Source organism: Vulcanisaeta distributa JCM 11216 (genome assembly GCF_001315985.1).
Lineage (GTDB): Archaea > Thermoproteota > Thermoprotei > Thermoproteales > Thermocladiaceae > Vulcanisaeta > Vulcanisaeta distributa_E.
Window position 1 is genome coordinate 109,310 of sequence record NZ_BBBI01000001.1, and the last position, 111,400, is coordinate 220,709.

Annotated in this window: 134 protein-coding genes, 1 tRNA gene and 29 pseudogenes (2 of these 164 cut by a window edge); 75 read left to right on the forward strand and 89 right to left on the reverse strand. The window is 46.2% G+C overall.

Annotated elements, in window-relative coordinates:
- The 15 genes and pseudogenes from JCM11216_RS14550 to JCM11216_RS00695 all read left to right on the forward strand — a co-directional run.
- Positions 1-107: the end of a hypothetical protein gene (locus JCM11216_RS14550; RefSeq protein ID WP_243674658.1), read on the forward strand. The gene continues 124 nt to the left of window position 1, outside the view; only the last 107 of its 231 coding nucleotides appear in the window; its start codon lies beyond the left edge, outside the window; the stop codon is at positions 105-107.
- Positions 108-235: 128 nt separating this feature from the next.
- A complete protein-coding gene (locus JCM11216_RS00650) occupies positions 236-847 on the forward strand; it encodes a hypothetical protein (RefSeq protein WP_054852982.1) in 612 nt (203 codons plus the stop codon).
- A gap of 117 nt (positions 848-964) precedes the next feature.
- Positions 965-1,744: a hypothetical protein gene (locus JCM11216_RS00655; protein ID WP_054852983.1), complete on the forward strand. Its 780-nt coding sequence runs from the start codon at positions 965-967 to the stop codon at positions 1,742-1,744.
- Between the two features lie 77 nt (positions 1,745-1,821).
- Positions 1,822-2,292 (forward strand): alkaline phosphatase family protein, encoded by a 471-nt coding sequence (locus JCM11216_RS00660; RefSeq protein ID WP_054852984.1) that lies wholly within the window; start codon positions 1,822-1,824, stop codon positions 2,290-2,292.
- A complete protein-coding gene (locus JCM11216_RS00665; protein WP_243674660.1) occupies positions 2,213-3,622 on the forward strand; it encodes an alkaline phosphatase family protein in 1,410 nt (469 codons plus the stop codon). The genes JCM11216_RS00660 and JCM11216_RS00665 overlap by 80 nt, the downstream gene beginning before the upstream one ends.
- Before the next feature lie 290 nt (positions 3,623-3,912).
- Positions 3,913-5,048 (forward strand): annotated as a pseudogene (locus JCM11216_RS00670) (FAD-dependent oxidoreductase).
- A gap of 70 nt (positions 5,049-5,118) precedes the next feature.
- Positions 5,119-5,178, forward strand: a pseudogene (locus JCM11216_RS14555) (hypothetical protein); the annotation flags it as partial.
- Positions 5,179-5,308: 130 nt separating this feature from the next.
- The gene (locus tag JCM11216_RS00675; RefSeq protein ID WP_054852986.1) at positions 5,309-5,713 is read left to right on the forward strand and encodes an NAD(P)/FAD-dependent oxidoreductase; all 405 of its coding nucleotides are present in this window, start codon (positions 5,309-5,311) and stop codon (positions 5,711-5,713) included.
- Positions 5,674-6,168 carry a hypothetical protein gene (locus tag JCM11216_RS00680; RefSeq protein WP_243674662.1) on the forward strand — a complete coding sequence of 165 codons (495 nt, stop codon included), beginning with the start codon at positions 5,674-5,676 and terminating at the stop codon, positions 6,166-6,168. The genes JCM11216_RS00675 and JCM11216_RS00680 overlap by 40 nt, the downstream gene beginning before the upstream one ends.
- 85 nt (positions 6,169-6,253) lie before the next feature.
- Positions 6,254-6,487: a hypothetical protein gene (locus JCM11216_RS14560; RefSeq protein ID WP_243674664.1), complete on the forward strand. Its 234-nt coding sequence runs from the start codon at positions 6,254-6,256 to the stop codon at positions 6,485-6,487.
- A complete protein-coding gene (locus tag JCM11216_RS14565) occupies positions 6,487-6,870 on the forward strand; it encodes an FGGY family carbohydrate kinase (protein WP_243674829.1) in 384 nt (127 codons plus the stop codon). Before JCM11216_RS14560 ends, JCM11216_RS14565 begins: the two co-directional genes overlap by 1 nt.
- Positions 6,871-6,955: 85 nt before the next feature.
- Positions 6,956-7,683: pseudogene (locus tag JCM11216_RS14570) on the forward strand (FGGY-family carbohydrate kinase).
- Entirely contained in the window at positions 7,671-8,636 is a 966-nt protein-coding gene (locus tag JCM11216_RS00690; protein ID WP_243674666.1) for an FAD-binding oxidoreductase, read from the forward strand. Before JCM11216_RS14570 ends, JCM11216_RS00690 begins: the two are co-directional and overlap by 13 nt.
- A gap of 65 nt (positions 8,637-8,701) precedes the next feature.
- Complete coding sequence (locus JCM11216_RS14575; protein ID WP_243674830.1) at positions 8,702-9,076, forward strand: FAD-linked oxidase C-terminal domain-containing protein; 375 nt, start codon at positions 8,702-8,704, stop codon at positions 9,074-9,076.
- A 60-nt stretch (positions 9,077-9,136) separates the two neighbouring features.
- Complete coding sequence (locus JCM11216_RS00695; protein WP_054852988.1) at positions 9,137-9,373, forward strand: AbrB/MazE/SpoVT family DNA-binding domain-containing protein; 237 nt, start codon at positions 9,137-9,139, stop codon at positions 9,371-9,373.
- Positions 9,374-9,495: 122 nt separating this feature from the next.
- Here JCM11216_RS00695 and JCM11216_RS00700 read toward each other — a convergent pair whose 3' ends face one another.
- From JCM11216_RS00700 to mqnC, 5 genes and pseudogenes are all read right to left on the reverse strand, one after another.
- Positions 9,496-9,840, reverse strand: coding sequence for a Rieske (2Fe-2S) protein (locus JCM11216_RS00700; protein ID WP_054852989.1), 345 nt, complete (start codon positions 9,838-9,840; stop codon positions 9,496-9,498).
- A 76-nt stretch (positions 9,841-9,916) separates the two neighbouring features.
- The gene (locus tag JCM11216_RS00705; RefSeq protein WP_054852990.1) at positions 9,917-10,327 is read right to left on the reverse strand and encodes a type II toxin-antitoxin system VapC family toxin; all 411 of its coding nucleotides are present in this window, start codon (positions 10,325-10,327) and stop codon (positions 9,917-9,919) included.
- Positions 10,314-10,550, reverse strand: coding sequence for a hypothetical protein (locus tag JCM11216_RS00710; protein ID WP_054852991.1), 237 nt, complete (start codon positions 10,548-10,550; stop codon positions 10,314-10,316). Before JCM11216_RS00710 ends, JCM11216_RS00705 begins: the two co-directional genes overlap by 14 nt.
- Positions 10,551-10,593: 43 nt before the next feature.
- Positions 10,594-10,950 (reverse strand): aspartyl protease family protein, encoded by a 357-nt coding sequence (locus JCM11216_RS00715; protein WP_054852992.1) that lies wholly within the window; start codon positions 10,948-10,950, stop codon positions 10,594-10,596.
- Between the two features lie 28 nt (positions 10,951-10,978).
- Positions 10,979-12,020, reverse strand: a pseudogene (gene mqnC / locus JCM11216_RS00720) (dehypoxanthine futalosine cyclase).
- A gap of 163 nt (positions 12,021-12,183) precedes the next feature.
- On the opposite strand from mqnC, the pseudogene JCM11216_RS00725 reads away from it, so the two are divergent.
- The 3 genes and pseudogenes from JCM11216_RS00725 to JCM11216_RS00735 all read left to right on the forward strand — a co-directional run bounded on the left by JCM11216_RS00725 (position 12,184) and on the right by JCM11216_RS00735 (position 14,871).
- A pseudogene (locus JCM11216_RS00725) lies at positions 12,184-13,278 on the forward strand (CofH family radical SAM protein).
- Between the two features lie 2 nt (positions 13,279-13,280).
- Entirely contained in the window at positions 13,281-14,027 is a 747-nt protein-coding gene (locus JCM11216_RS00730) for a menaquinone biosynthesis protein (protein ID WP_054852993.1), read from the forward strand.
- Between the two features lie 24 nt (positions 14,028-14,051).
- A pseudogene (locus JCM11216_RS00735) lies at positions 14,052-14,871 on the forward strand (ABC transporter substrate-binding protein).
- Position 14,872: 1 nt separating this feature from the next.
- On the opposite strand, the gene JCM11216_RS14580 reads toward JCM11216_RS00735, so the two are convergent.
- From JCM11216_RS14580 to JCM11216_RS00755, 6 genes and pseudogenes are all read right to left on the reverse strand, one after another.
- On the reverse strand, positions 14,873-15,037 hold the full coding sequence (locus JCM11216_RS14580; RefSeq protein ID WP_243674668.1) for a hypothetical protein: 165 nt from the start codon (positions 15,035-15,037) through the stop codon (positions 14,873-14,875).
- A 53-nt stretch (positions 15,038-15,090) separates the two neighbouring features.
- A pseudogene (locus tag JCM11216_RS00740) lies at positions 15,091-15,943 on the reverse strand (CoA transferase).
- Between the two features lie 101 nt (positions 15,944-16,044).
- Positions 16,045-16,278, reverse strand: a complete 234-nt coding sequence (locus JCM11216_RS14585) for a PaaI family thioesterase (protein ID WP_243674670.1) — start codon at positions 16,276-16,278, stop codon at positions 16,045-16,047.
- Entirely contained in the window at positions 16,254-16,505 is a 252-nt protein-coding gene (locus JCM11216_RS14590) for a hypothetical protein (RefSeq protein WP_243674671.1), read from the reverse strand. Before JCM11216_RS14590 ends, JCM11216_RS14585 begins: the two co-directional genes overlap by 25 nt.
- 117 nt (positions 16,506-16,622) lie before the next feature.
- The gene (locus JCM11216_RS00750; protein ID WP_054852994.1) at positions 16,623-16,820 is read right to left on the reverse strand and encodes a hypothetical protein; all 198 of its coding nucleotides are present in this window, start codon (positions 16,818-16,820) and stop codon (positions 16,623-16,625) included.
- A 367-nt stretch (positions 16,821-17,187) separates the two neighbouring features.
- Positions 17,188-17,786, reverse strand: a pseudogene (locus JCM11216_RS00755) (50S ribosomal protein L5).
- Between the two features lie 137 nt (positions 17,787-17,923).
- Here JCM11216_RS00755 and JCM11216_RS00760 point away from each other — a divergent pair.
- The 3 genes and pseudogenes from JCM11216_RS00760 (at position 17,924) to JCM11216_RS00770 (ending at position 20,169) form a co-directional block, all read left to right on the forward strand.
- Positions 17,924-19,320: pseudogene (locus tag JCM11216_RS00760) on the forward strand (MFS transporter).
- A 149-nt stretch (positions 19,321-19,469) separates the two neighbouring features.
- Positions 19,470-19,772 carry a DUF86 domain-containing protein gene (locus JCM11216_RS00765; RefSeq protein ID WP_243674673.1) on the forward strand — a complete coding sequence of 101 codons (303 nt, stop codon included), beginning with the start codon at positions 19,470-19,472 and terminating at the stop codon, positions 19,770-19,772.
- Positions 19,762-20,169, forward strand: coding sequence for a nucleotidyltransferase domain-containing protein (locus tag JCM11216_RS00770; protein WP_054852996.1), 408 nt, complete (start codon positions 19,762-19,764; stop codon positions 20,167-20,169). Before JCM11216_RS00765 ends, JCM11216_RS00770 begins: the two co-directional genes overlap by 11 nt.
- On the opposite strand, the gene JCM11216_RS00775 is transcribed toward JCM11216_RS00770, so the two are convergent.
- The 9 genes and pseudogenes from JCM11216_RS00775 to JCM11216_RS00815 form a co-directional block, all read right to left on the reverse strand.
- Positions 20,158-20,511, reverse strand: coding sequence for a clan AA aspartic protease (locus JCM11216_RS00775; protein WP_054853131.1), 354 nt, complete (start codon positions 20,509-20,511; stop codon positions 20,158-20,160). The genes JCM11216_RS00770 and JCM11216_RS00775 overlap by 12 nt on opposite strands.
- A gap of 50 nt (positions 20,512-20,561) precedes the next feature.
- The gene (locus JCM11216_RS00780) at positions 20,562-21,122 is read right to left on the reverse strand and encodes a hypothetical protein (RefSeq protein WP_054852997.1); all 561 of its coding nucleotides are present in this window, start codon (positions 21,120-21,122) and stop codon (positions 20,562-20,564) included.
- A gap of 17 nt (positions 21,123-21,139) precedes the next feature.
- A complete protein-coding gene (locus JCM11216_RS00785; RefSeq protein WP_054852998.1) occupies positions 21,140-21,463 on the reverse strand; it encodes a hypothetical protein in 324 nt (107 codons plus the stop codon).
- 181 nt (positions 21,464-21,644) lie between these two features.
- Entirely contained in the window at positions 21,645-22,076 is a 432-nt protein-coding gene (locus JCM11216_RS00790; RefSeq protein WP_054852999.1) for a hypothetical protein, read from the reverse strand.
- Positions 22,043-23,056, reverse strand: coding sequence for a M48 family metalloprotease (locus JCM11216_RS00795; protein WP_243674674.1), 1,014 nt, complete (start codon positions 23,054-23,056; stop codon positions 22,043-22,045). Before JCM11216_RS00795 ends, JCM11216_RS00790 begins: the two co-directional genes overlap by 34 nt.
- 225 nt (positions 23,057-23,281) lie before the next feature.
- Positions 23,282-23,581: a hypothetical protein gene (locus JCM11216_RS00800; RefSeq protein WP_243674675.1), complete on the reverse strand. Its 300-nt coding sequence runs from the start codon at positions 23,579-23,581 to the stop codon at positions 23,282-23,284.
- A gap of 241 nt (positions 23,582-23,822) precedes the next feature.
- Positions 23,823-24,833 carry an ATP-binding protein gene (locus JCM11216_RS00805; protein ID WP_054853002.1) on the reverse strand — a complete coding sequence of 337 codons (1,011 nt, stop codon included), beginning with the start codon at positions 24,831-24,833 and terminating at the stop codon, positions 23,823-23,825.
- Between the two features lie 249 nt (positions 24,834-25,082).
- A complete protein-coding gene (locus tag JCM11216_RS00810) occupies positions 25,083-25,580 on the reverse strand; it encodes a hypothetical protein (RefSeq protein WP_243674676.1) in 498 nt (165 codons plus the stop codon).
- An 81-nt stretch (positions 25,581-25,661) separates the two neighbouring features.
- Positions 25,662-26,388: pseudogene (locus JCM11216_RS00815) on the reverse strand (ABC transporter ATP-binding protein).
- 120 nt (positions 26,389-26,508) lie between these two features.
- On the opposite strand from JCM11216_RS00815, the gene JCM11216_RS14595 reads away from it, so the two are divergent.
- Genes JCM11216_RS14595 through JCM11216_RS00825 form a run of 4 tightly spaced genes read left to right on the forward strand, consistent with a single transcriptional unit; the run spans position 26,509 to position 29,395 of the window.
- Complete coding sequence (locus JCM11216_RS14595) at positions 26,509-27,033, forward strand: hypothetical protein (RefSeq protein WP_243674677.1); 525 nt, start codon at positions 26,509-26,511, stop codon at positions 27,031-27,033.
- Positions 27,034-27,055: 22 nt separating this feature from the next.
- Positions 27,056-27,748 (forward strand): hypothetical protein, encoded by a 693-nt coding sequence (locus tag JCM11216_RS14600; RefSeq protein WP_243674678.1) that lies wholly within the window; start codon positions 27,056-27,058, stop codon positions 27,746-27,748.
- Between the two features lie 40 nt (positions 27,749-27,788).
- The gene (locus JCM11216_RS14605; RefSeq protein ID WP_243674679.1) at positions 27,789-28,157 is read left to right on the forward strand and encodes a hypothetical protein; all 369 of its coding nucleotides are present in this window, start codon (positions 27,789-27,791) and stop codon (positions 28,155-28,157) included.
- Positions 28,154-29,395: an ABC transporter permease gene (locus JCM11216_RS00825; protein ID WP_054853003.1), complete on the forward strand. Its 1,242-nt coding sequence runs from the start codon at positions 28,154-28,156 to the stop codon at positions 29,393-29,395. The genes JCM11216_RS14605 and JCM11216_RS00825 overlap by 4 nt, the downstream gene beginning before the upstream one ends.
- Before the next feature lie 32 nt (positions 29,396-29,427).
- Here the strand turns inward: JCM11216_RS00825 and JCM11216_RS00830 are convergent, their stop codons facing one another.
- Together JCM11216_RS00830 and JCM11216_RS00835 are read right to left on the reverse strand one after the other, a co-directional pair.
- On the reverse strand, positions 29,428-29,625 hold the full coding sequence (locus JCM11216_RS00830) for a hypothetical protein (protein ID WP_054853004.1): 198 nt from the start codon (positions 29,623-29,625) through the stop codon (positions 29,428-29,430).
- 17 nt (positions 29,626-29,642) lie between these two features.
- Positions 29,643-30,122, reverse strand: a complete 480-nt coding sequence (locus JCM11216_RS00835; protein ID WP_054853005.1) for a hypothetical protein — start codon at positions 30,120-30,122, stop codon at positions 29,643-29,645.
- 257 nt (positions 30,123-30,379) lie between these two features.
- Here JCM11216_RS00835 and JCM11216_RS00840 point away from each other — a divergent pair, with 257 nt between their 5' ends.
- Positions 30,380-31,000 (forward strand): hypothetical protein, encoded by a 621-nt coding sequence (locus JCM11216_RS00840; RefSeq protein ID WP_054853006.1) that lies wholly within the window; start codon positions 30,380-30,382, stop codon positions 30,998-31,000.
- Positions 31,001-31,012: 12 nt separating this feature from the next.
- On the opposite strand, the gene JCM11216_RS00845 is transcribed toward JCM11216_RS00840, so the two are convergent.
- Genes JCM11216_RS00845 through JCM11216_RS00855 form a run of 4 tightly spaced genes read right to left on the reverse strand, consistent with a single transcriptional unit; the run spans position 31,013 to position 34,067 of the window.
- Positions 31,013-31,738, reverse strand: coding sequence for an alanyl-tRNA editing protein AlaXM (locus JCM11216_RS00845; RefSeq protein WP_054853007.1), 726 nt, complete (start codon positions 31,736-31,738; stop codon positions 31,013-31,015).
- 38 nt (positions 31,739-31,776) lie between these two features.
- Positions 31,777-32,067 carry a M20/M25/M40 family metallo-hydrolase gene (locus tag JCM11216_RS14610; protein ID WP_243674831.1) on the reverse strand — a complete coding sequence of 97 codons (291 nt, stop codon included), beginning with the start codon at positions 32,065-32,067 and terminating at the stop codon, positions 31,777-31,779.
- Positions 31,962-33,053 carry a M20/M25/M40 family metallo-hydrolase gene (locus JCM11216_RS00850; RefSeq protein WP_243674680.1) on the reverse strand — a complete coding sequence of 364 codons (1,092 nt, stop codon included), beginning with the start codon at positions 33,051-33,053 and terminating at the stop codon, positions 31,962-31,964. Before JCM11216_RS00850 ends, JCM11216_RS14610 begins: the two co-directional genes overlap by 106 nt.
- A 15-nt stretch (positions 33,054-33,068) precedes the next feature.
- Positions 33,069-34,067 (reverse strand): aminotransferase class I/II-fold pyridoxal phosphate-dependent enzyme, encoded by a 999-nt coding sequence (locus JCM11216_RS00855; protein ID WP_243674681.1) that lies wholly within the window; start codon positions 34,065-34,067, stop codon positions 33,069-33,071.
- 100 nt (positions 34,068-34,167) lie between these two features.
- Between JCM11216_RS00855 and JCM11216_RS00860 the strand changes: the two are divergent.
- Positions 34,168-34,608, forward strand: a pseudogene (locus tag JCM11216_RS00860) (PadR family transcriptional regulator).
- Here JCM11216_RS00860 and JCM11216_RS14615 read toward each other — a convergent pair.
- Together JCM11216_RS14615 and JCM11216_RS14620 are read right to left on the reverse strand one after the other, a co-directional pair.
- Entirely contained in the window at positions 34,605-35,267 is a 663-nt protein-coding gene (locus JCM11216_RS14615) for a hypothetical protein (RefSeq protein ID WP_243674682.1), read from the reverse strand. The pseudogene JCM11216_RS00860 and the gene JCM11216_RS14615 overlap by 4 nt on opposite strands.
- A 70-nt stretch (positions 35,268-35,337) precedes the next feature.
- Positions 35,338-35,652: an ATP-binding cassette domain-containing protein gene (locus tag JCM11216_RS14620; protein WP_243674683.1), complete on the reverse strand. Its 315-nt coding sequence runs from the start codon at positions 35,650-35,652 to the stop codon at positions 35,338-35,340.
- Between the two features lie 140 nt (positions 35,653-35,792).
- On the opposite strand from JCM11216_RS14620, the gene JCM11216_RS00870 reads away from it, so the two are divergent.
- The gene (locus tag JCM11216_RS00870) at positions 35,793-36,992 is read left to right on the forward strand and encodes an alanine--glyoxylate aminotransferase family protein (protein ID WP_054853008.1); all 1,200 of its coding nucleotides are present in this window, start codon (positions 35,793-35,795) and stop codon (positions 36,990-36,992) included.
- Here the strand turns inward: JCM11216_RS00870 and JCM11216_RS00875 are convergent.
- The 3 genes and pseudogenes from JCM11216_RS00875 to JCM11216_RS00885 form a co-directional block, all read right to left on the reverse strand.
- Positions 36,975-37,331 carry a hypothetical protein gene (locus JCM11216_RS00875; RefSeq protein WP_243674684.1) on the reverse strand — a complete coding sequence of 119 codons (357 nt, stop codon included), beginning with the start codon at positions 37,329-37,331 and terminating at the stop codon, positions 36,975-36,977. The two genes, JCM11216_RS00870 and JCM11216_RS00875, sit on opposite strands and share 18 nt — an antisense overlap.
- 5 nt (positions 37,332-37,336) lie before the next feature.
- Positions 37,337-37,810, reverse strand: coding sequence for a succinate dehydrogenase (locus tag JCM11216_RS00880; RefSeq protein WP_243674685.1), 474 nt, complete (start codon positions 37,808-37,810; stop codon positions 37,337-37,339).
- 5 nt (positions 37,811-37,815) lie between these two features.
- Positions 37,816-38,576: pseudogene (locus JCM11216_RS00885) on the reverse strand (succinate dehydrogenase iron-sulfur subunit).
- A gap of 194 nt (positions 38,577-38,770) precedes the next feature.
- Between JCM11216_RS00885 and JCM11216_RS00890 the strand changes: the two are divergent.
- A pseudogene (locus JCM11216_RS00890) lies at positions 38,771-39,522 on the forward strand (helix-turn-helix domain-containing protein).
- Here the strand turns inward: JCM11216_RS00890 and JCM11216_RS00895 are convergent.
- From JCM11216_RS00895 to JCM11216_RS00945, 17 genes and pseudogenes are all read right to left on the reverse strand, one after another.
- Positions 39,515-39,904 (reverse strand): hypothetical protein, encoded by a 390-nt coding sequence (locus JCM11216_RS00895; protein WP_054853011.1) that lies wholly within the window; start codon positions 39,902-39,904, stop codon positions 39,515-39,517. The pseudogene JCM11216_RS00890 and the gene JCM11216_RS00895 overlap by 8 nt on opposite strands.
- 8 nt (positions 39,905-39,912) lie before the next feature.
- On the reverse strand, positions 39,913-40,053 hold the full coding sequence (locus tag JCM11216_RS14625) for an AAA family ATPase (RefSeq protein WP_243674686.1): 141 nt from the start codon (positions 40,051-40,053) through the stop codon (positions 39,913-39,915).
- Between the two features lie 38 nt (positions 40,054-40,091).
- Positions 40,092-40,877, reverse strand: a complete 786-nt coding sequence (locus tag JCM11216_RS00900; RefSeq protein WP_243674687.1) for a hypothetical protein — start codon at positions 40,875-40,877, stop codon at positions 40,092-40,094.
- Entirely contained in the window at positions 40,874-41,263 is a 390-nt protein-coding gene (locus JCM11216_RS14630; protein WP_243674688.1) for a hypothetical protein, read from the reverse strand. The genes JCM11216_RS00900 and JCM11216_RS14630 overlap by 4 nt, the downstream gene beginning before the upstream one ends.
- A 12-nt stretch (positions 41,264-41,275) precedes the next feature.
- Positions 41,276-41,767, reverse strand: a complete 492-nt coding sequence (locus JCM11216_RS14635) for a helix-turn-helix domain-containing protein (RefSeq protein ID WP_243674689.1) — start codon at positions 41,765-41,767, stop codon at positions 41,276-41,278.
- The gene (locus tag JCM11216_RS14640) at positions 41,764-42,126 is read right to left on the reverse strand and encodes a hypothetical protein (RefSeq protein ID WP_243674690.1); all 363 of its coding nucleotides are present in this window, start codon (positions 42,124-42,126) and stop codon (positions 41,764-41,766) included. Before JCM11216_RS14640 ends, JCM11216_RS14635 begins: the two co-directional genes overlap by 4 nt.
- Before the next feature lie 60 nt (positions 42,127-42,186).
- Positions 42,187-42,908: pseudogene (locus JCM11216_RS00910) on the reverse strand (fibrillarin-like rRNA/tRNA 2'-O-methyltransferase).
- Positions 42,909-42,952: 44 nt separating this feature from the next.
- Positions 42,953-44,221 carry a C/D box methylation guide ribonucleoprotein complex aNOP56 subunit gene (locus JCM11216_RS00915; protein ID WP_054853012.1) on the reverse strand — a complete coding sequence of 423 codons (1,269 nt, stop codon included), beginning with the start codon at positions 44,219-44,221 and terminating at the stop codon, positions 42,953-42,955.
- A 38-nt stretch (positions 44,222-44,259) separates the two neighbouring features.
- Positions 44,260-44,496 (reverse strand): hypothetical protein, encoded by a 237-nt coding sequence (locus JCM11216_RS00920; RefSeq protein ID WP_054853013.1) that lies wholly within the window; start codon positions 44,494-44,496, stop codon positions 44,260-44,262.
- A 2-nt stretch (positions 44,497-44,498) separates the two neighbouring features.
- A complete protein-coding gene (locus tag JCM11216_RS00925) occupies positions 44,499-44,762 on the reverse strand; it encodes a hypothetical protein (protein WP_243674691.1) in 264 nt (87 codons plus the stop codon).
- 138 nt (positions 44,763-44,900) lie between these two features.
- Entirely contained in the window at positions 44,901-45,149 is a 249-nt protein-coding gene (locus tag JCM11216_RS00930; protein ID WP_243674692.1) for a hypothetical protein, read from the reverse strand.
- Positions 45,150-45,243: 94 nt separating this feature from the next.
- Positions 45,244-46,092: a sulfite exporter TauE/SafE family protein gene (locus JCM11216_RS00935; protein ID WP_054853015.1), complete on the reverse strand. Its 849-nt coding sequence runs from the start codon at positions 46,090-46,092 to the stop codon at positions 45,244-45,246.
- 222 nt (positions 46,093-46,314) lie between these two features.
- Positions 46,315-46,961, reverse strand: a pseudogene (locus JCM11216_RS14645) (hypothetical protein).
- A 26-nt stretch (positions 46,962-46,987) separates the two neighbouring features.
- Positions 46,988-47,359, reverse strand: coding sequence for a putative PEP-binding protein (locus JCM11216_RS14650; protein ID WP_243674693.1), 372 nt, complete (start codon positions 47,357-47,359; stop codon positions 46,988-46,990).
- Positions 47,349-47,828, reverse strand: a complete 480-nt coding sequence (locus JCM11216_RS14655; protein WP_243674832.1) for a PEP-utilizing enzyme — start codon at positions 47,826-47,828, stop codon at positions 47,349-47,351. Before JCM11216_RS14655 ends, JCM11216_RS14650 begins: the two co-directional genes overlap by 11 nt.
- Positions 47,829-47,945: 117 nt before the next feature.
- Positions 47,946-48,873 (reverse strand): annotated as a pseudogene (locus tag JCM11216_RS14660) (pyruvate, phosphate dikinase); the annotation flags it as partial.
- A gap of 321 nt (positions 48,874-49,194) precedes the next feature.
- A pseudogene (locus JCM11216_RS00945) lies at positions 49,195-51,344 on the reverse strand (sodium-translocating pyrophosphatase).
- 243 nt (positions 51,345-51,587) lie between these two features.
- Here JCM11216_RS00945 and JCM11216_RS00950 point away from each other — a divergent pair.
- From JCM11216_RS00950 to JCM11216_RS00965, 4 genes and pseudogenes are all read left to right on the forward strand, one after another.
- Entirely contained in the window at positions 51,588-52,208 is a 621-nt protein-coding gene (locus tag JCM11216_RS00950) for a hypothetical protein (RefSeq protein WP_243674694.1), read from the forward strand.
- A 190-nt stretch (positions 52,209-52,398) separates the two neighbouring features.
- Positions 52,399-53,366: pseudogene (locus tag JCM11216_RS00955) on the forward strand (Xaa-Pro peptidase family protein).
- 173 nt (positions 53,367-53,539) lie between these two features.
- Positions 53,540-54,054, forward strand: a pseudogene (locus JCM11216_RS00960) (histidine phosphatase family protein).
- 124 nt (positions 54,055-54,178) lie between these two features.
- A complete protein-coding gene (locus tag JCM11216_RS00965) occupies positions 54,179-54,619 on the forward strand; it encodes a hypothetical protein (RefSeq protein WP_054853016.1) in 441 nt (146 codons plus the stop codon).
- Here the strand turns inward: JCM11216_RS00965 and JCM11216_RS00970 are convergent.
- Positions 54,606-55,731 (reverse strand): annotated as a pseudogene (locus JCM11216_RS00970) (TIGR04053 family radical SAM/SPASM domain-containing protein). The gene JCM11216_RS00965 and the pseudogene JCM11216_RS00970 sit on opposite strands and share 14 nt — an antisense overlap.
- A 150-nt stretch (positions 55,732-55,881) precedes the next feature.
- Here JCM11216_RS00970 and JCM11216_RS00975 point away from each other — a divergent pair.
- The 6 genes and pseudogenes from JCM11216_RS00975 (at position 55,882) to JCM11216_RS01000 (ending at position 61,967) form a co-directional block, all read left to right on the forward strand.
- On the forward strand, positions 55,882-57,099 hold the full coding sequence (locus tag JCM11216_RS00975; RefSeq protein ID WP_054853017.1) for a radical SAM protein: 1,218 nt from the start codon (positions 55,882-55,884) through the stop codon (positions 57,097-57,099).
- 65 nt (positions 57,100-57,164) lie between these two features.
- On the forward strand, positions 57,165-58,469 hold the full coding sequence (locus JCM11216_RS00980) for an MBL fold metallo-hydrolase (protein WP_054853018.1): 1,305 nt from the start codon (positions 57,165-57,167) through the stop codon (positions 58,467-58,469).
- Between the two features lie 81 nt (positions 58,470-58,550).
- Positions 58,551-59,907, forward strand: a pseudogene (locus JCM11216_RS00985) (RuvB-like helicase).
- Positions 59,908-59,975: 68 nt separating this feature from the next.
- Positions 59,976-60,422 (forward strand): hypothetical protein, encoded by a 447-nt coding sequence (locus JCM11216_RS00990; RefSeq protein ID WP_054853019.1) that lies wholly within the window; start codon positions 59,976-59,978, stop codon positions 60,420-60,422.
- An 83-nt stretch (positions 60,423-60,505) separates the two neighbouring features.
- The gene (locus tag JCM11216_RS00995; RefSeq protein WP_243674695.1) at positions 60,506-61,249 is read left to right on the forward strand and encodes a DUF47 family protein; all 744 of its coding nucleotides are present in this window, start codon (positions 60,506-60,508) and stop codon (positions 61,247-61,249) included.
- On the forward strand, positions 61,239-61,967 hold the full coding sequence (locus JCM11216_RS01000; RefSeq protein WP_054853020.1) for an HAD-IA family hydrolase: 729 nt from the start codon (positions 61,239-61,241) through the stop codon (positions 61,965-61,967). Before JCM11216_RS00995 ends, JCM11216_RS01000 begins: the two co-directional genes overlap by 11 nt.
- 276 nt (positions 61,968-62,243) lie before the next feature.
- Here the strand turns inward: JCM11216_RS01000 and JCM11216_RS01005 are convergent, their stop codons facing one another.
- Positions 62,244-62,468 carry a roadblock/LC7 domain-containing protein gene (locus JCM11216_RS01005; RefSeq protein WP_243666106.1) on the reverse strand — a complete coding sequence of 75 codons (225 nt, stop codon included), beginning with the start codon at positions 62,466-62,468 and terminating at the stop codon, positions 62,244-62,246.
- A 96-nt stretch (positions 62,469-62,564) separates the two neighbouring features.
- Between JCM11216_RS01005 and JCM11216_RS14665 the strand changes: the two genes are divergently transcribed.
- Genes JCM11216_RS14665 through JCM11216_RS14675 form a run of 3 tightly spaced genes read left to right on the forward strand, consistent with a single transcriptional unit; the run spans position 62,565 to position 64,678 of the window.
- Positions 62,565-63,686 (forward strand): molybdopterin-dependent oxidoreductase, encoded by a 1,122-nt coding sequence (locus JCM11216_RS14665; RefSeq protein ID WP_243674696.1) that lies wholly within the window; start codon positions 62,565-62,567, stop codon positions 63,684-63,686.
- Positions 63,658-63,873 carry a hypothetical protein gene (locus tag JCM11216_RS14670; RefSeq protein WP_243674697.1) on the forward strand — a complete coding sequence of 72 codons (216 nt, stop codon included), beginning with the start codon at positions 63,658-63,660 and terminating at the stop codon, positions 63,871-63,873. Before JCM11216_RS14665 ends, JCM11216_RS14670 begins: the two co-directional genes overlap by 29 nt.
- Entirely contained in the window at positions 63,863-64,678 is an 816-nt protein-coding gene (locus JCM11216_RS14675) for a molybdopterin-dependent oxidoreductase (protein WP_243674698.1), read from the forward strand. Before JCM11216_RS14670 ends, JCM11216_RS14675 begins: the two co-directional genes overlap by 11 nt.
- An 18-nt stretch (positions 64,679-64,696) precedes the next feature.
- Here the strand turns inward: JCM11216_RS14675 and JCM11216_RS01015 are convergent, their stop codons facing one another.
- The 6 genes from JCM11216_RS01015 to JCM11216_RS01045 form a co-directional block, all read right to left on the reverse strand.
- Positions 64,697-65,197 (reverse strand): hypothetical protein, encoded by a 501-nt coding sequence (locus tag JCM11216_RS01015; protein WP_054853022.1) that lies wholly within the window; start codon positions 65,195-65,197, stop codon positions 64,697-64,699.
- A 121-nt stretch (positions 65,198-65,318) separates the two neighbouring features.
- On the reverse strand, positions 65,319-65,861 hold the full coding sequence (locus JCM11216_RS01020) for a hypothetical protein (protein WP_054853023.1): 543 nt from the start codon (positions 65,859-65,861) through the stop codon (positions 65,319-65,321).
- Between the two features lie 108 nt (positions 65,862-65,969).
- Positions 65,970-66,362 carry a hypothetical protein gene (locus JCM11216_RS01025; protein WP_243674699.1) on the reverse strand — a complete coding sequence of 131 codons (393 nt, stop codon included), beginning with the start codon at positions 66,360-66,362 and terminating at the stop codon, positions 65,970-65,972.
- Between the two features lie 421 nt (positions 66,363-66,783).
- Positions 66,784-67,749: an MMPL family transporter gene (locus JCM11216_RS01035; RefSeq protein WP_054853026.1), complete on the reverse strand. Its 966-nt coding sequence runs from the start codon at positions 67,747-67,749 to the stop codon at positions 66,784-66,786.
- Positions 67,713-67,952: an MMPL family transporter gene (locus tag JCM11216_RS01040; protein WP_054853027.1), complete on the reverse strand. Its 240-nt coding sequence runs from the start codon at positions 67,950-67,952 to the stop codon at positions 67,713-67,715. Before JCM11216_RS01040 ends, JCM11216_RS01035 begins: the two co-directional genes overlap by 37 nt.
- On the reverse strand, positions 67,949-69,463 hold the full coding sequence (locus JCM11216_RS01045) for an MMPL family transporter (RefSeq protein ID WP_243674700.1): 1,515 nt from the start codon (positions 69,461-69,463) through the stop codon (positions 67,949-67,951). Before JCM11216_RS01045 ends, JCM11216_RS01040 begins: the two co-directional genes overlap by 4 nt.
- A 209-nt stretch (positions 69,464-69,672) precedes the next feature.
- On the opposite strand from JCM11216_RS01045, the pseudogene JCM11216_RS14680 reads away from it, so the two are divergent.
- The 6 genes and pseudogenes from JCM11216_RS14680 to JCM11216_RS01065 all read left to right on the forward strand — a co-directional run.
- Positions 69,673-70,013 (forward strand): annotated as a pseudogene (locus JCM11216_RS14680) (ATP-binding cassette domain-containing protein); the annotation flags it as partial.
- Positions 70,014-70,415, forward strand: coding sequence for a hypothetical protein (locus JCM11216_RS14685; protein WP_243674840.1), 402 nt, complete (start codon positions 70,014-70,016; stop codon positions 70,413-70,415). It abuts the pseudogene before it with no gap.
- A gap of 39 nt (positions 70,416-70,454) precedes the next feature.
- Positions 70,455-71,123: a hypothetical protein gene (locus JCM11216_RS14690; RefSeq protein ID WP_243674701.1), complete on the forward strand. Its 669-nt coding sequence runs from the start codon at positions 70,455-70,457 to the stop codon at positions 71,121-71,123.
- Positions 71,092-72,384 carry a hypothetical protein gene (locus tag JCM11216_RS14695; protein WP_243674702.1) on the forward strand — a complete coding sequence of 431 codons (1,293 nt, stop codon included), beginning with the start codon at positions 71,092-71,094 and terminating at the stop codon, positions 72,382-72,384. Before JCM11216_RS14690 ends, JCM11216_RS14695 begins: the two co-directional genes overlap by 32 nt.
- A gap of 85 nt (positions 72,385-72,469) precedes the next feature.
- Positions 72,470-73,048, forward strand: a complete 579-nt coding sequence (gene folE, locus JCM11216_RS01060) for a GTP cyclohydrolase I FolE (protein WP_054853133.1) — start codon at positions 72,470-72,472, stop codon at positions 73,046-73,048.
- Positions 73,049-73,073: 25 nt separating this feature from the next.
- Complete coding sequence (locus JCM11216_RS01065; RefSeq protein ID WP_243674703.1) at positions 73,074-73,532, forward strand: RNA-binding domain-containing protein; 459 nt, start codon at positions 73,074-73,076, stop codon at positions 73,530-73,532.
- Here the strand turns inward: JCM11216_RS01065 and ilvD are convergent.
- Positions 73,529-75,231 (reverse strand): annotated as a pseudogene (gene ilvD / locus JCM11216_RS01070) (dihydroxy-acid dehydratase). The gene JCM11216_RS01065 and the pseudogene ilvD overlap by 4 nt on opposite strands.
- 110 nt (positions 75,232-75,341) lie before the next feature.
- Here ilvD and JCM11216_RS01075 point away from each other — a divergent pair.
- Entirely contained in the window at positions 75,342-75,818 is a 477-nt protein-coding gene (locus JCM11216_RS01075; RefSeq protein WP_054853029.1) for a YbhB/YbcL family Raf kinase inhibitor-like protein, read from the forward strand.
- A 26-nt stretch (positions 75,819-75,844) separates the two neighbouring features.
- On the opposite strand, the gene JCM11216_RS01080 is transcribed toward JCM11216_RS01075, so the two are convergent.
- The 4 genes from JCM11216_RS01080 to JCM11216_RS01095 form a co-directional block, all read right to left on the reverse strand.
- Positions 75,845-76,720, reverse strand: a complete 876-nt coding sequence (locus JCM11216_RS01080; protein WP_054853030.1) for an ABC transporter permease — start codon at positions 76,718-76,720, stop codon at positions 75,845-75,847.
- Entirely contained in the window at positions 76,720-77,721 is a 1,002-nt protein-coding gene (locus JCM11216_RS01085; RefSeq protein ID WP_054853031.1) for an ATP-binding cassette domain-containing protein, read from the reverse strand. The genes JCM11216_RS01080 and JCM11216_RS01085 overlap by 1 nt, the downstream gene beginning before the upstream one ends.
- 67 nt (positions 77,722-77,788) lie before the next feature.
- On the reverse strand, positions 77,789-78,481 hold the full coding sequence (locus JCM11216_RS01090) for a YkgJ family cysteine cluster protein (RefSeq protein WP_243674704.1): 693 nt from the start codon (positions 78,479-78,481) through the stop codon (positions 77,789-77,791).
- A gap of 51 nt (positions 78,482-78,532) precedes the next feature.
- A complete protein-coding gene (locus JCM11216_RS01095) occupies positions 78,533-79,303 on the reverse strand; it encodes an HAD hydrolase-like protein (protein ID WP_054853032.1) in 771 nt (256 codons plus the stop codon).
- A gap of 98 nt (positions 79,304-79,401) precedes the next feature.
- On the opposite strand from JCM11216_RS01095, the pseudogene JCM11216_RS01100 reads away from it, so the two are divergent.
- A pseudogene (locus JCM11216_RS01100) lies at positions 79,402-80,113 on the forward strand (GTP cyclohydrolase IIa).
- On the opposite strand, the gene JCM11216_RS14700 reads toward JCM11216_RS01100, so the two are convergent.
- The 4 genes from JCM11216_RS14700 to JCM11216_RS01115 form a co-directional block, all read right to left on the reverse strand.
- Positions 80,110-80,430 (reverse strand): winged helix-turn-helix transcriptional regulator, encoded by a 321-nt coding sequence (locus tag JCM11216_RS14700; RefSeq protein ID WP_243674705.1) that lies wholly within the window; start codon positions 80,428-80,430, stop codon positions 80,110-80,112. The pseudogene JCM11216_RS01100 and the gene JCM11216_RS14700 sit on opposite strands and share 4 nt — an antisense overlap.
- A gap of 85 nt (positions 80,431-80,515) precedes the next feature.
- A complete protein-coding gene (locus tag JCM11216_RS14705; RefSeq protein WP_243674706.1) occupies positions 80,516-80,995 on the reverse strand; it encodes a hypothetical protein in 480 nt (159 codons plus the stop codon).
- A gap of 139 nt (positions 80,996-81,134) precedes the next feature.
- Positions 81,135-81,515: a hypothetical protein gene (locus JCM11216_RS14710; protein ID WP_243674707.1), complete on the reverse strand. Its 381-nt coding sequence runs from the start codon at positions 81,513-81,515 to the stop codon at positions 81,135-81,137.
- Positions 81,515-82,336: a hypothetical protein gene (locus JCM11216_RS01115; protein WP_243674708.1), complete on the reverse strand. Its 822-nt coding sequence runs from the start codon at positions 82,334-82,336 to the stop codon at positions 81,515-81,517. Before JCM11216_RS01115 ends, JCM11216_RS14710 begins: the two co-directional genes overlap by 1 nt.
- A 174-nt stretch (positions 82,337-82,510) precedes the next feature.
- Here JCM11216_RS01115 and JCM11216_RS14715 point away from each other — a divergent pair, with 174 nt between their 5' ends.
- From JCM11216_RS14715 to JCM11216_RS14725, 3 genes are read left to right on the forward strand one after another with little or no spacing between them, the layout of a single operon-like run.
- Positions 82,511-82,786, forward strand: a complete 276-nt coding sequence (locus tag JCM11216_RS14715; RefSeq protein WP_243674709.1) for a hypothetical protein — start codon at positions 82,511-82,513, stop codon at positions 82,784-82,786.
- A 22-nt stretch (positions 82,787-82,808) separates the two neighbouring features.
- Positions 82,809-82,946: a hypothetical protein gene (locus tag JCM11216_RS14720; protein ID WP_243674710.1), complete on the forward strand. Its 138-nt coding sequence runs from the start codon at positions 82,809-82,811 to the stop codon at positions 82,944-82,946.
- Positions 82,936-83,139, forward strand: coding sequence for a hypothetical protein (locus tag JCM11216_RS14725; protein WP_243674711.1), 204 nt, complete (start codon positions 82,936-82,938; stop codon positions 83,137-83,139). Before JCM11216_RS14720 ends, JCM11216_RS14725 begins: the two co-directional genes overlap by 11 nt.
- On the opposite strand, the gene JCM11216_RS01125 is transcribed toward JCM11216_RS14725, so the two are convergent.
- Positions 83,133-83,621: a vitamin K epoxide reductase family protein gene (locus tag JCM11216_RS01125; protein ID WP_054853035.1), complete on the reverse strand. Its 489-nt coding sequence runs from the start codon at positions 83,619-83,621 to the stop codon at positions 83,133-83,135. The genes JCM11216_RS14725 and JCM11216_RS01125 overlap by 7 nt on opposite strands.
- Before the next feature lie 116 nt (positions 83,622-83,737).
- Here JCM11216_RS01125 and JCM11216_RS14730 point away from each other — a divergent pair.
- From JCM11216_RS14730 to JCM11216_RS14740, 3 genes and pseudogenes are all read left to right on the forward strand, one after another.
- A pseudogene (locus JCM11216_RS14730) lies at positions 83,738-84,225 on the forward strand (molybdopterin biosynthesis protein); the annotation flags it as partial.
- Entirely contained in the window at positions 84,214-84,843 is a 630-nt protein-coding gene (locus tag JCM11216_RS14735) for a molybdopterin-binding protein (RefSeq protein ID WP_243674833.1), read from the forward strand. The pseudogene JCM11216_RS14730 and the gene JCM11216_RS14735, both read left to right, overlap by 12 nt.
- Before the next feature lie 20 nt (positions 84,844-84,863).
- A complete protein-coding gene (locus JCM11216_RS14740; RefSeq protein ID WP_243674712.1) occupies positions 84,864-85,736 on the forward strand; it encodes a substrate-binding domain-containing protein in 873 nt (290 codons plus the stop codon).
- 23 nt (positions 85,737-85,759) lie between these two features.
- On the opposite strand, the gene JCM11216_RS14745 is transcribed toward JCM11216_RS14740, so the two are convergent.
- The 3 genes and pseudogenes from JCM11216_RS14745 to JCM11216_RS14755 form a co-directional block, all read right to left on the reverse strand.
- The gene (locus JCM11216_RS14745) at positions 85,760-86,026 is read right to left on the reverse strand and encodes a hypothetical protein (RefSeq protein ID WP_243674713.1); all 267 of its coding nucleotides are present in this window, start codon (positions 86,024-86,026) and stop codon (positions 85,760-85,762) included.
- Positions 86,023-86,404, reverse strand: a pseudogene (locus JCM11216_RS14750) (AMP-binding protein). Before JCM11216_RS14750 ends, JCM11216_RS14745 begins: the two are co-directional and overlap by 4 nt.
- A gap of 58 nt (positions 86,405-86,462) precedes the next feature.
- Positions 86,463-87,089, reverse strand: a complete 627-nt coding sequence (locus tag JCM11216_RS14755) for a class I adenylate-forming enzyme family protein (RefSeq protein WP_243674834.1) — start codon at positions 87,087-87,089, stop codon at positions 86,463-86,465.
- Positions 87,090-87,559: 470 nt separating this feature from the next.
- Here JCM11216_RS14755 and JCM11216_RS14760 point away from each other — a divergent pair, with 470 nt between their 5' ends.
- The 5 genes from JCM11216_RS14760 to JCM11216_RS01145 all read left to right on the forward strand — a co-directional run bounded on the left by JCM11216_RS14760 (position 87,560) and on the right by JCM11216_RS01145 (position 89,881).
- Complete coding sequence (locus tag JCM11216_RS14760) at positions 87,560-87,805, forward strand: hypothetical protein (RefSeq protein ID WP_243674714.1); 246 nt, start codon at positions 87,560-87,562, stop codon at positions 87,803-87,805.
- Positions 87,806-87,882: 77 nt separating this feature from the next.
- Entirely contained in the window at positions 87,883-88,593 is a 711-nt protein-coding gene (locus JCM11216_RS14765) for a glutamate synthase-related protein (protein WP_243674715.1), read from the forward strand.
- Positions 88,584-88,769 carry a hypothetical protein gene (locus tag JCM11216_RS14770; protein ID WP_243674716.1) on the forward strand — a complete coding sequence of 62 codons (186 nt, stop codon included), beginning with the start codon at positions 88,584-88,586 and terminating at the stop codon, positions 88,767-88,769. Before JCM11216_RS14765 ends, JCM11216_RS14770 begins: the two co-directional genes overlap by 10 nt.
- 61 nt (positions 88,770-88,830) lie before the next feature.
- Entirely contained in the window at positions 88,831-88,968 is a 138-nt protein-coding gene (locus JCM11216_RS14775) for a hypothetical protein (RefSeq protein ID WP_243674717.1), read from the forward strand.
- Between the two features lie 31 nt (positions 88,969-88,999).
- Positions 89,000-89,881: a geranylgeranylglycerol-phosphate geranylgeranyltransferase gene (locus JCM11216_RS01145; protein WP_054853036.1), complete on the forward strand. Its 882-nt coding sequence runs from the start codon at positions 89,000-89,002 to the stop codon at positions 89,879-89,881.
- Here JCM11216_RS01145 and JCM11216_RS01150 read toward each other — a convergent pair.
- The 3 genes and pseudogenes from JCM11216_RS01150 to JCM11216_RS01160 all read right to left on the reverse strand — a co-directional run bounded on the left by JCM11216_RS01150 (position 89,878) and on the right by JCM11216_RS01160 (position 91,166).
- A complete protein-coding gene (locus JCM11216_RS01150) occupies positions 89,878-90,177 on the reverse strand; it encodes a V-type ATP synthase subunit F (RefSeq protein ID WP_054853037.1) in 300 nt (99 codons plus the stop codon). The genes JCM11216_RS01145 and JCM11216_RS01150 overlap by 4 nt on opposite strands.
- Before the next feature lie 43 nt (positions 90,178-90,220).
- Positions 90,221-90,764, reverse strand: a pseudogene (locus JCM11216_RS01155) (CDP-2,3-bis-(O-geranylgeranyl)-sn-glycerol synthase).
- A gap of 6 nt (positions 90,765-90,770) precedes the next feature.
- Entirely contained in the window at positions 90,771-91,166 is a 396-nt protein-coding gene (locus JCM11216_RS01160) for a hypothetical protein (RefSeq protein ID WP_054853038.1), read from the reverse strand.
- Between the two features lie 55 nt (positions 91,167-91,221).
- Between JCM11216_RS01160 and JCM11216_RS01165 the strand changes: the two genes are divergently transcribed.
- The 9 genes from JCM11216_RS01165 to JCM11216_RS01205 all read left to right on the forward strand — a co-directional run bounded on the left by JCM11216_RS01165 (position 91,222) and on the right by JCM11216_RS01205 (position 96,569).
- Positions 91,222-91,503 carry a hypothetical protein gene (locus JCM11216_RS01165; RefSeq protein WP_054853039.1) on the forward strand — a complete coding sequence of 94 codons (282 nt, stop codon included), beginning with the start codon at positions 91,222-91,224 and terminating at the stop codon, positions 91,501-91,503.
- Between the two features lie 5 nt (positions 91,504-91,508).
- Positions 91,509-91,766: a hypothetical protein gene (locus JCM11216_RS01170; protein WP_054853040.1), complete on the forward strand. Its 258-nt coding sequence runs from the start codon at positions 91,509-91,511 to the stop codon at positions 91,764-91,766.
- Positions 91,767-91,955: 189 nt separating this feature from the next.
- Positions 91,956-92,414: a Zn-ribbon domain-containing OB-fold protein gene (locus JCM11216_RS01175; RefSeq protein WP_243674718.1), complete on the forward strand. Its 459-nt coding sequence runs from the start codon at positions 91,956-91,958 to the stop codon at positions 92,412-92,414.
- Positions 92,415-92,419: 5 nt separating this feature from the next.
- Complete coding sequence (locus tag JCM11216_RS01180; protein WP_054853136.1) at positions 92,420-92,893, forward strand: Zn-ribbon domain-containing OB-fold protein; 474 nt, start codon at positions 92,420-92,422, stop codon at positions 92,891-92,893.
- 53 nt (positions 92,894-92,946) lie between these two features.
- Entirely contained in the window at positions 92,947-93,639 is a 693-nt protein-coding gene (locus tag JCM11216_RS01185) for a 30S ribosomal protein S3 (RefSeq protein WP_054853042.1), read from the forward strand.
- Between the two features lie 19 nt (positions 93,640-93,658).
- Complete coding sequence (rpmC, locus tag JCM11216_RS01190) at positions 93,659-93,844, forward strand: 50S ribosomal protein L29 (RefSeq protein WP_243666175.1); 186 nt, start codon at positions 93,659-93,661, stop codon at positions 93,842-93,844.
- The gene (locus tag JCM11216_RS01195; protein ID WP_054853043.1) at positions 93,841-94,089 is read left to right on the forward strand and encodes a ribonuclease P protein subunit; all 249 of its coding nucleotides are present in this window, start codon (positions 93,841-93,843) and stop codon (positions 94,087-94,089) included. The genes rpmC and JCM11216_RS01195 overlap by 4 nt, the downstream gene beginning before the upstream one ends.
- 14 nt (positions 94,090-94,103) lie before the next feature.
- Positions 94,104-94,700, forward strand: a complete 597-nt coding sequence (locus JCM11216_RS01200; protein WP_054853044.1) for a V-type ATP synthase subunit E — start codon at positions 94,104-94,106, stop codon at positions 94,698-94,700.
- Positions 94,701-94,733: 33 nt separating this feature from the next.
- Positions 94,734-96,569: a V-type ATP synthase subunit A gene (locus JCM11216_RS01205; RefSeq protein WP_054853045.1), complete on the forward strand. Its 1,836-nt coding sequence runs from the start codon at positions 94,734-94,736 to the stop codon at positions 96,567-96,569.
- A 12-nt stretch (positions 96,570-96,581) separates the two neighbouring features.
- Here the strand turns inward: JCM11216_RS01205 and JCM11216_RS14780 are convergent, their stop codons facing one another.
- Complete coding sequence (locus tag JCM11216_RS14780; RefSeq protein WP_243674719.1) at positions 96,582-96,950, reverse strand: hypothetical protein; 369 nt, start codon at positions 96,948-96,950, stop codon at positions 96,582-96,584.
- Positions 96,951-96,979: 29 nt separating this feature from the next.
- Positions 96,980-97,156, reverse strand: a complete 177-nt coding sequence (locus JCM11216_RS14785) for a hypothetical protein (RefSeq protein ID WP_243674720.1) — start codon at positions 97,154-97,156, stop codon at positions 96,980-96,982.
- 104 nt (positions 97,157-97,260) lie between these two features.
- On the opposite strand from JCM11216_RS14785, the gene cysS reads away from it, so the two are divergent.
- The 3 genes from cysS to JCM11216_RS14790 all read left to right on the forward strand — a co-directional run bounded on the left by cysS (position 97,261) and on the right by JCM11216_RS14790 (position 100,764).
- Complete coding sequence (cysS, locus tag JCM11216_RS01215; RefSeq protein ID WP_054853138.1) at positions 97,261-98,736, forward strand: cysteine--tRNA ligase; 1,476 nt, start codon at positions 97,261-97,263, stop codon at positions 98,734-98,736.
- A 166-nt stretch (positions 98,737-98,902) separates the two neighbouring features.
- Positions 98,903-100,336, forward strand: a complete 1,434-nt coding sequence (locus tag JCM11216_RS01220; RefSeq protein WP_243674721.1) for a glycoside hydrolase family 15 protein — start codon at positions 98,903-98,905, stop codon at positions 100,334-100,336.
- Entirely contained in the window at positions 100,243-100,764 is a 522-nt protein-coding gene (locus JCM11216_RS14790; RefSeq protein ID WP_243674722.1) for a hypothetical protein, read from the forward strand. The genes JCM11216_RS01220 and JCM11216_RS14790 overlap by 94 nt, the downstream gene beginning before the upstream one ends.
- On the opposite strand, the gene JCM11216_RS01225 is transcribed toward JCM11216_RS14790, so the two are convergent.
- The 12 genes and pseudogenes from JCM11216_RS01225 to JCM11216_RS01265 form a co-directional block, all read right to left on the reverse strand.
- Positions 100,761-101,726, reverse strand: a complete 966-nt coding sequence (locus tag JCM11216_RS01225; protein ID WP_243674723.1) for an ATP-dependent 6-phosphofructokinase — start codon at positions 101,724-101,726, stop codon at positions 100,761-100,763. The genes JCM11216_RS14790 and JCM11216_RS01225 overlap by 4 nt on opposite strands.
- Before the next feature lie 49 nt (positions 101,727-101,775).
- On the reverse strand, positions 101,776-102,582 hold the full coding sequence (locus JCM11216_RS01230) for an aldolase (protein ID WP_054853046.1): 807 nt from the start codon (positions 102,580-102,582) through the stop codon (positions 101,776-101,778).
- A gap of 78 nt (positions 102,583-102,660) precedes the next feature.
- A pseudogene (locus JCM11216_RS01235) lies at positions 102,661-103,339 on the reverse strand (creatininase family protein).
- Positions 103,340-103,986: 647 nt separating this feature from the next.
- Positions 103,987-104,065: transfer RNA gene (locus JCM11216_RS01240), tRNA-Gly, on the reverse strand.
- A 25-nt stretch (positions 104,066-104,090) separates the two neighbouring features.
- The gene (locus JCM11216_RS14795) at positions 104,091-104,282 is read right to left on the reverse strand and encodes a hypothetical protein (protein ID WP_243674724.1); all 192 of its coding nucleotides are present in this window, start codon (positions 104,280-104,282) and stop codon (positions 104,091-104,093) included.
- Positions 104,279-104,656, reverse strand: a complete 378-nt coding sequence (locus tag JCM11216_RS01245; protein ID WP_243674725.1) for a DUF309 domain-containing protein — start codon at positions 104,654-104,656, stop codon at positions 104,279-104,281. The genes JCM11216_RS14795 and JCM11216_RS01245 overlap by 4 nt, the downstream gene beginning before the upstream one ends.
- A gap of 3 nt (positions 104,657-104,659) precedes the next feature.
- Positions 104,660-105,784 (reverse strand): glucose ABC transporter ATP-binding protein GlcV, encoded by a 1,125-nt coding sequence (locus JCM11216_RS01250; RefSeq protein ID WP_054853047.1) that lies wholly within the window; start codon positions 105,782-105,784, stop codon positions 104,660-104,662.
- A gap of 96 nt (positions 105,785-105,880) precedes the next feature.
- On the reverse strand, positions 105,881-106,606 hold the full coding sequence (locus JCM11216_RS01255) for a carbohydrate ABC transporter permease (RefSeq protein WP_243674726.1): 726 nt from the start codon (positions 106,604-106,606) through the stop codon (positions 105,881-105,883).
- Between the two features lie 154 nt (positions 106,607-106,760).
- Positions 106,761-107,624 (reverse strand): glucose ABC transporter permease GlcT, encoded by an 864-nt coding sequence (locus tag JCM11216_RS01260; protein ID WP_054853048.1) that lies wholly within the window; start codon positions 107,622-107,624, stop codon positions 106,761-106,763.
- A 25-nt stretch (positions 107,625-107,649) separates the two neighbouring features.
- Positions 107,650-107,937, reverse strand: a complete 288-nt coding sequence (locus tag JCM11216_RS14800) for a hypothetical protein (RefSeq protein WP_243674727.1) — start codon at positions 107,935-107,937, stop codon at positions 107,650-107,652.
- A complete protein-coding gene (locus JCM11216_RS14805; protein WP_243674728.1) occupies positions 107,910-108,176 on the reverse strand; it encodes a hypothetical protein in 267 nt (88 codons plus the stop codon). The genes JCM11216_RS14800 and JCM11216_RS14805 overlap by 28 nt, the downstream gene beginning before the upstream one ends.
- A gap of 45 nt (positions 108,177-108,221) precedes the next feature.
- Positions 108,222-109,235, reverse strand: coding sequence for an ABC transporter substrate-binding protein (locus tag JCM11216_RS01265; protein WP_054853049.1), 1,014 nt, complete (start codon positions 109,233-109,235; stop codon positions 108,222-108,224).
- A gap of 403 nt (positions 109,236-109,638) precedes the next feature.
- Here JCM11216_RS01265 and JCM11216_RS14810 point away from each other — a divergent pair, with 403 nt between their 5' ends.
- Together JCM11216_RS14810 and JCM11216_RS01275 are read left to right on the forward strand one after the other, a co-directional pair.
- Complete coding sequence (locus tag JCM11216_RS14810; protein ID WP_243674729.1) at positions 109,639-109,767, forward strand: SAF domain-containing protein; 129 nt, start codon at positions 109,639-109,641, stop codon at positions 109,765-109,767.
- A 75-nt stretch (positions 109,768-109,842) separates the two neighbouring features.
- Positions 109,843-110,945: pseudogene (locus JCM11216_RS01275) on the forward strand (UxaA family hydrolase).
- Positions 110,946-110,947: 2 nt separating this feature from the next.
- Here JCM11216_RS01275 and JCM11216_RS14815 read toward each other — a convergent pair.
- From JCM11216_RS14815 to JCM11216_RS01285, 3 genes are all read right to left on the reverse strand, one after another.
- Entirely contained in the window at positions 110,948-111,091 is a 144-nt protein-coding gene (locus tag JCM11216_RS14815; RefSeq protein ID WP_243674730.1) for a hypothetical protein, read from the reverse strand.
- Between the two features lie 76 nt (positions 111,092-111,167).
- Positions 111,168-111,305 (reverse strand): hypothetical protein, encoded by a 138-nt coding sequence (locus JCM11216_RS14820; protein ID WP_243674731.1) that lies wholly within the window; start codon positions 111,303-111,305, stop codon positions 111,168-111,170.
- 30 nt (positions 111,306-111,335) lie between these two features.
- Positions 111,336-111,400, reverse strand: the 3' end of a protein-coding gene (locus tag JCM11216_RS01285) for an NAD(P)-dependent oxidoreductase (protein ID WP_054853050.1). It continues 826 nt past the right edge of the window; 65 of the gene's 891 nt are visible here — the last part of the coding sequence; the start codon falls outside the window, past its right edge; the stop codon is at positions 111,336-111,338.

Sequence of the window (111,400 nt, forward strand, 5' to 3'; positions counted from 1 at the left end):
CGACAATAGCCTCGGAATTGCTACCGCTCTATAACGTGCAGATTTACGCATATTACATAAACTCAACGTCCATCTCGTACTCCTCAATTAAGGTATACACCGGATAAATGTAAAATTTTTAACAAAGAATAAATTTTTTATCAGCATTATTTTACAAAGATTAAATTTATAATGAGGAATATATACCATATTTATGAGATACATTTTAAAAATAATCCAAAGCATTCCAAATTGTATGAACTGGAAACTAACAGTAATAGGTCTGGGGTTTGTAATAGCGCTGCTCGTGGCAGCCTCAGTATTTGGTATATCAACTGATGCTGGTATACCTGGTCCTGTAACGATTTACTACCCGACAGCCACATTAAGTGGAATCACGATGTATGGTTGGATTTACTCAACATCAACGGCACCCAATCAATACGCTCCCGTAATAGCCCAGAGCATTAGCTCAATAAATGCACCCCCCCAGGGCCAAACCATTAGTAAGTCAGTAACGGTGTCACTACCTAACCCGCTCATGCCGAATTGCCCAACCTCCACAGTGGCAATAACGGCATCGCTGAGCATGAATTCTGCATCCCTAAATAATATACTTGTGTACGCTGCAGGTATTACAACCAAGTCAGGTACACTTAATAATGTTGTAATAGTATCCTCCGGCTTACCATATGTTGTTAACCAAACAATTGGTAGTGCCACAATGAATGGATTAACTGTTGATGCATACTACGTTAGTGTTGGTAGTATGTCGTACGGTGGTTTAAACGTTACGGTTACCCCCCCAGCCCTTATTACATGTAGCTCCTCTGGTGTATCAACAAGCAATACCGTTTCTGGATCATAAGTAATTTACTTATTTGATATTATTCAAAATATTATTTCTATTTTTCGTATCTAGTATATTTACCTAAAAAGGCTATATATAGATTAAGCTTTTAAGAGAAGTACTGGATTAATTATTGTGGACTTCTTTACAAAGTTTGGCTTTGTCTTAATTAACCTATGGAAACGTAAGGCACTCGTCTTACCAATACTCTTTGGATTAAATTTACTTTCCTGGATATACTTTTGGATTAGGCCGTCGCTGCTTGGTTTCGCGTTGATTATCCTCACCCTAGCCATTTTCCTAACTGTGATCTTTATTGGCGTAATACCTGTGGCTATTATTGAGGAGAATAACTACAGGGTCGATGTTGTCAGGAGCATGGGACTTAACTCCTTTATCTCGCTTATTGTGATTTATGCCCTGTTTATTTATGTTAGTTTAATCCTAATGGCTGTTATTAAGCCACCGCCACTCCTCATAGTAATGATGGCTCTCCTCTTTGCGCTACCCCTGACGCCCTTCGTGGTATTGGCCGTGCTAGTGCCGCCGCTCGTGGGTTATTTCATGAAGGCGAGGTGGCGATCCCTCAGGGGGGGTAGAATACCCTTCTGGGGTATTTACCTGGGTTTGTTGTCGGCTTTGATCCTGTTGCTACTGCCCATAATGTACTTTAGGGTGCTTTTCGTCAGTATGTCGCTGGTGGATTCCTTCATAATGGGTGGCGTGGTAACCATTCTTTCCCTAATACCGCTATTTTATCCCAGGCCCTTTATTTGTAAGGTGCTGGGGCTTGTGATGATTTTCCTGGGTATATTAATGTGGTTAATAGTTGCTGGTGGCCTAACCTGGGGGGGTTCCGTGCTTTCAATAATAAGTGGTGGATACCTGTATGATTGGAAGCCACGGAGTACGTGATTTAAATATAGCACGTGCATTTATGCATAAAATAATTATTACTGGTGTTTAAATAATGGTTAGCGAATAACGATACTGTGCTAGCTAATAAGTATGGTCTACAACTTACTATAATAATAGCAGTGGCTGTTGCACTATCTCTGGTGTTACTTGGCCTATTTATATATGATATATACCAGGAGGGCCTTCTGGCTTCCTCAGTACCGCAGTGCCAAACCCTACCTGCCTATCAATTAAATACCAGAACCCCTATTAAGCACGTGATCATAATATTCCTTGAGAACCATAGTTTCGATAATATCTTTGGCGTATACCCAAACAACGGTACCTTGGTCAATTCATTAGTTAGCCAATTAACAGTTCCCAATAACCTACTCACGATGAGTAAGATACCTAATTACCTACGGCCTGCGCCCATGGGTATATACTACACAAGGGATCCTAATGAGGGGGGGTACATACCGTACCATGCCGATTGGGACTATGGGAAAATGGATGGTTGGGTATGGGGGCTCAGGCCCGCAATCACTTTATTACTACACGGTTGATCAGGTGGCGCCTCTTTGGGACTTAGCTGAGGAGTATGGGCTTGCCGATAATTACTTCACGCCATACCTATCAGAAAGCGCGCCAAACCACCTCTTCCTATACGCAGCCTATGCGCCGGTCATTGATGATTACGGTCCACCGCCCTATATACCGGTTCAGGAGAGCGTATTCGCGGAGTTGTGCCAATACCATGTGAGTTGGGGGGGCTACTACGTAGATCCCAGGGAGTCTCCGAGTTTCCTTGACATTAAGTACTTCTACGGCATTAGTAAGTACTCATCGCACATACAGACGTGGAGTGACTTCATAAGTGAGGTCATGAATGGCTCATTACCGGCGGTCTCCTGGGTTATGCCAGACCCATCAACGGACATGGGGGGGCCTCCAGGCAATATACTGTATGGTGAGGCTTGGCTTCTTTACATAATAAATACGGTTGAGGAAAGCCCAATATGGAACTCGACAGTAATCTTCATAACATGGGATGAGTTCGGTGGTTACTACGACCATGTACCACCACCGATAATAAATGGCAAACCACTGGGTGTTAGGGTTCCCTTGATAGTAATCTCGCCCTATGCCAAGGAGGATTATGTGTCGCATACCCTGCTAACCCACGCATCGCTTATAGCCTTCATTGATTACAATTGGGGGGGATTACCCGCTCTGAACAAGTACGTGTTGGAGAGCAACATACCCCTTGACTTCTTCTACTTCAACATGAGCAGGGAGCCAATAATATTTAGTCAGGAGTTCCCATTAATAGGCAATGTGTATTTATTACCTAACGTATCCAATTACGAGGACTTATCGACCCTATACCCATTAACACCACAGATACCACTCGATGAACTCCCATATCCAAGGTATGGTTATAGCAACATAACGTTGGCCGAACTAGGATCCACTGTTTATGTGAGTGAGGATTTTGCGTATGTACCTGTAATCTACACGCCACTGTTCCTATGGTTAATCATAGCACTAACCATAGACCTGGCATCAGCATCACTATTACCCATAGACAAGGGAAGGCTTAATGCGTTACCCGTTAAGGTGCTTGGTATTGTTAATGGTTCAGTAATCACCGCATCAGTAACTGGCTTAATAACCCTGACAACAGGCTTCCTTAATTACCTGGGCAATACCGGTGAGGCACCACCACTGCTACTGGGGGGGTACCTCATTGGCCTGGTTCTCTTTCCGATGATTGGCATGGCACTTACACGCATCAGGTGGTGCATACATTATTGTTCTTCTTTCAATCATTGTTCCAGTACTTCTTTACCTACTGATCTATGTTCAAGCCATTCAGTCCTTCCTAATGAGTGATGAACCATTGTTGATTTACGGCCTATCATCCACGGCGCCCGCCATGTTAATTACACTATTGTTTCTTAGGAATTACATGAGTAGTGTAGGTGGGTCAAGGGCTTTGTTTATGCGCTTTCGCTGGGGCTGCTTTCATACTTATTAATACTAGTAATTGCCCTTGTATACATAAGGCTGTACCAACCTGGATTATCAACACTGTTACTACCAACGGAACTACTGGGTCTCTCGTTGACTATTGCTTGGTTTGTAACGTTAACGAGAAGCCCTAGTCGGGGGGGTGATTCTTCGTGAGTTATGACATCGCCATAATAGGCTCTGGCGTTATTGGTTTGTTTATTGCCTATGAACTTGCGCATTATAGGGTTAGGGTCCTCGTTATTGATAGGGAGGTTGAACCAGGCTTTGGTGTTTCAAAGGGTCATGCTGGTGTTATCCACGTAGTCCAGCCACCATTTAACTCACTAAGGAGTAAACTGGCCGTTGAGGGTAATAGGATGTATGATGACATTGCCGAGAGACTTCACGTCAGGATTAGAAGGTTAAGCGCATTATTAGTGGCTAGGAACTTAGGTCACCTAATTGCGCTACCCGCCGTGTGGTTAATCCTTAATCGCGTGTATGGCAAACACGGCTTTAGGGTTAGGATAATTGGGCCGCGGGAATTACATAGACGTGAGCCTAATGTTAATGGCCTGGGTGCAGTGGAGGTTGAGGGCTACGGAGTAATAAACTCCTTCGAATTAGTATCGCAGTTATACAACTTCTGTAAATTAAATGGTGTTGACTTCGCCCTAGGCACAGAGGTTAGGGGTGCCAAGGTGTTGGATGATGAGGTTGTCATACTCACAAACAGGGGGGGTGAGTACAGGGCCAAGTACGTAGTTAATGCAGCGGGTCTTTACTCGGCGGATGTTGCTAGGTTGTTTGGTGATGAGTATAGGCTTGAGTTTGGTAAGGGGGGGTTATGCTTGTTTTCTGGGGGGGCGAACAGACAAGGAACATAATTGCACCGCTGCAATTAATACCTAACCCAAAGACCAAGGGCGGTGCGGTAATACCCACCGTATTTGGCACGACAATATGGGGGGGACCAAGCCTGTCAATGGGCGAGAGGGGGGGTGATAGGTCAGTTAATGAGGAGGACATCGATGTCTTAATTAAGAAGTTCGGTAGCTTGTTGAGGAGTGAGGGTTTCACGCCGATAAAGGCCTATGCGGGAGTTAGGCCTATACCCGAGGGCGATGACTTCATAATAACATATAGCAAATTGAGCAGGCACGTAATTCACCTGGTGGGTATTGAATCGCCTGGATTAACGTCGGCGCCGGCAATAGCCAGGAGGGTCGTGGAGATGCTTAGGGAGGCAGGGGGGGCCGTACTCATGCCTAAGGATGAGGTTAAGGGGGGGTTAACCCCATGGTAATGACCAGGGATATAGTGGAGGGGGGGGAGGACCCATTAATGATGAGCAGGGCGTCGTCGTCTGTCCCTGCATGGGGGGGGTTACCAGGGCGGATATTCGTGAAGCTATTAGGCGTGGTGCAAGGACACTGGACGGCGTGGCCTTCAGGACTGGGCTTGGCATGGGTATCTGCCAGGGCATGTGCCTCGCAAGGCCATCAAGGTTATTTCTGAGGAGCTTGGTATTGATCCGAGGGAGTTGACCAAGTCAGGTGGTGATTCATGGTTGGTTACACGGTAATTGGCGCAGGGCTGGCCGGGCTCTCGTTGGCGACGGAGCTGCGTAGACTTGGTGTTGAGGTTGAGGTCATCGAGTATAGAGATTACGTGGGCGGTATCCATGCCATGGTTCCCGAGGTTAGGGGGGGTATAATTAATGGCATGATTAGTGAGGTTGGTGTTCGATTAGAGCAACGGCCATTAGGGCCGGCGGTGCAATATACGTGGTTTGGAGGGGGGGGTGGGTATAGGAAACTCGGTAATAATGTATTAGTGGCTACAGGATTTAGGGTTATGACAATGCCCGAGCTGGGCATCTATGGGGGGGAGAGCCCGCGGGTATTTACCCACATCATGCAGTACTGGACATGCTGTACTACGACTTACTACCTGGTAAAAACGTGGTAATTTATGGGGATAACCAATATGCACTATCATTGGCTAGGGAATTAATGAGGCGTGGTGTTACTGCCAGGGTCGTATCGCCGAGGAAACCAGGTGTTGAGGCTTACTCAGGTCCTGAGGTCATAATTGGCAGGGTTAAGTACGTTAGGGGGGGTATGGGCAGGGTTGAGAAAATCCTAGTGGATAATGAATGGATTGCCGCGGATACCCTGGTAATATCCATGTTTAAGCCATTCAACCCGTTCCCTGAGTTTAAGGCTGTTGGGCAGGCGGCCATTGAAACCTATGACCCAAGTATCGTTATTGAGAGCGGTAGGATAATGGCCAGGGAATTAGTAAGTAAATCCAATGACTTCATAGTAATAGATAGTGAATTATCCATTTACCCAGGTAATAAAGTCAGTAGGGATACACGTAGGGTGATAATCCCCCCCTGCAGGGATGTAGGGTCATGGTAAATGATAGGGAGTACGTGATTAACGGTGATGCCGCCGTTATTGAATTACCAGATACTGATAAGGTTAGTATTAGGAGGGTGGTTTCATGAGTCTTGGGGTTATTGATGTAGGGACTACGAACGTTAAGCTAATAATATATGACGAGGAACTTAACCAGAGGTATTTGGAAACAATAAATGTGCCGATGCTATTCCCCCCCGGCAGTTACTACGTTGAGCAGGACGCAAATGCGCTTAGGTCTGCCTTCGATCGTTTAATAGGCACGGCCAAAGAAAAGGGCGTTAAGTACCTGGCATCTCAACCTATAGGGCATCAATAATTACATGGGATAGGTCAGGCAACCCCCTCACTAACATAATCACGTGGCTCGATAGAAGGGGGGGTCTTGAGATCATTAATAAATTTCCATACTCAATAATGAGACGTTTACCACTGCTGGGCAGTATCCTAATACCCACATCGCCCGTCGCCCAAATACTATGGTTGTTAAGGAATAGGCAGGACCTGGCTCAACGTGTAAGGAGGGGGGGTGAGGCTTTCATTGGTACGTTAAGTTCATACCTGGCATACCTCGTTAGTAATAGGTACATTAACGATGCAAGTAATGAGGCGTTAACGGGTCTTTGGCATCCGGGTAGTTTAAGGAGGATTGACCTGGTTTATGAGTTGTTGGGCATACCCAGAGAGGTGGGGGGGGCCTGAGGTTATTGATAATATTCATGAGCTTGGTGGGGGGGTCGATGGAATGAGGGTTGGGGGGGTTTTAATAGCGGACCAGCAGGCGGCGATGGTTGGTGAGGGTTGCTTAAGTGTTGGTTGTGGTAAGGTTACGAATGGCACGGGCTCCTTCGTAGACGCTGTTGTTGACGAATTTAAACTCGTTGGTGGTGGCTTACTACCACTCCTCATACTTAAGTATGGTGGTAATGTGTTTTATGGAGTCGAGGGTTTCCTGCCCGCGACTGGTTCAGTAATTGATTGGTTAGTTAGGCTTGGGCTATTATCTTCACCGCAGGAGTTGGATGGCTTGGCCCAGGTCAATACCCAGGGTATAGTGGTTATACCAGCACTGGCTGGTGTTAATGTGCCGCCTAGGCCATGTGCAAGGGGGGGCTTGATTGATGGCTTAACACTAAGCACTACTAGGGAGGCCTTTGTGAGGGCCGTCGTTGAAGGCATTGTTCAATTGATAGGCTGATCTTCGATAAGATTAAGATCTATTCGAGGGCCAGTGTTGTTAGGGTTGATGGAGGCCTGTCAAGGAGCACCCTATTCCTTAGGTTATTGGCTACGGCGTTGGGTACCATCGTTGAGAGACAGAGGGATGTGGAGGCTACGGCTAGGGGGGGTGTTGCGGCGTTATTGAAGGTATTTAAGGGTGATTGGTCATTAAATGATGTTATTAAGGGTGTTCATGTTAACGTGGAGTTACGAGTTGAACCTGGCGAGGAGAGACTATCGTTAAATAGGGATATTGTTAAGAGGATTATTGAGGGGATGAGATGCAGGGCGTAATTGTGGAATTGATCAACGCCTTGGGTCACAATAAGGTAATAACAGGTGACGAGGTATTAAGGAGGTATTCCAGGGATTTCTGGCCGTTATTAATAATGCGTGAGCAAGTGCTTAATGAGGAATTGCCAAAGCCTCTTGCGGTTATTGTACCTGAGAGCGTAAATGATATATCACTGGCCCTAAGGGTAATTAATGAGGGCAGTGATGTAGTGCCTGTGGTTATTTATGGCGGTGGTTCAAGCGTCACTGGCGCCTCATACGGCGCTGGGTCAATAATCATCGACATGTCCAAGTTGAATAGGGTCATAGACATTAATACCTATGACTCATTAGTGACCGTCGAGGCCGGCGCCAGGTTGAGAGATGTTGAGACCAGGCTAAATGAGGTGGGGGGGTATAGCCTTAGGCATATTCCGCAATCATTCAATTACGCAACAATAGGAGGCTTGATAGCGACAATGAGCTCAGGCCAGTACAGTACGTTGTACGGCAATATTGAGGACATGGTAATAAACCTTGAGGTTGTCCTACCCAATGGTGAAATAACCTGGTTGAGGAGTAACAACGTTCCGCGCGCGTCCACAGGCCCATCACTTAAGTACCTATTCATTGGTTCGGAGGGAATGCTCGGCATCATCACAAAGGCCGTGCTTAGAATCGTACCATTACCGACACACACCATTTATGGCGCATATAGGTTTAACACCCTTGAGCAGGGTGTTGAGGCCCTCAGGGAATTAATGGTGAAAAGGGTCGTTCCGGCAGTTGCTAGGCTTTATGATGAGCAGGAGGCATCGATTAGGTTTGGTGTTAATAAGCCATTACTAATAATTAGTTTTGAGGGCTACTATGACGACTTAGTTCAAGCGCTGTGGAGGAGGGCTGATGATGTTATTAGGGGGGGTCACGGTGGTGAGTACGCGGGGGGAGTAAGTACTTCGAGGATTGGTTAAGGACTAGGTTCAACGTCGAGGAGGAGATAGAGGCTGTTAAGAAGTATGGGCTTTGGTTCGACACAATAGAGGTCTCAACAACCTGGTCAAGGATTAATCAATTATATAGGGACTTTAGGGATTCCCTGTTAAGGGTTAGTGGCGTTGTGGGTGTAATGGCTCACATATCGCATTTATACATAAACGGCGCATGCATATACTTCACAGTACTATTTAAGCCCGACGAAAATACCTACTGGGAGATATGGGATAGGGCCATGGAGGCTACATTAAGGAATGGTGGATCCATAAGCCATCACCACGGCATTGGCATTGTGCGTTCAAGATGGTTAAGGCACGAGCTCGGTAATGCGCTTGATGTTTTAAGATCAATAAAGGCAGCACTGGATAGTAAGGGGGGGGTATTGAACGTAAGGAAAGGCATGTTTTTCCCTAACTAAATCATATTAGTCTCAATAGTGAGATTTAAATCGATCTAGTAAATTAAATAATAACTTAATGTGGAAAGGGTTAAGGTTATTAGGAATTTTCAGGTTACGATACCCGCGGGCATTAGGGAGAGACTTGGTATTAAGGTTGGCGATGTGTTGATAGTTTATGTTGAGGATGATAAGATAGTATTTAGGAAGTTATCAGATGATAGAAGGAGGCTTACGTTTGGTAGGAAGTTGACGCTTGAGGATATTGAGGCTGGCATTGAAAGGGGGGGCGCATTAGATTGTGGAGGCGATAATTGATACTAACAATGTTATATTTTTCGATTTATTCACTGATTCTGAATTCTATAATGAGGATTCAGGTCTGAGGTATTGCCTCATCACTTAAATGAGCTTTTTATTTATCATTTTAGTGCCGTTTCTTAAACATCAATCTCGAGAAATCCATCCTGGGTAACTCTGACCTTGTAGGTTGGTAATGGTGCTTTTACATCAGCATACTCACACTTCACATCAGGCCTTACCTGTGGTTTCTCTATCATCTCGCCAGTCCTAACGTCGTACTTGGCCTGGTGTGCTGGGCATGTGGCTACGTAACCATTGACATCCGTCAGCAAGGCACACCCCCCCATGTGGGCGCATATGGCGAGCATCCCGTAGTAATTATCGCCGTACTTAACCACGAGTATTGGCTTATTATCGACCCAGGTAATCACGGAATTCCTCTTCTCAAAAACCTTGACCAGTATGGAAACCCTCCTCCACATAACAAGGTCCAGGGCATAGTCACCTGTTAATTAAGTTTATTGCACAGGCACGAGCTAAAATAACTAATGGGAAGCCCTACATGAGTATTACTGATACGCCTAATCTCCTGGCAACGCTAGCCTGCTCTCTATCGCTCGTTAGAAGGGTCCCCCTCTTCAATGCCTGGGCTATGTATAGGGAGTCATACACAGTAATGCCGTTACGTAACGAGATCATAAAGGCATCAGACATGTATTGTTCCTCAGGTTCCAGTACTATAACGCCGGTATCAACTAATTCAATCACTGCATTAAGCAATTCCCGGGCAATATAATCGGAAATTACTTGTCTCTTAACGTACTTCCATAATGCATTGGCTACCTCCTTAATTATGAGGCCAACTGAATAAATCGGTTTATTAACACGTATAAATTCATAAATATCCCTCCACCCCCCCACTTCCTTCAACACGTACTTAGCCAGGGTCGACGCATCAATGACTATCACGATCCTCCCTCACGAGGGACATGATAGAACCAGTAGGCAACTCAGGAAGTTTCTCGATAATACTATTTAGCCTATTCAATGCCTCCTCCTGCCTAATTTCGGTGATTCGCCTAATTATGAAGTTCCTAATTTCCTCACTCCAATTAATTATTCCGGAATACTTGTCCATAATTTCTTTCAATTCCTTTGGCACCCTTACCGTAATTACAACACTACCGCACATCAGTAATACAATAATGTAATACAGATTTAAACCCTTCACTTTATTACTTCATCAACATTCTAGCTGGGCGTAACTCCCTCCTGAATGGGTCCAAGACAAGCCCGAATATCTCAAGCGTGACTGCACCAAGTAGGTTCTCATCCTCCGTCTCACCAAGCACAACAGGCGTGTGCCTCTCACCATAACCCCCCCTCAATTCGATTATAACCTCCGAAACCCATCGTTTAACTACGGTACCGTCAGCAAGGACAAACTCCATCTCCTGCATAGGCCTAAGCCCAAGGTATTCCCAAACATCTCTTCTTAAGACCGTGTATATGGCCCCTGAATCGACAAGTAGCTTAACTGGTACGGACTTGTCCCCATGCTTAACCACGGCATCAACATAGACCAGGCCCATAATGCATCAATAATGTCTATCATAACGCTTAGTTATATATTTTGATAATCCTGTACCAATTATCCCTCTCGGCAGGTATTAAACCTAAACCCCCCCTAATTAAGTTTATGACCGCATCCCCTGTTAATACGGGCATCTTAAGCCCCCCCGTGGCCGGTATAACCCTCTCCTCATAAAGTGTACCGCCAAAGTCATTGGCGCCAAACTTAAGGGCCAGTTGCGCAACCTCAAGCCCATTCGTTAACCAACTTGACTGTATATTGGGCAGTTCGTTCTTAAACACGAGCCGGGCCACGGCAATGACCCTCAGGAGGGTGGCTGATGTCAGTGGGTACGGGACCTCCCTGGTCAACTCACTATTGCCTGGCTCAAAGTTCCAGGCTGTGAATGATAGGAATCCGTGTGTCCTCCTCTGAAGCTCAATTATCCTATACAAGTGCTCCGCCCAGTCGCTCACCGACTCCACGTGGCCGTACATCATGGTCGCATTACTCATTATACCATCCTGTGCGCCGTCTCCATTATGCCTAGCCAGGTCTCAGTATCAATCTTGTGAGGCGCAATGACTTTCCTCACACTATTAACTAGTATCTCACCGCCACCACCAGCCAACGTGTCCATACCGGCGTCCCTAAGCTATCCAGAACCTCCGAATAGCTCATCCTATGCTTCCTAGCCAGGTAATCGATCTCTATTGGGCTTAACCCATGGATTGCGACGTGAGGTAACCTAGCCTTTAATGCCTTGAATAACTCCTCGTAATACTCAATGCCTAGCTCTGGGTTTATACCTCCCTGCACCAGGACCTGCCTAATACCAAACTCCCTGTCAATGGCGACAACCCTCCGCACAGCCTCCTCAACACTCAATGTATAGGCCTCGGGGTGCCCAGGCGGTCTGTAGAAGGCGCAGAACCTGCAGGCTATTACGCATACATTCGTGTAATTAAGTATCATGTTTGGTATGAAGGTAACCACGTTACCGAAGTACCTCCTAGTTAGGTACTCGGCGGCGGACCCAAGCTCCCATAGGTCGGCCCTAAATAATTCCTCAATATCACGTGGGCCCAGTTTCCCCTCATAAATGGCCTTCTCAACAATGGGACTCCAATTATTACCCACGTCATTACGCGTTTATGGCATTATTTAAGTTATTACGTTATGTTTTTAATAATGAAGTAAATAGAATCAAAAGACCAATACTTAAAAGGAATTCAAATACCAACGCGGTGTCATGTGCACAATAGATGATTTACGTAATGCCGTAATCAACGGCATTACTAAGGCTGATGCTGAGGAATTCATGACGGAGTGCGACTTTAAGGATCTGGCCCGTGTCGCGAGTGAGCTTACGAGGAAGATAACTGGGGGGGATACCGCGACCGTGGTTAACAATGTCGTGATCAACTACTCAAACATATGCGTGGCCCAATGCCCAATATGCGCCTTCTACAGGCCTAAGGGCCACCCTGAGGCCTACGTTAGAACCCCCTGAGGAAATAACAAAGGGCGTACTGGAGGCCAAGGCACGCTTTGGCGTGACGGAACTGCACATAAACGGCGGATTCAACCCAGACCTAGGCATTGAGTACTTCGAGAATGTATTTAGATCAGTTAAGAAGGCGGCGCCTGACGTAATTATTAAGGGGCCCACGGCAGCGGAGATAGACTTCTACGCAAGGGTTTGGAGAATGAGCACGAGAGAGGTGCTTGAGAGGTTTAGGGAGGCTGGTCTTGATGCGCTTAGCGGTGGTGGCGCGGAGATACTGAATGAGGAGGTTAGGAGGGTGATAACTCCGTATAAGTTCAATGCCGAGACCTGGCTCAGGATCCAGGAGGAGCCCATAGGGTTGGTCTTATGAGCAATGCAACCATGCTCTACGGCCATATCGAGAAGCCAAGGCACATCGTCGAGCACATCTTTGCAATTAAGGAGGTTCAGGAGAGGACCCATGGAATACTCCTCTTCATACCAATAAAGTTCGTTCCCTGGAACACGAAATTGTATAGGGATGGTCTAGTTAAGGGACCAGCACCAACAGAGTATGATGTAAAGGTCGTAGCCATTTCAAGGCTGATACTTGGTGATTCCATTAAGAGGATAGGTGCGTACTGGATCTCAACGGGTAAAAGATTGGCCTCGACGTTATTGATGGCCGGCGCCAACGACCTCGTTGGCACTATGATTAATGAGCAGGTACTTAAGCAGGCGGGTTCTAGGGAGTCAGTGACACTCGGCGAGTTGGCGCACATAGCCCGTGAGGCTGGGTTAAGGCTGTTCCTGAGAGATACGTTCCATAGAATACTCACTGAGGTAGGCAATGCATAGAGATGGTGATGATGAACATAGTCAGGCTAAAGTATGCTCACTCAGACCCACTCTTCTATTACTCGGGGCTTAACCCAATATGGGCTAGCAATAATGAGTCAATTAGGCTGCTTCTTGAGGGCAAGGCAAGCATCGGCTTTGTACCGCTAACGTACGCTGCACATAACTGTGATGTGTTATATGTCGTCCCTAGGTTCGCTATTTACAGTGACGGGCCAGTTATATCCGCTAGGTTATTCAGGGGGGGCCTGGGCAGTGGGTACGCGGCCGTTAGTGACACAAGCGTTAATGCAATGGCCGTGAGGAGACTATTGGGTATTGACCTTAAGGTCATTGATGATCCATACAGGGCATTGAGGGATTTCGGAGCTGTGCTCGTTATTGGTGATGATGCCTTAAGAATGGTCGATGCTGGTTATCCGTATATACTGGACGTGGGTGAGCTATGGAGGGAGAGGGTAGGCCTGCCTCTGGTGTATGCGGTCATGGCCGTGACTAGGAATTATAATGAGGAGGAGTTAAACGTGGTTATAAATACCATCGAGAAATCTCTCGATCTCTTTGAGGAGGACCCAGAACCTGTTATTCAGTATACCGCGGGCAGGCTTGGCGTATCCAGGGAATTAATTAGGCAGTACTTCAGGGCTATTAGGTATAGGGTCGATGATAGGGTTATTTCAGGGATTAATGAGGAACTGAGGACATTCGGTATAAATAATTGCCTACGTTTCCTAGGCAATAAAACTTAATACCACGGGTAAGGCCTTAGCCTGATGGAGTTATTAATTGGGCATAGTCCTGACCCAGATGACGCATTCATGTTCTACGCACTGAAGAAAGGCTTAATTAAAGCGTCATTCACGGTAAGGGAATTCCTAGTCGATATTGAAACACTGAATAAATTGGCGATACATGGTAGGATTGACGTCACGGCAGTGAGCACGCACGCCATGGCATACATAGGAAGTAAATACTACATACTCAGGGTCGGCGCTTCCATGGGGGGGCTTAGGTACGGCCCCCGTCGTCGTGGGTAATACCGCAAAGCCCGAGTTAGTCGCGGTACCCGGCACGTACACCACAGCAACACTATTAGTTAGGCTCGCAATGCCTAATGTAAAGACCGTAGAGGTACCTTTCGATAAGATCATGGATGCGGTAAAGGCTGGTGTAGTTGATGCAGGTGCATTAATACATGAGGGGGGGCAAATAACTTATGAGAGGTATGGGCTTAGGAAGATCATAGACCTAGGTGAGTGGTGGTATGAGGAGACGAAGCTGCCAACACCCCCCCTTGGCCTGGACGTTGTTAAGGCCTCCCTGGGAATTGACGTGGCCAAGGCCGTTAAGGAGGCACTACTGGAGTCTATTGGGTACGCAATGAGTCACAGGGAGGAGGCCCTGGCGTATGCCATGGAGTTCTCGAGGGGGGGCCTAAACATGGTTGACACTGATAGGTTCGTTAAGATGTACGTGAATGAGTACACCATGGACATGGGGGGGATTGATGGCGAGAGGGCAATTAGGGTGTTACTAGAAATGGGTCATGAAGATGGTTTACTGCCTGAACCCCCCCAATTGTTATTCGTCTAGCTCACTTAATCACCACACCCAGTTCGGTTAGTCTACTTATTTCATCATGCGATAGGCCAAGTTCCATTAAAATCTCCGCGGTGTTTTCGCCCAGTCTCGGTGCCCTGCCCCCCCGCGACCTAGGTCTAGCGTCATTTATTACTAATGGGTTGAGGAATTCATTCACATTAAAACCTCTCGCAACTAATTGAGGGTCTTTCTCAAGGTCCTTTATGGAATTTACGGGGGGGCCGCTGGTACGTCATGGCTCCAAAGGAGTTTGAGAGCCTCGGCAACGGTGTACTTACCGAATTCCCTACTTAGCTCATTAATGACCTCCTTATCGAACTGCCTATTGATTAGGTCTTCACGGTTTAAGGCCCTGCATAACCCTCGCCAGAACTTAGTCTCTATGGCACCAATGGTTATGTAACCATCCCTGCATTTGTAAACGTTATAGAACGGGTACTTACCAGTTAGGCTTGGGTCTGCGCCCTCGTAGGTGATCGCCATGTTCAACGTATTGAAGAGCAACGCGGCCTCCATCATGGAGACCTCAACCCTACCACCAACACCACGTAGTAGTAGGGTTAGGACACCAATCACGCATAGCAGGGCTGAACCGACATCAGCAACCTGCACAGTAAGTGGCCTTGGCACTCCATCACTGAATAGACCTGGGTCTAGTAGGCCCGCAACGCTGACCGTATTAATGTCGTGGTTTGGAAGCCTGAGTACGGTCCACCCTCTCCATAACCATTTATTGAGCAGTAAACAATCCTGTCATTAATTTCCCTGAGTCTCCCATAATCAATGCCAAGCTTCTCAGCAACACCGGTCTAAAGCCCTCGACAATCACGTGACTACTCCTGACCAATTTATAGAATAATTCCCTGCCCTCCTCAGTCTTCAGATTAATTGCTACGCTCCTTTTGCCGGCATTCAACCATTCAAAAAGCTTTGGCGAGATCTCCCTTAGGTAATCACCGGTCTCCGTATCCTCAACCTTAATAACGTCAAAGCCAAGGTCAGCCAGTATTCTCGTCGCAACACCACCAGGAAAAAGCCTAGTTAGGTCTAAAACCCTAAACATTGCGTATGCTGCATACTTTAATTAATAAGTGTTTAACACGTGGTTGATTTAGGGATTGCCATTGTTCCTCTGTCCGTTGTTCTTAACCATGAACCATGTCCCTATCCCAACTGCACACAGTTTCTTGTTTGCATCGTATACATGACCCTCGCAACGGCCAAGTGCTTACCAGCCCTGATCACCCTGCCCTCCACAGTGAATGGCCCATTTATCAACGGCTCAAGGAAGTGAACCTTAAGCTCTGCAGTGTATTGATTAATGCCATCGTTAACGGTCATGACGGCAGTGCCAAGTACGGTATCGATCACGGTCATAACAACGCCACCGTGAACCATACCCCCCCCTGCCTAAGTATCTCACGCTTATATGGAAAAACAGCCTTAACATAGCCATCATTTACCTCCACAAACTCAAGGCCGATGAAGTTGAATAAGGGCTCATTACGCAGGTAATTGTTCATTAAATCAGCAATGTTAAGACCAGTGGATCTAGCCTTAAGAAACAACTCCCTAACACTACTTATTGATCCAGTCATTTTGATCAACTCATCCCATGCTGACACGTAATATAGGTGAGGGAAGGCCTATTTAAACAAAGTTATGCTGATAAGTAAATAGTGATAAGTAACCTATAAAGTTAAAGATGACCTACACAGGGCAAGCGAGTCCAACAGTACTACCTAGTGGTAGCCCCAATGGCTAAGGGCTACACAATTAGTTAGGGGGGGTAGTTCGAAAATAATAACCCAATACCTAAGCCAAATAGAAACACTAATACCAATAACATACGTAACAATGATTGAACTCAATACCTGCCAATCAACAAATGACTTCATTAATGGTAGACTTAGGATAGTCAGTTCCTTAATCCAGTCCACTATATTAATTGGTATATCCAGTGACTAATACGTTGAATGAAATTTACACGATAATACGACTTAGCTTAACAATGTGGCAGTGAATGATTTAATAGTGGCACAGTAACAGTATCATTCATAACAAATAAGGATAAGCGATTATAAATGATACCATGACCCACTAACTACCTAACAGTACAACCCTGACGTCAATGGATTAACACGGACATGGCATTACCATCTACAATACTCAGTGCTATCGGTCAATTATAATATGTGCAGGAACATGAAATATTGATACGTAAGTCATTGAACATAATGATGAAATATTGATCAATGCATCATGGTGAAATAAATCGTTAAGGTTAATTTCAAAATTATTATTCTTTTACTTTATTATTTTTACACCAAGAACCTCCTGGAAAAACTTCATCGCCTCGGCCCTACTAACCCTCTGATCCCTACCAACCTCGCTCCTAGCCCTCCTCCTATACATGACCCTTAACCCCCCCGGCCTCGTGAGTACCGTGACCACATTTAAGCCCCATACGCCAACTGCCGGGTCGTACTTAGTACCTGGTATCATTATGTGTTCCCTTATCCCGAGGCCACGTTACCCCCCCAATCATCGAATGAACCCTCCCTCAGTGTGAAGTCCACTGCAGCTAATGCCCTAAGCAGGAACCAAACGGCCTTATTCCTCCTTAGGGTAACCGCCACACCGATTGGTTCTCCCCTCCTAATATTCCAGTCCTTAATTGACCTCTTGGCAAGTCTATAGCTCGGTTCCTGCTGCGTTAATTCCTCGAGTACCTTGGCAGCCTTCTCAAGTCTTTCACCGCTCTGCCCAACACCTATGTTGGCTACGACCTTCTCAATCCTAATAACCCTCATTGGATGATCAGCGGGCAATACAAACTTCCTCCAGTCCAGTTGGTCCGGTGTTAATGTCTTTAAGTCCACCTGCGTTAGGTCTATTGCAGGCATCGTTTATGCGTGGGGAATAAGCATTAATAAAAATTTGCCTCATGGGCATTGCGTTGATATATAGGCATATTTATTTATAAATATGATAATTACTTTACTAACAAAAGCCCTATTAAGCTTCAGCCACACGAATCATGATGTCGGGTAAAACGCCCTTTGAACCACTTGATTGGTCGAACCCAACACCAGGACACCTAAAGCTACTATTCATATCAGGCGCAGGCTTCTTCGCCGATGCCTATGACCTATTCGCAATATCCATAGCCCTAGTATTCCTAAAGCAGGTCTGGTCGCTAACGGCTTCAGAAATAAGTCTAATATCATCAGCCGCGTTATTCGGCGCGGTAATTGGCCCCTTCATCTTTGGTAGGATTGGCGACATATTCGGCAGGAAGTACATATATGGCGTTGAGGCTGCCCTATTAACGCCGGCGCCATAGTCTCTGCCTTCTCGATAAACCCAACAATGCTCTGGATAACAAGGTTCATACTGGGTCTCGGGGGGGTTGGTGGTGACTACCCAATAAGCGCCACGCTAATGAGTGAGTACGCGCCAGCCAGGAGTAGGGGGGGTTTATTCGTGGCTGGTGTCTTCTCAATGCAGGGTTGGGGGGGCATAGTCACGGCGGCCCTACTCGGCCTGGGACTACTGAATGCTAAGGTTAATCCAGACCTCGCCTGGAGGGTAATACTTGGCTTTGGTGCTGTCATGCCCGCCCTCGTCATTTACTTTAGGCGTAAAGTCCATGAGACACCCAGGTTTGAGTACTTTGTTAAGGGTGATGTTGAGGGTGCCAGGAGGGCCATTAAGGACGTGCTTAGGCAGGACGTGGAGATAAACAACGTGAATAACCGCGATAATGGTTTTCGCACCAACTTCCTGAGGTACCTACCAGTAATACTAGGCACGGCAATACCTTGGTTCGCACTTGACGTGTTCTTCTACGGCATGAACATATTCGGACCCTTCGTAACCTCCGCAATGGGCCTAGCCAAGAACCCACTGGCCGGCGTATACGTTCAGTTATACGTCGTACTGGCCTTCCTAGTCCCTGGCTATTACGTGGCTGCCTTCCTAGTGGATAAGATGGGTAGGAAGTCCATGCAGATAATGGGCTTCTCAATAGTGGCCGCCGCATACCTAATCACGGCGTTCATGCTAAGGAACGGCATAATAACCCCAGCGGCCATAATAGCCCTGTACGGCCTAGCCCAATTCTTCACTAATGTCGGTCCCAACGTGACCACATTCATACTACCAACTGAGGTATTCCCAACCCGGTTCAGGACTACGGGCCACGGTATAGCCGCAGGCAGTGGTAAGCTCGGCGCAACAATAGCCGCGCTGTTAATCCCAATAATCTTCCCAATAACGAGCAGCACGTTGAGCACAACTGCTAAGTACATGGTCATGTCGAACCTACTGCTTGTCCTCGTTGCAATAGCAATAGTGGGTATAGTATTCACGGCACTCTTCATAAATGAACCTAAAGGCAAGCCGTTGGAACTATCCTCAGGAGAATTAGCAGCGTGATTTATTAAAACTAACCCCAATTCAAAGCTATGTGAGTATTTCTAAAGAGTTCATTAGAGACCTAATTAGAGATATCGAGCATGCGGTAAGGGGGGGAGATTAATAGGATCACGAGTAAGCCATATGATGAATTAGACGATGAAGGTAAGATGGCAGTTAGGTATGAGTTAATAGTCATTGCCGAGGCATTAATGGCCTTAGTAATACATATAGTACGTAGGGACTTAAACGAGAGGCCCAGGACACCTATAAATGCATTAATGATATTAAGGAACAGAGGTTTGCTAACGATCAATGAGTATGAAGACTTATCAAAATTGGTAAGGCTTAGGAACCTGCTTGTCCATAGGTACTGGATAATTGATGATTACTTAATATATCAAAATGTTAAGACGAACTTTAAAAGCCTAATAAACTTCATAAATAGACTAAGGAGTCGCTATGGAATTTAATGAGGAATACACCTATTACTCAATGAGCAGTGAGGGGGGGAGGGAATCGTTAATTTCGAGGATTAAAGGTGTTCTTAAGGAGTACGGTGTTTCCCTAGGCATCATATTCGGTAGTTTCGTAGATCTAAATGAGTTTAGGGACGTGGACATTGCAGTTTACGGAAAGGACCTTGGCCTCAATAGGTTATTAAGCCTTGGGGGGGTTAGGCTCGAGGAGGTCCTCGGCATTCCAGTGGATGTGGTTCCATTAATGGATATTAACCCCGAGTTCAGGCTTTCAATACTGGAGCGAGGTTTAATCATTCTAGAGGATGCTGATGGCTTATACGAGGCCTTAATAAGCGAGACCCTTGATGAACTTTACCTGGTTAAGCGTGAGGAAAACCTAGTACAATAAGTATGGCGCCTCCTTGAGCGTGCTCGTTGTTGGATCTATCATTAGGCCCAGGATCTCCAGCGTCGTTATGCCTATGAGGACCTTATCAATGATGTCACTAATGACAACCCTAACCGTGGCCTCCCTACCCATTAACCTAACCTTAACCTCGCCAAACTCAACATTGACTGGCCCACCGGCGGTCATGACAACGCCCCCCCTATCCGTCACCCTCAGCCCAAGCTCCACGGCTAATGCCCTGGGTATGACAGTTAGGGTAGCGCCACTATCCACCAATGCCTTTACCCTAACCTCCCTATCCCCCCCACTTATTAATTCGACATCAACCCAAACATGGCCCATATACTCCACAAATTCCACCATCACGGTACTTATAAAGTTTCTATAAAGACCTACGTCGATGACACCAGGAATGGCGTTAACTCCTCCCTCCACGTGAACACCCAAACACCGTTTTTCCTAGCCTCCTCAATGGCCTCAGGGACATACCTCATGCAATAAAGAACCTTAACAACCCTAGGCCTCAGGTACTGTGGATACCTACTCCTCAACTCATTTATTGCGCCCATCAACTCCTCAACCTTACTGACCCGAAGATCCAGGGTTGCATCACCAACCACGCACAAGTCATCGGTAGCGCCGTAAATATTCAACTCAAGCACCTCCCTACCGCCCTCGGTAATTACCAACCTGCCTAACTTAACATTAACACCGAGCTTCTCCCTTAATTTCCAGGAGACTACGTCAACAGCCTCATCCTCAATGCCATAGGTTAGCTTCTGCATTGTTCTATTCATTTGATTCAGTGTCCTTTTAATGTCCTGAACATCCCTGGTGAGCTCATCAAGCTTGGCTGAGTGACTTTGAAGTATTTCTGAGTGGCTTTGGAGTATTTTACCGTGCTCATCAAGTTTACTACCGTGCTCCTGTAACAACCTTGTATGCTCATTCAAAATCCTACCATGTTCCTCTAATAACCTTCTTTGCTCCTCAAGGCTTTACCATGCTCCTGCAATAACCTTGTATGTTCCTGCAGTATCCTGCTGTGCACCTCAAGGATCCTGCTATGTTCTTGCAATAATCTCGTGTGTTCCTCAAGTATTTGCCCATGTCTCTTCAACTCCTCCTCAATACTCACAATCCTACTTAGCATGGCATTAAAGTCCTGCCTAAGAGCCTTAAGCTCACTAAGTATTGCATCGAGACCCAGGGCACCAGCTACGGCAAGCCTAAATTCCTCATCAGTCCTAATCAACTCCAGGACAATCCTCCTAACCTCATCCCTACTAACCACACTAATCTACACCACAAAACATCACCTAGAATTAATAACCCTTCCCATCATGCTCTGCGGGACTAAAATCGTGGCCTCGTTAATTACTCAAGAGAAATGTTAGATGCTACTGGCGAAATCTTAAGGGTATCATAAATAGCGATATTACCATAGCTACTCTCATGATATGCGAAAATACTCATTAAACTAGGTAATCATACACGAATATCTCAATCACGACCAGTAATAGGTAGTAAGCCGAGGCAAGTAATAAGTTACGTGAAACATTAACCTTAATCCCAGGTAACAATATGAAACCGAGTAATTCAGCAATGCTCAGAATAAACGTAAATCCACCCAACACCAAGCTTATACCGAGTATTGCACTTACTGCAAAGTAACCAACTAGGGCGCCATTTAGGACTAGGATTAACCTATACAGGTGATTCAGGCCTAACCTAATCAGTGCAAATATGATTATGTAAATGAAGTAGTTATGCAAGAATATAAATGCAATATCCTGTAAAGTCAGCGGATGTACAGAAACGCTAAGGCGATGAACGAGGGCAAGCAACGAGCCCACGATATACGATGAGGTAATTAATGATGAATCAAGGGATATAGCCCTATCCATAATGCAATCACCAACGAAGGTAATAGGGCCAACAATACCCAAATTAACAAGGACTTAGCCATGGGTCTCCCTAAAATGAGCGACGCACCAATAATTGCCAGTGCGTTATTCACGGCATAAATCACCAGGTTCTGCACAGGCCATGCGAAATCCAGTGAGGTAAATGTTAAGTAAAATAATAATGACTTCCTAGCCAATGATGGGGGGGAGTAACCCAATGTCGTCAATAGTTTGAGCACTAGAAAACCATACACAATAAAGAATGCGAGGATAGACACGAAGTACGTTAGTACAAATATCACCATTACAATAATATTACCTGTAAGGGACGTATAAAAGAATGCGTATAGAGTTAGGTACTTAAGAATCAATAAGGTGGTTATCAATGACAACGGGTATATCAATGCCCGCACCTGGGCAGCAAGGCCTAGTTTTGATTCATTTATTTTATACCTTAACTCAATCGGATCATGGGTATCGAAGAACCTACTTAACAATGACTTGGGATTACGGATCTTATAAAGTGCCGATTTGAGGGCTTCCCTACCCACGGCCTTTACAGCATGTAAATCAGCCTCCCTCTCCGCAATATTATACTGCTTCTTAATTACGACCAAGAAGAGATATACGTAAATAATGATTAATATGGGTATCGAGATCTCCTCAATTCTTAAGTATTTAATTAGGTATATTGTGATGGGTAAAAAAGTAATGAGCATATATGGTATAAATACTATGTATGCTGATAGATAATCCCTGTTTAGAATATGGGCATACTCATGTTTTACAACAGCCATTAATTCCTCCTTATTTAATAACTCGAGGTACTGTCTCGTAATTATTATTACAGGAAGGCCCGTGGGCACGATGGCATTATATATTACAACGGGTTTATTTAATCGCTTAACACTCGTTTCACCACTGACCACATAGATCTGCTCATTATTTACGTAACTTACTTCGACCTGCTTATTCCTCACTAACAAATTCAGCCATGTTTCAAATATAACTCTCGATAAATAGAACATATAAAATAAGTAAAAGGACTCAACGATTGGAATAACTATAGTACCAATCATGGGTTTAATAATTATGACCAAATATGTTAAAAAGAGTATTAATAAAATAAAGCCTATTTGATATAAATCTAAGGTCACTCGTATCTTTGAAAAATCGTATATACTATGCATTTAAACATCACCGCATCATGTCGTAACGGCTATGGCAATTATAATTCCCCAACCAATTGGTCCCGACGCCATAGCTGTTCCAACAATGACCGCCCACGTAATTGGATTATCATCAGCATAAGCTAACACTGCTCCAAAGAAAGCAGCTAAGCCTGCACTTACACCGCCCGATGCGGCAGCAGGTACATTATTAGTCACGAAATAAACAGAGAGGGCGTTTCCTATTAATAGGGCTGCAGCGACCATTGATAACGCCTGAAACAACATTATTAGGCCCATATACTTAGCCAACACCTTCACTTCCTTCTTACCCAACAAGCTCATTAATACCAATAATACCAATTTAATTTATCTGATATATACATTGCGCCCTTGATTATTTATTTAATTTATTCTTTTGATCTTTAAGAAAGATGAATTTAAAATTTTAGGATTGATAGCCTTATTTCATAACATGGCCGCGTCATTATAGGGCTTAGTAGTTTCCGTGCTTTGGACTTGGAGAGTCGCTGTAGTTATATAATTACGGCGACTCTGCACTTCCAAAGTGCGGAAATTACCTAAGTATCTGCATGATCGTTGTTTTGTAAATGGGTAGTTGCCAGGCGTAGTATTCCCCCCCTATGCCGAGTTCTGGGTCCTTGGGTATTTTTACGTCTCCTATGGATGTGACCCATTTGTAGATTATTAGGTTGTTCCTCATCAGTATTTCGTTGAGCTCCATCAACCTGGTGCTTGGGTCTCTCTGTAATACATCAGGGTCGTTCACCACCTCAATCAACTCCCTCACTAATCCCCCTACCCTGACCTCGTCGATCACGGGCATTAACCTCTCTATCACCGAATACCTATACGCCGTTAGATCCCAATTAAACGTAGTCGCCAATTCCCAAAGGGCCCTTGGGTTACCACCAAGTAGTGCCCAGACATCGTCAAGATAAAGCCCACTGGGTGGTTTGAGGGATTGGTATAACTCCTCAAAGGACTCCTTATTGAGATTCCACATTAACTTAATGACCAGGTAATTATGCCTAATCAACAACCTGAGGCTCTCGCCTTCCGATGTTGTTGCGATAACGTTAACCGCTCTGGGCCCATAATCACTCATGAACCTCTGCATATACTCATAAAGCCACTTAATGTACCACTCAATATTCCCAAGGCCTATTGACCTAGTCACATCATCCACGGCGAGAAGGACGTACTTATCACTAAGCCTAATCTTTAAGGCTCTCTCAATCATTAAAGTGGCGACTCTAGCCAATGCCCTACCAACACCCTCATTAACAAAGCCACTTATTAACTCCTTAACCACGTCCATGACCAACTCAACACCTGGCGAAGTAATCACCGCCTTATTCAGGTCAATACCCTCAGTAGCGTCAATATAAACCGCCACCCCATCATCGCCGAAGTAATCCCTGAACTTCTTCACGAACTCCCTAAGCAGCCTCGTCTTACCACAGCCCTCCGGGCCATAAATGTACAGGGGCACGTACCTAAAGCCTGATGCCCAACCCCTAAGCCAACCAAGCTCTAAAGCCCTATTAACAAAGGGAGGTTCCACAGCCTAATCAGTATTCATGACCTCCTTAAAAATTCATCAATGCTAAACAGCACGCGTAAGTATAACGAAGTACCTTAGTCATAACTTGGACTTGAAGACCCGCCGTAATTATATAATTACGGCGACTCTCCAGACCCAAAGCATGAAAGACTACTGCGGATTAATGAGCGACTTTTGTTGTATCTCGTTTTGGGTTTTAAGTTAGTGTTGATATTGCCCAGAAGATTATTAGGGCTATTAGTGTTGGTATTAATGCTTGGTAATGCTTGTTCCGTAGATCCTGGCAAATATGTAGGCCAGGAATAATGAACCTATTATCGTGAATGCCAGGCCGACTGCCAGTATTGCTGGTTCGCTTAGGACGCTACCATGCGTTATCACTGCGTTAATTGAGTATTCAAATATTGGTGTGGTTACTACGATTGCGGTCTGCACCACACTCACGTAGAAGTAATTCCCACTGAGTAGCCAGGTGTCTGTGAAGCCGGTGTTAATTTTGAAGGCCCTGAGTAGTGCCATGAGTATTGCAGCCTCTATTAACCAGCCTATTACCATGCCCACGATGGTTGTTACGGGCATTATTGTGGCCATGAGTGATGTGAACCCTGAAATATCGCTTTGGTTTACGGCAACACCCTCACTGCTTAGTTGGGACTCAATTTGTTGAGTAAGTATTGGCGTTATGGTTGGTACAAGGATATAGGCCATGTAGAGGTATGTGGCAACAGCAGCCATCATGAAGCCCACGAGGCCGGTAATTCTCAGAAAAGCCTTATTATTCATTGATGAGGACTAGGCGCCATGTTATTTAAATAAATTGCGCTTGGCTTAAATGGTGGTTAGTTCCCTAATTAACTGTTCAATGCCCTCGTGTACCTGTGGTACATCGTAAGTCCTCGTTATCACACCATCACTTATTCTGGAAACCCTGTGGCAATTACCTATTAACTCGAGGTTATGAGTAACCATCACTATCGTCATCCCAAGCTCCTTATTCAACTTCCTAAAGATATCCATTATCACCATGGCCGTCTTACTATCCAGGTTACCCGTGGGCTCATCAGCCAGCAAAAGCCTTGGCCTGGCCACTATCGCCCTTGCAATCGCAACCCTCTGCTGCTCACCACCACTGAGCTCATTGGGTTTCCTCCTGGCCTTGTTTCTGAGACCAACCATTTCAAGAGCCTCAAGGGCCAGCTTTCTCCTTTGACTTGGGTCAACACCCCCCCTGGCTATTAACGGTAACTCAACGTTCTCAAGCACGGACATCCTAGGTATTAAGTAGTATAGTTGGAATACGAAGCCCAGGAACTCATTCCTATACCTATCGAGCTCCGCGTTACTGAGTTTATGCAGTTCATAGGGGGGGCCGACCCTCAGGTAGCCCTTACTAACCCTGTCCAAGCCGCCTATTAGGCTGAGTAGTGTTGTCTTGCCGCTGCCGCTTGGCCCGATGATGCACCTGAACTCACCTTCCTTAATCTCGAGATTCAACACGTAGTGCCGGATAGTCACCATAATATTTCCACACGTCCCTGGCCTCGATAAACGACACGGTGAGTTATTACAACGCCTCTTTAAAATACATACTCACCAAATACCCATATAGTGTAGATAATAATGTGCGCATTTAAAGAGAGTATGGTTTATAAGAACATACATGGCCTTAGGTTCGATGTCGAAAATGATAACTAATAGGTATACGTTAGTAATAATCACGGCGTTAATCACACTACTGACCTTAATACCCCCCCTGGCACAGGCACAGCAGTACTCAAACACTGCACCACCCTTCTCAATAGTCAGTATATCCTCGACACCATCACCAACCATTACTGGCGTTTCCAAGGTCTCAATAACACTAATATACACGGGCGGCTACTACCTATACAACACGGAGTTCTCCCTAACACCCTGCAGCGGCGCCGTGGTTTCCCAAAACCCTGTATTCATTGGTTGGCTGAACCCTGGGCAGGAGGTCACGGTCACATACCTAATAAACTCAACACTACCCATTAACTGCCAATCGACATTAACCATAAGCTGGGGGGGCGCCGAGTACGAGACATCACCCAGGGCCCAGGTAACCACGTACATCGAGGTGGCGGGCTCAGGCTCAATGAACATAAACTTCCCACTGGTTATTTACGGCTCCCCCAATAATCACGGCACAGACCAATACACAGTACCTAGTCAGTAACCTTGCTAATCCGGTGGAGCTCGTGATAAGCAATAATGGTAGTGGCCCCATTTATGATCTACAGGCCAACGTGGGAATCGAGGGCGCCACCTTGGCTGCGGGCTCCAACACATTAATAATTGGGACGCTAAACCCAGGAAGCAACTACACAACGATACTGTACGTACTACCAACGGGTAGTGGCCCAGTAACGATTACCATAAGTTACTCAGGCCTCGACGAAGTTGGCAATACTGTGAGCGGGAGTATTTCAATAAGCATGAGCGTTACTACGGTATCCTCAAGTCAAGTCATTGTTTACCCAGTCAATTCCTCGTTAAGTATTGGCTCTGGCAAATTAGCCATTGGTATTAGAAATGTGAACCCAGTGCCTATTTATAACGTGACCCTGGTCATAGCATCAACCCAGGGATTAAGCCTAACGGGTAATACCACGTATGACATTACAGAGATAATGCCCGGGTCAACAGATTACATTTACGTACCCATTGCCGTCCCAATAACCTCATCCTCAGCATCCATAACATACTCACTAACTTATCAATACACCGGTGGATACCCAGGAGGTACCCAGGGCACGATGACCCTCTCGGTGTTAAATGAACCATCAATACTAATCACCGGTTACCAAGTAGCGCCAACACCATTGACGATTGGCGAGACTGGCTCCGTGTCCCTAACTTCGTTAATACGGGGGGCCGGTACCAGCCTATAACCTAAACATAACCGCAATACCAGGCCCCCCCGGCATTGAGATGATTAGTCAGTCAAGCACCTACATGGGCACGCTGAACTCCCAACAATTAAGTGCTGTGGCCTTCAGTTTCACCATTATGAGAACCATGAATACTACCATAACCTTCCAAATACAGTACACGGACCAATTCGGGCAACAACATACTCAGTATTACACCGTGCCAATAACCGTGATTAAAAACGCAACACTAATTACGCAGTCAGCATTTCCACAGACTGGACCGCAAGGCACCAACTATGGGTATTACTATAGGTATCATAGGGTCAGCCTCTTCACTTACGTAATAATTACGCTGGCCATAATAGCCGTGATAATGATAATCACCGTAGTTCTACTCCTGCGTAGGAGGCACGGTGGCTCCTCATGAGGATTAGTGACTACTTTAAACTGGCGTGGAGTGCGGCGTGGGAGCGTAGGGGGGGCAGGACAATAGGCGCCATTGTAGGCATAGTAATAGCCATAGTGGCCCTTGGCCTCGCCATAGGCATGGGGCAGGGCTATAAGGCGTTGACCACGAGCTTCTTCGAGAGGGTCTTTGGAACGAATACCGTGTTCCTATTCCCAGGACAGAATTCCCAGCTAACGATCACCGACGTTTACGAAGTCATGGACATACCACACGTGACTAACGCCATACCGATCCTCTCCACGGTGGCTAAGGTAAATATTAATGGGCATGAGGTGACGGCCACGGTAATAGGGGGGGCCACGGAACAGGAGATAATGCAGCTCTACGGAGTGACCTCACTGAGCAATGCCATACTGGCCGGCGCACCGGTACTATCACCTGGCCTGGCCCTGGTTGGTTACGACATTGCCTTCACAAGCACCGGCCAGCAGATTGCCTATCCTGGGCAGGTCATGGTGATAACAACGCCAGGTGGTTCTGAGTTGACTTACACGGTAGGCGCCATAATGCAGCAGAGCGGTATTGGTGTCATTGGTTTGAATCCGAATAATGCCATATTCATTGATGAGAACACGTTCCTCTCTCAATTCGACCCGTCCGGCATAGTTGATGGAATAATCGTTTACGTGGACTCACCAAACAACATAAACTACGTCACTAACGAGTTAAAGGCCCTATTCCCAATGGACCAGGTATTAAACCTATCAACACTACTATCGAGCATTAACCAGTTCTTCACGGTGCTCGAGCTCTTCCTAGCCTTCATAGCCGGCATAAGCTTCGTAATAATCGGCATCTGGATGTTCGACACGATGATGATAAACGTGATCCAGAGGACCAGGGAGTTCGGGATAATGAGGGCAGTGGGCTTCAGTGGCAGGTCAATACCACTACTCCTCATTATCGAGGCCGCGATAATAGCCATAATAGGCTCCGTGATAGGCACGGCACTCCTCATGGCCATAGTCAGCGCCTTCCCAAGCCCATCATCAATGATGGGGCCAGCCTTTGGAGGACCGGGCAGGGCCGTGAGGACTACCACCGCCACATCATCAATAATGCTACCCATAGCCCTAACACCACTCGACTACGCCACAATATTCATACTACCCATAGCAATAAACATAATAGCCGCGTTAATACCAGCGATAAGAGCCATGAGAATACCGCCAGCTCAAACTCTCCGTTATGAGTGAGGACCGGGATGCTTATTAGGTCTAAAAACATGTCATAATTTAAGTACAGCCCTCCTAAGTATTGGGTCTGCAATTACGTACTCCTCATCGACCCTCTCAACAATGCCGTGATCCATCAACTCCCTGAGTAGTATGTAGAGTGACTTATCATTGATTGACTTACCCTCCGCAGCCTCAAGGGCCGCCTTCAACTCCCTCCAACCTCTTTTAACGAATAATTCCCTAAGCAATACCCTTTATTAAATAATCACTTCCTTGGCTTCAGTACCGCACCTAGTATTGCCAATACCACACCTATAATGCCAATTACTATACTCATAAGAAGAAATGAACCGACGGATACGAGCCCATGATAAATATAATACGTGATGGTCACGGGCACCGTGTAATTATTTACTAAATACAGAGTACCGGTGCCATTGCCTATTAGTGAACAAGTCACAACATAAAGGCCATAGACGTATCTTTGAAATATGATATATCTTTGAGGTGCGTTAGGAGGTGCCGTAACGTAAAATTCCAGGGATTTATTAATAGAGTCCATATAGGACATGGTAAATACCTTACCTGGACTTACAACGCCTACTGCGATTTCCTCACCAGGGCTTAAAGTCACTGTCATAACGGTGAGCCTTACCTGTCGGGCAAGTATGTACATGCCAAAGACAAAAATCACAATAGCCACCACGATTAAAACCACGCCGGCCATCAACAAGCCCTTCCTCATACAATATCTTGAAAACCACTTAACTAATAAGCACTGCTTTCCAGGACTTGAATGAATTTTGTAAAGTCATAACTTGGACTTGAAGACCCGCCGTGATTATATAATTACGGCGACTCTCCAGACCCAAAGCACGGCATCCTTTATTTAGTGCCTATGTCTCTCATATTTAATTAGTTGATTTGGCATAATTCTTGGTGTTATTTCTATTTTTTATTAGAGTAAAGCTTATAAACCCCCCCTGGTTTATCTTAGTTTTGATGTATGTGGTCCTTGGAATAACGAGTGGGATGTCGTCGATGAGCTTTGAGGGTAGGTATAAAGGTCCCAGTGACATTAAGGATGTCCATGTAAGTGATGTTCCTAGGACTAACCACATACTTCACAGCTTCATCATCACAAATAATGAGGGCGATCTTGTTCTTTGGACCTTTGATATACCTGGTTATGAGACCCACATATACTCAATGATTAAGGAGAGGGCCACATTGCTTCTATGCCCAAGGATTGACAACTCCACATACCTACTACCTGATGCTTCGTTAGTTGGGGAATTGAATTCAATGCTATACAGGGATGCCAGGTCAGCTACGTACTTTGTTAAGCCTATGGATAGGTCCTTCTTATCCAGGGTTCTTAGGGACACGGTTAACGCCGCCAGGGCTTTGATAATGGAGAAGGTCAGTAACCTACTTAGGTCTAGGGGCCTTGCAACGGTTAGATTAATGGATGAGCTTAGTGGCGTTAGTGATGATGTAATCACGTCGGCCAGGTTATGGGCCGGTAAGGGGTTTGCCGAGGAGGTTAGCGGTGTATACTCATTGGTTGACTACGTTAGGTCATCCCTAGAATTAAAGAGGAGTAGGTCGAGGAGGAAATAGCTTTGCTTAAAATCAGGACTTCACCGTGTAATAAACCCTCTTCTTATCCTTACCCCTACTCTCCGACTTCAGGAAGACAATCTCCCCAATCTCCCTGGTATTAGCCACGTGTGGTCCACCATCAGCCTGAATGTCAATTCCCTCGATCTCCACGATCCTCCACTCCTCCCCCCCAGGCGGTGGCTCCCTCTCCGCGAGCTTGACAATGCCCGGTATCTTCATTGCCTCCTCCTTCCTGAGGAAGTAAATCTTCACTGGGATACCCCTCTTAACGACCTCGTTGGCCTCAGCAATTAAGTCCTGGAACGCCTTCCTAAGCGCATCACCACTCAGGGTTAGGTTGTAGTCATCCCTGGCATACTCAGGTGTTATGTCACCGCCAGTCACGAGGGCGTTGTACTTCTTATATGCCAGTGCGGCTATTATGTGCGTGGCCGTGTGAAGCCTCATTAACCTATACCTCCTATCCCAATCGATTATGCCGTGAACAGCATCACCAGCCTTGAATCTGGGCTCTCTATCGAGGATGTGCACCGCATCCTCACCCTCCTTAACCACCTCCTTGACCACGTACTCCTCACCCTGCCAAACAAGCTTGCCCGTGTCATTGGCAACGCCACCACTCCTCGGGTGGAAAAGCGTTTGGTCGAGCCAAACCCTATTGCCGTCTATCCTAACCACAGTCGCATCAAACTCCTTCCTGTACGAGTCCCACCAGTAGAGGAATTTGGTTGGCATGGCTTTTTAAACCAGCGAGTAATTACTTAACAATTGCGCTACTTCTCAAGACCAAAGAATCTCCTCACTGCGTAGGACATTACGTCGTGAGTCTTTAATAGGTCGTCAACCGTGACGTACTCGTTATACGCATGCGCCAGCGCCAACTCACCAGGGCCGTAAACAACCGTTGGAATGCCCCCCCTAGCCCTCAGGTACCTACCGTCAGTGGCGCCAGTCACTATTATGGGCTTTGGCGTGGCACCGAGCACCCTCTCAATACCCTCATGGATAAGCCTAACAATGGTCTCCCCCCCAGGACCCGTGTAGTTCGGCTCGCTTGTGTCCAGAACCTCAACATCGGCCACCCCCCACTCAACCCGTTCCTTAGGTGGTTAATTACCTGGTTCGGTGAGACCCCCCCTGGTGGGACCCTCATGTCTAGCTCAAGCTCTGCGTAGTCAGGGACCATGTTTATCTTTGAACCACCCCCCCTAATAACCCCCCCAGGATTAAAGGACACGGTACCAACAACCCTCTCAAAATCACCAAGCGTTAGGTTAAGGCCAGAGCCCCCCCTTGAGGCCTCCAGGTAAACCTCAGCCGAATTCTTAATAGCCTCCATCAACTCACTGGGCAGCTTAATGTTTCTGTTAAACTCGTTAATTAGTTCCTCAGCCTTGCTAATCGCCCTAATGAGCTTCATGATAGCGTTATCACCAAGTACTGGTAAACTACCGTGGGCAGGCCTACCCCCCCTCGCCACAAGCTTAACCTGGCAAAGACCCTTCTCCCCCCCAATGTAATACCTAAAACCGCCAGACGGCTCAGCAACTATCGCGGCATCACCAACCAACACGCCATCCCTAACCAAGGCCTCAACACCTGGGTGACCACCAGTCTCCTCATCAGCCGTTGCCGAGAATACCAACGTACCAGAGCCCTGCCTCTCAATTAATGGTGCTAACTCCGCGAATACGGTCATTATCACGGCTAAGCCGCCCTTCATGTCCGTGGCGCCCCCCCTACCGTATATCCTACCCTCAACGATCTTCCCCGAAAACGGTGGGTAAACCCACTTGGACTCATCACCGGGAGGGACGACATCCATGTGGCCATTAAGTATGAGCACGGGCTTACCCTTACCAACCCTGGCAATCACGTTAGGCTTATCCTTTGCATACTCCCTAACCTCACTCGTAAAACCCAAACTACTCAACCAATCCCTAATGAAGCCAGCGATGTTAACAGTATAACCGGGAGGATTAACACTGGGCATCTGAATTAACTTAGATACTAGGTTTGGAAGATCATCCCTTAGATCCCTTTCACTCATTATTTGGTGATTGACTCAATACTTAATTTGCATTACCTTCATTAGCACGTTGAGGAAATCGCTATCGACATCCTTACTCTTAATGCTGATTCTGAAGTATCCCTTGGTCAGTGGTGGTATGTTTGATAGGTCACGTATTAGGAATCCGTGCTTGATGAGTTCCTCACCGAGCCATGGTTTATGCCTTATCACGAAGTAGTGAGTCGTTGATTCGTAATAATTAATGCCGAGCTTCCTCAACGAGTTCAAAACCCTCCCTCTCTCCTCCTCGACGTATTTAATCGTTAACTCCCTGAATCCATGGGCATGCCTCATGTACCTTGACACCGCGTACTCGGCTATCGAGTTTACGGGCCACGTGGGCACCAGGTCCTCAATGCTGACCTTAGTGAATACCGCGCCAACCCTGAGCCCTGGTATTGCTAGGAACTTGGTGTATGACTTAACGATAAAGACATAGTCCCGATTCAACGCATCCCTAATTAGTGACTCACTAACCCTCACAAAATCCATGAAGGACTCATCAACGATCAACACACCACCTCGCCTACCCAACTCCTCGGCCAACTCAAGCAATTGCTCACGCTTGATTAAGTAACCCATTGGTGAGTTTGGGTTTGAGAGTACGACGATAGTGCCTGGCACTACGTCATTGATCAGCGAGCTCACTAGGTCTCCACGTCCCCCCCAATACTCAATTAACCTGGTTTCAGCATTTACGAGCTTACTTAGTCGCAAGTAATCGCCGTAGTTTGGTATGGGTATTATCACTCGCCGAGGCCTTAAGTACATGAGTAGTAATTGCAGTGCCTCCGTGGCTCCATTAAATACGTACGTAAACTCAGGCCCAATACCTTCAAAATCCGCCAGCGAATTCCTTAATTCACCGCCAAGCTCCGTTGGGTAGTGCGAGTAATGACCATTATCCACACCCTCCCTAATCAGCTCAATCAATTCCTTTGGAGTACCCAGTGGTTCATGTTTGAGCTCATGTCTATTAACCCATACCTCCACCCATACCCACCATGTCCCCCCCTGGTACTCATGATTCAGTTTAGGATTTTGTGAGATAAGTTAAATAAATCCCCCCCACTACTATTGAATCCGATAATTAATGTATCACGAGCATGGACGCTTCGGTCCACCGCCGCAGTGGTTCATAAAGAGGAGAGGCCTGAAGTACTTGATACTTTACCTACTCAGCAGTAGGGGGTCCAATGACCGGTGCACAGATTATTGATGAGATCGAGAGGTTGTCAATGGGCTTCTGGAGACCAAGTCCAGGCTCTGTCTACCCGGCCCTTGAGGAGCTTGAGGCTGATGGCTTGATTAAGGTGGCTAGGTTGAGGGAACTAAGAAGTATTACGAGGTCACTGATAGTGGTAAGGCCTTTATTGGATTACCAAGCATTGACAAGACCACGGCAGCGGTTAATGACTTCCTATCACTTGCCAAGTACATTATTGATAACTGGGATGTATTGAGCGAGGCCGATAGGGATAAAATCAAGAGCATCCTTAGAGACCTCATTAAGGCAGTCGGTATTCAATGTTAGGCAACGCTATAGAGAACCACATGCGGCATCTTCAGTTCATCAATGAACCACTTATTCCTAACCTCCATTATTAATTGCTTACCATCAATATAATTACTCAATAACTTAGTGATCACGTTACCAAGGCCCTCACCGAGGCAGAAATCAGCATTTTCGATGAGTATTAATGACGGTTTCCTGGCCACCAATAACTGCGTGGTTAATGCCAGGATTGTCTTCATGTGGCATGGTAACTCATCACCAATATGGACGAGGCCCCCCCTCCTATCTATGTAAGAGAGCACCAGATCACCTCCGTACCAACCAGCCCTGAAATTCCTAAAGCCAAGCTCGCTAAAGATCTTCCTCAAAAGCCTCACGTCCTGGTCCCTCCTTGGATCAGTAAATAATTGAGAGAGTACCTCAACGACGTGCTCGCCATGCTCGCCGACGAAGTCCGTGTATGAGACATCAATATTTTTAACACGGCCCCCCCTAAAGTCTATGTACGGGCCCATCCTATAAACACCCACTGAGGATAAGTACTCCCTAAGGACCTTAATGACCGTTAAGGCCGTGTCATAATCCTCAGAGGCACTGCTCACGAGCTGCAGGGCCTGCCCCCCCTTGGGCGTTAACCCATCTGGATTTAATAACACTGATGCATCGGCAACCTCCACATCCAGTGGTACTTAACCCTACTAACGCCATTTCTAAGTTCAACGACCATGACCTCCCTTTCACCAACTCTCACGGTGCTGACATAACCATCATCAAGACCAACACTAATTGATATATTATCCCCCCCGAATAACCAACCTCCTCAAGTTTCCTCTTAACTCTATCATCAAGTGATATTGTAATCTCAACCCTAGCGTCACCAACCCTGGATAAATCCTCAAGAATTACCCTATCCCTGATCCCCCTGAAAACTCTCCACAATAACTCAATGATCATTGACTTGCCAGAACCAGGTGGACCTGTTATCACGGTTAAGGGCCCGGTCTCAATGTTGACATTTACTCCATTAAACCCCCCCTTGATGTTCAGCCTTGTTATTAACACATCATTATGTTAAAGAGCCATTTATTAAAGTTGAGGTTCATGAATTGTGTATATCATGGATCTATGGAATATATTAGAATACAGTGTAGTTTATATATTTAATAAATAAAGCTTAAATAGTAATTCAATAATTACGGTGCGTGAACCTGGACCTAGCGCCGGACCCTCTTCTCGTGGTCCCTGGACCATCACAAATACCACCTAGGGTGATGAGAGCCTTAATGAGGGTTGTTGACCATAGGTCTCCTCACTTCCATAGGCTATATAGGGACGTGGTTGAGGGCTTAAGGTACGTCTTTCGAACAAACGGTGATGTATTCCCAATAACCGCGAGTGGTACCGGCGCCGTTGAGACCATGGTCCTCAACTTCGTCAGGCCCAGGGATACCGTTCTCGTGCCAGTCTTCGGAAGCTTCAGTAGGAGGCTTGTTAATCACCTTAGGAGGGTTGGTGCTGAGGTTATTGAGGTTGATTATGGTTGGGATAGGGCGCCCACGTATGATGACTTAAGGGCTCGTGTTGAGTCAATGGGTATCAAGCAAGTTGATGTATTCGCCACGGTCTATAACGACACAAGCCCAGGCATTGTGTTTAGGGACCTGCCAAAGGTTGCTGGGTGGATTAAGTCCTACGGCGCCTTGGTGCTTGTTGATAATGTGTCCGCCCTAGGCGGTGATTACTTTGAGGTGGATTCCTGGGGGGGGATTGACGTTGCTGTATCTAGCAGCCAAAAATGCCTTGCTGCCCCCCCGCCGGTCATGTCGTTCATTGCTGTAGCCTCGAGCGAGGCCTATCGTAAGGCCGATTCCGTGAATCACGCGAGTATTTACTTCGACATTAAGTTAATGAGGAAGTTTGGAGAGAAGTCTGAGACACCGTTCACGCCCTCCGTTAATTACCTATTCGCCATTAGGGAGGCCCTGGGCATAATTAGGGAGGTTGGCCTTGAGAACTGGATTAGGTGGCACGTAGAGAGGGGTAAGGCGATTGTGAACGCCCTTAATAAGATGGGCCTGGAACCCTTTATAAAGAATGACTACCACAGATCAACAACGGTACTCTCATTTAAGTACCCACAGGGTATCAGCCCTGATGAGTTCAGGAAAACGGTATATAGGCTCGGTGTGTCGATTTCGGATGCCATGGATGATGTGAAGGGTAAGGCCTTCAGGATTGGTAACATGGGTTACCTAACAAGGAGGGATGTGCTTACCCTGGTTTCGTCTATAATGGCCGCATTATCGATCATGAATAACACCGGCAGTATTAATAACATAGATGTTTTTAAGGAGATTTTGAATTACTGGGAACCACAGCAATTCTCAATGGATGAGGGCTAATATTGTGCCTGTTAGGGCTATCGTTCCAATCACGGCCACGGCAACCCCCCCTATCACTATTAATACCGCGTCCACAGTTATCCTGGCGTACTTCCAATGCCATAACTCGAGCAGCAGTGTTCTGAGGCCTATGAGGCCATGCGTTAACGCGGCATAGAGGAGTATGTATAGGACAGCTGCGTATGCAAAGTCCCAGGCCTGTATATGGCTTATTGCGGCTGAGTATGTTATTGATTGCTCATAACTCGGCCACCTGAAGGCCAGGTGTATTCCAACAACCACAATAAGCACTATACCAAGGAGGTATTGCCACTTTCTTAGTGTGGATGCGCTCACCATGCCCATCACCATATGAAGGCCACTAGTGTTGCTAGTATGAGGAATATGATGACGACAATAACGGCTACGTACTTAAGCCATGCCTGCCCAGTCTTCCTAACCGAGGGCACTGCCCTTGGGAATGTGTGCCTCTCGGGCCTTGGAAGGCCAACACCGAAGTACTGCGTTAGTATCAGCCTGAAGCCGTTGGCACCGTGAACAGCCGCCAAAAGCGCTATTAAGTACTCAATTACTGTACCGACATGCACATGCCCATAGATCGCCGGCCCCCCCTCTATGGTGCCTATTATTGTATTCCACGTTAACTGCGACGGATGGCCAAGGCCGAGCGCCGTGGATATTACCAGGGTATGGCCGATTAGGTATAGAATGAGGATTGCGCCACTGACCTTCTGGAAAATCAGTAACCACTCGTCAAGGCCCTTAAACCAAAGGGACCACTTTGGTGGGACCCTCTTTACCTGTTTCTGTTGCGCCATTCCCATCACCTATTACGCTTACCTGTTAATAACCACTTCTTCAAAAGGTTTATTGCCAGGGCTGGATCAACATCCTTGGGGGGGCATACCTTACTGCAGGTGCCGCTGTAGTGGCATGACCAGACGCCGTTCTCGCTATCAACGACCTTAAGCCTAAGCACGGCGCCCTCATCCCTACTATCGGCACTCCACCTATATGCCTGGGCGAGGGCCTGTGGGCCAGGTAGTCCTTGTTCAGAAAAACCATTGGGCAGGCCGAGTAACAAAGACCGCATTTGATGCAGTATGCAAATTCCAAGTAATCACTTAGTTGTTCCTCCGTCTGTGGGTAATAGGTCTCCAGCTTCTCGAATTGCTCCGTCTCATCCTTCCTAATCAACCAAGGCTTAACACTCCTATGCTTCCTGAAGAAGTCCGAGAAGTCAGTTGCTACGTCCTTTATTGGTTCGAAATTACTGAGTGGTTCTATTGTTACGACCTCAGTGCCTAGGTCGTAGGGCTTTGTCTCGCAGGCCAGCCTTGGCGTTCCATTAATTATCATGCCGCAGGAGCCGCAAATGCCCATCCTGCAGCTATACCTGAAGGATAATGTGGCATCTTGGCTCCACTTAATCTTCAGTAGTCCATCAAGCACTGTTTCGTGATTTGTGAGCTCGACCTTGTACTCGCGCCAGTAATACCTCCTCTTTTCTGGATCATACCTCTTAACCCTAAATGTGTATGTACGCTTAATGGGTGAACCAAGTGGTGGTTTGGTTATGGTTATCTTTCCCGTAGCAACAGTCGTCTGTAATGCACTGCCAGTCTGTTGAGAAGACACGCTTAGCTATGAATAATAATGTCTTTATAAGTTCTTCCTTGGAAAAGAATAAAATGGAATAGTTAATTGCCACTTGGCGTTCTCGTGATGTCTACAATCACGGTAAAACGCATAAATACCAGACTTTTGTATATTTCTTAATGGTTGAGTATGAGGGTTTTATAACGGACATTATGATTAGGATAGCCGGCGACATAGTACTCTCAGAAAATCCCGGCAAGGGAATTAGAAAGTGGCGCGAGTTCTTCGAGATGTCCCAGGCTGAGTTGGCGGCTAGGCTCGGCACATCGCCAAGCGTGATCAGTGATTATGAGTCTGGGCGTAGGAAGTCACCTGGTTCTCAATTCATTAGGAGGGTTGTTAAGGCGTTGGTAGATTACGAGCTTGAGAGGGGGGGTGGGCAGAGACTTTACATCCTGAGTAGGCAACTTGGTGGCGAGAGGTTTTGGGAGGCGATTCTTGACATGAGGGACTTCGACGTGCCAATCGAGATTAATGAATTCGTTAAGGCTATAGGGGCCACGATCGCGGTGGGCCTGAGGGTTATGTCGATATTCATGGGTACACGGTGGTCGACAGCCTAAAGCTTGTCCTTGATGTGCCATCCCACGAATACCTAAAGCTTTATGGAAGCACAACGCAGAGGGCTGCCGTGTTCACCAATGTTAAGTATGGTAGGTCCCCCCCATTAATCGCCATAAAGTCTATGATGGCGTTCACGAACTTGAGACCGGCCGTGATTATTATGCATGGTGTTGATAGACCTGACTACTTGGGTATTGAGATTGCCAGGAGGGAACGAATACCATTGGCTATTGTTAATAATACGATTGATGAATTACTAGCGGCCTTAAGGAATCTGGCCGAGCGACAGAGGATGGTCACTAGGTGAAATTACCTACTTGCGTAATTAGTGAGGTTAGGATCTTGCGTGCTTTTTCCCTGAGTTCGTCGATTGATGAGTCATTAACTAGTATATAATCGGCCCTAGCTATTAAGTCGCCAAGTCCATACCTCAACTCCCTAAGGTCCCTCATTAGGAAGTCCTCAAGGGTCTTCGGGTCATCGGGCCTACCCCCCCTCCTTAGCAACCTCTCAAACCTTAACCTCCAGGGTGCAACTACGTAGATTAATACCGCCTTGGTAGATAATACCTCCTCAATGGTTTCAACCTCCCTAATACTCCTAGCCCCCCCATCAATAACAATGGCATTCAATGACTTTGGGATCTTATCAATAGTCTTATAGGCAATTATCCTGGTGCCATTTCTCAACCTAAGGATTACCGATGCATGGATGAGGAGATACCACTCTTCACGGCCTCCTCCCTAATTATATCACCCATGGTTACCACAGGGAGACCCAGCTCCCTCGCCACGTCGGAAACTATTGTTTTCCCAGAGCCGGGTAAGCCGGTTATCACTATCACCAGCACATATGACCAGAGCCACTAGGCTTATTTTATTTACCCACAATAATCTCCCTGATCCTAAGCAGGTCAGCGTTTGTTCTAAATCCCTTAATGTGGAAGTGGGACCTCACGGCTTGGTAACCAAGCCCTCTTATCACATTTATGATATCATTAATGGGCAGTTCACGCCCCCCCAAGTCCTTGCCTACCTCTGTGGTGAGTGCATAGGGTATGTTAGGTCCGAGTGACTCATCGGTAATTAACATGCCAATTTCCTTAGCCCTATTACTGAAGTAATCCCTAATGTTCCTCATGAAGTAATTTACTAGGAATCCAGCATCCCATAAATTACCAATCCATAGTGGGCCCGCCAGTCTATACCTAGTAATACTAGGTATTGGGTATCCAGGTATAAAGCCCCCCCTCTGTAATGTGCCTGACCTGTAGTATGCATAACCAAGGTTCTTTAGTGTTTCCAGGGCGTAGGACCGATCCTTAAGAATCAATGCGCAAACCCTGTAGTAATGGCCGTCGAGAAATGATACCAGTGGTTGTATCCCGTAATCCATTGATAAGGCGTACCGTGCAATCAACGATATTAATATTCTAATGCCTACCTCAAACCTATAGGGGGGGAACTTCTGCGGTAATGCCCCATAACGCCTAACGCACTTAATTGGGTACTTACCCGATAAAACGCCTACGTCAGTCGCCGTCACGCATAGTAGACCCTGATCCTTAATGGCCCTAAGGCTATTCTCTATGAATGGCTGTGGAGACCCGAAGGGGGGGTCAATATCGACTACGTCACAGCCACCCTCACGGGCGGCCCTCAATAATAGGTTATTTGCATCGTCCTGTGTACGTTAATTATATCGTTTAGGCCATTCCTATCTATGTTCAACTTTATTAACTCATAGGCCTTTTCAGAAATATCGTTAGCTATGACCCTAGAGATGCCATTGACCTCCCTAGCGTACCTAACGGCCCTAATCCCAGTCCCTGACAACGGCTCGCAGGCAGTAATGCCCACCTTACCCGTATAGCTTATGTAACCATTAACTACGGCTATGGACAACGACCTATTAACCTCCATCCTGGGGTTGTAAAACACGGGTGCATGGGCTGGCTCGGGCCTATTGCCAACAATGTACTTTGACAAATCAGGTGCGATTATTGAGACCAAGCCCTCCCTAACCTCCATTCTTGGGTAACTACTCATATGTATTCACAATTAACTCCTGGATTCCAGGAACTCAACGTCACGCTTATCAGACTCTATCACAGCTAACCCAACACCAAGTACCTTAGCAACACTAATAACCTCATTGCTTAACCTACTCCTATCCTCAACTAAGTACGACTCACTTGATGAGTGAGCCGCAACCTTTGTGTGGGCCTTCAATAGCGAGTATAGCCTAAATGATGATAGTAATTCCCTGATGCCCTCATCAACCATTTCCTCCCTCTCCCTAACCTCATTAATGACTTCCTCCTCCCTAGGTCTCAGGTCAACATCACTCAATACATCCTCATTGAATATGCTAACAAGCATCCTAGCCGTCCTCTCCGAAGCCTCCATAGACTCCCTCTCATACTCATAGACAGTCCTCCTGGTAACACCAAGCATTTTCGCAAGGTCGCCAAGGCTCATACCCCTATCCTCCCTCAACCTCCTAAGCAATTGACCCTTCACACTAGCCCTCACAATACCCTTATCCTTCACGAACTTAACCCCCCCTCATTATCCAAAATCCTCTTAAATGTCCTAATACCCACCGCGTAGATTCCATGTACCTTATACGCCACTCCATCCGCCATTTCCTCATCACCGTAATTAATACCCACGATTATCGGTGTTGAGTTTGAAACTCTGGATAATACAATGAGGTCTATTATAGATTCTCTACTCATTCTACCCGCGTCCTCCTTAACCTTAATAATGAACTTGCCCTCCTCATGGTCCCTATAATTAGGTACCCTAATTATAGCGTCGTAGGATAGTGATGAATCACCAACAAGCAGCACCTTAGCTCTTCTACTTGCTGCCAAATTCAACATATGCGTTATGAGTTCATTGCTCATTACCTTTATAATCATACGCACTATTTTATTTAAATCCCTTTTTGCCAATATAATGAATAATTACGATGACTTCCTACCTATAACCATGGCGTGGGCCGTGTCGTAAGGCTCCAGGTGAACCATGTCAAGTATTTCATAGCCCCCCCTGTCCTTAAGCACGTCAATCTCCCTCTTAAACGTCTCGCTTGGTTCCTTAGTAACGTCGATGCTCATGGCCTTTATTACCAGCATTACATAGCCGTGGCTCTTCACGTAAACATCGGCATTGTCAGCAAGTATCTTTGCCTGGAACGGCTGTGCAATGTCTATGTAGGCTATGTCAACCGCCTTAACAATGTGCACATACTGCTCCGGATACCTTGCATCAGCTAGTATTGGTATTACGTTCTTCCTGCCCTGGTCAACCAGCTTTTCCATGAACTCCCTGAAAACCCTCGGTGAGAACTCGACGGAGTAAATAATACCGTTATTACCAACTATGTCGCTTATGTGACTTACCGTAGTCCCACTGGCCGCGCTAGGTATAGTATTCGTGACCCCCCCTCTCCTATTGGCATTACCTTAAGCCCATTCATAATGGCCGCGGCGAGTTTGGACCTGTATGGGTTCCAAATCCTGTATTCCCTACCCTCCCACTGGATTAATTGTTCACCATAAACCCTCCTACCTGGCGTTAGATTAATTGTGGCAAGCCTCTCGGTACCATCCTCGAATGACACCCAGTAGACACCCTTGAATTTCTCATGCTCCTTAACACCAACAACCTGTATTAATGAAGACATTGGGAGATGCGTATTTTTAAGGGATTATAAATCTTAATATCTCACTATCTACGGCCTCTCTTTTCGTGAGATCTCTTCTCCTCAGCCCTCTTGACCGGTCCTTTCTTCTCGGGGGCCTTCCTGGCAGCCTTGACCTCAGGCTTCCTTGCTGGTGGCTTGGCATATAGTGTCTTAACCTCCTGGATCCTCTTCATTAAGTCCTCCTTAAGCCTTGGTGCGATGAAGTTGCCCGTGAAGGCGTCAGCCTTAGCCGCTATTGCCAACTTCGCAGCCAATGCCCTGGCTATCTTACCACGCTGCCACCTTGGGGCCCTAAATATCTCTGGGAATTGGAATATGACGCCGTGCTTCGGCGGCTTACCGCCAGTCCTCAAAGCCCTAAACAACGCCTTCTCCGCACCGAGTACCTGGATTGTGGATGCTGGTAATAATGCGAGCCTCATCAAGCCTCCCGCAAGCATTAAAAGCCTGGCGCCAAGTAATGGACCTACCAACTCCCTGATATTCGGTGCAACCTCAACCATGGCCTCATCTATGTATTCAGACAACTTATTCCTCAGGTCTGATAATTGCACATAAATCCTTGCATAGGTCCTTATGGGCTCTAGGTCCCAATCAGCCATCTCGGCACCGACGCTTTTACTCGCCGCCTCTGCAATTCTCTTAGCCCTATCCTGAGAAAGTCCCAGCTTTGTAAGGTTATCTAGCGTGAAATTGCTCCTATGCCCTAGCTCGGTGACCAATGTCATGTATTCCTTATGGTCCTTGACCAAGTCCTCAAGCTCCGGGAAGTGGAGGCCGTACCACTCCCTAACCCTCGAACTTATTAGGTTGAGTATCTTGTCGAGATCGTCGACGGAACTAATGGCCTGGGCTATGAATAGGTCCCTCTTCTCCGCAACCTGCCTTAACTTATGCCTTGTCTGTACCGTCGTTATTTCATAAACCCTTGCCAAGTACTCATCCTCAGTTAGGCCAAAGACCTCCTTGACATACTTACCAATGTTACCTCTATAAATCATACCTGCCTTATTCGGCAACTCGGACCTAATTTCAACCCCCCCAGCAACCATGTTTGCCAGATTCCTAGCCAACTCCCTGTTCTCAACGATGATCTTCGTAATGCCCTTACCCCCCCTAAGTTCATTTATTATCCTAATGACTTCATTAATTGGTTCGCCAGTCTCTAGTTTATTCATCTTGTCGGCTATCTCATCCGTACTACCCTCATAGAGAACCTTGGCTATCACATCACCATTCTCATTCAGAGCCACCACACCGAGGACGTCCAGTACCAAGTATGCCACGCTCATCAGTACTCACACTAATCACGAGATTGATTCACTATCTTTTAAGCTTTTATTTCATTCTTAGGATTTGACCTAACTATATACAGTATGTTAATTGTAACGAACAATACACCGATGATGAATAATACGACGCCTAGATCCATCATTATACTTAGTATCACCGCATTACTTATCATGTATTGAGATATTGAGGTCACCAAAAGTGAAACATTAAGTGGCGTTGAGTTTTCATTAAGTAGCACTAATGAGTAATTACCGTGTTTGAGTAGTGGAAACATTACTAGATAAATACCCCCCCCTCCTGTTTATAGTTCAGTGGGGGGGTTAGTACATGTCCAAATGGGTCAAATACGTAAATGGATAATGGGTATGAATTATTAAGCATGACTACTATGTACGCGGGGCTTTTTATGTAGATTGGCATTAGGTACTTCGAATTAACGTCCATTCTTACCGTGGTATTGTTTACTGTATTAATCATCACGTTATATACCTTGGGCAAGAATGAATTGGATATTAATAGTATTGCTATTCCAATTATCATTAGCGAAATGCCCACTCTTACTAAATTCACAGGTATAAAATGAACGAGGTCCCTTAAAAACTTAATTTAAGTAGTTCTCTGCGCTGCTTCAGGAATACATGTCGACAAATTCAAGCCACGTATCAATTTCATCAATACTCATCCTACGCATTGCATTACCTCTTTCAACCATGCCTCCCTCGGTATTAATTCATCACCAACCCTAGCAAATACAATTCTCACTATGGGTCTAGGCTCATCACTGATTTCCGCCTCAGTTCCAGAAGCCTCCTCTTCACTTGGTGCATGAAATAATAATTCAACGGAATCCCCACTCTCTCTGATCTCGTAAAGTGGATTACCCCCCCTAATGAAGTTAATGAGTTTATAATAGTTAATTGCCTTCATACCACATGTAAATAAAATTATGAGTAATTAAATACTTTGTTCCTCGTAAAAATCCATCAAGACAGTGAGATAGGTATTGGGCGACTTAGGTAATTCATGGTATTATGTGGTATATTTTCATTAGCATATATATACCTACGAGCACTATTATTGCCCCCCCATAAGCAATCCTCAGAGTCCTCTTTGGGACCTTAACAGCCAGGTTAGTGCCTGCGTAACCACCAGCCACACCGCCGGCCACGTATAGTAGGGCTATGAGTACTAGGACGTCGCCGTAATACCAATACTCGGCACCGCTGGCCACACCGAATGTTCCAACACTTATTAGGCTCGTCCCAATGGCCCTCGTTATGCACAGGCCCGCAGAGAACATTAGGCTGGGCACAATTAGGAAGCCACCACCAATACCAAAGTAACCACTGACCAAGCCCACTAGGAAGCCGAAGACTGCCACCTTGAGTATAGTCGACATTGTCAGTCTCGGGCACCTCTGGAAGGCGTTAAGCACGTGATTAACCTCATCGGCAGTACCGGCCTGCGTTGACTCCCTCCTAATTGCCATGTATATACCAAGCACAATCATTGCTATTGCGAAGTAGGTCAGTAAGTCAGTGCCTGGTGTTATGTGGCCCAGGTAAGCCCCTATTAAGGAACCAACGAGGCCTACGCCGGCGAATATGCCTCCGATCCTCGGTGCCACGTTCTTCTTCCTAAGGTGCATGTAGGAGTTTATGTACGCGTTTAAGCCAACGGCCAGTGCGGTAGTCCCAATGGCTATATGGGCTGCGTCAGGTATTGTGTCAAGGCCAACGAAGTATAGGAACAATGGGACAGCCAAGATACTACCACCACCCCCCCCAATAAGACCGAGTGAGAAACCAACCAGTATCCCCCCCGATACTATTGACAACACGTACTGCACCAGTGTTATTACCACAGTCATACACCCTCGTTAAGGAATTAGTCCTTTTTTAAGTTTTTTAGTTCAAAATTATGACATATTCATTAAATTTAGTGACATTTAGTGATAATCAATAGATGAATACAGCATTATTGTCCTTATTTATCTATCGTTAGGTTTCTGTAAAATGGTACCTTTAAATGCTTTTTAATGGTGGTTCGGCGTATTAGTATATGTGTATCTTTGGTGCCTTGCCCAATATCTTCAGGGACTCCTGGGCTGCCACGAGCCTAGCCACTGGTACCCTGTAAGGCGATGCGCTGAAGTAGTTGAGCCCCCCCTGCCCACAACCTTAGCCAGTATCTTTATTGAGTCTGGGTCACCGCCATGCTCGCCACATATGCCAATCTCTATGTCTGGCTTCACGGACCTGGCCGCGTCTATGGCTATCTTCATGAGCTTGGCAACGCCATCCTCATCGATGGTCACGAATGGGTCGTAGGGCAGTACGCCGAGCTCCAGGTACTTGCTCATGAACTTATTCTCCACATCATCCTGCTAAAGCTGAAGACTGCCTGTGTTAGGTCATTTGTTCCAAAGCTCATGAAGTCCACTACCTTGGCGATCTTGTCGGCTGTTAGGCATGACCTGACGGTCTCCATCATGGTGCCGATCTTGAAGTCAATCCTATCGCCATATGCCTTAAATACCTCCTCTGCCGTGGGCTTAACGACATTGTTAATTATTATCTCAAGCTCCCTAACCTCCGCGACCTGCGGAATCATTATCTGCACATCGACGTGCTTACCCTTCCTCTTAAGCTCAAGGGCTGCGGACAGTATTGCCTTAACCTGCGCCGCGTAGATCTCTGGGTACGTAATGCCAACCCTAACGCCCCCCCTGTGCCCCATCATTGGGTTAGCCTCCATCAACGCCTTTACCCTGCGAGCAGCCTCTCCTTCTCAGGATCCGGCTTGCCCAAGGTCCTGGCCCTGGTCACCTCAGTGACTAATTCCTCGAAGTTTGGTAGGAACTCGTGCAGTGGTGGGTCGAATAACCTAACCGTTATTGGGTAACCCTCCATTATCTCGAATATCTCCAGGAAGTCCCTCTTCATCATCTCGGCTAATTGATCAAGAAGCTCCTTCCTCTCGCTTGGGTTGTCCGAGAGTATTACCTTCCTAAATAGGTCCAGCCTACCGGGTGCTCTGAACATCCTCTCGGTCCTCAATAGGCCAATGCCCTTGGCACCAAACCTCCTGGCTATTGCGGCATCGTCAGGCGTATCGGCATTAGCCCTAACCCCCAAAGACAGACACAGAGTCAGCCATGTCCAGGAACTCAAAGAACTCAGGCGGTAACTTAGGCTCTATCGTCGGTACCTTACCGACGTATACATTACCCGTGAACCCATCAATCGTTATCCAATCACCCTCCTTAACAACCACATCACCAACCCTCGCAGTCCTAGTGCTGTAATCAATCTGTAGGGCCTCGGCACCAACTACCGCCGGCCTACCGATCGCCCTGGCAACAACCGCCGCGTGGCTAGTTGCACCACCCCTACTTGTTAGCACACCCACTGATGCGTAGAAGCCGTGAACGTCGTCCGGCTTCGTCTCCTCCCTAACCAGTATAACCTGTTTGCCGGCCTTGGACCACTCCACGGCCCTATCTGGGTCGAACACGGCTTGCCCACTCACTGCGCCCGGCGATGCCGGTATACCCTTGGTCAACGGCTTACCTGCCTTGGACTCGTCAATCCTCGGGTAAAGCATCTGCAGTATGTACTCTGGCTTAACACCCATTATTGCCTCCTCCTTCGTTATCATGCCCTCCTTGTACATGTCGACCCTCGTCTTCAAAACAGCCAATGGATTCATCTTAGCATTCCTTGTCTGCAGGAACCAAAGCTTGCCCTTCTCTATCGTGAACTCCACGTCCTGAACCTCCTTCTTAGTCTTCTCAATGAGCTTAACACCATTATACAACTGCTCATAGACCTCGGGCATCTCCTCCTTAAGCTTCTCAATGGGCTTTGGAGTCCTTATACCCGCAACCACGTCCTCACCCTGGGCGTATGGCAAGTATTCACCGTAAAGCCTATTCTCGCCAGTGGCTGGGTCCCTTGAGAAGACGACGCCAGTGGCCGATCTCCAGTCAGCGTTGCCGAAGACCATGGTCACTATTGCCGTGGCCGTGCAGTCAGCGATGTCGGGTGTTATCTTATTGGCCTCCCTATAGAACCTAGCCCTTGGTGAGTTCCACGACTTGAACACGGCCTCTATCGATAGCCTTAACTGCTCCCATGGGTCATCAAACACCTTACCAAACCTCTTAATGTATACCTGCTTGTAGATCTCAACGAGTTCCTTAAGCCCCTCGAGCGGTATTTCCGGGTCCTCCTTAACGCCGTACTTCCGCTTAATCTCCTCAAGGGGCTTATTAAACTCCTCCTCAGGTATCCCAAGGACTATCCTACCAAACATCGCCAGGAACCTCCTATATGCGTCGTAGGCGCCGTGCTCATTATTGATCCTCTTGGCTAGTCCGTGGACAGTCCTATCATTAAGCCCCCCCACATTTAGTACCGTATCCATCATGCCCGGCATTGAAACCGCAGCCCCAGACCTCACGCTAACGAGTAATGGCTTATCAGGGTCCCCAAGCCTATACCCTGTCTTCTCCTCGAGATACTTAATACCCCCGGGTAACCTCATCCATCAATCCCTCAGGTAACTTCTCGCCCTTGTCATAGTACTCCCTACATGCCTTGGTTGTTATTATGATGCCTGGAGGAACTGGCAAACCAAGTCTAGTCATGAGGACAAGACTGGATGCCTTACCACCTATTAATTTAACATCATCTGGATCGGCTTCTTCAAAGGTTAACACGTACTTGCCGAGAGAGCCCATTATGTATTTATGGATCTCTAGTTTTTATAAATTTTATTATATCGATCATTATTAATACTTTTTCTATTGATTAGCTATTAACAATAATTATAAATACTGAATAAACAAGCTCGAGCAAATACCTGAGTCATTATTCTATTAATAATGATTTATATGTAAATTTAATCTCGAAAAATAATTATGGCAAAATTTATTTTTAGCAATAAAGAACTACTAATAACTACACAATCATATAGCCAGGGCTAGGATTAGGTGCATTAGTAATGGGCCTATCAAGGTGATGGTCATGTGCGCCACTGGGTTGGTTAGGCTCACTGCCGCTATAACTGGCGCGAATACTATCGAGACGGTATTGACGACCTTAATGAGTGGGTTTAACGACGGTCCAGTGGTGTCCTTGAATGGGTCGCCAACCACATCGCCAACCACGGCGTTTTTGTGTGGTTCACTCTTCTTGCCGAATTTCTGGCCATTTACTTCGATGCCCTCGATCTCGATGTACTTCTTGGCGTTGTCCCAGGCGCCGCCTGCGTTGGCCATTAGTAATGCCCTTGGGAATCCTGCGAGTATTACGCCGAATATTGTACCGACCAGGCCAATCCAACCAAGTGCCAATCCAACAATTATTGGTATGATAACGGCCGATAAGCCAGGCACTAGGAAGTTCTTAAGTGCGTGCCTGGTCACTATGTCAATGGCCCTATTATAATCGGGCTTCTCCTGAGGCCAAAGCTCAAGAATTCTCTTAGTCCTGAACTGCCTTCTAATTTCCTCAACGAGCTCGCCGGCCGCCTTACCGACGGATGCCAGGGTCTGGCTTGAGAAGAAGTACACGAGGCTACGCCGATTAGGGCTCCAATTATTATCCTTGGGTCAATCACCGTCAACTCACCCAGGGCCTGTGCTAGTGTAATCCCCCCCATTCTCTCCACAATCTCGTATATGAAGCCTATGAATAATATGAGGGCAGCTAAACCTGCGCTCGCTATTGCGTAGCCCTTCGTGGTGGCCTTGAAGGTGTTACCAATGGCGTCCAGGGAATCCGTTATCTCCCTCACGTCTTCCATACCCGTCATCTCCACGAGACCACCCGCATTATCACTGACCGGTCCGTAGGAGTCCAGCGAGATGACTATGCCGGCTAGGCTTAGTAGGCCTACGGAGGCCACGGCAGTGCCGAAGATCCCGCCCTCTACCGTGTGCACCATGCCATTAACTGGTATGAAGAACCAGCCTAGCATGAATGATATACCGAGTGATGCAATCACCATGAGTATCGTCGGTATGGCGCTTAATAATCCATAGGAGTAACCAGCAACTATGACGTTTGATGCCGATAACACGGCCTGGCGGGCTATGTTCCTGACCGGTGGGAATGTGTAGTGGGTGAAGTACTCCGTGGCGAATAAAACCACGATCGCCGTAATCATGCCGAGTAAGTCCGACACGAAGATTGCCACTGCCTCCATTAATGGGAATGCCAGGAATGAGTATATTGCGACGAGTATGGCAGTGACTATTATTGTGGTGTAGAGCGCAAGGTTGAGCTTACCCATGGCGGCGGCCGCCAGGTTCTTGCCCCCCCTCACCTCACCCCCCCTAACTACCTGTACGCCGATTAAGGTTCCAATAAGCGTTAATGCGGCAAGCATTATTGATAGCATTATTAATTTAGTTGAAAGCCCAAATACGGCAGCCAGCAATAGTGCTCCTGCAAGGACGACTACGAAACTCTCATAAACATCACTAGCCATGCCCGCGCAATCACCCACGTTATCACCCACGTTATCCGCAATCACACCTGGGTTCCTAGGGTCATCCTCCGGTATCCCCGCCTCGACCTTGCCAACTATGTCGGCGCCCCAGTCAGCGGCCTTCGTGTATATACCACCGGCGACCCTAATGAACAGCGATATTAGGCTTGCACCAAACGCCACAGGCGCCAGTGCCTCGGCCCATGATGGATTTGGTAACACTGATGAGTATGCCTTGTATAGTACCGTGACTATTAATAGGGCAATACTGGCTAATGATAACCCCCCCATTACCGTGCCTGCCTTAAACGAGGTGCTTAGGGCGGCCCCCATGCCATTCTTAGCCATCCAAGCAGTTTTAGCCGCGCTTCTTGTGGTTACGTACATCCCCAGGTAACCAGCTACGGCGCTGCCTATGGCGCCTAGGGCGAAGGATAACGCGGCTAACCCAGCCATCAACCCACTATGGAATATTAAGTAATACGTTATCCATATTAATATAGTTAGTACGATGCCTGTGGGTAATATTGTCTTGTATTCCCTCATTAGGAATGTTTTGGCGCCCTCAGCAATGAGCATGTTTATTTCCGTAAGCTCCTTCTTCCCAGGCTTTATCCTAAGCACTGATGATGCGTTGTATCCAGCCAGGCTAGGCCTATAATTGGAACTATTATTGCCAGTAGTAATTCCAGTAGTTCCAGGGACAGCATCGTAAGAGGCGTAATTATGGAATTAATAAACATTATTACTCATTTACTCGAGCTTACCCATTTTAATGGTTGAACTCTAATTTCTGCAATGTCTAGTATTGGACGTATTATGTATTTTTAAGTAAGAAATATTAATACTTTTCCAGAACCAGTAATTGTGTCTCGGAACTTAAGTATTCAACAAGCCGTCAGGATAATTATTGAGGAGAACCCGCTTTACGTAACCTTACTGTCGAGCGGTCTCGTTAATTTATCGGCACTTGCGAGGAACATTAAGCCACTGGTTGACTCAATGATTGGTAAGGACACCAAGGTATTCACAATAGTCAAGGCCTTGGAGAGGATTTCCATGAATTACAAACTTGTTAATGAGTATCCTGACATTGTTAAGGCATTGAGTATGGCGGAGATCATAACATACAGCGGCATGGGCGAGGTTGAGATACCGTTGATTGAGGAGAACATGGAGAAGGTGGCTAAGCTTAGGGATTTGCTTGCGGCCGCTAAGGTTCAGTTCATAATACTCAATGATGGTAATAGAATGCATGTGATTGCACCGTTGATGTACATAGCCAGTGTTTGTGCGCAGGCTAGGATTGAGGAGTACGGCATGGTGAGGATAATGTTTGCTGAGAAGGCGCCAGTCGGTATAGTGACTTTCCTGGTGCAGGTCATGAAGTCTAATCAAATAACAGCTAAGCACGTGCTTAGGTATGACAATGACATATACATAGTGGTGGAGAGGGAAAAGACTCCCCCCTTCTCCTCAATATTATAGAGAAACTAAGGGCCATGGCGTCACTACAGACAGTTCAGTCAAAGGCTATGAAATAATGACTTAAAGCCCTGTGGTTTTATGTCAAAAACATCGGTATCTAATGATGATTCTACGGGATCTGAGCAATGATGTAAGCGGCCTCTGCTGATGTGGGAATAACTTATTATTAGATACTTATGACCAATGCCGCATGCCGGGTATCAGCAGGATTGAGAGATTAATTGATGAATTACGTAGGTCACAGATAGGGTTGGCCGTTATTGTTCCGGGACCTAACTTTAGGTATTTGGTTGGTTCTAATATCGAGACCTTCGAGAGGTTCGGCGCATTGATTGTTTGTTCAGGCAATGGTACATACGCTTTAATATTACCAAGGCTTGATGAGGGAAGGGCCAAGGCCACTGGCTTGCCGTACATTGTTTATGGGGGGGATGAGGAAGGCCCATTAAGCGCCATTAAGACGTTCATTAATGATAACTGCGGCGCTGTTGGTAGGGTTGGTTTCGAGGGCAGGGCCGCACTCAACTACTTGTGGGTTATACGTGGGGGGGCAATTGGCGAATTTAGTGATTATTCTATTGATGGTTTATTAGCATCAATGAGGATAAGTAAGGATGATAATGAGCTAAATAATATTGAGCGGGCGGTCAGGGCTATTGAGGATGGCATTAAGGCGGCGCGTGAATCTATTAGGCCCGGAATGACTGAGCTTGATGTTGCTAAGGTGATTAGTGATGCCATTAGTAATGCAGGTGCTGAGCCTAGGGATGTACTCGTTCAGTCGGGCCCTAACTCGGCCATACCTCATTGGACGCCTTCCCGTAGGAGGATTGAGGTTGGTGATGTGGTTGTCATCGACGTCACCGCAACCTACAATGACTACTATGGCGATTTAACAAGGACATTCGTAATAGGCAACCCACCAGGCGATTTCTGGCACATTTACAACCTAGTTAAGAAAGCCCATGACGAGGCAATAGCCGGAATCAAGGAGGGCGTCACCGGCGCATACGTTGATTCGATAGCCAGGAGAGTCATAACCGAGGGTGGTTATGGGGGGAGTACTTCATTCATAGGACTGGCCATGGTATTGGGCTTGAGGTTCATGAGGAACCATTCATAAGCCAGTCCTACGATAAGGCGTTACCGAGGGGGTAGCGCATTCACTATTGAGCCTGGCATATACCTGCCCAGCAGGTTTGGTGTTAGGCTTGAGAGTAACGTTGTGATTAGACTTGACGGTAGGGTTGAGGTTCTCGATAGGTACTGGCCTGAGGTTATTGTAAGGGTTTAGTAATGCTTTATTACCCGGCATATCCGTAGTCACTAACGTGATATTATACCTTGTTAGGCATGGTGAGGCGCAATTGAATACACTTGGAATACTTCATTCGAGGAATTACGATGATAACCCATTGACGGACAGGGGTAAGCTCGAAGCAGCCGCAGCCGCGTTGTTCCTACATAGGATGGGTGCTGGCGGCCCTGTATTTACCTCGCCATTACTGCGCGCACGCCAGACTGCCAACTGTATTGACCGTAATTACAGGGTTGATGATAGTTGAGGGAGATTGACATGGGTGAGTGGGAACTTAAGAGGATAAGTGAGGTTCCCTTCGATGACTACAGGAGGGACCCTGTTAAGTACCATCCACCTGGTGGTGAGTCTATGGAGTCTGTGGTTAATAGGGTCATGGACTTCCTAAACTTCGTCAAGAGCATTAATGAGAGGTCTGTGATTGCCGTAAGCCATTGGCACCCCCCCATTGCTACAATCGCGGCCCTGATCATGGGATTACCCCCCCTGAGTAATATCTATAGGTTGCGTATTAGTACAGGTCTATAACGGCCATTGACTTGGATAATGATGACGTATTATTCCTAAACCTAAGCCCATTAAGGGTGTTGAGAAGCCTTGGCTTTAGTGACAGTGAGTTAATTAAGGAGTGCGGTGAGTAGGGCTAATTACTATGAATATTACCTGCAGTGAGGTTCATTGGAGACTTGTTGAGTTGAATATGGATCACGCATGCGGATTAGCAAGCATATTGAAGGTTATTGGTGAGAGACTAGGTATTCTTAGTATCCCGGATGTGGTTGATGTCATGGTTTACGGTAACTACGAAACCGCCAAACAAGTACTGGGTAACTCGGTGGTCCTTGAGAGGTCTCTGGTTCCGGGGGGGCTTTTCTCACGCTCAATTCTCATAGGTGGTATTCCCTACGCATCTATTGAGGATTTGGTTGTATCCGTAGTTGTTAATGGGGGGGATGTACCATGGTACGTGGACATAGTCCGGGAATTGATGAGGAATAATAATGTGAGGAATAGCCTGAGGTGGGAGTGGATTAATGAAGTGCTTAGTAGATTCGGCGTTACAAGGATTTTCAACGAAATTATTTCGCAGTAGGTTCATAGATACAGGCCGGGTCTGAGGCTAGGGGGATCTCCCAACTCTGTAAATGCCCTTGCCCTTGAGCCACCGCATACGTTCTTGAACTCGCACATGCCGCATTTGCCGTTGAACCTAGCCTCCCTTATAGTCCTCAATACTGAGTGTTCCTTATACACCCTGACTATGTTATCCTTCCTCACATTACCCAGCGTGAGCGGTAAGAAGCCGCTTGGGTATATCGAGCCGTCACTCGCCACGAATATTATCCCATAACCATCCCTAGTCGGTGTGAAGCTTGGTGGTTTTGCGATGCCTGATGGCTCACCCATTAACTCCCTGAGTTGTTTTGTTAATTCCCAGTATAGTTTACCACCCTCATACTTAATGCCGGAGCTCCTCTGCATAATGACCCTCCTGAAGAAGGGCGCCTCCACAGTCCTTATTGGTAATCCATAGAGTGATGCGTCGTATAGGAATTGAACAACATCCTCGGTCTCCCAGGGGTCCAGGGGCTCGAGTTCCATTCCCCCCCTACCCACGCGTATTAGGAAGAAGACCTCCCATGCATTGGCCCCACTGTCTTTAACTATCTTAAATACCTGGGGGGGTAATTCATGAACGTTAAGCTTCATAACGGCCGTATTGACCTGGAACTCAATACCATAACTCCTCAGTTTATTAAGTACCTCCAGCGTTGTCTTAAAGACGTCAATCCTCTCCAACGCTGTCCTTCTAATGTAATTATGCGTCTCAGGCCTGGCCCCGTCCAGGCTTATTGATACGGAGCTCACACGACCCTTTAACTCCCTGAGTAACTCATCATTAAGTAGTTTTGTTGATACCGCGGGTGACAACGCCACGGGTATCCCAAAAGACCTAGCATGATCTATTAACTCCATTATGTCATCCCTCATTAATGGATCACCACCGGTGAGTATTAGTACAGGGTATGGTCTGCCGAACCCTGTCAAATCCTCTATGAATTTCTTAGCCTCCTTAGTGCTTAACTCAGTGGGTAATGGCTTAAGTAGTGCGTTGGCTCTGCAGTGCCGGCATGCCAATGGGCATGCCTTCGTTGTCTCGTAAAATACCAGCAATGGCTTCTCCTCAAGTGGCCATCTATGCATTGCGTTGGGTTCAAGCCCCCCCTTATTTAATAACTTACTTCTTAGTGTTATTTTACATACATGGGCAAGCAAGATTTTATACTTGGTTAGGTACCTGCCAATTGATTAGATGATTAACATAACGAATTTGGTGGTGGGGGGAGTGGTACCGTGAGCCTTTCTATTAAGGGTCATGACTACGTGAGAAGTGATAGGGAGTTCACGGATATTAGTAGGCCGTTGATATTCTGGAATATCACGTACAGGTGCAACCTAAAGTGCATTCACTGCTACATAAATGCAATCCAAGGCTTATCAAGGGATGAATTAACTACTGAGGAGGTTCTTAGGGTCGTTGATGATGCCCATGAATTGAGGACACCCTTACTCATTATTAGTGGTGGCGAGCCTCTAATTAGGGAAGACATTACTGAGGTCATGAAGAGGGCTAGTGATTATGGTATAAAGGTTTCCCTTAGCACTAATGGTACGTTAATCACTAGGGATTGGGCCTTAAAGCTTAAGGAGTTGAATGTTCAATACGTAGGGATAAGCATTGACTCGCCAGTACCTGAAATCCATGATAAAATAAGGGGGGGCGTCCAGGGAGCCTGGGACCTGGCAATTAGGGGGGGTATTAAGAACGTGATGGAGGTTGGGATACCCGTCGGTATTAGGACAACCGTTACCAAGTTAAATATTGACCATGCGCCTGAGGTCGTTGAGCTGGCGCATAGGTTAGGCATTTCAAGGGTGGCCTTCTATCACTTAGTACCAAGTGGTAGGGGGGGTAGGGGGGGCATCATTAATTTATTACCAAGCCCCGAGCAATTACTGAGGTTTCTGGTGAGATTAATCGATACTGCTAGGAAGTACCCTGATGTCGAGGTATTGACTGTGGATAACCCAGCCGATGGGGGGGTCGTTGCATCGTTACTGGCGAGTAGCGATGAGGGTGAGTTCATGGGTAAGTTAAGGCTTGTGAGTAGGATGGGCGCATGCAGTGCCGGTAGGAAGGTTATGTCCATTTACCCCCCCAATGGCGATGTTTACCCATGCCAATTCTTCAATGATAAGCCAATGGGTAATGTAAGGAGGGAGAGATTAACCGAGATTTGGCTTAGGCCCAGGGTAAACACCGAGCTTGTGATTAGGCTTAGGGAGAGAAATTACGGCGACTCACCGTGCATGAGATGCCCATACCTGAGGTACTGCGGTGGTTGTAGGGTTAGGGCTGAGGTTCTCAATGGCGATGTTTGGTCTATGGACCCACTATGCACCATGAACTCGCTACTGCGTTTATGGAGACTTGGTGAGGTTGATCTAAGGCCCTGGCAGGTAAGGGTCATGAGGGAGTTTGAGGAATCGTTGGGTATTAATGGTAATTAAATAATAATTTAATTTATCGTAATAACAAAGTACATAAACCAGTTATTTATTGACCACTTGAGTAAATGACTGATTTAGTAATCAAGGTTTTAGGTGGTGGAGGTGAGGTCGGTAGAATGGCTATTTTCGTTAAGGATGCCAATTCAGACAAGGGTTTCCTCTTCGATTATGGCGTTAACTTTGATGAAAATGATAGGCCCGTAATGCCTAGTCATGTCAGGCCCAGGGACATAATGGCGGTATTCCTAAGCCACGCCCACTTAGATCATTGTGGTGCACTGCCGAGCCTATACGTCAGCTCGCCACCACCTGTATACGCCACGCCATTAACGCTTGAGCTTGCAGACATCATGTTTAAGGACGCCATTAAACTGAGCGGTTATTACCTGCCCTACGAGGATGAGGAGATCAAGGCCGTGCTTGACCACGCAATACCCGTGACCTATGGCGAGGATGTTGACATATCAAAGGATGTTAGGGTTACGATAATAAACGCCGGCCATGTGCCGGGCAGCATGTTAACCTTACTGGAGATAAATGGTGCCAGGGTACTATTCACGGGTGACTTTAACCTGTCACCATCAAACCTATTGCGTGGTGCCGATATTAATAATGTGCCTAGGGACGTTGACGTGGTCATTATGGAGGGTACGTACGTAGCAAATACACACCCGCCCAGGGAGGAGGTTGAGAAGGAGTTCATTAGGGTGATTAAGGAGACTATCGAGGATGGCGGTTCAGTATTAATTCCCGTACTTACAATCGGTAGGGCTCAGGAAATACTAATAACGCTTTATAAGAATGGTATTGACTACCCAATAATAATTGATGGCTTGGCTAGGGTAGCCAATCAAATAGTGGCTAAGTACCCCCCCCATTACCTGGCGAATCCCGAGCTTTACCTAAAGGCTGTGGAGAATAGTCTTGAGATCACCACGGACTACCAGAGGAAGTCATTAACCAAGGAGCCCGTGATAATAGTCTCGCCAGCCGGTATGCTAAAGGGAGGCGCCGCTGTTTATTACCTAAAGAAGTTGGGTAGGGATAGGAGAAACGCTGTGATACTTCCAAGCTACCAGGCGCCGGATACACCGGGCTTTGAGTTATTAACGAGAGGTAGGGCGTTCATTGATAAGGCTGAGATCGTGCTTGAAGCAAGGCTTTATTGGTTTGACTTTAGTTCACATAGTGGTAGGGCTGAGTTGGAAGCGTTCATTAATCACTTCAGCCCAGATACTAAGGTTCTCCTCGTTCATACGGATGCAATAAAGGCTCTTCAATTCCTTGAGAGGTTGAAGGTTAAGTACGGCATTGATAACGTACATATGCCAATTAATGATGAAGCATTATTAATGCGTGTGGGTAGGTAAATCCTTTCGGTTAATTAATCATTATCGTTAATTCCATGCTGAAAGGTTTAAAGGCTATATATTTTAACTTCGTTAATTGCTATGTCCCAGATAAGGATTGAGGAGGTGAAGCCAACCTTCGAGAGGGTTGGACTACATAGTCACATCAAGGGTTTAGGCGTTAGGGATGGTAAGGTGCAGTTCTCGGCCGATGGCTTCGTTGGGCAGGTCGAGGCTAGGGAGGCGGCTTACTACGTTGTTAAGATGATTAAGGCCGGTAAGTTTGGTGGTAAGGGCGTATTAATCGTTGGTCCACCGGGCACCGGTAAGACTGCGCTCGCCATAGGCATTGCCAGGGAGCTTGGTCCTGACACGCCATTCGTGCAAATAAGCGCAGCCGAGGTCTATAGTATGGAGGTCAAGAAGACGGAATTCCTGACCAGGGCCTTAGGAGCGCCATTGGTGTTAGGATTAGGGAGTGGCGTAGGGTGTATGAGGGTGTTGTCAAGAGCATCGATATTCAATACGGTAAACACCCATACAACCCATACGCCCAAATACCTAGGAGTGCCGCCATAACCCTCGCCACGAAGGACGAGGAGAAGAGACTTAGAGTCCCCCCCGCGGAGATCGCCGAGCAGTTAATCGAGCTTGGTGTCGAGGAGGGTGATGTCATTTGGATTGATGAGGAGACTGGTAGGGTGTTTGTTCAGGGTAAGGGTGAGGGTGGTGAGACTTACGATATTTACGTCAAGAAGAAGATTGAGGTTCCCAAGGGCCCCGTATATAAGGAGAAGGAGATAACGAGGTTCTTCACACTCAATGACCTGGACATATACCAGGCTAGGCAACAGGGATTGCTCAGCGCCATGATATTCGGCTTCGCGGCTGAGGAGCGGGAAATTCCAAATGAGGTTAGGAAGGCCGTTGATGAGTTCGTGATGAAGCTAATAAATGATGGGAAGGGTGAGCTTGTGCCTGGTGTATTGTTTATTGATGATGTTCACATGCTCGATATCGAGACCTGGGCCTACTTGAGCAGGGCTATGGAGAGTGAGTTAAGTCCAATACTAATCCTAGCCACCAATAGGGTATAACGAAGATTAGGGGCACGGACGTCGAGTCGCCTCATGGCGTTCCACTGGACATGCTTGATAGGCTCATCATAATTAGGACAAAGCCTTACACGGCTGATGAGGTTAGGGAGATAATAAAGATTAGGGCTAGGGAGGAGAAGGTCTCATTGGCCAATGACGCGCTTGAGGAGTTGACTAAGGTAGGTACCGAGGAGAGCCTTAGGTATGCAATACAGTTGTTGGCGCCTGCCCAGTTGAGGGCTCAGGAGGTTGGTCACAAGGAAATTACTAAGGAGGATGTTGAGTATGTTAAGAAGTTGTTCCTAAGTGTTAGGGAGAGTGTTCAGTATGTTAAGGAGTACGAGAATTACTTCCTACGTTAGAATTTCTACACTCAAGAAAAGTTAAGGTTAAAAAGGCAATAAGCAAAGCCGATTATGGGGGGGTACTCATGCTTGGCCTTAACGATGTCGTTCAAGCAATATACACGGTGACGAGGGTCGTGACTGTACCCGTTAATATACATGCAATAGTGTACTTAGCCGGTAGGGATTGGGCGATGTTCGAGAGGGATGGCGCATACGTCATTTATAAAACAACGGATACTCAGGGAAACCCAGTAACGATTAGGTTAAGGGTTAGGGAGATGGGGCCGACCGGAAGTCATTACTATGAGGTTTACGGCATGGAAATGCAGTTTAAGTACTTGGGTCAGGATTTCTTGGCAATATACCCAGTAAGTGGCGGTTTTAGTAAGGCCAAGGTTGATGACAAGTATCTACTGGACATAAGTACCAAGATTAGTGGTGAGCCGTGCATAGCGGCCCTAAGGATTGGTCAAGTACCAGCCATATGCAAGCAGATTGGTAAGTTCTACCTGGTCATTGTCAGGGCATGATCAGCAGCGGCGTTCCGGCATCATCGATCTGCTGGGTTCATCCTCATCACACTGAACTAGTAGGGAATTGGTTTATATAACCCTTGGCCATACTTTTTGCCCTAGAGAATGTCAAGGTTCATAAGAGACTTTTGGGGGGGAAGAATATTATCACCACTCTACGTGGGGGGGAGAGGGAGTTCCTGAGTAGATTGGTGACTCATATTGAGCTTAGCCAGAGGGCCATGGCAATACTTGAGGATATGGTGTTGAGCGCCGTTGAGAATAACAGCGTTAGTAAGACCAAGGTTTCCGAGGGAATGAGGGAAATAGCGGCCCTTGAGCGTGAGGGTGATGAAATCGTTAGGCAAATAAACGATTCAGTGCTCAGAGGCGCTGTTCCGATAACTACGGTATCAATTATGGATACAATACTGAATAAATCGGATGATATACTTGATGGGATCCATGTTCTATCGAGGGAGTTAAGACGTATGTATTACCTATGCAATACTGAGCCCGTTAGGAAGTTCCTAGGTGAGGAGTTCCTGGAAATGCTTAGAATAGGTAAGGAGGCCTTAAGGATGCTCCTTGAAATGATAAATAATCTCGATAAAAAGAGCTTTAGTGATATAAGGGTCACGGTTATGGGAATACAGAAGCTTGAGGAGGAGGTTGACGACATAAAGGACTCGGTTCTGGATAAGTTGTATTCCGATGCAAGGGAATTAACCTACGTTGAGTTCATGAGCAGTATGAGCCTAATATTCGGCATCGATGACGTACTCGACTCAATAAAGGATATAGCCTATATGCTATTAACATTAATTAGTACGTATGGCGCCTAACAATGTGATTAGTGTAAATGCCGTATTATTTGACTATGATGATACGTTAATAGACGCCAGGGAAGCAAGGGATAACGCAAGGCGTGCAGTTATTGATTTTTTGTCGTTAGTGAGCGGCCTTGATAAATCGCATGTACTTGATGTATTCATGAATATTGAGAGACAGATGGAGGCTATTGGTCAATTTAATAGGAGGGTTTGGTTTAGGGAAGTAGCCAGTGTATTGGGGGGGATTAGGCTAAGCGATCATGAAGTTAATGAACTTGTGAAAATGTACTGGGACTCATGGCGTTCAGGGAGTAGGTTATTTTCCGACGTCCTACCGACCCTGGCTAAATTAAGGAGGTGTGGCTTAAGGCTTGGGATAATTACAAATACTGATGGCGAGCCTGGGCTTAAGAGAGATAGAATACGCAAGGATGGTGTTTACGAATTATTTGACCTAGTAATAATTGCTGGAGATGATACGAAGCATGTTAAGCCACACCCAGAACCATTTATGAAGGCTTTGCAAGTCCTAGATATGCGGGGTAACGAAGTCATTTATATTGGTGATAATGTGGGCATTGACGTACCTGGAGCAAAGGCAGCAGGTATGCGTGTGGGTATTATCAATAGATATAATACGGTGGATCCTGGGATTACCAATTATAAAGATGTAAGGCCGGATTTCATAATTCAGTCACTAACGGAATTGCTTCAATTAATTGGGTGCTAACGCCCTCCGGCTTATTTTAGCGGGTTGATATAGTGCTCAATAGATGGTGCTATTTATATATAATGCAATTCATTGTAATATTAAGGGTTAATTAGTATTTATTTAAAATAACTTTGCTTACTCAACGAGGATCTTTGTCAGCTTATCCTTCAATTTCTCTATTTCAAGCAATATTAACCCCCAGGTTTGGATCCGGCTTTGCTATTGCAGTTAGGATTAAGTCCTTGCTTATTGGAGCCACTAATAACGTATTCCTGGTATATTGGGATACGCTTATTATTGATTCACCAAGCCTAGCTCTGCGCCTAGCCTATCCATTGTGCTTCTGGCTATTGCGACCATTGCACTAACTACCTTTGCATTAAATTCTCCACCAACCTTAAAGGCCACTGGTAATCCATCACGCCTAACAACCAATGCACCAACAATATCCGGAAATACCCTATTCATGAATTCCTCCAGCGCATCCACAACCTCCTTGCCTACACTGGAACTCATCATTGTACATTTTTTTCAATCCTTAAAAACCTTTCTATCTAATCTATCTAACGAGTGGCCATACTCTTTAAAAGCTCTCGTTATTCTATAGCGTTTAAAATGCCAACGAAGGAGCACCTAGACATTGTAATGGGGGGGAGTTCCCAGTACATAGATGATGTTAAAATGGATGATATGGTTTACCTTCATGTAATTAGGTCACCATATGCACGCGCAAAGGTCTTAAAGATTGATTCACCAAGCAACAAATCTTTACTTTTTCTAACCGCTAAATCCATTGGAAAATTATTAATGCCTGCAATGCCAACATCCAATGCCAGGATTGTCAGAATGCCCGTGTTACCTAACGATACCGTGAACTTCGTCGGTCAACCAGTGGCGGCCGTGGTCACGGACTCCAGGTACTCACTTGAGGATGTGGTTGATGAGATATCTATCGAGTACGAGCCTCTGAAACCCGTGGTTACTATAGATGATGCGCTGAAGAACGAGGAGATAATACACCCGGAAATAGGCACGAATATTTCCCTGGACACCGTGTTAGAGGGCGGTGACCTTAACGTGTTTAAGGACGCGGACGTGGTTATTGAGAGGGAAATCGAGCAGGCCAGGCTGGTTGCCAACCCAATGGAGCCCAAGGGATGCGTTGTTTACTATAATGGCGATAAACTCCTTGTTTACGCATCGACACAATCAACATTTAGGGTCAGGTCGGACCTGGCGGAGGTTCTTGGATTGCCCATTGATAAGATCGTTGTTAAGGCGCCTAAAAATATCGGAGGAGCCTTCGGTAATAAGACGCCGGCTTACCCCGAGTACGTACTTGCTGCAATAGCTTCAATGAAGTTAAGAAGACCTGTTAAGTGGATCGAGACAAGGACCGAGCATCTAAACAATGCGACCCAGGGCAGGGGGGGAGTTAAGTCGAGGATGAGACTCTACGCTAAGAGAGATGGGACAATACTGGGTATTGAGGGTGAGGTCATCGTTAACCTAGGTGCCTATAACTTCACGATAAATGCCTCATCACCAATCTTCATAGCTAACCTATCCACGGGACCCTATAAAATGCTCGCTGCCAGGGTCAGGGCGATTGGCGTCTTCACAAACACACCGCCCTCAGGTCCATACCGAGGCGCGGGTAGGCCTGAGGCCGCGTTAATTCATGAGACCCTAATTGATGACCTAGCCGATGAACTTGGTATGGACTGTCGAGGTTAGGAGGAGGAATATAATCAGGGACGGTGAGACCTACAGGTCACCTCTAGGTCTTATGATTGATCCTGCCAATTATCAATCAATTCTCGAGGATGCGGCGAAGCGTTATTACGAGTTAAGGAGTAGGTATCCAGATAAGGGCGTTTCCATCGTTGTTTTTGCTCTATACGTGAGCACGTTTGGGGGGTGAGGGTGTTAAAGCCGTGATTGGCAATGGTAAGTTGAGACTCATAATAGGATCTCGACCGCAGGGTCATGCCCATGTATCGGCATTTACCAAATACGCCTCCGAGGTCTTTGGGGGGGTTCCTGAGGAACTTATTGAGGTTGTGCCTGGGGACACGGAGACCCTTAATTACGGTGTTGGCACATTCGGTAGTAGGAGCGCTACCGTGGTTGCGGCCGCCATTACTGAATTGGCGGAGAGGGTGGCGTCGAGATTATCATCAATGGGTCTGTCGTTGATTGATGCCATTAAGTCTAGGGACGTTATTATCGAGGAAGAGGTTGATTATAAACCAAGCATTGCCATACTTGCGCCAGGCGCTCACGTAGTGGTTGTCGATTTCGACCCAGAGACCTTGATGGCCAATGTAATTAATTACTACGCTGCCTATAACGTCGGTAAGCCACTTCTTGAGGAGGAGGTCGAGGCGCAGCTTCATGGTGGCATACTCCAGGGAATTGCACAGGTACTTTGGGAAGGCGCAATATATGGTGATGATGGAACACCACTTCACACGACGCTTGCTGATTACGGATTGCCAAGTCCTCCTGACGTGACGTATAAGGTATTGACTAAGGGTTTGAATACGCCGTCAATACTGCCCGGCGGGCTTCGTGGTATTGGTGAGGCTGGTACCACGGGCGCGTTGGCAAGTGTATTCCTGGCCCTTGAGAAGGCGATAAGGGCTAAGACAGGTATTAGGATCAAGCTTAATAGAACGCCGGTGACTCCATCGTACCTGCACAGCCTAATTAATAATCAATTTTAATACCTAGCGTTTTAGGGATTATTTGGTTGTTTCAAGTAATGCCTTAAAGAGTGTTACTGGGAATGCGCGGTCCATGCCAAGATAATCAATGAGTAGTACGTATAATTCATACGGCAGCGCGCCGGCCAATATTGTCCTTGCCACGAAGAACTTCGCATCAGCATCACCACACGTCTTCATCGCCTCCGCAGCCTGAAGCGCTGTGAAGGCGGCGTATATTCCAGGGTTAACGCGGTACACCGCGAATATGGATAGTATGCTGTCCGCGTATTCGCTGATGTCCGTCGTGCCTATGAGCTTCTTAACATTTTCCTGAATCTCGGCAAACTTGCTTATTAATGCGTTAATATCATTTGATAGTTCAGGGAATATCTTGAGCAGGGTGCTTAATGCGTTTTTTGTTATGGTATCGTAATTCTTTAATATACATTCACTTGGTTTTACGTTAAGGTTTGTTATAATTAATTGAACGGTCTTCTTTATCTCCTCCTTCACGTCGGTATTACCTGTGCTCATCATTAGAGGCCGTAGTAAGGGGGGGTATTTAAGTATTAGCAGTAGAAAGAAGAAAAATAAACCACAACATTAAATTAATAGAATTATAGATTAGGGAAAAATTTAACGTATAAAACGAATATAATTAGCCCCTAGTTTCACTATTGTACTTCTCGAGTAGTGCCTTAAGTAGGTTTATTGGGAAATTGTGGTCCAGGCTTAGGTAATCAAGCAGCAGCCTATACAAATTATTTGGGAGTGAGCTGGCCAATAATGTCCTCACCAGGAAAAACTTTGCATCGGAATCACTGCAGATCTTTGCCGCCTCCATTGCCTGCAGCGCCGCAAATACTCCATAGAGTCCTGGGTCAACATTGTACGTAGTGAATATCGTCAATACAGCATCCGCGTACTGCGCTGGGTCCTTAATCCCTACGAGTTTTCTACTGGCCTCCTGAATCTCCTTGAACTTGCTCGCCAATATGTTGAACTCAGTCGATAGTTCTGGGAATAACTTAAGCACTTGGTTCATTGCGTTCAGGGTTATTGTACCGTAATTCTTCAGTAGGCAGTCGCTTGACTTTACTTCCAGGGCCGATGTTATTATGCGGGCAATATAACTGACAATCTCCTTCACATCAGCACTACCTGGTATACCGACTATCGTACTCGGTCCTGATGCGTCCATTATATTTATTAGTAATTGAATAAATATAAATGTTAGGTGATTGAAATAATGCTACTTATGCATTAGACTTAAATAGATACTGTTACAATTATGTCATGCTTACCGTGACTAATTTGAATGATTATTCATGTGTAGAAAGTGAAAAAAAGAGAATCTATCTATAATTGGTATAAGCGCCACTGACGAGATTACAACAATAGGCTTCCAGGGAATTAAAGCCCTAGGCGCCTCCAGTTGTATTCTCATATTCTCAATAACATCACTAATGCACCGGCCCAACGGCTTAATACATATCCTTCTTTCTTTCACAAAATGCCTTAGTGCATCATAAACCTCATAGACGATATTGAACCTAGGACCAATGAGGTGCTGCAGATACTCCCTACTAATTTCGATCTCGGTCTCTATTACCCCATTACTGAAGATCCTCGTATGGATTTCCCACGGCTCATGAATTCTCATTACTAAGCTATACGTCTCGCCTTTATTTACTGACAACATTGTTTTTCTAAACCCTCTGTTGATTAGCCCCCCATTGCTGCATCATATACTCTATAGGGAGGTATCTTGATGATGAATATGGGATTTCGTGAACCCCCCTCATTATTAGATTAAGAGGTATTCTATATCTTGTTCCATCCTCAAGACGTACAAGCCAGGCAGGTAAACAATGTAGGTACTCCCTATAAGTAATAATCAACGTGATCCTTTAAATTCATTTCTACATAATTTAAATGTGATGGGGGGGAGACTCCAATTCTGCTTTTCATGATTAGTTAACTGGTTTTGGCTTAAGGTTCGGAGGTTGGGGGGGAAATGACCCCCCCTATAGACTTATTGTAAAATGGCCACCAATTCCACTTACCAAGCAGAACTATTATAGCCGGCACGAGTAATGGCCTGACTACGAATGAATCAATAATTACTGATGAGCCACTGCGAGGGCTACTTGCTTGAGTATGTAGATGCTTGATAGTGCTAGGGAGGCAAAGGCCATGGCCAGCACTAAGGCCGCGCCCGTTACCACGGGCCCCCCCGTAACCTCAACTGCCCTGACTATAGCGTCCTTATCACTTAATCCATTGTTAATCTCCTCCCTGAATCTGCTGACTATGAATAGGTCGTAGTCAGTACCAACACTCAGCAATAGTGATATTAAAATCACAGGCATTAACCAATAGGTTTGTATCCCCCCCATTAATCCCTGAAATACGAATATTGTTAATGCCAAGGACCAGGTGATGCTCATGAGAACCGTGGCCACGAGCCTCAGTGGTATCATTACGGACCTCATATAAATTGTGAGTATAACAATGTTTATGGCTATCATTACGTAGATTATGAGACCGTAGTACTCACGCTCAAAGCCAAGCACGAAGTAATACTTATCCGCAGGTGACCCTCCAATCAATACCTTAGTCCCATACTCCCTAGCCACCTCATTAGCCACCTCCCTTAGGCTTAGGTATATTGGTATAAGTTTGTCGGATAATGATTGTTGATTAACCGTGGCGGTTATTATATACATGTCTGACCCATTGTATGATAGGGCCGCATTTATTACATAGTCCTGCCCCCCCTTAATGGCATTGAGCAACGCCAACGCGGCTGTCTTATTGCCATAAATAACTAAGTACGCTGTTGAATAATCATAATTCCTGAAATAACCAATTAATAGGCTAAGCCCAACCTTAGCCGGCGTATTAGGCATGACTTGCACGGGGTCTGTGGTTATCCTAATGTTTAGCAATAAGTATGTGAGGGCTAAGGCAGTGATTGCCAGGAATATGGTCACGACTAACCTCGGCCTATCAACGGCGAACTTGGCCATCCTTGAGAGAAAGGCGGTCCTCAACTCAACGGACTTTGCCTCAATCCCATGGGCCATAGAACGCCATCGCCAAGTAACCTCATGAATTCGGGCAGTATTACCGCGGTTGCCATTACCGTGAATGCCACGGCGATTATGAACCCAATGCCAATGTCCTGTATGTAACCGTACCTAGATATTACGAAGCTGCCAAGCCCAAGTCCAACAACCGACGCACTGGCTAGTATTGTTGGTCTAACACGGGATAAAACAATACTCAATGCTTTATTCTTATCATGCCCCCCCTAATCCTCTCCTCTAAATACCTACTAAGCATGAGCATGCTGTAATCGACACCTATACCAAATATTACTGGGGCTATCATGTAAACGGTTAGGTAGTAAAGCTTGAAGTGTATTGCCCAGTTATAGAGTAGCCCGAGGGATGCCAGGTATGTTAGGCCAAGTATTGTCAATGACATGACTGGACCCACCAGGGTACCGAGCATTGCAATCATTGTTACGAACACGAGGGCTGCCGTGGTCTTATCAATGATATTTACATCGTTTGTAACCATCTCCTGAAGTTCGTATAGAATAACATCAGTGCTCACTGGGTATACCCAGTCCTTCTTTGTTAGTAGGTCATAAATTGTGTCCTCGTAATTGCTCGGTAGTGAGATGAAGGCTACGGTGTACGTATCATTTAGAAACTCCTGGGTTAGGTTGTCAGGTAAATCGAGAATGCTTGGCGGCGGATGCTCCTGCATTAATGCGTTGGTTACACTACTTCTTATTTCATTCAATACCGTATTTACTACCGATGTATTATTGTTGCATGCTAATTGGTAGATATATGGCGTCAATATAATGGGTGTGTCGTTTATATACTCTTGCATTAGTAAGAGCCTTAGTAGTTTCATGTCCGTGTTTGGCCCTATTAATACGGCAATCCCAAGGTCTGTGTAATTAACGTCGTTATTAAGCAACACGTCGTAGACATACCCAGTTATATTGCCTATGTTAATTCCTGGATACTCCTGCTGAATTATGTACTCGTAATTCATTAGTAGGATCCCCCCCGTTATATTTTCTGAAATTAATTTATACGGCGATGGCCCATTGCCAATATTACTAACTAATTGAGTAAGTGTTCTATTGGCTAGTTCATCTATGTAATTGTCATAATGCCTGTACTTAATTTCGTAGTCTTTTGTCGTCAAATAAAATAACGTAGTTAATGATGCGTTTGGGTATTTCTCCAGGTAATAGTCCTCAATTTCATAATAAAGGAGCTGCGCATAATCTATTGTTGCATTAAACTTGCCGCTAATATCGTTACTAATGTTATAAACCATGGAATAATACTCCCTATTCAGCCGTATTATTGATGAGCACTCATTATTTAATGACCAATAAAGACTCCATACACTGCCGGTTTCGTTATTAATTATTTCGGCAGTGACGTTATTTATTGTTTCATTATATATCGTGTACGCGTCATTATATACAGTTAATAAATCAGTAATTGTTATGTTTGGTGCATCAACCTCCTTAATAATATTATTTACGTAATTCAAGTGGTCTTTAATGCTCATTGTACTGTTGCTGTTCAACTTGACTACAACAACAAGTGTTGTCTCGTTGGAGGTACCTATGTACTTATTAACTAGGTTGTCGACGATCACCGGCTCTACGTTACCCGGCATTAACTGCGTCTCATCGTATGTTAGTACATTAAATACACGGAATGAGTAATGGGCTAGGTAAATCATAAGAATCAGCCAGGCCATAATTATTAATATTGATAGTCGACTCCTCGATATCATTCTCAATAAGGGATTTTAACCAGTATTAAATACCATTCCCCCCCGTGAGGAGCAATGAGGAGGTCGTTAAGCTCGTTAATGTCAGTAAGAGGTATTACCTGAGTAGTAGTGTTTATGTTGATGCATTAATTAATGTGAACCTAACAATCAGAAGTAGGGAAATAGCAATCATAATGGGACCCAGTGGGTCTGGTAAGACCACGTTGATGAACATAATGGGTACACTTGATAAGCCGACTAGTGGGCAGGTCATTATTGATGGCATCGACGTTACTAACATAGATGAGAAGTATTTATCGAAGTTCAGGCTTGAGAGGCTGGGTTTCGTATTTCAACAGTATAACCTTGTTTCGCAATTAACCGCCCTTGAGAATGTGATGCTACCAATGCTATTAACGGGTAGGTACACGAAGGATGAGGCCAGGGAGAAGGCCAGGTTACTTCTAGATCTAGTTGGGTAGGTGAGTTTGCGAATAATAAGCCTAGTCAATTAAGTGGCGGTCAGCAACAGAGGGTGGCGATCGCCAGGGCATTGGCTAATGATCCATCATTTGTGATTATGGATGAGCCGACAGGGTCCATAGACCTGGCCAGTTCGTACATGATCCTGGATCTAATTAAGTTATTGAACAAGGCCGTAGGTGTCACCTTCGTGATCGCCACGCATAACATGGAGGTTGCGGCAATAGGTCATAGGATCATTTACCTCAGGGGGGGTGGTAGGATAATGAGTGAGAGTGATCTTGCAAGGATTAAGGAGGAGTTCAGTAGGCTAAGGGTTGATCAGGTGGCCGTGATTAAGTCGTATCTTAGGATACTCGATCTTGAGGAGAGGAGGTTGAGGAGGCTGGGTCAGGATTTAAGTGAGATAGAAAGGAAGAGGAACCTAGTAAATAGTTTTATTGGGCCTATATAGGGAATTAGGTTTAATTAATTATGCCCTAGTGTTTTATCGATGAATATTAAGTACAAATTGGTACCAATCTTGGCAATCATGGTTTTGTTAATGATGAGTATTACTACATATGCGAATGATTCATTAAATGCGTATTTCACCATTAATTACGTAACATACCTAAACCCCGATAATCAGGCCACGAATTATTACATCGAGTATTACCTGGTGCTTTATAATAATGAACCCAACCCAGTATCACTTAATGTATCAATGATAGTATTACCGTACTCAAATATAATATATGTATCGCCGCAAGCAACTTCAATAAACGGTAACACCGTTACTTGGGTCATCACAGTACAGCCCTATTCGGAGGAGACTCTTGATTTAAGATTCAAGCCGGTCTACACATTATTGCCAATAGCATCACTGAATTACCAAGTCCTTGTTAATAACTCAGGCATTAATTCAACAATAATTAATGGCGGCGTTGGTACTGAGGTTAATCTCTCATTAAATGTAACCAATCTACTTCCATTCCCTATAATGACCACTGTGACCCTGACTAGGCAATCAGGGTTATTTTATGAATATAATATAACGCCAACTTTATCCCAGAACATACTTGGTTATGAGGTTGATTATTGGATATTCAATACCGAAAACTCCACACCCTTCTCATTAAACATGCTTGTTGAGGATATGGGGGCCATGGCACAGCGTTAGGATTAATCCAATAACCGTTCAGGTAAGTATTGATTTGAATGAGTCAGTAAGTTCCCTAAATGAGGCAATTACTAACCTAAATAGCACACTTAATCAATTAAGGAGTTTCACGGAGTCATTAACAAACTCCTCTGGGCTAGAGGGCAATTACACGGCGCAATTCCTACAGTTAATAAGCCTACTCAATGAGACGTCCCAAGTGCTTGGTGCTTCAGCATATATAATAAACTCAACATTAATGGTGGAAGGGCTCCTTCAGGCTCAATTGATCGAGCTCAAGGTGGCCCTTTCAACGGAGGGGGGGCAGGTACTGGGTACGGAAGCTAACGTGATCTCCCAGATAAGGGGATTATTAAGTCCTATTGTGAGCAATGAACAAAGCTATATCAATGCATTGAATATGCTGAAGCAGGACTTAACCCAGATAGAGAGTTCCACCAACAATGCAACGTTAATTAATGAGATAAATAATGCAATAATGATAATAAATCAACTCGAGAATCTATTAACGGCGCTTAACCAGGTATATAATGGACTCGGTACGGTACAGAACGAGTTAACGTCAACGCAGGTCCAGGTCAACCAGGCAGTGAGTGGTTTGAACTACGCGATATCAGCTGCCAATGAGAGCGAGGTATTGATAATTAGTATATCGAGAGAGCTCTACATGCTCCATAATGAGTTAACAAACCTGACCAATCAATTATTAATCACGTACATAAACCTATCATCATATCAAACAAGGGCATTGTCATACATGACACAGGTAAGCAGATATGAAGGCGAGATTGAGAGCGACATCATGAGCGACGAGGTTAAAAAGGCAGTACTGACGGCTCTAGCTAGGCAATACCTTACGTACCTAAGCATTAATAATACGAATGCTGATATTGACGTGACCGTGGAGGAGACGTTCGTGATAAATATGCCATCGGTTGTAAACACGCAGTATTTATTACAGCTCGTAAACATGACTGCGGCCCAGGGCAGTGCACCGCCGGGTGTCAATGCTGTTAATGATGCATCATCTAATGCGATGAAAATGGATACTGTTTATGACATAGTGAGCAAAATGAGAGCGGCCATTATTACTGGTAATTACTCAGGGTTTATTGCATTGATGCGCGAAGTGGTATTGTCAGATGCCGTTGGTTTAATGCAACAGATTAGTGGTGAATACGCCAGTTATTACTCAGTATTACCAATTGTTATTGTGTTGTTTATAATACTTATATCAATGATTATGAGGAGGATCCATTGATAATTATTTTTAATGGGCATGGGTGTTTACCTTAAATAGAGGTATTATTTCGGCTGTTCTTGTGCATAGTGATCATGATGAATTAATGGAGATGGAGAAGTACGTAAGCAGGTTAATAGAGTTCCTAGGCGATGATCCAAACAGGCCTGGCTTAAGGGAAACACCCAGGAGGTTCATGAACGCACTTCTCGAGTTGACACGAGGTCTAAGGGAACCACCGCCCAAGGTTAAGTTCTTCCCTATGGAGGGTAATGAGTATGTTGGTCGTATATCAATTAATGATATTAGGTTCATATCACTGTGCGAGCACCACATGCTACCGGTCATTGGAACAGTAACCGTGGTTTACGAACCACTCAACAGCGAGGTTCCTGGCCTGAGTAAGGTGGCTAGGTATGTTAAGTGGCTCGCGGCAAGGCCCATGCTCCAGGAGAGGTTTACGGCAAGGCTAGCCAACGAGCTTAAGGAAGTGCTTCATGCCAGGTACGTCTATGTCAAGGTTTGCGCATTGCACATGTGCGCCATGATTAGGGGTGTTAAGGATGAGGATATGTACATGGTCACGGAGGCTTGGTCTGATGGTATAAGTAATGAGGAGTTGAGAGATTTAAGGAATTCAACGCATTGTAGGGTCCCTAGGATAGTCTTGACTAAGGAATATTAATGAGATTAGAATTAAGGATGGTTAGGTGTTCACTAGGATGAACCCGGTGGAGCATGTCGAGCTTAGTACGCATGTACACGCAACGGAGAGCGAACTCAAGGTTGTGAAGGCACTACTTAACTTAATACCACCTGAGTACAGGGATGGAGTGAGTATAATAAGAAGTGGAGGGCAGGGGGGGCATTTCGGTAATGACATAAATACGGTAAAGATACAATTAAAAGGTGAGGAGGCACTACGTACTACGCAATACATATTTAGGGGGGGGATTGATCAATTGGATAGTGAGATAATACTAGTCACATTGAGCAGTAGGTTCGGTGATGGTAAATTATACCTCAGGTTTAATAAGCAGTTGGCCTATAGTGGCGTGGCTAGGCTTGACGATGGTGATGACGTGATTAAGGTGATAATAAGGTTTAATCACTGGGTGATTAAAAATGAGGGTATTGAAAACGTAATTAGGCAATTAATTACCCGTTAAAGCCTTGGTAGGGTCACGGCGCCCATTGACGCTGATGTAACCAACGACGCGTACTTAGCCAGTAATCCCCCCCTTGTGTACCTAGGCGACGGTGATTGCCAATTCTTCAACCTCCTCTTAATCTCCTCCTCAGGCACCAGCAAATCTAGGCGGCCATTCTCTACATCAATGAGTATTCTATCACCATCCTCAACAACGGCTATCGGCCTCCAACGGCCGCCTCGGGAGCCACGTGGCCAACCATGAAGCCGCGGGTAGCACCGCTGAACCTGCCGTCAGTGACCAACGCTACGTCCTTACCCAACCCAGCCCCCCCTACCAGAGCTGCCGTGACCCTAAGCATCTCCGGCATTCCAGGACCACCCTTAGGACCCTCATACCTAATGACAACCACATCACCCGGCCTAACCTCACCCCCCCTCCTAATTGCCTGGAACGCCTCCTCCTCACTATTGAACGGCCTTGCCCTACCCTCAAACCTCATTAACTCCGTAGCCGCGACCTTAATCACGGCACCCTCAGGCGCCAATGAGCCCTTGAGTATTCTAATGCCGCCCCCCCAGGGCTTTATTGGGTTGCTCACGTCCCTAACTATGTGGTCATGCGGTACATTTGGGAACTTGTAATTCTTTAGATTCTCCTCCATTGTCTTGCCCGTTATTGTAAGTACCTTACCATTGAGTAGACCCGCCTTTAGTAGCTTCAACATAACTAGTGGGACGCCGCCGACGGCGTCGAGGTCGGCCATTACGTAATCACCGCCAGGTCTTAAGCTCGCTATGTATGGGGTTCTCTTGGATATCCTGTCGAAGTCCTCGAGTGTTAACTTAACCCCCCCAGCCTCATGTGCTATGGCCAGTAGGTGTAGTATGGCGTTGGTTGATCCGCCCATCGCCATTAATACCGTTATGGCATTCTCAAAGGCCTCGTATGTCATGACGTCCCTAGGCTTAATACCAAGTTCCATGGCATTCATTAGCGCAACGCCGCTCTCAACCGCATACATTACTCTTCTAGCTGATGTGGCCGGTGGTGAGGCACTCCCTGGTAAGGCCATGCCCAACGCCTCCGCTATGGCTGCCATGGTGTTTGCTGTGAACATACCTGCGCAGGTTCCATAGGTTGGGTGGGCCCTCTTTTCTATTTCATAAAGCTCATCCTCCGTGATCTTACCCGCGAGGTAGGCGCCTATTGCCTCGTGAACATCCTCAATTGTGAGTTTAAGATTACCGTAAAAACCAGGCTCCGCCGTCCCACCGTATAGGTAAACAGCGGGTATGTTTAACCTAGCCATGGCCATTAGGATTCCCGGTGTTGTCTTATCACAACCGCCGATACCAACGAAACCATCAAACGCATGCGCATTAATCTGGGCCTCTATCGTATCAGCAATGACCTCCCTACTCACCAGGCTATACCTCATACCCTCAGTACCCATCCCAATGTTGTCATTAACGACTATCGTCGGCACAGTAAGCGGCGAGCCACCACCCCCCCTACGCACACCCTCCTTAACGTGGACGGCCAATTGAAGTGTATGTATATTACACGGCCCAGCCTCACTCCACGCAGCAACAACAGCAACCAATGGCTTACCAATGTCCTCATCCGAAAAGCCTATAGACCTCAGGAAAGCCCTGTGCGGTGCGTTTAAGACACCTCCATACCTCTCCTGACTTCGCAGGTTGACCTTAACCATCAATAATCTATATACCCACCCCCCCTATTAAATTAATTCACTACTTAACACATTAGAATGAGAATCAACATAATACTTAATAATTCGGTCATAGATCAATAGTAATTTGTATGTCATTTACGTTAACAAGCCCCCCCGCCTTTAAGTATGGTGAGAGAATCCCAAGGAAGTACACGTGCGATGACGTTGATGTAAGCCCGCCATTACAATGGTCAAGTGCACCACCAGGTACTAAGTCCTTGGTTCTAATAATGGAGGACCCAGACGCACCAATAGGTACATTCACCCACTGGGTTCTATACAATATACCACCCGATAGGACTGACCTCCCTGAGAACGTACCGAAGACCCCCCCAGTAGTTGAGGGAATCGGCGTGCAGGGTATTAATGACTTCGGCAGGGTTGGCTATGGCGGTCCATGCCCACCAAGGGGGGGCCACGGTCCGCACAGGTACTTCTTTAGATTATACGCATTAAATACTGTACCCAATATTAAGCAGAGGGCGTCTAAGGATGAGGTTTTAAGGATTATAAAGAATAATATAATCGGTACGGCAGAGTACATGGGGGGGACGTACTCAAGGTAATAAGCACTTTTTAACTTCGTTCAAAATTACGCTTCGCTTAAATACCTCCAGGAAAGCACGATTCCTATTATCGAGAATATTGCCGCGAAGGCTATTAGGTATGTGAAATCAAGCAATAAGTTATACCCAGTCACGCCAAGTAATAATTGCCTATTGATGTCGTTTACATAAGTCAATGGGTTCACATAGGCAATGGGCTTTAACCACCAGGGCATTGACTTAACCGGGTAGAAGGAGTTGCTCGCGAACATCAGCGGCATGTTCAGTAGGTTCATTATCGCCATCTGAGACTCCCAGGAGGTTGACCTTAGGGCTAGCGTCACGAATAGCGATGCGAAGCCCATGGACATTAGGGCAAGCGCCGCGTAGGCACCTAGTATGTCCAGCGGGTTTAGGCTTGGGTTTAGGCTCATGCCGAGTAGCATCGCTATTATTAGCACTATTGTTGCTTGAACCAGGGATCTAATCATGGAGTTCAGGACCTTAGCCATCACGATATTGCCCCCCCTAGGCACTGGCGTAGTCAGTAACTTGCTTAGGACCCCCCCAAGTCTCCTATCCCACACAATACTCATGCCGCTCTGTAATGATGTGAATAGCGTTATGAAGGAGAGCATGCCCACCGCCAGGAATGAGAAGTAGTCCGTGGTCCCGAAGTTCGCCTTTAGGACCTCAGACGCAATCTCATCAATTACCTGCTTGGGTATGTTTAACCCAGGTATATTAAGTCCACTTGTAAACATTGTTGCAAAGTTCATGGACTTACCGAAGAACGCCAGCCAGACGATTGGTTGTATCAGCGATATTATCAATATGACGGGTGCCTTATACCACTTAGCCAACTCCCTATTTGTTAACGCCCAAAGCCCATGCAGTGGGTGTAGTTTCACGGCCATGCCCATCACCTCCTGGCCCTAGCCACAGTCCTCCTAAACCTCATAAACTCCTCCGAACTACCCTCCTCATCCCTAAGTCTCCTACCCGTGAACTCCAGGAATACCTCATCCATCGTGGGCTCCTTAATGGTTATGCTCGTAGCCCTAATACTAAGCTTATTAAGGGCCTCAAGTATTATTGGGGGGGCCGCCGTATTACCATTCCTAACCTTAAAGGTTATCGTGTTACCATTAACAGTAACCCCACTAACGCCATCAATACCCTCAATAACCTTCCTGGCGGTATTAACATCCCCATTAACCTCAATTGTTATCACGTCGCCACCAACCTTCTCCTTAAGCTCCTTCGGTGTGCCGATGGCGAGTATCTTACCATGATCAATGATCGCAACCCTCTCCGCATACTGATCAGCCTCCTCCAGGTAATGCGTGGTCATGAATATAGTCGTGCCATACTGCCTCCTAAGCCTATACACGTAATCCCAAATCGCAGCCCTAGTCTGGGCATCGAGGCCCAGCGTAGGCTCGTCAAGGAACAATATGGCAGGCCTATTAATGAGGCCCATGGCAATCTCCAACCTCCTCCTCATGCCTCCTGAGTACGTCTCAACCTTCCTATCAGCCGCATAAGAAAGCTCCACCATATCAAGCAACTCAGCAGCCCTCTCCCTAGCCTCCCTCTTAGGAATACCATACAGCGCAGCAATAAGCATTAAATTCTCCCAACCAGTCAAATCCTCATCAGCAGTATACTCCTGAGGTACCACACCTATACTTTCCCTAACCTTAGCTGGCTGCTTAATCACGTCATAGCCATTAATTATTGCAGTTCCCTCGGTTGGTCTAGTTACTGTGGTTAGCATCTTTATCGTTGTCGTTTTACCTGCACCATTTGGCCCAAGGAATCCAAAGACCTCTCCATAATATACCTCGAAGTTTATATGGTCAACCGCGGTGAAGTTTCCATAGCGTTTCGTTAAGTTTATCGCCTTAATAGCTACTTCCATAATGGTCGCGTAAGTCGTTCTATACCTTACATATAAATCTTTCTCTAAATCGATATCGAATATTCGATTACAAATTAGCTCTCTTAATTACCTGTGAAATATTTGGTACGAATTTGTCTAGGGTTATGTGGGGTATGAATTGCCTGATGTACTCAAAGGCGTTGACTATGGGCCAGTTGGTGTTGTTTCCTTCGCTTCCTCTTAACTCGATGTATCCTGCTCTCCACAGGGTGGTTAGTGCGTCGGCGTAGAGTTTCCTGACCTTTATTGCTTCCTCGGCTGCGGCAACTTCCCTGGGCATTACCTTAATGGCTATCCTGACGTTACTTATCATAGCCTCTAGTTCATCCTGCGTATAATTATTCTTAATGACTGGGCATAGTGTGGATACGACGAACTCCACGTTGAAGTCAACGAGTCTTAGCTCCGGGTCTATTATGTACCTAATCACCCTAGGCAGGTATGGGAAGGACCTGCAGGTGAGTGGTTTATAGAGCGAGTGAACCTTACAGGTTTTATCCTCTGGGTTTAGGAATGGGCACATGCCCCCCCTACTATTTAACTGCATTAGGTATGACAGCGCCACCCTAACGCCGTTCTTGATGTCCGTCACCACATAGCCAGGCTTAAAGTTTAGGTCCTTCACGTCCAGTTCCTCAGCTAATTTACTCAGTATTATTACTTCATGTGGGAATACCGTCACTGGTGATATTGTGCAGCAGTAGCCGCAGCTTGGCATGCATCTGAATGGCACTGACACACCTTTCACCCCCCCTGACTTTACTAGTTAAATTATTTTCTTCACTACACATCATGAACAGCCAGAAACTAGATGAGGCACTAGTAGCGTTTCCTTCAACTTCCTAATCGCGTAGGCCTTACACCTAATGAGTTCGGCAGGGCTTCCACTACTAATCAGTGTACCGGCCCTGTCTATGTAAACACCAATTATGTCATCAAGCATGGCGCCCAGTAGGTCCTCCTTAAACCCGTCACCAACGTGTATCGCCACGTCAGGTTCAGCACCGTGTGTGAGCAGTGAGTATGCACGTTCGAAGATGGTTGGGTGTGGCTTGGCCCTACCAACCTCGTCAGCATATACCTGGACGTCGATGAACCTACTCAAGCCAAATTTATCAAGTAGTTTCCTGGTCACTGCGCTGCTCCAGAATATTACATTAGATATTAGTCCTATCATAAATCCATCACTCTTCATTTCCATAAGCACGTACTGCGCATCCTCATTTGGCGTTACATTTTTTGATTCAAGTAATGTGTTGGCTATTATGTTCGCCACGTCCATAACCATCCTCTCATTAAGTTCAATCCCGTATTTACGGGCTAACCTCTCAAGGAATGTCCTGACATTGTCCATTGGCGGTACATACGCCATCTCAACAACCCTCCTGAGCCTAATCTCCCTATCAAGTCCCATGTAAATCTCGTAGACATGGTCGAAGTGGGCCTCGATATCCAGTGACTTGAGGTACTTGGTTATGTTCATGGCTATTTCCTCAATTAATTCCTTACCGTAGTTTATCAATGTGTTGTAGGCATCAAATGTAATTACCCTTAGGCTCATTAACTACATTGTTCAATCACATTATTTTAAGTATTCCTACCCATTTGAGGGTTATGTTTTTAAACTAAAGGTTTAAGCTCGGTCTCGGTGTTAAACCTTTGGTTCAAGTAACAATAATCAGGTTAATTGGGTACAGGGAGTGGACTGAGAGCCTCGGCCCCGATAGGGAACACATTATTCAGAGGGTCCAGTCCCAATTACATAATGAATTAGTCAACGTGTTCTCTAGGGTTAATGCCTGGGCCCACCCACTTAGGTATGATTACCTACTTGCAATAACTAACGGTTTAAGTAATGGCGAATTAACGAGTATACTCAGGGAACTTAGTAATTATAGTCCTGTGCCTTTGTCGAGTGGTTCATACGCAGATGTTAATCCTAGGGTTGCCGAGAGGGAGGCGTTCAGGCTTGCCATTAAGGCAGGCCCTGGTGAATCACTGGTTAATGGTAGTGATGATGGAATTGTGGCTATTGCGCACATTGACCTCATTGACTCGACATCAAGCACCGCATGGACCTCGAGCTACCAATTATATGAGCATGTGTGGGGCGTTGTCAACCAAGTAAGGCTTTACCTAGCCCCCCCGTATGGGGGGTATCACGCTTTATCTGGGTGGCGATAACATAGTCTCAATAATACAACCAATAATTAGGGAGGAGGACATAAGGCCTTTGGCCAGTCTGGTAAATGCAAGGATAGGCGTTGGCATTGCGCATAATGGCAAGGTTGCCATGAAACTGGCCACCGAGGCTCTTGATACGCTCAGGTCTAGGAATAATCACAGGGTATTGGTGCTTAGGGAGGATTAATCGAGCTTAGCCCTTTTTATGAGCTTGATCTTGTTAACCCTACCCTCCTTAATGACCTGGATATATCCCGCATTCTCAAGCCTCTTAATTGCCCTCCAAAGCGTTGCCTTAGGGATACTTAACTTCCTCTGGAGATCAGCTTGGTAAGCCTCGCCGCCCATTTCAATCAATGCCTTAAGGATCTCCTTATCGGTTGGGTTCAATCCCTCGACAATTACAGGATTCACCTCAGGACCCCCCCTATGTCTAACCACGAATAGGTAAGCAATCAATGCAGCCGCGGCCACAGTTACCGCAATAACTATGTAATAGAGCATAGGACCTAGGTTAAATGATGAAACAGCCTTGCCCGTAGTTGTGGTGGGCCCTGATGCATTGGTGATAGTGGATGCAGAGGTTGTGTTACTTGTGCCAATTGGGGGTAACTATGGTCCTATTGGGCATTGGTGATTCCGGTATGAAACCTATTGAGTAATTACCCGGTGCTAGTTGAAGAAATATTCCATTGCTAGCCTTTGTAAAGTTCATTATTAAGTTCACCGGCAATTGCGTTATGAGTACGTTATTGCTCACGAAGAGGTTTATCACATACGGTGATGATACATTAATAACCAAATAACCACTGGGCGTCTGCGTTACGTAGGGTACGTACTCAATTACGAATGAACCATTTCCAAATACAGGTATTACCAGGTTATTCCCTATGAATATTGCGGATACTGTTGAGCCACTAGAATTCTCAACAATTATTGGGCCCAAGGGCCTTACAGGCAATGTTATATTTAACAAGACAGTATTCTGTACCGTTGTTGCATTTATACTTACCAATGAGCCGTTGCTCAATAGGTAAATGAATACTGTAATTAATGCTTCAATCATCACTGAGTACTAATAAGCAGCACGATTTAAAAACTTTATTTATTCATATGGTAATAAAAAGAGAGTAAACGGAAGTTTGAAACAAAAATTTAATTTTAGTGATGATTTAACAGGGACAATACGAAAGCCTTATTCATCTTATTTAGCCATTGCCATTACCATGCTGTCCCTTCTGGCCGCCTCCTTTTCCCTTCTGGCCCTTGCCTTGTCCCTGTCCCTGGCCCTGCTGCCCATGGCCATGTGACTGCCAACCCATTGCTTCCTGGTTAAATTGCTGGGTCATATTGAGCCAGTCATTGAATCCCTTACCATGCTTAAGCAGCTGTAGTATTTGTGCTTGGGCAGTCTCGTTACCCTGAATTAATGGGTATATTGCCTTAAGCTCCTTATATAGCTCATGAAGCTCCTTAACACTTGTTATATTAAGACCAGTGATATTCGTCAAAGTGCCCAGCTCATGATCAAGCATGGCCAATTGGTTTAAGGTGTCATTTAGTGTCATGGAACCACTTATTATCTGCATTAAATAGTGCTCAAGTTCATGATCAACCCTGTTGGCGAAGCGATCTTCTGCTCCTCATAGTACTGGCTGGTTACATTACTAATTAAGGACTTATACTCACTAAGTAGTGCAGCTGTCTCTGAGTAGTTGCCACTGACGATAGCACCCTTCAACTGACTCAACAGACTATAGACCTCACTTGCCTGTGTACTATTTAATAACCCCCCCTGCTGCTCCAGCCTTGTTAGTGTCTCATTGAGTAACATCAACCTAAAGGTTAGTGTTCTATTAATTATCTCGGCGTGCTTCTCAAGCACGTACTCATGGACTAGGTAGTGCCTAAGGTGCACGAGGAACTGAAGTGCCAGCAGGCACTCACCCTTACTAACATAGTAATTAGTAATGTTCTGCAGTGCTGCAGGTGCTAAGCTGAAGCCCGTTATGTTGGACGTGGTCATATTCAACGTAGTCGTATTGGATCCTGTGAATGTGCCGTTTATGGTAGTCTCATTAAGGCCTGTGGTATTGGTTGCGATAAGCGATGTGGTATTGAGACTGCTCATATTGGCGCCAGTTCTCATTAACCACATGTCGTCAATGTACAGGTTGGCCTGCACGGCTGTGAGTAGGCCGGGTGGGCATGTGGTTACGTTGGTTACGGTAGCATTACTTACGGTCGTTGCATTAACACTTACTGTGGAATTCGTGGAGTTAGTCGACCCAGAGGCCAGTAGTGGGTGTGCCGTTAAGACCACGGTTAGTACTAGAGTTAGCGCCAGTAGGGTAACAAGCGATATTATTTCTACCTCCCTTATTGAGACCTCACCTCTTATAATCATCATAGGCCTACGCAGTAATCACTTTAATAAAGAATCACAATGAAAAGTCTCGTTTAATTACCATGAAACGGAGTGAAACCAGGGATATTTTTCTTAAAGGCCTGGAGTTAACCAAGAGTTTGTGCTTGTTCTTATTGACCTAGATGGTACCTTGCTGCCTCTCGAGGCGTGGGACCCGTGTTCCAGGAGATTAGTATGAGGATAGCTGATAAGGCCAACGTGGATTGGAGGATTATTTACAGGGCCGCGAAAGACCTGAACAAGGAGTTAATGGGAAGATTCACAATAAGGGCTTTTGATTGGGACCACATATTTGCTGAGGTTGCCCGTAGATTCGGGGGGGTATCCATGGATATCGAAGTGGGCGGCGTATTGATGAGGCACGTGCGTGATTTCAAGCCATTTGATGGTTCCTTGGAATTGCTAAGGTTAATTAGGGATCTGGGGGCATGAAGTAGTTATTGCAACCAATGGTTTGTATAAGTATCAATCCGTGGTTATTAAGGAGCTTGGCTTTTCTGAGTTCATTGATGGCATTAGGACACCCGACATAATTGGTTGCCCTAAGAATTGCCGTGAATTCTTCGACGGGGGCCCAGGTAATGATAGGTGATAACCCACTCTTTGATGTTTATTACCCAGCTAGGTTTGGATTGATGACGATATTCATCGGTGATTGGGAGAGAAGGTTGGGTTACGTAGTGGATGTGTGGGGGGGTATTGATTTATCAGGCATTAGGCCAACCTACTCCTTCAAGAGTATTAGGGATTTATTAACGGTAATAACCACCATACTTGATCAATGAACCGATGCGTTAGGCGTTTTTCTTGCTTTGATGAGGAACACCGTTATTACTATGAAGTCTATTATTATCATTGCATGCATTATTGTGCAGTATATGCACAGTGCATGGAGTAGGTAGGTCTCAACGAAGATTAAGTATGGAACCACCACTATACCAATAAATCTCCAATAAAACAGTGAATCCAGTGCGAGCTTGGCCAGATTCCCTGGGCCTAAGTCGTATGTTAATACGAGGATTATATTCACTATAAACCAGACCGCCGCCAACAGGTCCAGCGGAACGCCGCCTATGTCTGAGTACCTACTTGAGAGCACCCTTTCGCAGTCAATGGTTACTCCTGGGAATGGAGATCTAAATGATGTGCATAATGGCGGTAGTTCACGTAGGTAGTAATACGTGTATATCACAATTGAGGATGCAAATAGGCCTATTGCCGAGAATGTAAGCATGAGTACTAACCACGTACTTGTTAGTCTCCTCATCATTACGTTGATAAAGCCCTGAACTTAAATACTAATCTCACAGTGCAATTACTGCATTGTTAATTAACTTTAACGAGCTAATTAATTTATTAAAACACCACATCTTCTTACGCACAATGTCTGAGGCAGGTAAGAGGGTAATATTTCATGAATTATTAACACCTGAGGAGGCATTAAGCAAGGTATTCAGCACGGTTAGGATTGAGCCTCTGGGAACCGAGGTTGTAAGTATTGAGGAGAGTTATGGGAGGGTCTTGGCGAAGGACGTGTATTCACGTATTGATGTACCACCATTCGATAGGGCTACAATGGATGGATTCGCAGTTAGGGCTGAGGATACGTTTGGAGCCGATGAACTCAACCCGATTAGGTTAAAAGTCATTGGTAATGTTGAGACAGGGGGGGCTGAGGAGCTACCGCAGGTTAATCATGGCGAGGCGGTTGAAATAGCCACCGGCGCCCCCCCAATGCCCCCCCTGGCGCCAATGCAGTGGTTATGGTTGAGTATACGAAACGTAGTGGTGATGAATTGGTGATATACCGCTCAGTGACGCCTGGTGAGAATGTGATGTCCGCGGGCTCAGACGTGATGATGGGCGAGTTAATACTTAGGAGATGCACCGTAATTAGGGAAAGAGAGGTTGGTTTACTTGCGGCTATTGGTGTTGACAGGGTTGAGGTGCTTAGGAGGCCTAGGGTTGCGATAGTATCCACGGGTAATGAATTGGTTAGCCCAGGTAAGGAGTTGGGTCGCGGTAAGATTTATGATATAAACACGTACACGATAGCCCACGCCGTTAGATCAATGGGTGCCGAACCATTGATCATGGGTATTGTTAGGGATAACATTGATGAGATGAGGGATGCCGTGAATAGGGCTTTGGGCATAAGTGACCTGGTGCTTCTGTCAGGAGGAACCTCCGCAGGGCTTGCGGACCTAACGTATAGGGTACTCAATGAGATAGGGCCGCCGGGCATAGTAATCCATGGCCTCAAGGTGAAGCCCGGTAAGCCCACGGTTGTCGCCGTATCACGGGATAATAAGTTGGTTATTGGCTTACCTGGATACCCAAGTTCGGCATTGATGATATTCAACATAGTAGTTAAGCCAATACTGGCTAGGATGCTGTGCACGGGTGTTGATGAGGTCAGGATTAGGGCTAAGTTGGCTATTAGGCTGATGGCGCGAAGGGTAGGAGAGCCCTTTACCCAGTTAGCTTAGTTGATACGGGTCATGGGATAGTGGCCTACCCATTACCTGCCGAGTCAGGCGCCATAAGCACGCTGGCCTTCGCCGACGGTTACATAGCCATTCCCGAAACCGTGGAGTACCTGGACAGCGGCGATGATGTGGAGGTGACCCTATTCACTCATCAGTATATGCCGGCTAACCTATACATAATTGGTAGTCACGACCTTGGACTTGACGTGTTAATACCAATGCTGCCGGGCTTTGTTAGGGCTAGGGTGATCAATGTCGGTTCGATGGGTGGGCTATACGCGGTCAAGCGCGGTGAGGCTGATGTGGCCGGTCTGCACCTCGTTGATGAGGAGACTGGTCAGTACAATGTGCCGTACATGGTTAAGTACAGCGTTAATAATGCCGTTCTAATTAGGGGGGGTTATCTCAGGGAGCAGGGATTGATAGTGCCCAGGGGTAATCCCAAGAACATAAGGGGGGGTATTGAGGACCTGCTAAGAGGTGATGTGAGGATTGTTAATAGGAATAGGGGCGCTGGCACGAGATTTCTACTGGACCTGAAGTTAAAGGAGATAGCGGTTAGGATGGGTGTTAAGTTCGAGGAATTGGTGAGGAAGGTGAATGGTTATTACTATGAGGTTAAGACGCACACGGCAGTCGCGGCGGCCGTGGCTCAGGGCAAGGCTGATGCCGGCGTTGGTATTAGGGCGGCAGCGGCTATGTATGGTCTCGACTTCATACCACTTGGTTGGGAGAGTTATGACTTCGCAATACCCATTGATAGGCTTGAGAAGGATAGTGTTAAGGCATTCCTCAGCATGTTGAGAAGCAGTGAGTTTAGGGATTCCCTCAGTAAATTACCTGGTTATAGGGTTCCTAATGACATTGGTGAAGTTATTTGGAGGGGACGATAATTTTCAATTTAATACCATAATTATTACTTAATGGGTAGCCTATCTACGAAGTAAACCTTCCTAAGTTTCTTGTAAAACGCTACCCTGGAATTTACGAAATCAATCAATTCCTTGTCAGACACCTTACCCCTATATTCATCATGCAGCACTACGTAGGCCACGGGTAATTGACCAATGCTTGGGTCCTCGGCTTGCTCACCGGTTACGTAGGCCTCCTTGACGGCTGAGTGCCTCATTAATATTATTTCCAGGTCGCGCGGGAATATTGGGTAGCCCTTGTACTTAATCATCCTCTTCTTAACGCCCCCCTGAAGTAAAGTAAGCCCTTATCATCCATAACCATTAAGTCACCGGTCAATAACCAACCATTATGAAAGGCCCTCCTCGTGTCATCTGGGTCCGAGTAACCCTTCATAACCCAGGGAGCCCTTGCCGCCAACTCACCAACACTGCCCACACCCAATTGCCTCTGTTAAGCCGTAGAACTGCACAAGCGGCACACCAAACCTCTGGTAAAACCCTAACTGGGTCGCCGGCGGTAATGGCGCAGCTGCCGAGAGGGCTAGCCTCAATGACGATAATGCATTGGGGCTTAAGTCCTTATTGTTAAGTATTTGGTCAAACATTAAGGGCACACCTGCAAACACGGTTATTCCATACCTACGTATTAACTCAGGCGTGTCCTTGGCATCGAAGTGCCTGGCAATAACGGCCTTGGCCCCCCCCTCACGAAGGCCGACATGAGCTCGGTAAGGCCGAGTATGTGGGATAACTGGGCAACCACAAGCACAGAGTCCTTGGGGGGCTTAGTCCTATTGCCTCGCCAAATGCGTATGGCCCTGAGTATAGGCTAAAGTACGTATGCCAAACCTGCATTGTCCTACCTGCAATACCCGCATAGTAATAGATTAGTCCAACATCGTCAACCCTAACCTCAGCCGGCCTAAAACCTGTTATGGAACCACTGCCTAGTAGTTCCTGAAAGCTCAGTACGCCTTGTCTAGAGGTATCAACGCCTATGATCCTGTACTTAAATAAGACTGTGGCCTCCCTCTCAATTACCGGTCTATCAGCGATGATAACCTTAGGCGTTAAGTCACTTAGTTGGTAATCAAGGTCTTCTGATGTGGTTAATGGGTCTATGAGAACTGCCGATGCGCCAAGCATCCATACTGCAAATAATGAGATTACGGCCTCGATACTATTGTTCATAACTACGGCAACCTTATCCCCCCCATAACCAACATCAAGTCTGCCTAAGGAGTTGGCTAATTTGGCTGACGATTTATAAAGATCCTCATACGTTAATGATAGGCCATGTTCGTTGATTAGGAACGTATCGTGAGGGCGCACTTTCAAGTAATTGAGCAGCGCATCAACGGGGTTTTGGTATGGATAGCGTAGTTTCATAACCATAGACAATGCACCATAGAGGCTCTCATATTACTCGGTATTGACCAATAGGATGCCCGGTTAATGGATAATAACGAGACCGAGGTCAGGTACGTCATTGAATATCCGCCAGAGTCAATGCCCCATTTTGTGACTAGTCGTCTTATAAATGCCTTAATTACTGCCATAATTCAATAGGTAATACCCGAGCTTAAAAGCATTGTTTCTTTAAGGAAGCAGTCACTAATGTTGATAATTATTTTATGTTGATTGTGAAGCAGCCATTTTCAGTTAACTTAATATTCCAATAAGTATGAATTATATCAACTGGAAATCTCTGAAATCTATAATTAATATTACTATTTAATTCCGAATTACATTGTTATCTAGACAAACAAGTATTTAAACATAAATCAGGGCATTGTTGCTCAATGATAATTGACATTGCCCAATTAATCGTAAGACTTAGGGCTTATTGGGTGTCGATTAGAGGCCTTAAGGAGTTCATTGAGGATTACCCATTCGACGAGATCGCTCTTAAGGCTCTTAAGGGTCGCGGTGCAGTTTACCCATTTGGGGGGGAGGTGGCTACGTATGGATCGGCGCTGCTTGGTTCAGGGGGGTTTACGATAAGAGGGGGGGATTTCCAAGGGTTAAGACCCTGGATAACTCAATAATATTACTGCCACCGGCATTTACACCAAAAAGGCTTGAGAAGATGGCTGAGCTTCTTCGGGAGCCCACTTTCATGGACGTGAACCTAGAAGGCTCATTGGGTGGTTTTAAGGTTTCCATGCCCATAGTCGTCGGTTCAATGGGCTCCACGGCAATAGCCAGCAAGTTCGGCCTTGAAATAGCCAGGGCAGCGGCTAAGGCGGGCATTATCATGGGTATTGGGGAGAACGTGGCCACGGTTAGGGGCTACTCGAGGAGGTACACGAGGGGTCACCCAAGCTTTAAGGAGAGGTTGATGGCTTACTTAACTAATGTTGATAAGTATGGTGGGGTTATTATCCAGCAGAATGTGGAGGATGCGTATGATGAGCTTTGGAATAAGGTGTATAGTGACAGGGATGTGGAGCCGTACATCGAGGAGGGTCTCGTTGGTTTCGAGATTAAGATGGGGGGGCAGGGGGGGGCCAAGCCCGGCCTTGGTGGCGTGATTAAGATTCCGAGGGAGGAGGCAATTAGGCTTAAGGCAAAGTACCACTTTGAGGTTGATCCTGAGAAGGTTAAGGATAAGTTCATAACCAGGTACTCAGTGCCTGGTACATACACGGAGGACATACTCAGGGGTATGATTAGGTTCATGAAGACGGCATACCCAAGGGCGAGGATTTGGATCAAGCTCGGTCCCTACAGGGATGTGGATAGGGTCATTAGCATAGCCCATGAGGAGGGCGCCCACGCCGTGGTTATTGATGGAAAGGAGGGAGGTACTGGGATGGCGCTTCAGTGGCCATGAAGGACCTGGGCTACCCAACCATAGTGGCTCTTAAGAAGGTACGTGATGCCAGGAGGCTAGGTATAACGGACATATCCCTATTACTCGCCGGCAGGCTCTACAATGGTTCGCACGTGGTTAAGGCCATGGCCCTGGGGGGGCCAGCGGCGTTTACATGGCTAGGCCGTTCCTCATAGCGGCGATGGTTAAGGGCGAGAGGGGGGCGTTCTAAACTACATAGAGGCTGTTAAGGAGGAGATGCAGATGCTGGTATCTGCATTGGGTAAGTACGATATTAAGGAGGTTAGTACAGAGGATGTTGCGGCAATCGATAAGGACGTTGCGAGATGTTTGGTATACCGTATGTCTACTCACCCTCGTTTTAATACGGTCTAACTTAATAAGCTGGTTCTCTTTGGCGTATACCGTGAACCTAAGGGCACTTATTAGGCTTTCCAGGATTGAGCATGGAATACTAACAAGCCTAATCACCATTGCGTCATACGTAGTAGCCGGTGGTAGGAGCAGCGTGGCCATGGTGCTACTCTTCCTCTCATCATTACTTACGGAGGTATTTCTCTTCGCAACAAATGACATTTACAATATTGAGGAGGATAAGATCAATAGGCCGGACGCACCACTCGTACGTGGCGAGGTCACCATTAAGGAAGCCTGGGCATTATCACTATTATCCGTAACTATTGCAGTACTATTGAATGCGCTGGGTATTGCGCTCGGTCACCTAATGGTTTGGAGTATCGTCATACTAATCATGGCTATAGTACTTGGTTTTTCCTATAATTATGGGTTGAAGAGGGTCATTGTAGTGAATAATCTCCTTGTGGCGTTAACGTCATCACTAACATTCATATATGGATTATACGCAGCCACATCGACACCACCGACCCTCAACCTACCCTATCTGCTCCTCACGGTTTCCTTCCTGGCCACGATGGGTAGGGAGTTGGTTAAGGGCGCCATTGATGTTGCGGGTGATGTCAGGGCTGGTGTCAAGACTGTGGCCAATGTTCACGGGGGGGTCAGAACAGCATTGGTTCTGGCGGTAGTATTCACGTTAATCGCCGTTTTCATATCACCATTAATAATCATTTACGATACCAAGGAACCTTACGGATTAGTTTTATCGATAGGTGTGTTGATAACGGATGCCATGCTCACATACACATCAATAATGCTCCTGAGGAATAATAACTACATGCATAGGTTTAGGTTTTTGTCTCTTGGGGGGGCCATGGCCGTAACGATTGTGGCCTACCTAATACTTGCGTTACTATTGATGATTCACTAAATCCCAAGGACACTTCGGAGAATTGCCAGGTAATTTACCTCCTTAAACCTCATTTCCTTAAATGACGGTATCTCAATGAGCATGGGCTTCCTCATCTTCATCCTCATCTTATCGAAGTCCTCCCTAACCCTATCCACGAGGTTACTCGTTATCAATATCGCGCCAACACCCTCCTCAAGACTTAACTCACTAATCACTGATAGTATATTCTCGCTTTCACCAACTACCCTACCCTCAAACCCAAGTAGCCTGAAGGTATAGACCGTGTGTTCATCACCAAGTACTACTGCACGCACGCGTTACCAATCTACAAAGCATCTTTTAAAGTTAATTACATCATCACCAAGGCTCCCTCTTAAGCCCTAGGAGGTAGGCTATTGTGTTTGTGGCCAAGTGTATCGGCGGCGTTATCAATACGGCAATCACCACGTAAATCACCTTTAAGGCGCTTGGTTGAACGAGCCATAAAGCCAGCAATGCCGCCAGTAGGAAATCAAGTTGATCAAGCAATGGCGCCGGTGCCCCCACGGGGGGGCAAGCCAAGCCTCCTCTTAATGAACGCCCCGAGCAAGTCACCCAGTAAAGCCGCAATGCACATTACGAATACAGCCAATGAGTTTGGGAGTTCTGAGGCGATATTTACAGCCCTGGTTACCATGATGTACGTCAACTCACCAATTACGAAGCCGGCTATTAGACCCGTGATGAAGCCCTCGTATGTCTTCCCATCACCAAAAATCCTTCTCCCATCAATGAAATTCCTACCAAAATCTATGGGCGTCCTACGCCTAAACACCTTACTGGCAACTACGGGCGTTGCATTGGCGACGTACGGAGGCCAAATAATAAGTAACGTAATTATGAAGTCCCAGAGTAAGCTCACGTGTAATCACTCGAGACTATGCCTCTTGATTAAGTGCGTTATCGCGGAGTTCTTCGTTATGAATTCCTGACCGCACACGAGACAGTAGTAAACATCCATCCCATTACGCCTAACCGAAACTATCAAGTGCTCCTTAATGTGCCTAAGGAATGCCCCCCCCTCACCATTTAACTTAGCGCCGCATACGTCGCATGTTATTGTTTTACCGCCAACCCTGCCATGCCTGCGCATGTGGGTGACGAAGGAGTTTGCGTCAACCTCAGCACCACACTTTGGGCACTTCAGCCTGGGCCTTGGTACGGCCTTAGTTATTGCATCAACTACCTTATTAGCATCCTCACCCATGTAATCACATAGTGGGCATACCACGATCTTAGTCAATGCCTTGGCCACAGCGCTCATAGTCGTGAGAACCCTAACTAACTTACTTTTTAAGTTCTAACACTCAATCCAAGTAATGGGTAGGGTCGTAGGCCTTGCAATGCCCAGGTGGGACTTGGGTACGGTGGGTTACGTGGCTGGTTCACCCGTTGAAATCGATAAAGCATACTCGGAGCTGTTCCTGCGTTGTTACCCAACCACTGTGGATATGACTAGGGAAATGGATAGTAAGGTCTCCTGCATAATCAATGTAATTAGAAGGGGATTGCCAATAAATAGTGTTGTGTTTTTGCTTGATCCATACGGCATCGCCAATGATGTAGGTACTAAGCGCGGTATCAGGAGGGGCTCATTCTAGATGGTGTGTATTCATGGTTCATTAATTACCTAAGGAGTAATGGCTTTCTTAGTGATGAGGATATTGTGGAGCTTGACCAGGAATTATCAGTATTAATGCCTAGGATTAAGGCCAGGGTAGGTGGTTATGCCAGTATGATGGCCGGTGTCATAGCAACGATTTTGATGGTTAGGAGGGTTAGAATTAATGAACTACCTATTAGGATGGTTGATGTTCGCAACGACGCCATTAATTACGTAATGAGAGCTTTCCCAAGTCATTAATCAGCATTTCCGGCGGTCAATCATTTATCAGGCAAATGCCTCCTCATCACCGTATACTGGCATCATCAGTGATTTATAAGGCCTTTGTGACGTTAGGGTGATCCTTAAATACAGCCTTATTAATTACCTAAGCTATGGTAGGGGGGTACGCCGGTTAAGGAGAGCGACATTAAGAACTACCCGCATGAGGTGTGGACCAAGTCATTTCAATACAATGTAACCGCCGGCACTGCCTATTCAAAGTTTCTTGAGGGCTTAAAGAATGGTAAGATTTACGGCACGTACTGCAGCAAGTGTGGTCACGTGTTTGTACCACCCAAGATGTACTGCCCGTACTGCTTCAAGCCTGTGGATGGTTGGGTTGAGGTTAAGGATGAGGGCACAGTAATTACCGCTGTGGTTAGTTACATAAGTGGTACGAGGGAGCCGCTTAAGGAGCCCAGGGTTGTCGGTGTGATTAAGCTCGACGTGCCAGGTAAGGAATTCAGTGAGCATAGGTTCCCTGGCATAATGCATTACCTATGTGTTGACCCTGAGGATGTTAAGTCAATGAAGGTATTCGGCATGAGGGTTAGGGCCCGGTGGAAGCCGGTTAATCAAAGGGCGGGTTCTGTCCTTGATATTGAGTGCTTCGAGCCTGTGAGGTGATGGGCATGTCCTTTGAGAAAATAAATGTTAATAGGGATATTAGGCATTGGCTTCATACAATTGAGCAGGGTTATAGGTATACGGCCGGTCCAATAGGTACCAAGTTCCTTGAGGGCCTTAAGGCCGGTAAATTGCTCGCTGGTAAATGCCCTGTATGCGGTAAGTTGTTAATTCCTCCAAAGGCCTTTTGTCAGTACGATTTTGCCGAGATTAAGGAATTAGTGGAGATAGCGCCCGTGGGTATTGTCAGGACTTACACCGTGCTTTACGAGGACTCGTACGGAAATAAGTTGCCTAAGCCCGTGGTCATAGGCTTCATAGAGTTCCCAGGGGGGGTCACTGGCGGCCTTGTTCACTACATAATCAATGTTGAACCAGGTAACGTTAGGGTTGGGCTTAAGGTTAGGCCTGTGTTTAGGCCTGAGAATGAGAGGAGGGGGGGTTCCATAACGGATATCGCCGGTTTTGAGCCCGTCTAGGGCTAATGAATGACAAAAATCTTAAATAGGCATAGGGTTGTTGGTTTAATCGAATGAGTCAAGCGCAGAGGAGGATTCCCGTATATAAGAAGATACTCCAGGATAAGATTAAGGAGTGGATGGTTAAGGAATTCCTAAACTACAGACTGGCTAAGCAGGGCTACGTTGACTCTGACGTACTGAAGACCCCCCCGCTCGGCACAAGGATTATAATTTACGCTGAAAGGCCAAATAGGATAATTGGTAGGAAGGGCGTTATTGTCAAGGAATTGACGGAACTACTCAGTAGGAAGCTTGAGGTTGAGAACCCAATAATCGACGTGACACCCATACAGAACCCAGAGCTTAACCCCCCCAAGATCATCGCCAATAGGATTGCCTGGGCAATGACAAAGGGCGTTAAGTTCAGGAGGGCCGGTATGATAGCCATTAGGCAGATAATGGACGGTGGCGCAAAGGGTGCTGAGGTCACGATTAGTGGCAAGTTGACGAGTGAGAGGTCAAGGTTTGAGAAGTACGTTTATGGAGTTATTTACAAGAATGGTTATGACTCGAGGACCAAGGTTCAGAGGTTCGTTGGCCAGGTACTACTGAAGCCGGGCCTTTACGGTATTGAGGTTAGGATAACGCCACCAATTAGGTTTAGTGATGAGTTCCAGATAAAACCGCCGAGCAGGGAGGTAACTGCCGAGGCCCAGGCACAGCAGGTAAAGGGTGGTGAGGGTGGCGAGCAGGCAGAGACTTAATGCGAGGACTATTAGGAGCATGAAGCCTGAGGATAGGGCTAAGCTACTCAATGATTTAAGGAATGAACTGCTTAAGCTGCAGACGCAGAAGGAGCGTGGTACCCTGGAAAACCCTGGCAGGGTTAGGACCGTTAGGAGGGCCATCGCCAGAATACTAACCATAATGAATGAGGAGGCTAGGAGGTCGGTTAAGGCGGGTGAATGAGTAAGTCATTATTATTCAGGTTTATAGAGACCATCAACTGCAGGAATGAGTCCCTAAACGGCATTAGCGGTGTTGTTATTGATGAGACCACCAAGACTATTAAGGTATTGACATTGACGAATTCTATAAAGGTTATTATTAAGGAGGATTGCTGGTTTTATGTGAGCATTGGCAATTGCACGTACTTGGTTAATGGCCGTAAATTAATTCTTAAGGGAAGGAAAGGAAAATTTTTAAATTCGTAAAATAACCTTGCCACGTGTCTGAGCAGGAACTTACTGAGCGATTGATTAACGGTATTATTACACGACTCGAGAGCGAGATCAATGAGTGGAGTAATAATGCTAGGCTTAGGGCTGAGGCTGAGCTACTTGATGGTGTCAAGGCCATTATTAACAAGTACTCAAGTGCTCTTGAGAATATTGATAAGGAACTGAACATGGAGAGGGAATATAGGCTTTATGACGAGATGATGAAGGAGAAAAAGGAAAAACTTGAGATTCTTGAGGGTGCATACGATGAGGTTGTTAGGAGGATTAAGGATAGGATTAAGTCAATGAGAGGCACTAATGATTATAAGAGATTTCTTAAAAATTCAATATTATGGGCGGTATCAATAATAGGCTCGAGGGAATTAATGATAATGGTAAGCAAGGCTGATGAGGACGTCACTAGGGAGTTAATATCGGAGCTCGGCCTTAATGCCGTTGTAAATACGACGAATGAGGACATATTGGGTGCGGTTGTTTCTTCGATGGATGGGTCGGTCAGGGTCGACGCAACGCTCGACTCTAGGCTCGGGCTTATGGAGCATCAAATAAAGACCTTACTGGCGCGTCTAGCATTGTCAGGATGAGTCATTAATGATGTAGAATTAATTTTAAATACTATGAGTTTTAGCATTACCGTGTCATCGAGCAAGGGTAGGATTGTCTACATAAGTGGGCCTGTTGTTAAGGCCGAATTGCCTGGAGCATTACTCTATGAATTAGTCTTTGTTGGCGAGCTCGGCCTCTTCGGCGAGGTAGTTAGGATCCAAGGTGACATGGCCTTTATACAGGTCTATGAGGAGACTACGGGTCTGAAACCTGGCGAACCAGTTACTAGGACTGGGGAACCACTTAGTGCGTGGCTTGGTCCCGGCATACTAAATAGGGTTTATGATGGTGTTCAGAGACCACTGCCATTAATATTTGACCTAACGAAGAGACCCTTTGTTGCGAGGGGGGGTATTAATTATGAGAAGGCACCACCGCTGGATCTCAGTAAGAAGTGGAAGTGGATACCAAAGGTTAAGGTTGGTGATGAGGTTGAGGTCGGCGACATACTCGGCGTTGTCCCAGAAACACCGCTCGTTGAGCATAGGATCCTCTATCCACCGATATATAGGACTGGCGGCGTTGTTAAGTACGTAGCTCCCGAGGGTGAGTACACAATCGAAGACGTGATTGCAGAGGTGGAGACTAAGGAGGGCACGGTGAAGGTTAAGATGTGGCATAAGTGGCCCGTGAGGAGGCCAAGGCCATTCAGGGAAAAGCTGCCGCCAGTTGAGCCATTGATAACGGGTATTAGGACCGTAGATACCCTATTCCCAATAGCCATTGGTGGCGCGGCCGCGATTCCCGGGCCGTTCGGCAGTGGTAAGACCGTAACAATAAGGACGCTGGCAATGTATAGTGAGGCTAGGTTAGTGTTCCCAGTGCTCTGTGGTGAGCGTGGAAACGAGGCCGCGGATGCACTACAGGGTTTGCTCAAGCTCGTTGACCCGAATACGGGTAGGCCATTGATGGAGAGGACAACAATAATAGTGAACACCTCCAACATGCCAGTGGCGGCTAGGGAAGCGAGTATATACATGGGCGTCACCATCGCTGAGTACTTCAGGGACCAGGGCTATGACTCCTTCCTAATGGCTGACTCAACGAGTAGGTGGGCTGAGGCGATGAGGGAGGTCGCCCTGAGGATCGGCGAGATGCCCAGTGAGGAGGGGGGGTTCCCAGCGTATTTGCCAACCAGGTTGGCTGAGTTCTATGAGAGATCCGGTAGGGTTGTGACTCTTGGTAAGGGTAATAGGTTGGGTTCGGTTACGATAGCCGCCTCGGTCTCACCACCTGGCGGTGACTTCACTGAGCCCGTCACCAGCCACACACTTAGATTCGTAGGTGCCTTCTGGCCGTTGGATGCGAAACTTGCCTACTCAAGGCATTACCCAGCCATTAATTGGTTAATGGGCTTCAGTAGGTACGTCGATACGGTGGCTGAGTGGTACCAGAAGAATGTGGCGCCTGACTGGAGGGAGCTTAGGGACGAGGCCGTGAGGATACTGACCAGGGAGGCTGAGCTTCAGGAGGTCGTGAGGATACTCGGCACCGAGGCACTTAGTGAGCAGGAGAAGCACCTGTTAAATGCCGCATTCATAATTAGGGAGGGCTTCCTAAAGCAGGATGCTTATCACCCGGTTGATGTTAGGTCATTACCGCCAAAGCAGTACTGGCTTCTTAGGCTCATTATAACGTTCTATAGGAAGGGGCTTGAGGCAATTAACCGTGGAGTACCTGCCTCAGCACTTAGGGAGTTGGATACCGTTAAGAGGTTGCCTAGGCTTAGGATGGAGGTTAAGAATGAGGAGTATAAGAAGCTTATTGACTACGAGCAGGAATTGATAAATGCTATCGAGAACCTAGTCAAACAATACGAATCACAAAGGGTAACGACAACTGCGTAGGTAAAAATAATATTAAATATTGATGACCGTGTTTATTAACGACCTTATTACCTGGTAATTCTCGTTCCCACATAGTACAATTGCGTACTTATTGCATGAAATGCTATCTAATTTGCTTAATTCCATGGAGGCCTCTTGCGACAATTCATCGAGGTAGTTATTAAGCCTGAGTATTAGGAACCTATTCTGTGGGCACACGTATTTTAGGAATAACGCCGCATCAGAGCCATTCTTTATTGCAATATCCCTAAGCCTTACAATGGAATCCTCATTAATGCTACGGTTAATTACTGATGCGTAGCACCTCCTACACTCGCACTTAAATACCTGGGAGAACTTTGTAACCTCCTTTATCTCGTCAATACCGAGATCACGTAACAACCTAGTGAGTATCTCCTCACCCTTACCTGTTAATTCAGCCCACCCCCCCTCATGACCCTAATCGCGCCCTGACCCTTAAGCTCACTCAATACACGCCTTACAACGCCCTCGCCCATGCCCGAAATGGCGCTCAGTGAGTACCTACCCATTCTTCCATATTTCTTAAGTATTAGGAGAACCGTCAACTCCTCGGCGGTCATTTGCATTAGTTAATTACTGTGTAAGGTAAAAATAATTTTTCTTCACCAAGTTATGCTTATTAATACTAATAATAACTGTGCTTGGTGATCATTATTTGCCCAGCAAGGGCATGTATGTAAACTCGAGGGAGTTGCCAATAATGGTCTATAACACTGCTTCCAGGAATTTTGAGAAAATAACATTACTACGACCAGGCCTGGCCAGGATATACGTGTGTGGGTTAACGCCGTACGACTCAATGCATGTTGGTCATGCAAGGACGTTTGTGTTCTACGACATATTTAGGAGGTACCTGGAGTACCTGGGTGTTGAGGTTAGGTTTGTGACTAACTTTACGGACATTGACGACAAGATAATCAACAGGGCTAGGCAGGAGTTTGGGAACGACTTAGTCAATAGGTGGTATGAGGTACCCAGTAGGTACATTAAGGAGTTCTTTGACGCAATGGATAGGCTATACGTAAAGAGGGCGTATGCATACCCAAGGGTCACCGAGAACATAAACGACATGCTAAGGTGGATCCAGGAGTTAGTGAGTAAGAGCTTGGCCTATGTGAGCCCTGACGGTTCCGTGTACTTCGACATAACCAAGGTGCCTAAGTATGGCGAGTTTTCAGGACAGAAAATCGAGGAGTTAATAGCGGGCGCCAGGGTTGAGCCTGAGCCTGGTAAGAGGAACCCACTGGATTTCGCGCTTTGGAAGTCATGGAGCGAGGGTGAGCCCTGGTGGAATAGCCCATGGAGCCCAGGCAGGCCCGGCTGGCACCTGGAGTGCGTGGTCATGTCCAGTAAGTACCTTGGCGTGCCCTTCGACATACATGGCGGCGGGCAGGACCTAATATTCCCGCACCACGAGAATGAGATCGCCATTGCCAGGGTTTACTTCGGCATTGATTACTTCGCTAGATACTGGATACACGTTGGTCTAGTGATGATTAGAGGCCAGAAGATGAGTAAGTCCCTCGGTAATATCATACCTATTATGGACGTATTGAGGAAACACGACGGTGAGGTACTGAGGCTTTACTACGCCATGACCCAGTACAGGAAGCCGATGGACTTCGACCCAGACGCCTTGGACCAGGTCAGGAATTCATTAATGAGTGTATACGCGGCCTATGACATGCTCACTGAGGCCATAAATGAGGCCCCCCCCGACGTGGGCGACAGGGACGCTGAATTACTAGGTAGGGTTAATGGCTTCGTTAATTCCTTCGAGGAATCCATGAACAACGACATAAACACCAGCGGCGCCGTTGCGGCGCTCATGGACTTCGCCAGGTACGTTACGTCCACAGTAATCTACAACACACAGCACTTCTCAAAGAATGCCCTAACCAATGCATTAACAGCCTTCAGTGATTTAGCAAACATTCTCGGCGTATTAAACAGGACAAGGCTACCACCATCACTCATCTCATTAATAGATACTTTGATAAGGGTCAGGGCTCAATTAAGGGCTAAGAAAATGTTTGATATAGCCGATGAGATCAGGAACGAACTTGGAAGGCTCGGAGTCGTGATAAGCGATGTCGGTAATAAGACGTATTGGTACATCGATAGGGATAGGCTATCTTATTTTTAAGTTGTGATGCCTTGGATATGAAGAGTCGCTGTAGTTATATAATCACGGCGGTTCTTCAGGCCCAAAGCGAAACATTAATTTCACAAGTTATGCTTTCGGTACTGATTTACTGTCGAACCCCCCCTGAATAATGCTTAATTATTTTCCTAAACTCAACACTAAGTGTATGAGGACGGTGTTCCTTAGTAATGGCTCGTTAGCCGTATTATACGATGAGAATTACTACATGAGGGACGTTTACTACCCATTGCTTGGTCAACATCATCACCATTCCTTTGGCGGCAGGTTCAAGATTGGTATTTGGCATGACGGTAAATTCACGTGGCTTGAGGGCATCGGTAATAAGGAGATTAGATTGTCAGGTTCAAAGGCTGAGCTTCATGCCCAGTGGGATGGGCTTGAAATACACATGGAGGATACGGTATTAATACCGCAGCCAGTACTTGCTAGGCATGTATCGATTAGGGGGGGACCTGGATTCGTCAGGGTAATCTTTTATCACGATTTCAAGCTGAACGATTATGAGGCGGGGGGGGATACTGCATTCTATGATCCGTCATTAGATGCCGTGTTCCATTATAAGGGAACTACGTGGTTTGGCATAGCATCAACTAACCCAATCTATGAGTACACCACGGGTAGGAGGGACCTCAATGTAGTACTCCCCCCCGACTGTGAGGATGGCGTACTTAGTAAGAACCCAATAGCCCAGGGCTCCGTGGCTTCGGCAATGTCAATAGCGAGCCCCCCCGAGTTTTACTACTTCATAGTGGCAGGTGATAATTACGAGAGGGTTATGAGGATGATAATTGAACTTAGGGATAGGAATAACGTGGAGACCTACTTCCGCAGGTCAGTAAATTACTGGAGTAATGTGGCCTCGGAGTACAGCGATGATGAATTAGCCTCACAGAGTATTGTAGTTCTGCTCGGCCATGTTGGTACTAACGGTTCAATACCGGCCTCACTGGATACATCAATAATTAAGTTTAACCTGGACACGTATGGCTACCTATGGCCTAGAGACGCGGCATTTGCAGCCATGGCCCTTGACATGGCTGGCTATTACACGTTCACGAAGAAGTTTTATTCCCTGGTGTTTAAGCTCTTTGGGCGCGAGGGTTTCCTATTCCAGAAGTATAATCCAAGTGGTACCTGGGGGGGTTCTACCTGGCACCCATGGACTGCCAGGAGTAGGAAGTCACTGAATATTCAGGAGGATGAGACGGCCACCGTGATTTACGCCTTCTGGCATTACTTCCAGAGGACGAGGGATTACGACTTACTTAGGGAGGTCTATGATGTGATAACTAGGGCCGCCAACTTCATGACTAATTTTAGGGATGAGAAGCTGAAATTACCCCTCGAATCCTACGACCTATGGGAGGAGAGGCTCGGCGTGCATACGTATACGGTGGCTTCGGTATACGCAGGACTACTCGCGGCTAGTAACTTGGCTAAGATGCTTGGTGAGTACGAGAGCGCCAGTAAGTGGGAGGAGACTGCATGGAGATTCGAGAGGCAATTAGGAACTACCTATTCGATAGGGAGAGGGGGGGCGTGTTTTATAGGTCTGTCAGGATTGATGATGGTAAGATAACGGAGGTTGATAGGACAGTCGATGCGAGCATAATGGGTGTATTCCTCTTTAACGTGTTCGACGTGTATGAACCCATGCTTGAGAGTAGTGTTAAGGTTATTGTGGATAGGCTTTGGGTTAAGCCCATAGGAGGCATTGCCCGTTATGAGGGTGATTACTACCAAAGGGTTCCCGGTGATTACAGTGGTATTCCTGGTAATCCATGGATAATAACCACGCTCTGGGTTACCCAATACTACATGGCTAAGGGTGATTGCTATAGGGCTAGGGAATTCATATCGTGGGTTAACAGGGTTAGGACATCAACGAACCTACTACCTGAGCAGGTTGACCCATTCAGGGGATTACCTGTTTCAGTAACCCCACTTGTTTGGAGCCATGCTGAGTATTTGAGGACTTACATAATGAGGAAAAGGCAATGCGCTTAAGTTCCCCCCCAATACGTCTCATAAAGCTTCATCCAATAACCACTAACTAACCTATTCTTACCCAGTACCTCGGTTATCGGTACCCTGACTATGTCACCACCCCCCCTATAGGCCACCATCTTTCCGAAGTCACCACTTTCAATCGCATTAAAGGCCTCCGTGGCAAACCTAACAGCCAATACCCTATCAAACACCGTCGGCGGCGCACCCCCCCTAATTATGTGGCCTGGAATCACAGCCCTAGTCTCGATACCCGTAACCTTCTCTATATACTGAGCCAACTCATTACCAACACCGCCAAGTCTCGAGTGCCCAAACTCATCCTTAGGCCCACCATACTCCTTAATACCCTCAGAGACCACGATCAATGCCCACCTTCTATCCTTGTAAACCTCCTTAACCCTATTAGCAACGATGTCCCAGTTAACGGGCTTCTCGGGTATTAAGACAAAGTCCGCCATCGTGGCTAACCCAGTAAATAGGGCTATCCAACCAGCCTCCCTACCCATAACCTCAACAACACCAACTCTCTCATGCGAAACCAACGTTGTCTTGAAGGACTCAGTAACTCTAATGGCTTCGTTAACTGCCGTGTCAAAGCCGATTGTGTAATCCGTACCGTAAACATCATTATCGATGGTCTTTGGAATACCAACCACGTTAGCCAAACCCCCCCTCGCCTGCGTCTGGGCAGCGGCGCTCAGTGTATCATCGCCGCCAATCGCTACGATAACGTCTAGGCCAAGTTCCCTGAGATTTTTAGCAAAGGTCTCAGCCCTAGTTTCATCCTTGAAGGGGGGGTTCGTCCTTGAGGTCCTAATGAATGTACCACCAGTAAACGCTGTGTCTATTAGGTCCTTAGACCTGACCCTCCTAACCTCCTTATCCAGTATTCCCCTCCAGCCATGGAATATCGCATAAACCTCGTGCTTACCCTCCAATAACTTAGTCAGTGTGTACACGGCTATGTTGAGCCCGGCGCATCACCACCCCCAGTGAGGATGCCCACCTTCATTTAACCTCACCCAACACCTCAACAACCTTCTTACCTCCATACACGATCTCCGAAAGAACCCTAGCGAACTTTAACGCATCCCTCCTCTGCCACACATTCCTACCAACCGCAATACCGATGGCACCAGCCTCAAGAACACCCTCAACCTGCCTCAGGAACTCCTCCTCAGTCTTCGTCTTAGGGCCACCCGACATTAACACTGGGACCTTACCAGCAACCTTAACGGCCCAGGCAAAGGTCTTCGGATCACCAGTGTACTTTATCTTCATTGCATCGGCACCAAGCTCAAGGGCTACCCTGGCCGCGTAGGCCACAATCTCCGGCGCCGTCTCGTTCGTGACCTTACCACCCCCCCTCGGGTACGACCAAACAATCAGCGGCATGTCGAACTTAACAGCCTCCCTCTTTATCCTGGCCAATTCCTCAAACATCTTCCACTCATAACCACTACCTGGATATATCGTGTAACCCACGGCAGATGCACCTAGGCTAACCGCCTCCTCAACAGTGCAATTAGCCACTGATATTGGCTCACCGTTATATAGGTTCGTCTTACCATTCAACTTAACAATAAGTGGCACACTACCATCGTAGTACTTCTCCGCAATACCCCCCCTCTGGAAGACGACGCCGTCAAAGCCAGCCTCACGTGCCAGCTTAAGTATGTACCCAGGGTCTGCGGAGTCTGGATTATCGAGGAAGTCTGTTGGCCCATGCTCAATGCCATGGTCATAAGCGAGTATTATTGACCTACCCCCCCTCCTCGCGAATATTCTCAGGAACTTCTCAATTAATGCTGTCATCAATTACTTCGTTGACTAAGCCTATATTTAATGCATGATTGTTAGAAATGTGTTGTTGGGTATAATGATTACACCGTTTTAGGCATTACCACTCTCATTGCTAATTGTAATACCGTAAATAACTCGAATCTGACTAAGCAAGTCATTAACCATGAACCTAAGTATCTCAGAACCAATCTCAGGCCTTACGAGGTCCCTACGCAATGAACCAATAATACCCGTCTCACTAACGTCAATAGTCCTGAAAACGTTTATGTTACCACCAACCTCGGTATCAATGATCCTATCCCACCTAACAAGGCCCTTGTTTATTGCAGCGATTAATGATGACTCAACTGCATCTGCATGGCCGAAGGATGGGAAATACCTCATTACATATTCAATAACACGCCTATTAAATAGGTAGTAATGATAAACCCTAGGCCTAATCCTTGAGTAATTCCATTCCTTGACCACGATATTCAACGCATCGACATTACCACCATGCCCATTAACAAAAACAACGCCAATAGGCCCCCCCACGCGGAAACACTCTCGATAAAGTCAAGAAGATAATGAACTAAGTTTTCAAAATGAACCCACGTGGTCCCCACAAACCTGCGTGCTCCATTGAGGAACCAACCGCTATCAATGGGTAAAGCAAGCCCCTATCTGGTATTCTACTTTCTATCTCATTAGCGACATAATTAGCGATTATGGAGTCAGTACCTAAGGGCAGGTGGGGGGGTCCATGCTGTTCGATAGATCCAATCGGCACAATAATCAATGGGTCCTTAGGTACCTCATCGCGGGTTATCTCCAGTATTTTCACGTAATTGCGGAAAATACATAATTATTAAAGCCTATGCTCAAGCCAAGCATCTCCACACCAATAACTTCCCTAATATATGGACCTAGGGCACTCCCAAGGACACACTACGTGAATCTATCGAAGGCGCGCATCGCAGCTCATTGATAAACCACACACCTTACATTGCTCACAACCCTGAGCAAAGCATTCCTAGCGAGACCCCTTAAAAATCCCAACCAATACCTGGACATTCTACCTCAAGCTCATTAAGTATGCCTATTAGGCGTTGGATAATACCCGTAATTACTGGCTTACATGCATGGGCTCTGGTGCTCCAGAGCACTGGAGCCATTATCACTACTGACTAAACAGTCTTGAATGAGAGGATTGCGAATAGCCCAGGATCCCTGGGCTGGAGTACATTCTCAATGAATGACTTTAGGCACCAGGAATTGCTAACGGAATAATTCCTTGAATTATTAATAATTCAAGGATTAGCATGAGTTTCTCATTGCCGATTTTCTCGAGGACAATGAGTTGGTAATCAACCATCCTAGTTTAATCATGATCACCCACTGGCTTGTAAACGAATAATGAGCAACGGAAAGGTATTTTGGTGCGGCCGCCGGGATTCGAACCCGGGTTCTGCGGCTCGGCAGGCCGCCATCCTAGACCAGGCTAGACTACGGCCGCGATTTGAGACACGCCACTTTAGGTTTTAAGCTTTTTGTATCGATTCTAAGTCCTCTTTCTCGATCTTGAATGGCTTCGTTGCCAGCAGGGCATTATTCACCTTTCTTAGTAACTTCTCCCTATTTATGTGGGGGGGTATTTGGTTTTTTGCGATTAACTCCCTCGCCCTAGTGATTAATCTCTTAAACGCCTCTAGGTTGTTTTCCTGGATCTTCACGAAGCCGCCGCCAATATTATTAATCCCCGTATACCCTCATCCTTATTCCTACGCCAGACTTTTTCGAGCACCTCATGGGCCTCCCAAAACCTCTCCTCATTGAATAACTCGACGTACTTCCTAATGGCGTATTCCTCATTTAATTCTTCGTTTTCCTCGTTTATATTTATTGTTTCTTTAATGATGAAACCAAGTGCTTGTATTTTTTCTGTGGTTATGTCGTTATTGTATAAATCTATCTCGATATGATTACTCGCCACCCTTATATTAATTACCTTAAGTCCTATCGATCGTAACCTACTCATTAATTCCTGCCTATGGGCGGGCGTGAGACCAGGATTGTTAACTATGATTAAAGTTCTGTTGTTCTGCATTAGCTATGCCGTTACTATATTCTTTAGTTCGGGATATATTAACTTCTCCTCCTTATTAAATATCTTTATTTTATCAGGCTTAATGAGCAGGTGGACCTCCCTACCTGGTTCTATTGGTTCATCGGACACCACTATTATGTTTATGTTATCATCGGATATTGGAGACACCACTATTCTAAAGACACCTAGGGTATAGCTTGATACCTTAACCCTTACCCTACCAATATCAATGAAACCACGTATATCCTGCGGTTCTGTAAGTAATTTCATCTCATCAGGTCTAAGGCCGATTATAGCCTCATTATCGCTAATTAATCCCTTATTTAGCGGTATTTTTAGATTGGCTATAAGTGCTGTGTCCTCAACCACCTTAGCAGAGAGTAGGTTTATGTCACCGCTGAGTGTTGCTATTAGTGTCGTAGCTGGCGTATTGTAGATATCGGCTGGATTCCCTATTTGGGCGAACTTTCCATTTATTATCACACCAGCCGCATCAGCTATTGAGAATATATCGGCAGGGTCGTGAGACACTATCATTGTTGTTAATTTACGTTCCTTTTGTATCCTCCTTACCAAGGCCCTTGCACTATCTCTCAACGCTGCATCTAAATTACTAAACGGCTCATCCAAAAGCAAGATCCTGGGATTCTTCACCAAGGCCCTCGCCAACGCTGTCCTTTGCATTTGCCCACCCGATATCTCCTTTGGGTAATGATTAAGGACTCGTGTAAGTTCAAGTTCCTCAGCGATCTCGCGAACCCTCTTATCTATCTCGTGCTTACTCATTTTAGCCATTTTTAACGGAAAGGCTATATTATCGTAAACCGTCATGTTGGGGGGGTACAAAGCCCAGTTTTGGAAGACCATGGCTACATTCCTCCTCTCAGGTTCAACAACTATTTTACCTGGCGCCGACATAGGCTCATCATCGAAGTATATATAACCGTCTGTGGGTACCTCAAGACCAGCTATTAATCTCAGTAACGTTGTTTTTCCATGACCACTTGGACCGAGAATGCCAAAGGCTATTCCGTCACTTATTTTATAGGTTATATGATCTACAGCCTTAACTATATTCTTTCCCTTTTTAAAGTACTTCGTCAGCTCCTCCATTCTAACAGTAACCATAGTGCTAAATTTACTACGTTGATACTTTACTTTAAATTTTTCGTGGGTGAAATGTTTTTACCTATTTTAATTAGTAAACCTTCAACTCTATATTCATTAAACACCCTTAGCGCCACCACCGAGCGCTGCTAATCCTCTTATGAAGTACCTTCCCAGGAAGGCAAATACGATAAGCGGTACTAATGATGTTATGACTCCAGCCGCGAATGATCTATTGTAAAGTATTGCGTAACCTCCAACATATTGCCTAGCGGCCACCGGTAACATGTATAGACTTGGCCTCGTGGCTATTATTAATGGCGTGAAGAAGTCCTGCCACACCATGAGGAATACGAATATCAATGTTGATAAGAACCCTGGCAGAATCAGTGGGAATATTACGTGCCAGAATATGGACCAATCACGGGCACCATCGAGCCTGGCGCTCTCTATTAAGTAATTAGGTACGACAGGTAGGAATATCGACATTAAAAGCGCTGACATTGGTAAGTAGAATATGAAGTACGCAAAGGCGAGGCCCCCCCAATACGTCTGGTATATACCTAACGATGATGTCAATTCTATTAGCGGTACGGTCAACGTCTGGGCAGGTAGAAATGTGGCTAGCGAAATTATTGAGAAACCAACATTACTAACCCACGGCCTCCTCTCCATCTGCATGTAGAAAAAGTAGGCACCCATACTACCTAAAATCACTGAGGCCAACGCCACTGGTACAGTGATTAGTAATTGACGTATCATGGGAAACTCAAGCCCAATTAGTGTACCGAAGCCAACCCAATCAAAGTAATAGGCCTCCGTCGAGAATTGCGTGGGCGGCAATAGAATTGGGGCTGAGGCAGCTCCATGTTTGATTTGAAGCCGCCAACTATCATGGCGTACAATGGTAATAACCATAAGATGACGAATATTGCCGTCACTATTTGAAGTATGGCATACTTAATAACCCTGATGGCATACTTATTGTTCATACCACTCACCTCCTGAAGACCCACCTCTTAAGTCCGAGTAATGCGTATGGTATAATCACAATAGCGGCAATTATAGCAACGAGAGTAGCCAATGCGGCTGCGGCTGAGAAATACTCAGAGTAGGCATATAAATAATAGATGTATGTTACTAGTGTCATTAATGTTGGGCTTGTTGCTGAACCGCTCATTATGAATGGGATATCAAATATCCTAAGCGAAAATAGGAATAGCAGTGCCGTAGATATTATAAAACCATTCATTGAGTTTGGCAGCAATACCCTAAATAGTAGGTTAAAGCTGGATGCGCCATCTAATCTCGCGGCCTCGATTATTGACTTATCCACACTTAGGAATGAGGCTAAGTAAAAGAGTACGGCTAAACCCGTATAAGCCCATACCTCAACTAATACTAGAGCTAATTGAGTGTTTAATGGTGTTGCAAACCAAGGAATTACTGGTAAGCTAAGCTTTGCCAATAACCAATCTACACCAATCTGCGGATTAAATAGCCACAACCAAACCAAGGCGGTTGCGGTCGGTGGTATTGCTATCGGATAAATAAATATTGATAAGTACACGGCTCGCTGCGCATTACTGGGTAGGAAATAAAGCAGGGCGGCAAGTAATAAACCGAGTATATCACCAATAGCCACAAGTCCAACTGTAAAGAGTAGAGTGTGTTGTGCTGATGTATAAAAGAAGTTTTGAGTGAATAGGTATAGATATGATTGCGGGCCCGTGAATTTTGGGGTTGGATTAAATAGTGACCAGTTTTCGAGTGATAGTATGAAGTTCCATATTAGTAGAAACACGATTAAACCTCCAAAGAATAATGTTGGTATTGCCATTATTAGTGATTGCTTTGACATTGATAAAAATAAGGAATTTTTATTTTTAAGTTTTAATGGGTATGGTTAGGTCATTAGCCGCTTGTTTGCCACCAGGGTGTGTATGGTTGGTAGTGGTACGTTGTTGGGTTGACCCATGGTGGTAGGTAGTTGGCGAATGGGTGTCCAGGGTAGCCCATGTAGCTACGCCGAGTTTAACGGCGGCCATCCACTCATTATACGTCTCCTGCTCTGCAGAGACCAGGAAGCTATTGAATGTCGGTATATAACTGGCACCGACCTGCTGAAGACTTGAAACATACGTATTTAGATTACTAAATACATCATCAAACAAACCACCATCACTGGGGGGGCGATTGTGAACTGGTTAGGTGGTGTTGATATTAACTGTTCGTAATCATACCACTGGGCTGGCGTTGGGTAGAAGTCGGTGCCGTTGCTCCAAATAATTACACCCTTGCCGCTTGAGGTCCAGATCTCCATGCCTATATATGAATCCCAAAACTCTGCCAATTTAATAGCGGCGCTCTCGTACGGATTCTCATAAGCAGGTACTGCGACAGAGTCTATCACTAATACGTAAATGCTGGGTCCCTGGGAATGGCTCCTCCATTAGTGTTATGTTTGTCCATGATGTGTATGGCGGTATCGCGGGTAGGTTATTGTGTGATACCAAATATATGCATACTCGGTTACCCAGTTGCCATTTACCTGGAATGCTGCCTTGCCCTGTATTATGTAGGCTAGGCCTGATGACCACGTCATTGTTTGCCATCCTGGGCAATCGTACTTCGTGAATAGTAGGTAGTATTGGTCTGTCTCATTTATTAGGCTTGCTATTGCTGGGTCGTTAAGGTTTAGTGTGCCGTATAGGAATTCATTCATTAATTGAGCCGCCGTGGCAGGCCCGTACTTCTCACCAGCCAAACCAAGGAATATGTACTCCCAAAGGTTGAGTTGATCCCAGCCGCCATCACCACCAGGAATAATCCAAATACAGGTCATGCCGTGGGATGCGAGGTACAGTGTCTCATTGGCAAGCTGCTCAACGGTAGTCGGGATAGGCAAACCATACTCAGCCAAAACCTGTGGATTGAAGTAGAGCATGCCGCCCCTATGGACATTTGTCGGCAATGCGAACATTGTTCCATTAAACATACCAGCAAGTACGGCCTCAGTCACGCCCTTACTCAATAAGCCCGTTTGTATAGCTATTGGTGTGAAGTTCACGAAGTCTGCAGGTCCATGAGGCATAATCTCAACGTAAGAGAGAACCTCAGGTGCGAAGTGCGCCTGGAAGCTTGCCGGTGGTTTGCCCGCCTCCAACATACCCAGTATTACGTACTTGGCGTTCGTACCACCAGCGCCAGGTATTGAGTAGTACTCAACTGAATATCCTGGGTAATACTTCGAGAAGTTCCCAGCAACCCAATCCAGGCCCTGGGGGGGATCTTCAGGGCCCCACCACGTTAAAAACTCAACAGTGGTCGGCGTTGGAGTCGGTGGCGCACTTGGCTTATGACTAACCGTTGAGTAATACCAACCCAACACAGCACCGACCACAACCACTATAACCACAACAACTATTATCGCAATTAACGCGGACCTAGAAATACCTAGACGGGACGTCATACAGCCCTTTAGATACTTTCATAAGTTTTAAAGCTTTATGGTATTATTAGTATACCCAGTATACCCATATATTTATATTAATGAAAATATACCGCACTTATTAGGGTATAATACTATAGTTGTGAGTAGGTCATATTGAGTTAATTATTTCATAATGATTAAAATAGTGCTATGATTAGTTATAATACTAAAATAGTGCTATTAGCTTTTATTGCTGTATGGAGTCTGTAATCATGACCGGCCTACCCGCTATAGTACTTAATCCAGGTGATAACGTTGCTGTTGCCCTTAGGGATTTGAGGCTGGTGAGGATATTGAGTTAGTAATAGGTAATTCAAGGGTCAGGGTTAAGCTAGTTAATGATATACCCTTCGGTCATAAATTCGCCATTAGGGATATTCGCATGTGTGATTACGTGATTAAGTACGGCCATGTGATTGGCAGGGCTAAGCGCGACATTAGGGTTGGCGAGTACGTCCACGTCCACAATGTGGAGAGTTTAACCGCAGTTCACAGCGTATGCAGGTGGTAATCCATGAGTAGGCCCACAATACTTGGTTACGTAAGGCCCGACGGCAGAGTCGGCGTTAGGAATTACCTGCTCGTGATGTCTACGGTCATTTGCTCAAGCTTCGTGGCCCGCAGAATCGCGGACCAGGTACAGGGCGCCGTGGCCATTGAGAACCCATTCGGCTGCGGCCAACTTGAGCCTGACCTTGAGATCACCAGGAGGACGCTGATTGGTATGGCGAAGAACCCAAATGTGGGTGGTGTTCTTGTCGTTGGCCTCGGTTGCGAGCAAATACAGGCTGATGACTTGGTTAGGGAGATTGAGAGGACGGGTAAGCCCGTGGAGAAGGTCGTGGTTCAGGAGGTTGATGGCGGGACCCCCCCGGCGGCGATTGAGAAGGGTGTTACGCTGCTTAGGAAGATGGCTGAGGAGGTACTTTTGCAGAGGCCTGAGGAGTTGATGCGTCAAACCTGGTCATGGGTGTTGAGTGCGGAGGGTCGGACGCAACCTCCGGGTTGGCGGCTAATCCAGTCGTTGGTTACGCATCAGATAAATTAGTTGATCTTGGTGGCACGGTAATACTCTCCGAAACCCCGGAAATGATTGGTGCCGAGGATATACTTGCCAAGAGGGCTGTGTCTAAGGAGGTTGGTGATAAAATAGTTAGGGTTGTTAGGAAGTGGGTTGACTTAGCCGCGTCCTACGGTGTTGACCTGGTTGGGACACAGCCATCGCCAGGTAACATAGCGGGTGGCCTAACAACAATTGAGGAGAAGTCCCTGGGTGCAGTCATCAAGGGCGGTTCAAGGCCGATACAGGGCGTTGTTGACTACGCCGAGGAGGTTAAGGGCAAGGGACTGTGGATAATGGATACGCCGGGATACGACATAATGTCGGTGGTCGGCATGGTGGCCGGCGGCGCCACCCTAGTCGTATTCACCACAGGTCGTGGGACACCAACGGGCAACCCAATAGCCCCAGTGATTAAGGTCACGGCAAACCCATACACGGCAAAGAAGATGCGTGAGAACATAGACTTCGACGCAAGCACCGTGACCCTCGGCCAAGAAACCATTGAACAGGCTGGTGAGAGATTGTTCAAACTCATAATTGACGTGGCGAGGGGGGGCAAGCCAACAAGAGCTGAATTACTCGGGTTTAGGGAGTTCGTGATACACAAGATAATACCATCATTCTAGAATTAAAGCAATAATTGTTCAGTTTCCTTAAGCGTTCCCCTAACAACATCAACCTCAAGGCCCAACGACTCCAATGCAGTGACTCCAAGCACATTAATGTCTCCCTCCTCACCGAATATCATCGTTACGGCACCCCTCCTATCCATGACCTCAATGATCGCACCACCAATATCCCTCTCAACATAGTCGCCAAAGGCTAGGAATCTCCTCCTCTCAAGTGGCTTAATTCCTAATTGAGTTTAAGAGGGATGACGCTATCACAGAGTAAACAGCCTCAGTATCTACAATTCCATCGACCTCAATGTACTTACTCATGTCCGCCGGATTATAAACCCTGAATTTAACCTTAACAATACCCATTAAATGCGCGTTGATACGGAGCTTTTAAACCTACCCATCACTAATGCCAGCCATTTCGTAGTATAACTTCAGTAGGGCCTGCGTCCCCTTCTCGC

What these genes read in the sequence shown, in the direction of transcription:
- JCM11216_RS00650 (WP_054852982.1), top strand. Translation starts at nt 236, where the DNA reads ATGAACTGGAAACTAACAGTAATAGGTCTGGGGTTTGTAATAGCGCTG.
- JCM11216_RS00665 (WP_243674660.1), top strand. Translation starts at nt 2,213, where the DNA reads ATGCCGATTGGGACTATGGGAAAATGGATGGTTGGGTATGGGGGCTCA.
- JCM11216_RS00675 (WP_054852986.1), top strand. Translation starts at nt 5,309, where the DNA reads ATGGTTGGTTACACGGTAATTGGCGCAGGGCTGGCCGGGCTCTCGTTG.
- JCM11216_RS00680 (WP_243674662.1), top strand. Translation starts at nt 5,674, where the DNA reads ATGCTGTACTACGACTTACTACCTGGTAAAAACGTGGTAATTTATGGG.
- JCM11216_RS14560 (WP_243674664.1), top strand. Translation starts at nt 6,254, where the DNA reads ATGAGTCTTGGGGTTATTGATGTAGGGACTACGAACGTTAAGCTAATA.
- JCM11216_RS00690 (WP_243674666.1), top strand. Translation starts at nt 7,671, where the DNA reads ATGCAGGGCGTAATTGTGGAATTGATCAACGCCTTGGGTCACAATAAG.
- JCM11216_RS00700 (WP_054852989.1), bottom strand. Translation starts at nt 9,840, where the DNA reads ATGTGGAGGAGGGTTTCCATACTGGTCAAGGTTTTTGAGAAGAGGAAT.
- JCM11216_RS00710 (WP_054852991.1), bottom strand. Translation starts at nt 10,550, where the DNA reads ATGTGCGGTAGTGTTGTAATTACGGTAAGGGTGCCAAAGGAATTGAAA.
- JCM11216_RS00715 (WP_054852992.1), bottom strand. Translation starts at nt 10,950, where the DNA reads ATGGGCCTGGTCTATGTTGATGCCGTGGTTAAGCATGGGGACAAGTCC.
- JCM11216_RS00730 (WP_054852993.1), top strand. Translation starts at nt 13,281, where the DNA reads ATGGTGATGATGAACATAGTCAGGCTAAAGTATGCTCACTCAGACCCA.
- JCM11216_RS14585 (WP_243674670.1), bottom strand. Translation starts at nt 16,278, where the DNA reads ATGGTTCACGGTGGCGTTGTTATGACCGTGATCGATACCGTACTTGGC.
- JCM11216_RS00765 (WP_243674673.1), top strand. Translation starts at nt 19,470, where the DNA reads ATGGCAGTTAGGTATGAGTTAATAGTCATTGCCGAGGCATTAATGGCC.
- JCM11216_RS00770 (WP_054852996.1), top strand. Translation starts at nt 19,762, where the DNA reads ATGGAATTTAATGAGGAATACACCTATTACTCAATGAGCAGTGAGGGG.
- JCM11216_RS00775 (WP_054853131.1), bottom strand. Translation starts at nt 20,511, where the DNA reads ATGGGCCATGTTTGGGTTGATGTCGAATTAATAAGTGGGGGGGATAGG.
- JCM11216_RS00790 (WP_054852999.1), bottom strand. Translation starts at nt 22,076, where the DNA reads ATGGATAGGGCTATATCCCTTGATTCATCATTAATTACCTCATCGTAT.
- JCM11216_RS14595 (WP_243674677.1), top strand. Translation starts at nt 26,509, where the DNA reads ATGTCGAAAATGATAACTAATAGGTATACGTTAGTAATAATCACGGCG.
- JCM11216_RS14605 (WP_243674679.1), top strand. Translation starts at nt 27,789, where the DNA reads ATGATTAGTCAGTCAAGCACCTACATGGGCACGCTGAACTCCCAACAA.
- JCM11216_RS00825 (WP_054853003.1), top strand. Translation starts at nt 28,154, where the DNA reads ATGAGGATTAGTGACTACTTTAAACTGGCGTGGAGTGCGGCGTGGGAG.
- JCM11216_RS00835 (WP_054853005.1), bottom strand. Translation starts at nt 30,122, where the DNA reads ATGAGGAAGGGCTTGTTGATGGCCGGCGTGGTTTTAATCGTGGTGGCT.
- JCM11216_RS00840 (WP_054853006.1), top strand. Translation starts at nt 30,380, where the DNA reads ATGTATGTGGTCCTTGGAATAACGAGTGGGATGTCGTCGATGAGCTTT.
- JCM11216_RS00845 (WP_054853007.1), bottom strand. Translation starts at nt 31,738, where the DNA reads ATGCCAACCAAATTCCTCTACTGGTGGGACTCGTACAGGAAGGAGTTT.
- JCM11216_RS00850 (WP_243674680.1), bottom strand. Translation starts at nt 33,053, where the DNA reads ATGAGTGAAAGGGATCTAAGGGATGATCTTCCAAACCTAGTATCTAAG.
- JCM11216_RS00875 (WP_243674684.1), bottom strand. Translation starts at nt 37,331, where the DNA reads ATGGTGAGCGCATCCACACTAAGAAAGTGGCAATACCTCCTTGGTATA.
- JCM11216_RS00880 (WP_243674685.1), bottom strand. Translation starts at nt 37,810, where the DNA reads ATGGCGCAACAGAAACAGGTAAAGAGGGTCCCACCAAAGTGGTCCCTT.
- JCM11216_RS14630 (WP_243674688.1), bottom strand. Translation starts at nt 41,263, where the DNA reads ATGAGTAGTTACCCAAGAATGGAGGTTAGGGAGGGCTTGGTCTCAATA.
- JCM11216_RS14640 (WP_243674690.1), bottom strand. Translation starts at nt 42,126, where the DNA reads ATGAGCAATGAACTCATAACGCATATGTTGAATTTGGCAGCAAGTAGA.
- JCM11216_RS00915 (WP_054853012.1), bottom strand. Translation starts at nt 44,221, where the DNA reads ATGAGCGTGGCATACTTGGTACTGGACGTCCTCGGTGTGGTGGCTCTG.
- JCM11216_RS00920 (WP_054853013.1), bottom strand. Translation starts at nt 44,496, where the DNA reads ATGTTTCCACTACTCAAACACGGTAATTACTCATTAGTGCTACTTAAT.
- JCM11216_RS00925 (WP_243674691.1), bottom strand. Translation starts at nt 44,762, where the DNA reads ATGATAATTGGAATAGCAATACTATTAATATCCAATTCATTCTTGCCC.
- JCM11216_RS00930 (WP_243674692.1), bottom strand. Translation starts at nt 45,149, where the DNA reads ATGAAGGCAATTAACTATTATAAACTCATTAACTTCATTAGGGGGGGT.
- JCM11216_RS00935 (WP_054853015.1), bottom strand. Translation starts at nt 46,092, where the DNA reads ATGACTGTGGTAATAACACTGGTGCAGTACGTGTTGTCAATAGTATCG.
- JCM11216_RS14655 (WP_243674832.1), bottom strand. Translation starts at nt 47,828, where the DNA reads ATGCTTTACCCGAGGATTGACGAGTCCAAGGCAGGTAAGCCGTTGACC.
- JCM11216_RS00965 (WP_054853016.1), top strand. Translation starts at nt 54,179, where the DNA reads ATGAATATTACCTGCAGTGAGGTTCATTGGAGACTTGTTGAGTTGAAT.
- JCM11216_RS00980 (WP_054853018.1), top strand. Translation starts at nt 57,165, where the DNA reads ATGACTGATTTAGTAATCAAGGTTTTAGGTGGTGGAGGTGAGGTCGGT.
- JCM11216_RS00990 (WP_054853019.1), top strand. Translation starts at nt 59,976, where the DNA reads ATGCTTGGCCTTAACGATGTCGTTCAAGCAATATACACGGTGACGAGG.
- JCM11216_RS01000 (WP_054853020.1), top strand. Translation starts at nt 61,239, where the DNA reads ATGGCGCCTAACAATGTGATTAGTGTAAATGCCGTATTATTTGACTAT.
- JCM11216_RS01005 (WP_243666106.1), bottom strand. Translation starts at nt 62,468, where the DNA reads ATGATGAGTTCCAGTGTAGGCAAGGAGGTTGTGGATGCGCTGGAGGAA.
- JCM11216_RS14665 (WP_243674696.1), top strand. Translation starts at nt 62,565, where the DNA reads ATGCCAACGAAGGAGCACCTAGACATTGTAATGGGGGGGAGTTCCCAG.
- JCM11216_RS14670 (WP_243674697.1), top strand. Translation starts at nt 63,658, where the DNA reads ATGAACTTGGTATGGACTGTCGAGGTTAGGAGGAGGAATATAATCAGG.
- JCM11216_RS01015 (WP_054853022.1), bottom strand. Translation starts at nt 65,197, where the DNA reads ATGATGAGCACAGGTAATACCGACGTGAAGGAGGAGATAAAGAAGACC.
- JCM11216_RS01020 (WP_054853023.1), bottom strand. Translation starts at nt 65,861, where the DNA reads ATGGACGCATCAGGACCGAGTACGATAGTCGGTATACCAGGTAGTGCT.
- JCM11216_RS01025 (WP_243674699.1), bottom strand. Translation starts at nt 66,362, where the DNA reads ATGTTGTCAGTAAATAAAGGCGAGACGTATAGCTTAGTAATGAGAATT.
- JCM11216_RS01035 (WP_054853026.1), bottom strand. Translation starts at nt 67,749, where the DNA reads ATGGCCCATGGGATTGAGGCAAAGTCCGTTGAGTTGAGGACCGCCTTT.
- JCM11216_RS01045 (WP_243674700.1), bottom strand. Translation starts at nt 69,463, where the DNA reads ATGGCCTGGCTGATTCTTATGATTTACCTAGCCCATTACTCATTCCGT.
- JCM11216_RS14690 (WP_243674701.1), top strand. Translation starts at nt 70,455, where the DNA reads ATGAATATTAAGTACAAATTGGTACCAATCTTGGCAATCATGGTTTTG.
- folE (WP_054853133.1), top strand. Translation starts at nt 72,470, where the DNA reads ATGGAGATGGAGAAGTACGTAAGCAGGTTAATAGAGTTCCTAGGCGAT.
- JCM11216_RS01075 (WP_054853029.1), top strand. Translation starts at nt 75,342, where the DNA reads ATGTCATTTACGTTAACAAGCCCCCCCGCCTTTAAGTATGGTGAGAGA.
- JCM11216_RS01080 (WP_054853030.1), bottom strand. Translation starts at nt 76,720, where the DNA reads ATGGGCATGGCCGTGAAACTACACCCACTGCATGGGCTTTGGGCGTTA.
- JCM11216_RS01085 (WP_054853031.1), bottom strand. Translation starts at nt 77,721, where the DNA reads ATGGAAGTAGCTATTAAGGCGATAAACTTAACGAAACGCTATGGAAAC.
- JCM11216_RS01095 (WP_054853032.1), bottom strand. Translation starts at nt 79,303, where the DNA reads ATGAGCCTAAGGGTAATTACATTTGATGCCTACAACACATTGATAAAC.
- JCM11216_RS14700 (WP_243674705.1), bottom strand. Translation starts at nt 80,430, where the DNA reads ATGCTCTATTACATAGTTATTGCGGTAACTGTGGCCGCGGCTGCATTG.
- JCM11216_RS14710 (WP_243674707.1), bottom strand. Translation starts at nt 81,515, where the DNA reads ATGCAGATAATAAGTGGTTCCATGACACTAAATGACACCTTAAACCAA.
- JCM11216_RS01115 (WP_243674708.1), bottom strand. Translation starts at nt 82,336, where the DNA reads ATGATGATTATAAGAGGTGAGGTCTCAATAAGGGAGGTAGAAATAATA.
- JCM11216_RS14725 (WP_243674711.1), top strand. Translation starts at nt 82,936, where the DNA reads ATGATAGGTGATAACCCACTCTTTGATGTTTATTACCCAGCTAGGTTT.
- JCM11216_RS01125 (WP_054853035.1), bottom strand. Translation starts at nt 83,621, where the DNA reads ATGAGGAGACTAACAAGTACGTGGTTAGTACTCATGCTTACATTCTCG.
- JCM11216_RS14735 (WP_243674833.1), top strand. Translation starts at nt 84,214, where the DNA reads ATGGGCGAGTTAATACTTAGGAGATGCACCGTAATTAGGGAAAGAGAG.
- JCM11216_RS14745 (WP_243674713.1), bottom strand. Translation starts at nt 86,026, where the DNA reads ATGATTAAGTACAAGGGCTACCCAATATTCCCGCGCGACCTGGAAATA.
- JCM11216_RS14760 (WP_243674714.1), top strand. Translation starts at nt 87,560, where the DNA reads ATGATAATTGACATTGCCCAATTAATCGTAAGACTTAGGGCTTATTGG.
- JCM11216_RS14775 (WP_243674717.1), top strand. Translation starts at nt 88,831, where the DNA reads ATGCAGATGCTGGTATCTGCATTGGGTAAGTACGATATTAAGGAGGTT.
- JCM11216_RS01160 (WP_054853038.1), bottom strand. Translation starts at nt 91,166, where the DNA reads ATGAGCGCTGTGGCCAAGGCATTGACTAAGATCGTGGTATGCCCACTA.
- JCM11216_RS01165 (WP_054853039.1), top strand. Translation starts at nt 91,222, where the DNA reads ATGGGTAGGGTCGTAGGCCTTGCAATGCCCAGGTGGGACTTGGGTACG.
- JCM11216_RS01180 (WP_054853136.1), top strand. Translation starts at nt 92,420, where the DNA reads ATGTCCTTTGAGAAAATAAATGTTAATAGGGATATTAGGCATTGGCTT.
- JCM11216_RS01185 (WP_054853042.1), top strand. Translation starts at nt 92,947, where the DNA reads ATGAGTCAAGCGCAGAGGAGGATTCCCGTATATAAGAAGATACTCCAG.
- rpmC (WP_243666175.1), top strand. Translation starts at nt 93,659, where the DNA reads ATGAAGCCTGAGGATAGGGCTAAGCTACTCAATGATTTAAGGAATGAA.
- JCM11216_RS01195 (WP_054853043.1), top strand. Translation starts at nt 93,841, where the DNA reads ATGAGTAAGTCATTATTATTCAGGTTTATAGAGACCATCAACTGCAGG.
- JCM11216_RS01205 (WP_054853045.1), top strand. Translation starts at nt 94,734, where the DNA reads ATGAGTTTTAGCATTACCGTGTCATCGAGCAAGGGTAGGATTGTCTAC.
- JCM11216_RS14785 (WP_243674720.1), bottom strand. Translation starts at nt 97,156, where the DNA reads ATGCAAATGACCGCCGAGGAGTTGACGGTTCTCCTAATACTTAAGAAA.
- cysS (WP_054853138.1), top strand. Translation starts at nt 97,261, where the DNA reads ATGTATGTAAACTCGAGGGAGTTGCCAATAATGGTCTATAACACTGCT.
- JCM11216_RS01220 (WP_243674721.1), top strand. Translation starts at nt 98,903, where the DNA reads ATGAGGACGGTGTTCCTTAGTAATGGCTCGTTAGCCGTATTATACGAT.
- JCM11216_RS14790 (WP_243674722.1), top strand. Translation starts at nt 100,243, where the DNA reads ATGGAGATTCGAGAGGCAATTAGGAACTACCTATTCGATAGGGAGAGG.
- JCM11216_RS01230 (WP_054853046.1), bottom strand. Translation starts at nt 102,582, where the DNA reads ATGACAGCATTAATTGAGAAGTTCCTGAGAATATTCGCGAGGAGGGGG.
- JCM11216_RS01245 (WP_243674725.1), bottom strand. Translation starts at nt 104,656, where the DNA reads ATGCAGAACAACAGAACTTTAATCATAGTTAACAATCCTGGTCTCACG.
- JCM11216_RS01250 (WP_054853047.1), bottom strand. Translation starts at nt 105,784, where the DNA reads ATGGTTACTGTTAGAATGGAGGAGCTGACGAAGTACTTTAAAAAGGGA.
- JCM11216_RS01260 (WP_054853048.1), bottom strand. Translation starts at nt 107,624, where the DNA reads ATGTCAAAGCAATCACTAATAATGGCAATACCAACATTATTCTTTGGA.
- JCM11216_RS01265 (WP_054853049.1), bottom strand. Translation starts at nt 109,235, where the DNA reads ATGACGTCCCGTCTAGGTATTTCTAGGTCCGCGTTAATTGCGATAATA.
- JCM11216_RS14810 (WP_243674729.1), top strand. Translation starts at nt 109,639, where the DNA reads ATGTGTGATTACGTGATTAAGTACGGCCATGTGATTGGCAGGGCTAAG.
- JCM11216_RS14815 (WP_243674730.1), bottom strand. Translation starts at nt 111,091, where the DNA reads ATGGATAGGAGGGGTGCCGTAACGATGATATTCGGTGAGGAGGGAGAC.
- JCM11216_RS14820 (WP_243674731.1), bottom strand. Translation starts at nt 111,305, where the DNA reads ATGGGTATTGTTAAGGTTAAATTCAGGGTTTATAATCCGGCGGACATG.